The organism is Streptomyces microflavus (assembly GCF_014650075.1).
Classification (GTDB): domain Bacteria; phylum Actinomycetota; class Actinomycetes; order Streptomycetales; family Streptomycetaceae; genus Streptomyces; species Streptomyces microflavus.
The window spans coordinates 138,710-251,800 of sequence record NZ_BMUG01000001.1 but is presented as its reverse complement, the minus strand read 5'-3'; the positions used below and the strand labels follow the sequence as shown (position 1 = coordinate 251,800).

The 113,091-nt window shown below is 71.0% G+C and carries 101 protein-coding genes, 4 tRNA genes, 3 pseudogenes and 1 riboswitch (1 of these 109 running past the window's edge); of the genes and pseudogenes, 51 read left to right on the top strand and 57 right to left on the bottom strand.

The window, feature by feature from the left end:
* Positions 1-1,255: the 3' portion of a bifunctional aspartate transaminase/aspartate 4-decarboxylase gene (locus IE264_RS01095; protein WP_032758560.1), read on the top strand. The gene continues 401 nt to the left of window position 1, outside the view; the window shows 1,255 of its 1,656 coding nt (coding positions 402-1,656); its start codon lies off the left edge, out of view; it ends in the stop codon at positions 1,253-1,255.
* 85 nt (positions 1,256-1,340) lie between these two features.
* On the opposite strand, the gene IE264_RS01090 is transcribed toward IE264_RS01095, so the two are convergent.
* The 3 genes from IE264_RS01090 to IE264_RS01080 form a co-directional block, all read right to left on the bottom strand.
* The gene (locus IE264_RS01090; protein WP_032758477.1) at positions 1,341-2,813 is read right to left on the bottom strand and encodes a glycoside hydrolase family 18 protein; all 1,473 of its coding nucleotides are present in this window, start codon (positions 2,811-2,813) and stop codon (positions 1,341-1,343) included.
* Positions 2,814-2,969: 156 nt separating this feature from the next.
* Positions 2,970-4,445, bottom strand: a complete 1,476-nt coding sequence (locus IE264_RS01085; RefSeq protein ID WP_190167558.1) for a sensor histidine kinase — start codon at positions 4,443-4,445, stop codon at positions 2,970-2,972.
* On the bottom strand, positions 4,442-5,173 hold the full coding sequence (locus IE264_RS01080; protein ID WP_015608719.1) for a response regulator transcription factor: 732 nt from the start codon (positions 5,171-5,173) through the stop codon (positions 4,442-4,444). Before IE264_RS01080 ends, IE264_RS01085 begins: the two co-directional genes overlap by 4 nt.
* Before the next feature lie 144 nt (positions 5,174-5,317).
* Here IE264_RS01080 and IE264_RS01075 point away from each other — a divergent pair, with 144 nt between their 5' ends.
* Positions 5,318-5,884, top strand: coding sequence for a hypothetical protein (locus tag IE264_RS01075; protein WP_032758474.1), 567 nt, complete (start codon positions 5,318-5,320; stop codon positions 5,882-5,884).
* 14 nt (positions 5,885-5,898) lie between these two features.
* On the opposite strand, the gene IE264_RS01070 is transcribed toward IE264_RS01075, so the two are convergent.
* Both IE264_RS01070 and IE264_RS01065 read right to left on the bottom strand, forming a co-directional pair.
* Positions 5,899-6,813 (bottom strand): spermidine synthase, encoded by a 915-nt coding sequence (locus tag IE264_RS01070; protein ID WP_032758472.1) that lies wholly within the window; start codon positions 6,811-6,813, stop codon positions 5,899-5,901.
* Positions 6,814-6,906: 93 nt separating this feature from the next.
* Entirely contained in the window at positions 6,907-7,365 is a 459-nt protein-coding gene (locus IE264_RS01065; protein ID WP_180289014.1) for a hypothetical protein, read from the bottom strand.
* Positions 7,366-7,609: 244 nt separating this feature from the next.
* Between IE264_RS01065 and IE264_RS01060 the strand changes: the two genes are divergently transcribed.
* Positions 7,610-9,004: an NsdA family TPR-like regulatory protein gene (locus tag IE264_RS01060; protein ID WP_032758471.1), complete on the top strand. Its 1,395-nt coding sequence runs from the start codon at positions 7,610-7,612 to the stop codon at positions 9,002-9,004.
* Positions 9,005-9,157: 153 nt separating this feature from the next.
* Here the strand turns inward: IE264_RS01060 and IE264_RS01055 are convergent, their stop codons facing one another.
* On the bottom strand, positions 9,158-9,793 hold the full coding sequence (locus IE264_RS01055) for a histidine phosphatase family protein (protein ID WP_051821898.1): 636 nt from the start codon (positions 9,791-9,793) through the stop codon (positions 9,158-9,160).
* 242 nt (positions 9,794-10,035) lie between these two features.
* Here IE264_RS01055 and IE264_RS01050 point away from each other — a divergent pair, with 242 nt between their 5' ends.
* From IE264_RS01050 to IE264_RS01020, 7 genes are all read left to right on the top strand, one after another.
* Complete coding sequence (locus IE264_RS01050; protein ID WP_032758470.1) at positions 10,036-10,989, top strand: phosphatase PAP2 family protein; 954 nt, start codon at positions 10,036-10,038, stop codon at positions 10,987-10,989.
* A complete protein-coding gene (locus tag IE264_RS01045; RefSeq protein ID WP_032758469.1) occupies positions 10,877-12,115 on the top strand; it encodes a hypothetical protein in 1,239 nt (412 codons plus the stop codon). The genes IE264_RS01050 and IE264_RS01045 overlap by 113 nt, the downstream gene beginning before the upstream one ends.
* The gene (locus IE264_RS01040) at positions 12,106-13,782 is read left to right on the top strand and encodes a hypothetical protein (protein WP_032758468.1); all 1,677 of its coding nucleotides are present in this window, start codon (positions 12,106-12,108) and stop codon (positions 13,780-13,782) included. The genes IE264_RS01045 and IE264_RS01040 overlap by 10 nt, the downstream gene beginning before the upstream one ends.
* Before the next feature lie 31 nt (positions 13,783-13,813).
* Positions 13,814-15,148, top strand: coding sequence for an AAA domain-containing protein (locus IE264_RS01035; RefSeq protein ID WP_015608728.1), 1,335 nt, complete (start codon positions 13,814-13,816; stop codon positions 15,146-15,148).
* Positions 15,149-15,255: 107 nt separating this feature from the next.
* On the top strand, positions 15,256-15,597 hold the full coding sequence (locus IE264_RS01030) for a DUF8844 domain-containing protein (protein WP_032758467.1): 342 nt from the start codon (positions 15,256-15,258) through the stop codon (positions 15,595-15,597).
* Between the two features lie 193 nt (positions 15,598-15,790).
* Entirely contained in the window at positions 15,791-16,477 is a 687-nt protein-coding gene (locus tag IE264_RS01025; RefSeq protein WP_063605764.1) for a bifunctional DNA primase/polymerase, read from the top strand.
* Positions 16,468-16,541 (top strand) — tRNA-Lys (locus IE264_RS01020). The genes IE264_RS01025 and IE264_RS01020 overlap by 10 nt, the downstream gene beginning before the upstream one ends.
* Positions 16,542-16,603: 62 nt before the next feature.
* On the opposite strand, the gene IE264_RS01015 is transcribed toward IE264_RS01020, so the two are convergent.
* Positions 16,604-17,845 carry a M6 family metalloprotease domain-containing protein gene (locus IE264_RS01015; RefSeq protein WP_032758466.1) on the bottom strand — a complete coding sequence of 414 codons (1,242 nt, stop codon included), beginning with the start codon at positions 17,843-17,845 and terminating at the stop codon, positions 16,604-16,606.
* Positions 17,846-18,247: 402 nt separating this feature from the next.
* On the opposite strand from IE264_RS01015, the gene IE264_RS01010 reads away from it, so the two are divergent.
* Positions 18,248-20,143, top strand: a complete 1,896-nt coding sequence (locus tag IE264_RS01010) for a putative bifunctional diguanylate cyclase/phosphodiesterase (protein WP_078657527.1) — start codon at positions 18,248-18,250, stop codon at positions 20,141-20,143.
* A 30-nt stretch (positions 20,144-20,173) separates the two neighbouring features.
* Here the strand turns inward: IE264_RS01010 and IE264_RS01005 are convergent, their stop codons facing one another.
* On the bottom strand, positions 20,174-21,301 hold the full coding sequence (locus tag IE264_RS01005) for an LLM class flavin-dependent oxidoreductase (protein ID WP_032758464.1): 1,128 nt from the start codon (positions 21,299-21,301) through the stop codon (positions 20,174-20,176).
* A gap of 143 nt (positions 21,302-21,444) precedes the next feature.
* Positions 21,445-22,209, bottom strand: coding sequence for a maleate cis-trans isomerase family protein (locus IE264_RS01000; RefSeq protein ID WP_032758463.1), 765 nt, complete (start codon positions 22,207-22,209; stop codon positions 21,445-21,447).
* A 211-nt stretch (positions 22,210-22,420) separates the two neighbouring features.
* Between IE264_RS01000 and IE264_RS00995 the strand changes: the two genes are divergently transcribed.
* From IE264_RS00995 to IE264_RS00960, 8 genes are all read left to right on the top strand, one after another.
* Positions 22,421-23,395: a D-2-hydroxyacid dehydrogenase gene (locus IE264_RS00995; RefSeq protein ID WP_032758462.1), complete on the top strand. Its 975-nt coding sequence runs from the start codon at positions 22,421-22,423 to the stop codon at positions 23,393-23,395.
* A gap of 184 nt (positions 23,396-23,579) precedes the next feature.
* Positions 23,580-24,482, top strand: a complete 903-nt coding sequence (gene ehuB, locus IE264_RS00990; protein ID WP_032758460.1) for an ectoine/hydroxyectoine ABC transporter substrate-binding protein EhuB — start codon at positions 23,580-23,582, stop codon at positions 24,480-24,482.
* 21 nt (positions 24,483-24,503) lie between these two features.
* Entirely contained in the window at positions 24,504-25,235 is a 732-nt protein-coding gene (gene ehuC, locus IE264_RS00985; protein ID WP_015608737.1) for an ectoine/hydroxyectoine ABC transporter permease subunit EhuC, read from the top strand.
* A complete protein-coding gene (gene ehuD / locus IE264_RS00980; protein WP_032758459.1) occupies positions 25,232-25,873 on the top strand; it encodes an ectoine/hydroxyectoine ABC transporter permease subunit EhuD in 642 nt (213 codons plus the stop codon). The genes ehuC and ehuD overlap by 4 nt, the downstream gene beginning before the upstream one ends.
* On the top strand, positions 25,863-26,726 hold the full coding sequence (gene ehuA / locus IE264_RS00975) for an ectoine/hydroxyectoine ABC transporter ATP-binding protein EhuA (RefSeq protein WP_032758457.1): 864 nt from the start codon (positions 25,863-25,865) through the stop codon (positions 26,724-26,726). The genes ehuD and ehuA overlap by 11 nt, the downstream gene beginning before the upstream one ends.
* A 167-nt stretch (positions 26,727-26,893) precedes the next feature.
* A complete protein-coding gene (locus IE264_RS00970) occupies positions 26,894-27,652 on the top strand; it encodes an IclR family transcriptional regulator (RefSeq protein ID WP_190167557.1) in 759 nt (252 codons plus the stop codon).
* Between the two features lie 46 nt (positions 27,653-27,698).
* A complete protein-coding gene (locus tag IE264_RS00965; protein ID WP_032758455.1) occupies positions 27,699-28,256 on the top strand; it encodes a hypothetical protein in 558 nt (185 codons plus the stop codon).
* Between the two features lie 66 nt (positions 28,257-28,322).
* Positions 28,323-28,396, top strand: a tRNA-Lys gene (locus IE264_RS00960).
* 62 nt (positions 28,397-28,458) lie between these two features.
* Here the strand turns inward: IE264_RS00960 and IE264_RS00955 are convergent.
* From IE264_RS00955 to IE264_RS00940, 4 genes and pseudogenes are all read right to left on the bottom strand, one after another.
* Complete coding sequence (locus IE264_RS00955; protein WP_032758454.1) at positions 28,459-30,120, bottom strand: AMP-binding protein; 1,662 nt, start codon at positions 30,118-30,120, stop codon at positions 28,459-28,461.
* 45 nt (positions 30,121-30,165) lie between these two features.
* Positions 30,166-30,756, bottom strand: a complete 591-nt coding sequence (locus IE264_RS00950) for a lytic polysaccharide monooxygenase auxiliary activity family 9 protein (protein ID WP_015608743.1) — start codon at positions 30,754-30,756, stop codon at positions 30,166-30,168.
* 221 nt (positions 30,757-30,977) lie between these two features.
* Positions 30,978-33,273 (bottom strand): annotated as a pseudogene (locus IE264_RS00945) (SPFH domain-containing protein).
* A gap of 203 nt (positions 33,274-33,476) precedes the next feature.
* Complete coding sequence (locus tag IE264_RS00940) at positions 33,477-34,769, bottom strand: peptidoglycan-binding protein (protein ID WP_032759914.1); 1,293 nt, start codon at positions 34,767-34,769, stop codon at positions 33,477-33,479.
* A 192-nt stretch (positions 34,770-34,961) separates the two neighbouring features.
* On the opposite strand from IE264_RS00940, the gene IE264_RS00935 reads away from it, so the two are divergent.
* The 3 genes from IE264_RS00935 to glxA all read left to right on the top strand — a co-directional run bounded on the left by IE264_RS00935 (position 34,962) and on the right by glxA (position 39,474).
* Positions 34,962-35,035 (top strand) — tRNA-Lys (locus IE264_RS00935).
* A 513-nt stretch (positions 35,036-35,548) separates the two neighbouring features.
* Positions 35,549-37,477: a glycosyltransferase family 2 protein gene (locus IE264_RS00930; RefSeq protein WP_015608746.1), complete on the top strand. Its 1,929-nt coding sequence runs from the start codon at positions 35,549-35,551 to the stop codon at positions 37,475-37,477.
* A complete protein-coding gene (gene glxA, locus IE264_RS00925) occupies positions 37,474-39,474 on the top strand; it encodes a radical copper oxidase GlxA (RefSeq protein WP_229887334.1) in 2,001 nt (666 codons plus the stop codon). Before IE264_RS00930 ends, glxA begins: the two co-directional genes overlap by 4 nt.
* A 68-nt stretch (positions 39,475-39,542) precedes the next feature.
* On the opposite strand, the gene IE264_RS00920 is transcribed toward glxA, so the two are convergent.
* The 15 genes and pseudogenes from IE264_RS00920 to IE264_RS00850 form a co-directional block, all read right to left on the bottom strand.
* The gene (locus IE264_RS00920) at positions 39,543-40,574 is read right to left on the bottom strand and encodes a glycoside hydrolase family 6 protein (RefSeq protein WP_032759915.1); all 1,032 of its coding nucleotides are present in this window, start codon (positions 40,572-40,574) and stop codon (positions 39,543-39,545) included.
* A gap of 337 nt (positions 40,575-40,911) precedes the next feature.
* Positions 40,912-41,571, bottom strand: coding sequence for a class F sortase (locus IE264_RS00915; protein ID WP_015608749.1), 660 nt, complete (start codon positions 41,569-41,571; stop codon positions 40,912-40,914).
* Position 41,572: 1 nt separating this feature from the next.
* Positions 41,573-42,139: a hypothetical protein gene (locus IE264_RS00910; RefSeq protein ID WP_032759917.1), complete on the bottom strand. Its 567-nt coding sequence runs from the start codon at positions 42,137-42,139 to the stop codon at positions 41,573-41,575.
* Between the two features lie 121 nt (positions 42,140-42,260).
* Complete coding sequence (locus tag IE264_RS00905; RefSeq protein WP_032759919.1) at positions 42,261-43,067, bottom strand: HAD-IIA family hydrolase; 807 nt, start codon at positions 43,065-43,067, stop codon at positions 42,261-42,263.
* A gap of 74 nt (positions 43,068-43,141) precedes the next feature.
* Positions 43,142-44,686 carry an alkaline phosphatase family protein gene (locus IE264_RS00900; RefSeq protein WP_032759922.1) on the bottom strand — a complete coding sequence of 515 codons (1,545 nt, stop codon included), beginning with the start codon at positions 44,684-44,686 and terminating at the stop codon, positions 43,142-43,144.
* A gap of 165 nt (positions 44,687-44,851) precedes the next feature.
* Positions 44,852-45,916 (bottom strand): 2-aminoethylphosphonate ABC transporter substrate-binding protein, encoded by a 1,065-nt coding sequence (locus IE264_RS00895; protein WP_032759925.1) that lies wholly within the window; start codon positions 45,914-45,916, stop codon positions 44,852-44,854.
* 44 nt (positions 45,917-45,960) lie between these two features.
* Positions 45,961-46,758, bottom strand: coding sequence for an ABC transporter permease (locus IE264_RS00890; RefSeq protein WP_032759927.1), 798 nt, complete (start codon positions 46,756-46,758; stop codon positions 45,961-45,963).
* Positions 46,745-47,653: a 2-aminoethylphosphonate ABC transporter permease subunit gene (locus tag IE264_RS00885; protein ID WP_032759929.1), complete on the bottom strand. Its 909-nt coding sequence runs from the start codon at positions 47,651-47,653 to the stop codon at positions 46,745-46,747. Before IE264_RS00885 ends, IE264_RS00890 begins: the two co-directional genes overlap by 14 nt.
* The gene (locus IE264_RS00880) at positions 47,646-48,773 is read right to left on the bottom strand and encodes an ABC transporter ATP-binding protein (protein ID WP_032759931.1); all 1,128 of its coding nucleotides are present in this window, start codon (positions 48,771-48,773) and stop codon (positions 47,646-47,648) included. Before IE264_RS00880 ends, IE264_RS00885 begins: the two co-directional genes overlap by 8 nt.
* On the bottom strand, positions 48,770-49,495 hold the full coding sequence (locus IE264_RS00875) for a phosphonatase-like hydrolase (RefSeq protein WP_032759998.1): 726 nt from the start codon (positions 49,493-49,495) through the stop codon (positions 48,770-48,772). The genes IE264_RS00880 and IE264_RS00875 overlap by 4 nt, the downstream gene beginning before the upstream one ends.
* Before the next feature lie 5 nt (positions 49,496-49,500).
* Positions 49,501-50,625: a TIGR03364 family FAD-dependent oxidoreductase gene (locus IE264_RS00870; protein ID WP_032759999.1), complete on the bottom strand. Its 1,125-nt coding sequence runs from the start codon at positions 50,623-50,625 to the stop codon at positions 49,501-49,503.
* 145 nt (positions 50,626-50,770) lie between these two features.
* The gene (locus tag IE264_RS00865; protein ID WP_032759934.1) at positions 50,771-51,535 is read right to left on the bottom strand and encodes a GntR family transcriptional regulator; all 765 of its coding nucleotides are present in this window, start codon (positions 51,533-51,535) and stop codon (positions 50,771-50,773) included.
* Between the two features lie 47 nt (positions 51,536-51,582).
* Complete coding sequence (locus IE264_RS00860) at positions 51,583-52,710, bottom strand: LAVTG motif-containing sortase-dependent surface protein (RefSeq protein WP_032759937.1); 1,128 nt, start codon at positions 52,708-52,710, stop codon at positions 51,583-51,585.
* A 153-nt stretch (positions 52,711-52,863) separates the two neighbouring features.
* A pseudogene (locus tag IE264_RS00855) lies at positions 52,864-53,025 on the bottom strand (TetR/AcrR family transcriptional regulator); the annotation flags it as partial.
* A gap of 21 nt (positions 53,026-53,046) precedes the next feature.
* Complete coding sequence (locus tag IE264_RS00850; RefSeq protein WP_032759938.1) at positions 53,047-54,156, bottom strand: ROK family transcriptional regulator; 1,110 nt, start codon at positions 54,154-54,156, stop codon at positions 53,047-53,049.
* 73 nt (positions 54,157-54,229) lie between these two features.
* Between IE264_RS00850 and IE264_RS00845 the strand changes: the two genes are divergently transcribed.
* Positions 54,230-55,339, top strand: coding sequence for a Gfo/Idh/MocA family oxidoreductase (locus IE264_RS00845; protein WP_032759940.1), 1,110 nt, complete (start codon positions 54,230-54,232; stop codon positions 55,337-55,339).
* Positions 55,336-55,818, top strand: coding sequence for a heme-degrading domain-containing protein (locus tag IE264_RS00840; RefSeq protein ID WP_032759943.1), 483 nt, complete (start codon positions 55,336-55,338; stop codon positions 55,816-55,818). Before IE264_RS00845 ends, IE264_RS00840 begins: the two co-directional genes overlap by 4 nt.
* A gap of 70 nt (positions 55,819-55,888) precedes the next feature.
* Here the strand turns inward: IE264_RS00840 and IE264_RS00835 are convergent, their stop codons facing one another.
* From IE264_RS00835 to IE264_RS00820, 4 genes are all read right to left on the bottom strand, one after another.
* The gene (locus IE264_RS00835; RefSeq protein ID WP_032759945.1) at positions 55,889-56,749 is read right to left on the bottom strand and encodes a fumarylacetoacetate hydrolase family protein; all 861 of its coding nucleotides are present in this window, start codon (positions 56,747-56,749) and stop codon (positions 55,889-55,891) included.
* A 137-nt stretch (positions 56,750-56,886) separates the two neighbouring features.
* Positions 56,887-57,681 carry a YidC/Oxa1 family membrane protein insertase gene (locus IE264_RS00830; protein ID WP_032759947.1) on the bottom strand — a complete coding sequence of 265 codons (795 nt, stop codon included), beginning with the start codon at positions 57,679-57,681 and terminating at the stop codon, positions 56,887-56,889.
* A gap of 107 nt (positions 57,682-57,788) precedes the next feature.
* Entirely contained in the window at positions 57,789-58,121 is a 333-nt protein-coding gene (locus IE264_RS00825; protein ID WP_032759949.1) for a DUF6412 domain-containing protein, read from the bottom strand.
* Positions 58,122-58,231: 110 nt separating this feature from the next.
* A complete protein-coding gene (locus IE264_RS00820) occupies positions 58,232-58,999 on the bottom strand; it encodes a class E sortase (protein ID WP_051822030.1) in 768 nt (255 codons plus the stop codon).
* 182 nt (positions 59,000-59,181) lie between these two features.
* On the opposite strand from IE264_RS00820, the gene IE264_RS00815 reads away from it, so the two are divergent.
* Together IE264_RS00815 and IE264_RS00810 are read left to right on the top strand one after the other, a co-directional pair.
* Positions 59,182-60,189 (top strand): SEC-C domain-containing protein, encoded by a 1,008-nt coding sequence (locus IE264_RS00815; RefSeq protein ID WP_032759952.1) that lies wholly within the window; start codon positions 59,182-59,184, stop codon positions 60,187-60,189.
* A 146-nt stretch (positions 60,190-60,335) separates the two neighbouring features.
* On the top strand, positions 60,336-63,473 hold the full coding sequence (locus IE264_RS00810; protein ID WP_032759954.1) for a DEAD/DEAH box helicase: 3,138 nt from the start codon (positions 60,336-60,338) through the stop codon (positions 63,471-63,473).
* 243 nt (positions 63,474-63,716) lie between these two features.
* Here IE264_RS00810 and IE264_RS00805 read toward each other — a convergent pair whose 3' ends face one another.
* Both IE264_RS00805 and IE264_RS00800 read right to left on the bottom strand, forming a co-directional pair.
* A complete protein-coding gene (locus IE264_RS00805; RefSeq protein ID WP_032759955.1) occupies positions 63,717-63,923 on the bottom strand; it encodes a DUF397 domain-containing protein in 207 nt (68 codons plus the stop codon).
* A 10-nt stretch (positions 63,924-63,933) separates the two neighbouring features.
* Positions 63,934-64,797: a helix-turn-helix domain-containing protein gene (locus tag IE264_RS00800; protein WP_032759959.1), complete on the bottom strand. Its 864-nt coding sequence runs from the start codon at positions 64,795-64,797 to the stop codon at positions 63,934-63,936.
* 307 nt (positions 64,798-65,104) lie between these two features.
* Between IE264_RS00800 and IE264_RS00795 the strand changes: the two genes are divergently transcribed.
* The 4 genes from IE264_RS00795 to IE264_RS00780 all read left to right on the top strand — a co-directional run bounded on the left by IE264_RS00795 (position 65,105) and on the right by IE264_RS00780 (position 67,633).
* Complete coding sequence (locus IE264_RS00795; RefSeq protein ID WP_032759960.1) at positions 65,105-65,620, top strand: hypothetical protein; 516 nt, start codon at positions 65,105-65,107, stop codon at positions 65,618-65,620.
* A gap of 292 nt (positions 65,621-65,912) precedes the next feature.
* Positions 65,913-66,155, top strand: coding sequence for a DUF397 domain-containing protein (locus IE264_RS00790; RefSeq protein ID WP_032760000.1), 243 nt, complete (start codon positions 65,913-65,915; stop codon positions 66,153-66,155).
* 90 nt (positions 66,156-66,245) lie between these two features.
* Entirely contained in the window at positions 66,246-66,695 is a 450-nt protein-coding gene (locus tag IE264_RS00785; RefSeq protein WP_032759963.1) for a hypothetical protein, read from the top strand.
* 38 nt (positions 66,696-66,733) lie between these two features.
* Positions 66,734-67,633, top strand: coding sequence for a JmjC domain-containing protein (locus tag IE264_RS00780; RefSeq protein WP_078657630.1), 900 nt, complete (start codon positions 66,734-66,736; stop codon positions 67,631-67,633).
* Positions 67,634-67,731: 98 nt separating this feature from the next.
* Here the strand turns inward: IE264_RS00780 and IE264_RS00775 are convergent, their stop codons facing one another.
* Both IE264_RS00775 and IE264_RS00770 read right to left on the bottom strand, forming a co-directional pair.
* Positions 67,732-68,361: a hypothetical protein gene (locus tag IE264_RS00775; protein ID WP_032759965.1), complete on the bottom strand. Its 630-nt coding sequence runs from the start codon at positions 68,359-68,361 to the stop codon at positions 67,732-67,734.
* Positions 68,358-69,491 (bottom strand): M20 family metallopeptidase, encoded by a 1,134-nt coding sequence (locus IE264_RS00770; RefSeq protein ID WP_032759967.1) that lies wholly within the window; start codon positions 69,489-69,491, stop codon positions 68,358-68,360. The genes IE264_RS00775 and IE264_RS00770 overlap by 4 nt, the downstream gene beginning before the upstream one ends.
* A 216-nt stretch (positions 69,492-69,707) precedes the next feature.
* Here IE264_RS00770 and IE264_RS00765 point away from each other — a divergent pair, with 216 nt between their 5' ends.
* Positions 69,708-70,634, top strand: a complete 927-nt coding sequence (locus IE264_RS00765; protein ID WP_032759968.1) for a LysR family transcriptional regulator — start codon at positions 69,708-69,710, stop codon at positions 70,632-70,634.
* Between the two features lie 72 nt (positions 70,635-70,706).
* On the opposite strand, the gene IE264_RS00760 is transcribed toward IE264_RS00765, so the two are convergent.
* On the bottom strand, positions 70,707-71,780 hold the full coding sequence (locus IE264_RS00760) for a hypothetical protein (RefSeq protein ID WP_032760002.1): 1,074 nt from the start codon (positions 71,778-71,780) through the stop codon (positions 70,707-70,709).
* A 252-nt stretch (positions 71,781-72,032) separates the two neighbouring features.
* Here IE264_RS00760 and IE264_RS00755 point away from each other — a divergent pair, with 252 nt between their 5' ends.
* Complete coding sequence (locus tag IE264_RS00755) at positions 72,033-72,977, top strand: endonuclease/exonuclease/phosphatase family protein (protein ID WP_234316182.1); 945 nt, start codon at positions 72,033-72,035, stop codon at positions 72,975-72,977.
* Here IE264_RS00755 and IE264_RS00750 read toward each other — a convergent pair.
* On the bottom strand, positions 72,957-74,087 hold the full coding sequence (locus IE264_RS00750; protein WP_032759970.1) for a hypothetical protein: 1,131 nt from the start codon (positions 74,085-74,087) through the stop codon (positions 72,957-72,959). The two genes, IE264_RS00755 and IE264_RS00750, sit on opposite strands and share 21 nt — an antisense overlap.
* A gap of 181 nt (positions 74,088-74,268) precedes the next feature.
* Positions 74,269-74,880: a hypothetical protein gene (locus IE264_RS00745; RefSeq protein WP_032759972.1), complete on the bottom strand. Its 612-nt coding sequence runs from the start codon at positions 74,878-74,880 to the stop codon at positions 74,269-74,271.
* A gap of 164 nt (positions 74,881-75,044) precedes the next feature.
* Here IE264_RS00745 and IE264_RS00740 point away from each other — a divergent pair, with 164 nt between their 5' ends.
* Positions 75,045-75,824 carry a MerR family transcriptional regulator gene (locus tag IE264_RS00740; protein WP_032759973.1) on the top strand — a complete coding sequence of 260 codons (780 nt, stop codon included), beginning with the start codon at positions 75,045-75,047 and terminating at the stop codon, positions 75,822-75,824.
* 34 nt (positions 75,825-75,858) lie between these two features.
* Here IE264_RS00740 and IE264_RS00735 read toward each other — a convergent pair whose 3' ends face one another.
* A complete protein-coding gene (locus IE264_RS00735; protein ID WP_229887332.1) occupies positions 75,859-76,401 on the bottom strand; it encodes a DUF642 domain-containing protein in 543 nt (180 codons plus the stop codon).
* A gap of 483 nt (positions 76,402-76,884) precedes the next feature.
* On the opposite strand from IE264_RS00735, the gene IE264_RS00730 reads away from it, so the two are divergent.
* On the top strand, positions 76,885-77,118 hold the full coding sequence (locus IE264_RS00730) for a hypothetical protein (RefSeq protein WP_015608783.1): 234 nt from the start codon (positions 76,885-76,887) through the stop codon (positions 77,116-77,118).
* Between the two features lie 102 nt (positions 77,119-77,220).
* Here the strand turns inward: IE264_RS00730 and IE264_RS00725 are convergent, their stop codons facing one another.
* A complete protein-coding gene (locus IE264_RS00725) occupies positions 77,221-79,371 on the bottom strand; it encodes a discoidin domain-containing protein (protein WP_032759975.1) in 2,151 nt (716 codons plus the stop codon).
* A gap of 215 nt (positions 79,372-79,586) precedes the next feature.
* On the bottom strand, positions 79,587-81,800 hold the full coding sequence (locus tag IE264_RS00720) for a discoidin domain-containing protein (protein ID WP_032759976.1): 2,214 nt from the start codon (positions 81,798-81,800) through the stop codon (positions 79,587-79,589).
* 272 nt (positions 81,801-82,072) lie between these two features.
* On the opposite strand from IE264_RS00720, the pseudogene IE264_RS00715 reads away from it, so the two are divergent.
* Positions 82,073-82,354: pseudogene (locus IE264_RS00715) on the top strand (MFS transporter); the annotation flags it as partial.
* Positions 82,355-82,443: 89 nt separating this feature from the next.
* Here the strand turns inward: IE264_RS00715 and IE264_RS00710 are convergent.
* Together IE264_RS00710 and IE264_RS00705 are read right to left on the bottom strand one after the other, a co-directional pair.
* Positions 82,444-83,016: a hypothetical protein gene (locus IE264_RS00710; RefSeq protein WP_032759978.1), complete on the bottom strand. Its 573-nt coding sequence runs from the start codon at positions 83,014-83,016 to the stop codon at positions 82,444-82,446.
* A gap of 52 nt (positions 83,017-83,068) precedes the next feature.
* Positions 83,069-83,263 (bottom strand): hypothetical protein, encoded by a 195-nt coding sequence (locus IE264_RS00705; RefSeq protein WP_190167556.1) that lies wholly within the window; start codon positions 83,261-83,263, stop codon positions 83,069-83,071.
* Positions 83,264-83,413: 150 nt separating this feature from the next.
* On the opposite strand from IE264_RS00705, the gene IE264_RS00700 reads away from it, so the two are divergent.
* The 7 genes from IE264_RS00700 to IE264_RS00670 all read left to right on the top strand — a co-directional run bounded on the left by IE264_RS00700 (position 83,414) and on the right by IE264_RS00670 (position 91,969).
* Positions 83,414-83,716: a hypothetical protein gene (locus tag IE264_RS00700; RefSeq protein WP_032760005.1), complete on the top strand. Its 303-nt coding sequence runs from the start codon at positions 83,414-83,416 to the stop codon at positions 83,714-83,716.
* 591 nt (positions 83,717-84,307) lie between these two features.
* Positions 84,308-84,952 (top strand): uracil phosphoribosyltransferase, encoded by a 645-nt coding sequence (gene upp, locus IE264_RS00695; protein ID WP_032759981.1) that lies wholly within the window; start codon positions 84,308-84,310, stop codon positions 84,950-84,952.
* Positions 84,949-85,974 carry a DMT family transporter gene (locus tag IE264_RS00690; RefSeq protein ID WP_032759983.1) on the top strand — a complete coding sequence of 342 codons (1,026 nt, stop codon included), beginning with the start codon at positions 84,949-84,951 and terminating at the stop codon, positions 85,972-85,974. The genes upp and IE264_RS00690 overlap by 4 nt, the downstream gene beginning before the upstream one ends.
* Positions 85,971-86,633, top strand: coding sequence for an HAD family hydrolase (locus IE264_RS00685; RefSeq protein ID WP_032759984.1), 663 nt, complete (start codon positions 85,971-85,973; stop codon positions 86,631-86,633). Before IE264_RS00690 ends, IE264_RS00685 begins: the two co-directional genes overlap by 4 nt.
* Positions 86,634-86,900: 267 nt before the next feature.
* Entirely contained in the window at positions 86,901-90,734 is a 3,834-nt protein-coding gene (locus tag IE264_RS00680) for an amino acid adenylation domain-containing protein (protein ID WP_032759985.1), read from the top strand.
* 42 nt (positions 90,735-90,776) lie between these two features.
* On the top strand, positions 90,777-91,031 hold the full coding sequence (locus IE264_RS00675) for a tautomerase family protein (protein ID WP_015608796.1): 255 nt from the start codon (positions 90,777-90,779) through the stop codon (positions 91,029-91,031).
* Positions 91,028-91,969 carry a pseudouridine-5'-phosphate glycosidase gene (locus IE264_RS00670; protein WP_032759986.1) on the top strand — a complete coding sequence of 314 codons (942 nt, stop codon included), beginning with the start codon at positions 91,028-91,030 and terminating at the stop codon, positions 91,967-91,969. Before IE264_RS00675 ends, IE264_RS00670 begins: the two co-directional genes overlap by 4 nt.
* Before the next feature lie 131 nt (positions 91,970-92,100).
* Here the strand turns inward: IE264_RS00670 and IE264_RS00665 are convergent, their stop codons facing one another.
* Positions 92,101-93,663, bottom strand: a complete 1,563-nt coding sequence (locus IE264_RS00665) for a DUF445 domain-containing protein (RefSeq protein WP_032759987.1) — start codon at positions 93,661-93,663, stop codon at positions 92,101-92,103.
* Positions 93,664-93,760: 97 nt separating this feature from the next.
* Between IE264_RS00665 and IE264_RS00660 the strand changes: the two genes are divergently transcribed.
* Positions 93,761-95,002: an SGNH/GDSL hydrolase family protein gene (locus tag IE264_RS00660; RefSeq protein WP_032759988.1), complete on the top strand. Its 1,242-nt coding sequence runs from the start codon at positions 93,761-93,763 to the stop codon at positions 95,000-95,002.
* A gap of 50 nt (positions 95,003-95,052) precedes the next feature.
* Here the strand turns inward: IE264_RS00660 and IE264_RS00655 are convergent, their stop codons facing one another.
* The 4 genes from IE264_RS00655 to IE264_RS00640 form a co-directional block, all read right to left on the bottom strand.
* Positions 95,053-95,778 (bottom strand): DUF1707 SHOCT-like domain-containing protein, encoded by a 726-nt coding sequence (locus IE264_RS00655; protein ID WP_032759989.1) that lies wholly within the window; start codon positions 95,776-95,778, stop codon positions 95,053-95,055.
* Positions 95,779-95,890: 112 nt separating this feature from the next.
* Positions 95,891-96,922: an ABC transporter ATP-binding protein gene (locus tag IE264_RS00650; RefSeq protein WP_051822032.1), complete on the bottom strand. Its 1,032-nt coding sequence runs from the start codon at positions 96,920-96,922 to the stop codon at positions 95,891-95,893.
* Positions 96,923-96,942: 20 nt separating this feature from the next.
* On the bottom strand, positions 96,943-97,827 hold the full coding sequence (locus IE264_RS00645; protein ID WP_015608802.1) for an ABC transporter permease: 885 nt from the start codon (positions 97,825-97,827) through the stop codon (positions 96,943-96,945).
* Complete coding sequence (locus tag IE264_RS00640; protein ID WP_032759991.1) at positions 97,820-98,620, bottom strand: ABC transporter permease; 801 nt, start codon at positions 98,618-98,620, stop codon at positions 97,820-97,822. The genes IE264_RS00645 and IE264_RS00640 overlap by 8 nt, the downstream gene beginning before the upstream one ends.
* Positions 98,621-98,850: 230 nt before the next feature.
* On the opposite strand from IE264_RS00640, the gene IE264_RS00635 reads away from it, so the two are divergent.
* A complete protein-coding gene (locus IE264_RS00635) occupies positions 98,851-101,241 on the top strand; it encodes a transglycosylase domain-containing protein (protein WP_032759992.1) in 2,391 nt (796 codons plus the stop codon).
* Position 101,242: 1 nt separating this feature from the next.
* On the opposite strand, the gene IE264_RS00630 is transcribed toward IE264_RS00635, so the two are convergent.
* From IE264_RS00630 to IE264_RS00620, 3 genes are all read right to left on the bottom strand, one after another.
* Entirely contained in the window at positions 101,243-101,563 is a 321-nt protein-coding gene (locus tag IE264_RS00630) for a DMT family transporter (protein WP_015608805.1), read from the bottom strand.
* A 37-nt stretch (positions 101,564-101,600) separates the two neighbouring features.
* Positions 101,601-101,659, bottom strand: a riboswitch (guanidine-III (ykkC-III) riboswitch).
* Between the two features lie 56 nt (positions 101,660-101,715).
* On the bottom strand, positions 101,716-102,018 hold the full coding sequence (locus IE264_RS00625) for a GroES family chaperonin (protein WP_043974418.1): 303 nt from the start codon (positions 102,016-102,018) through the stop codon (positions 101,716-101,718).
* Between the two features lie 136 nt (positions 102,019-102,154).
* Positions 102,155-102,469, bottom strand: a complete 315-nt coding sequence (locus IE264_RS00620) for a DUF3618 domain-containing protein (protein WP_015608807.1) — start codon at positions 102,467-102,469, stop codon at positions 102,155-102,157.
* A 131-nt stretch (positions 102,470-102,600) separates the two neighbouring features.
* Between IE264_RS00620 and bcp the strand changes: the two genes are divergently transcribed.
* From bcp to IE264_RS00600, 4 genes are all read left to right on the top strand, one after another.
* The gene (bcp, locus tag IE264_RS00615; protein ID WP_015608808.1) at positions 102,601-103,068 is read left to right on the top strand and encodes a thioredoxin-dependent thiol peroxidase; all 468 of its coding nucleotides are present in this window, start codon (positions 102,601-102,603) and stop codon (positions 103,066-103,068) included.
* A 238-nt stretch (positions 103,069-103,306) separates the two neighbouring features.
* Positions 103,307-104,803: a glycine betaine/L-proline transporter ProP gene (gene proP, locus IE264_RS00610; RefSeq protein WP_015608809.1), complete on the top strand. Its 1,497-nt coding sequence runs from the start codon at positions 103,307-103,309 to the stop codon at positions 104,801-104,803.
* A gap of 107 nt (positions 104,804-104,910) precedes the next feature.
* A complete protein-coding gene (locus IE264_RS00605; RefSeq protein WP_032759993.1) occupies positions 104,911-105,915 on the top strand; it encodes an HNH endonuclease signature motif containing protein in 1,005 nt (334 codons plus the stop codon).
* Positions 105,916-105,957: 42 nt separating this feature from the next.
* Positions 105,958-106,041 (top strand) — tRNA-Leu (locus IE264_RS00600).
* A gap of 62 nt (positions 106,042-106,103) precedes the next feature.
* Here the strand turns inward: IE264_RS00600 and rdgB are convergent.
* From rdgB to IE264_RS00580, 4 genes are all read right to left on the bottom strand, one after another.
* Positions 106,104-106,706, bottom strand: coding sequence for an RdgB/HAM1 family non-canonical purine NTP pyrophosphatase (rdgB, locus tag IE264_RS00595; protein WP_032759994.1), 603 nt, complete (start codon positions 106,704-106,706; stop codon positions 106,104-106,106).
* A gap of 85 nt (positions 106,707-106,791) precedes the next feature.
* The gene (locus IE264_RS00590; protein WP_015608812.1) at positions 106,792-107,181 is read right to left on the bottom strand and encodes a hypothetical protein; all 390 of its coding nucleotides are present in this window, start codon (positions 107,179-107,181) and stop codon (positions 106,792-106,794) included.
* A 123-nt stretch (positions 107,182-107,304) separates the two neighbouring features.
* Entirely contained in the window at positions 107,305-108,042 is a 738-nt protein-coding gene (gene rph / locus IE264_RS00585) for a ribonuclease PH (protein WP_015608813.1), read from the bottom strand.
* Positions 108,043-108,222: 180 nt separating this feature from the next.
* Complete coding sequence (locus tag IE264_RS00580; RefSeq protein ID WP_256963024.1) at positions 108,223-108,483, bottom strand: PTS sugar transporter subunit IIB; 261 nt, start codon at positions 108,481-108,483, stop codon at positions 108,223-108,225.
* 195 nt (positions 108,484-108,678) lie between these two features.
* Here IE264_RS00580 and IE264_RS00575 point away from each other — a divergent pair, with 195 nt between their 5' ends.
* Positions 108,679-109,938, top strand: a complete 1,260-nt coding sequence (locus IE264_RS00575) for a PTS transporter subunit EIIC (protein ID WP_032761078.1) — start codon at positions 108,679-108,681, stop codon at positions 109,936-109,938.
* A 257-nt stretch (positions 109,939-110,195) separates the two neighbouring features.
* Positions 110,196-111,461, top strand: coding sequence for a PTS transporter subunit EIIC (locus IE264_RS00570; protein ID WP_032761076.1), 1,266 nt, complete (start codon positions 110,196-110,198; stop codon positions 111,459-111,461).
* A gap of 93 nt (positions 111,462-111,554) precedes the next feature.
* Here IE264_RS00570 and IE264_RS00565 read toward each other — a convergent pair whose 3' ends face one another.
* Positions 111,555-112,307, bottom strand: coding sequence for an MBL fold metallo-hydrolase (locus tag IE264_RS00565; RefSeq protein ID WP_015608817.1), 753 nt, complete (start codon positions 112,305-112,307; stop codon positions 111,555-111,557).
* 249 nt (positions 112,308-112,556) lie between these two features.
* On the opposite strand from IE264_RS00565, the gene IE264_RS00560 reads away from it, so the two are divergent.
* Positions 112,557-113,060: a type II toxin-antitoxin system PemK/MazF family toxin gene (locus IE264_RS00560; protein WP_015608818.1), complete on the top strand. Its 504-nt coding sequence runs from the start codon at positions 112,557-112,559 to the stop codon at positions 113,058-113,060.
* Positions 113,061-113,091: the final 31 nt, after the last annotated feature.

Here is a 113,091-nt window from a genome sequence, read left to right as displayed (position 1 = left end):
GTTCGTGCACGAGCTGGCGGACTCCTCGATCGGGGACAACTACCCGGTGCCGGACCGGATCCTGCGCCACACCGAGGAGATCGTGCGCGGCTACCTCGCGGACGAGATGTTCGACCACCGGCCGCCCGAGGGGCAGACGCTGAGCCTGTTCGCGACCGAGGGCGGCACGGCGGCGATGTGCTACATCTTCGACTCGCTGCTGAAGAACGGGATCCTGAAGAGGGGCGACCGGATCGCCCTGATGGTCCCGGTGTTCACCCCGTACCTGGAGATCCCCGAGCTGGACACGTACGGCTTCGACGTGGTCCATGTGGAGGCGAACCTGTTCACCGAGACCGGGGTGCGGCAGTGGCGCTACCCGGAGGAGGAGATCGCCAAGCTGGCGGACCCGTCGGTGAAGATGGTCTGCTGCGTCAATCCGAGCAACCCGCCCTCGCTGGCGCTCTCTTCACGGGTCACCGAGCAGATCGTCTCCATCGTCGGCGAGCAGAACCCGAACCTGGTCATCGTGACCGACGACGTGTACGGAACGTTCGTGGAGGGGTTCCGCTCGCTCGCCGCCGACCTGCCGCGGAACACGCTGCTCGTCTACTCCTACTCCAAGCACTACGGGGCGACCGGCTGGCGGCTCGGGGTGATCGCGCTGCACGACGACAACGTGATCGACGCGATGCTGAAGGACCAGGGAGCGGAGCAGAAGGAACGGCTCAACAGGCGTTACGGAACACTGTCGTTGGAGCCGGAGAAGATGAAGTTCATCGACCGGATGGTGGCGGACTCCCGGCAGGTGGCGCTGAACCACACGGCGGGGCTCTCGCTCCCGCAGCAGGTGATGATGGCGCTGTTCTCGCTCTTCGACATGCTGGACGAGGGCCAGGCGTACAAGCACCGCATCCGGGCCATCGTGCAGCAGCGGCTCCAACTCCTGCTGGAGGGCGTGCACATGAAGGTCTCGGAGGATCCGAAGCGGGCCGCGTACTACATCGAACTGGACCTGCTGGCGGAGGCGGAACGCGTCCACGGCAAGCCGTTCGCGGACTTCCTGGGGGCGAACTACGAACCGGTGGACCCGCTGTTCCGGCTGGCCGAGCAGACGTCGGTGGTCCTGCTGAACGGCGGCGGCTTCGACGGGCCGGAATGGTCGGTACGGGTGTCGCTGGCCAACCTGGACGACCTGGACTACCTGAAGATCGGGCACCATCTGCGGGCGATCTTCGACGAGTACGCGGAGGAGTGGCGGGCCCAGGCCGGGTGAAGGAACGCGCCCCGGCCGGAGGTGGGGTGGCCCGGCCGGGGCGCGCGCGTGGGGGGCGCGGGGTGGTTGAAGGGGGGTCTGGGAGCTATCCGAAGGCGGCGAACGCCTTCGTGAAGGCCAGCGGCTCCTGAGCGATGGAACTGCAGGTGGCGTCGGCGGCCGGCTTCGGCCCGCCCGGGCAGGCCTTGTCCCGGGTACCGGACCACATCGCCAGGCGGCCGATGCCCTTCTCCTGGGCGAACTTCACGACCTGCGTGGCGTCCTCCACCGTGAAGATCTCGGTGACGACGTCGTTCACGCCGATCATGGGGGTGACGGCGACGGCCTTCCACGCGGCGGTGTCGGAGAGTCCGAGGACGCCCTTGATCTGGGCCTGCGTGGCGGTCGCCGCCCGGATCGCGTACGTGCCCATGTCGTCGCTGTAGGCGGGCCCGTAGTCCATGGCCATGATGTTGACCCCGTCGACCCGGACGCCGTTCTTCTTGGCGTCGGCGAGCAGGTCGATGCCGGGCTGGGTCAGCCCCTCGGGCATCACGGGCAGGGTGAAGGCGACGTCCAGGTCCGGGTACTTCTTCTGGAGCTGGGCGATGGCCTGGGCGCGGCGGGTATTGGCGGCCGTGTCGGGCAGGGCGGCGCCCTCGATGTCGAAGTCGACCTTGGTGAGCTGGTAGGCGTCGACGACCTTGCCGTATGCGGCGGCGAGATCGGCGGAGGAGGAGCAGTTCAGGGCCAGTTCGGCACCGGCCGCGCCACCGAAGGAGACCCGGACGTCACCGCCCTTGGCCCTCAACGCGCCTATCTGCTTGGCCACATGGTCGTCAGCGAGTCCGGTGACTCCGCCCCAGAGCGGGGCGCAGCTGCCGCCGGAGGTGATGAAGGCTAGGTGGAACTCCTTCACCCCGGTCCTGGTGGCGGTGTCGAGGAGGTCGTAGGCGGGGTAGAGCGAGGTGTCGATGTAGGGGGCGAACCGGGAGCCGGTTTCCCCGCCGCCACCGGGGCGACCGGTGGCGGTGGGGGCCGGCGTGGGGGTCGGTGTGACCGGGTCCGACTCCGTGGGGGTCGGAGTGGGCGCGGTCGTCGGGGTGTCCGTGGGGCGGCCGCTGGGGGTGGGGACCGGGCCGCTGTCCACGGAGCAGGTGACGTCGTTGATGAGGCAGGAGGCCGGGTCGCCCGCCGTACCGGTGGCGGAGGTGACGAAGCCGACCGTCACGGACTTCCCGGGGGCGAGCTCCTTGTCCCAGCTCGCGGGCTTCACGGTGACGCGGTTGCCGTTCACCGTGTGTTCGCCGTTCCAGAGCGAGCCGATCTTCGTGCCCGCCGGGAGGTCGAACTGGAGGGTCCAGTCGGTGAGGGCCTTGTCCGTCTCGTTGGTGACGACGTACTGGCCCGTGTAGCCGCTGGACCAGTCGCTGGTGCGGGTGTACGCGGCCCCGATCGCGGCTGCCTGCGCCGTACCGGTCAGGGCGAAGACCGTCCCGCCGATGACGGCTGCGGCGACGATCGCGCCGACCGCCTTGGTACGGGTGCTCGCCGTGCGGCGGTGCGTACTGGAACCCATCAACGTGCCCTGCCTGCCTCTGTGTGCTGCTCTGCGTCCTGCGGATTTCCCTGGGGGGTGTGTGACAGACGCTAGCGGCAGCGGAACGGGCAAAGGGGGCTTTACGGACCGGAGTTGATGTTTTTAGGGTGCGCTTAAGGAACGCATGGGAGCGGGTTAATGAAGGGCCCCGGGATGGGCTCCGGGACCGGCCGCCGTCCGGGGCTCCTTGGGGCGTCGGCGGCCGAATCGGCGGGTGACCCGGCGGCCGTGGCCGCGCCTTCCGCGGTCGGGGCTGCTGCCGTGCAGGCCGATCCAGATGCGGACCTCGGTGCCGCCGAGCACGGACCGGCCGATGCGCAGGTCGCCGCCGGTGGATTCGGCGACCCGGCGCACGATGTCCAGGCCGAGCCCGGTGGAGCCGACCGCGCCCGCCTTGGTGCCGCCGCCGCTGGTTCCCCGGGCCAGGGCCGCCTTCGGGTCGGCGATGCCGGGGCCCGCGTCGGAGACGAGGACGATCACCGCGTCCCCGCTGTGGTGGACGTCGACGGAGAAGGCGGTGCCCTCGGGGGTGTGGCGGAAGACGTTGCCGAGCAACGCGTCTAGGGCGGCGGCCAGTTCGGGGCGGGCGACGGGGATGCGTACCGTACGGTCCACTCCCGCGAGCCGCACCTCGCGCCCTTCGTCCTCCGCGAGCGCCGACCAGAAGCCCATGCGCTCCCGGATCACCTCGGAGGCGTCGCACCCGGCCCCGGGGCCGGTCTGGATGCCCTGGGTCTGCGGGCGCTGTTCGCGGGCGGTGCGGATGATCGTGTCGACCTCGTGCTCCAGCTGCTCGACCGCCGCCCGGGTCTGGTCGGCCGCCGGGCCCTCGCCGAGGGATGCGGCGTTCAGCCGGAGCACGGTGAGCGGGGTGCGGAGCCGGTGCGAGAGGTCGGCGGCCAGTTCGCGCTCGTTGGCCAGGAGCTGGACGACCTGGTCGGCCATGGAGTTGAACGCGACGGCGGCGGACCGGAGTTCGGTGGGGCCCTCCTCGGGGACCCGGGTGCCGAGCCGCCCCTCCCCCAGGTCGTGGGCGGCGCCCGCGAGGCGCTGGGCGGGCTGGACCATCCGTATGCCGAGCCGGTCCGCGACCGCCACCGAGCCGACGATCAGGGCGACTCCGACGCCCGCGAGGATCAGCCAGGCGGTGGCGACCCCGTTGGAGACCTCCCCCTCAGGGACGAAGACCTCGACGACGGCGATGTCACCGGTGGAGAGCGCGGTGAGCTGGAGCAGGGCGAAGCCGTCGGTGACCTCGGTGATGGAGGCGCGCCCGGCCTTGCGTACGGTCGCGATGTCCTTGGACGTGGCCCGCCGGGTGCCGACGTCCAGGGCCTCGCCCTCGGTTCCGTCCGAGGCCTTCTCGGGGGCCGGTACGTGGACGGCGAGCCGCCCCCGGTCGCCCGGTTCGGTGGAGAGGACGGCCCGGGTCAGCTCCTCGCGGTCGGTGGTGATGGAGAGCGCCGGGGCGATCATCGCGGCCTGGCGTTCGGCGTCGGAGAAGGCCCGGTCGCTGGCCATCTCCCGGATGACCAGTCCGAGCGGTACGGCGAAGGCGATGACGACCATCGCGGTGACGGCCAGACACACCTTGACCAGGGCCCATCTCATGCCGGCGGCTCCACGGCCGGGGCGCCGGGGGACGGCACGTCGGCGGGCGGCTGGAGCTTCACGCCGACGCCACGCAGGGTGTGCAGGTAGCGGGGCCGGGCGGCGGTCTCACCGAGCTTGCGGCGGAGCCAGGACAGGTGGACGTCGATGGTCTGGTCGTCGCCGTACGACTGCTGCCAGACCTCGGCCAGCAGCTCCTTGCGGGCGACGACCACCCCGGGGCGTCCGGCCAGGAAGGTCAGCAGGTCGAACTCGCGGCGGGTGAGGTCCAGTTCGGCGCCGTCGAGTTCGGCGCGGCGGCGCAGCGGGTCGATGGCGAGCCCGCCGACGCGGATGACCCGGGGCGGCGGCGCCTGGTCGCCGGCCGCGCGGGCGCGGCGCAGCACGGCGGCCATCCGGGCGGAGAGGTGCTCGACGGAGAAGGGTTTGGTCAGGTAGTCGTCGGCCCCGTCGTTGAGCAGCCGGACGATCTCGCTCTCGTCGTCCCGCGCGGTGGCGATGATGACCGGTACGTCGGTGATGGACCGCAGCATCTTCAGCGCCTCGCCGCCGTCCAGGTCGGGCAGCCCGAGATCGAGGATGACCACGTCGAAGCGGAAGTGCGCGACCTCGCGCAGCGCTTCGAGCGCGGTGCCCACACTCCGTACCGTGTGGGAGGCCTCACTGAGGTGCCGGATGAGGGCGGAACGTACGAACTGGTCGTCCTCGACCACGAGCACACTTGCCATGGGCGGCACCGTACGCCATGGCGCCGACCCCGGTCCCGCCGCCGCCGGAAACCTCCGCAAAGGCCGGAACAGGGGGTGGCCGGAGCCGGAACAGGAGCTACCGGAGGGGGACAGTCCAGGTGCGCGTGGTGCAGGATGTGCCCGATGCAACGAGGACTCGTACACGCGCTCGCGTGGTCGCTCGCCACCGGCGCGGCGGTCACGCTGTCGTGGTGGGGCGTGCACACGGTCATGACCGGGACGGCGTACGACCCGCCCCGGGCCGTACCGATCTCCGTGGGCGCGGGAAGCCCGAAGCGCATCGGGCAGTCCACCGAGGAGCCGCTCGTCTCGTCCACGTACCGCTCCTCGCCGTCCCCCTCCCCCTCGGCGCACAGCAGCAGTGCGAGCCCTTCCCCGTCGGCCGCACGCCCCTCCCGTACGCCGTCGAGCGCCCCGGCGAAGCCGCCCGCGTCCTCCGGGCCGGGCGCGAACTCCGGCGAGGTCAAGGGGTACCGGACCGACGGCGGCCGGGTCGTGTTCGAGCTGGGGAAGAGCTCGGCGAAGCTGGTCTCGGCGACGCCGGAGCCGGGCTGGTCGATGCAGGTGTGGACGAACGACGCCTGGATCCGGGTCGACTTCAGCGACGGGGGCGGGGTGAACGGGAAGACGTACTCGGTGTTCTGCACCTGGAACGGGACTCCGCCGACGGTGCAGGTCGTCGAACCGTAGGCCTCCAGGCCTGATCAGGGGTTTTCGAAGACGGACGGCGGGGGCGCCGGTGACGGCTTGGCGGCCGCGTCGGTGACGACCGCCGCGCCGCCGGTGAAGTCCGTGAGCGCCCGCCCGTGTTCGACCCGGCCGGGGTGCGGGTCGCTCGCCACCCGGCGGGTGAACTCGGCGACCGCCAGGGGCAGGGCGGAGGCGAGCAGGACCGCGTTGCCGAAGCGGCGGCCGCGCCAGACCACGGGGTCGGCGGCGAGCGCCAGTTCGGGGAAGACGGCGGCGGCGGTGGCCACCTGGCCGCGCAGGTGGGCGAGCGGCGGCCCGTCCGCGAGGTTCGCGGCGTACTGCCCCGAAGGCTTCAGCACCCGGCGCACCTCCGTGAGGAACTCGGCGGAGGTCAGGTGGGCGGGGGTGCGGGCCCCGCTGAACACATCCGCGATGACCAGGTCCGCCCAGCCGTCCGGGAGCTTGCCGAGCCCTTCGCGGGCGTCCACCGCCCGGACCCGTACCCGGGCCTGCGGATCCAGCGGGAGCCGGTCGCGGACGAGCTGGACGAGGGCCGCGTCGACCTCCACGATCTGCTGGGTGGAGCGGGGGCGGGTCGCGGCGGTGTACCGGGCGAGGGTGAAGGCGCCGCCGCCGAGGTGCAGGACGTGGAGGGGCTGGAGCGGGGGTGCGGCGAGGTCGATGATGTGGCCGAGCCTGCGCTGGTAGGCGAAGGAGAGGTACGCGGGGTCGCCGAGGTCCACGTGGGACTGCGGGGCGCCGTCGAGCAGGAGCGTCCAACCGGCCGGGCGCTCCCGGTCGGGTATGAGCTCGGCGAGACCGCTGTCGACGGGGCCGGAGAAGGGTTCGCGCTCCACCCTGCCGGTCGAGCGGTCCTTCTTGCCCTTGCTCTTGTCCTTGCCCCCGGCAGGCGCTCCTCGACGTGCCACGTGCGCTGGTCCTTGCTGGTGGGGGCCCGGGATACCGGCAGCGGCGGAGGTTCCGCCCGTCCGGCCATTATGGGCGCAGAGCCAGGGGGAGGCTCAGTTGCAGCCGTCGGCCGCCTCCAGCAGGCGGGCCGCCTGGTCGAGGGCGGCGCGGAGTACGGCGGGGTCGGTGACCGGGGCGTCCTCGGCGGGCGGCAGCAGCCAGCCGGAACCGGCGGCGGGCGGGGTGGTGGGGAGGCGCAGCCCGCGGCCGTCGGTCCGCGTACAGGCGCTGCCGGGTACGTCCCAGGCGTCGGCGGTGCCGGGCGGTACGAGGAAGCCGAGGGTGTCGCAGGCGCCGTTGTGCAGGACCGGGCCGACGGCCTCGTGGTCCCGGCCGCGGCGGAGGATGTCGACGGCCTCCAGTCCCTGGCGGGCGGGGACGGTGACGAGGTCGCAGGACTGGTCGGCCGGTGCGGGACGCGTGGGGGTCCGCGCCGGTACCGGGTCGGTGGGGGTCGTCGTCGGGTTCGTCGCGGTCGTCCGTGAGCCGGTCTCCTGGCCGATGTGCAGCAAGGGAACCCCTCCTCTCATCGCCGAACGGAGCCACACTCCGTCTCCACATGGACCAACGGCGGCAGAGCGTCAAGGGCTACGGGAGCACACCGCCGCAAAGGGTGGCAGTTCATGGCGGATTGTGGGCGAGATGCCCTTATATATGCCGAATCGCTGGGGTGTGTTCCCTGTCACAGCAGGTACGTTCTTGCTCCGCCGGGACACCGGAAAGCAGAACCCGGCTTGCACCAGAGAGGGGCCGGCCATGGTGTCGACAGGGGCAGTTCCCAACCTCGTCTTCCGCCAGCTGCGCGGACAGCGCTCGGCAGGCGAGTTCGCGGCCGCCGTCCGCAGGGCGGCGCGGGAGATCGGTGAGCAGGTCGCGTGCGATGCCCGGTACATCGGACGCGTGGAGTCCGGGGAGATCCGCTGCCCCAACTACGCGTACGAACGGGTCTTCCTGCACATGTTCCCCGGGGCCTCCCTGGCCGACCTGGGGTTCTCGGCCCGCGAGACCGTACGGGGGCGGGGGGCGCGGGTCGTCTCCGAGCCGCCGCCGGCTCCGCCGTCCGAGCCCGCCGCCCCGCACGGCGGCACCCACCACACCGACGAGGAGAGCGACGTGCTGCGTCGCGTGTTCATGATGAGCGGCACGGCCACTGTGGCCGCCGCCTCCCTGGGTCTCGGCGGGGCGCCCGCCTCCGCCGCCCGGATCTCCCTGCCCGCACAGCGCCGGGTCGGTGAGAGCGAGGTGGACGCCGTGGAGCAGGCGGTACGGCGGATCCGGGTGCTGGACGACCGGCACGGCGCGGACGGGCTCTACCGGCAGGCCGCGCGGCCGTTGAAGGCCGCGTACGAGCTGCTGGACGCCGGGACCACCACGCGGCGGGCCACCGCGGACCGGCTGCACGCGGGCGCGGGCGAGCTGGCCATCTCGGTGGGGTGGCTGGCCCACGACTCGGGGCGCTTCGACGACGCGCGCTCGCACTACGCGGAGGCGCTGGCGACGGCGCGGCTGGCGGGGGACGCGGGTCTTGAGGCGCACGCCTTCTGCAACACGTCGTTCCTGGCCCGGGACTCGGGGCGGCCCCGGGAGGCGGTACGGGCGGCCGAGGCCGGGCAGCGGGCGGCCCGCACGCTGGGCTCACCCCGGCTGCTGGCGCTGCTCGCGCTGCGGGAGGCGGGGGGCCGGGCGGGGCTCGGGGACCGTACGGGGTGCGACCGGGCGATCGGGCGGGCCCGGGCGGCGTTCGAGCGGGGGCCCGCCGGGGGTGACCCGGAGTGGATGAGCTTCTTCCGGGAGGCGGAGCTGGAGCTGCTGGAGGCGCAGTGCTGGTCGGCGCTGGGCGACTGGTCCCGGGCGGCGCGGCACGGGCGGCGGGCGGTGGGGCTCCAGGACGCGCACTTCACCCGGAACCTGGCGCTGTACCGGGCGCAGCTGACGGGGGACCTGGCGCGGGCGGGGCGGGTGGACGAGGCGGCGGCGACGGGGCACCAGGTGCTGGACCTGCTGGACCGGGTCCAGTCCTCGCGGATCCGGGGGATGGTGGCGGGGGCGGTCCGCGTGCTGGAGGCTCGGCCGGGTGGGGTGCCGGGGGCGGCGTCCTTCCTGACCCGCCACCGGGAGTCGACCCGCGCCTCCAGCCCGTCCGGCGTTTGAGGACGGAACCCTTGCCTGGGTGAGGCGGCACCCTCTCGGATCCCGTGGCGCGGGAGAGCCATGCAGTGCACCCGGAACGTGCTCGACGGTTCCGTCCTCAAACGCCGGACGGGCTGGGGTGGGCGCCCAGGAACGGGCTTACCGGTTCCGTCCTCAAACGCCGGACGGGCTGGGGTGGGCGCCGGACGGGCTGGGGAGTTCCAGGTGGCCCGTGTCGTTCCAGCGTTCCAGCGCCGGCGCACCGTACGCCCAGCCCAGCACCGACAGCGACGTCGGTTCCAGGCGGATGCGGGCGCCGAAGGACAGGTCCTCGCCCAGCCAGCGCCCGGCGAGGGCGCGCAGGATGTGGCCGTGGGCGAAGACCAGGACGTCGCGGTCGGCCGAGCGCGCCCAGCCGACCACCTCGTCCGCACGGGCGGTGACATCCGCGACGGATTCACCCTCGGGCACACCGTCGCGCCAGATCAGCCAGTCCGGCCGGTCCGCCCTGATCTGCGCCGGCGTCAGCCCCTCGTACGCCCCGTAGTCCCACTCCATCAGCGCGTCCCACCGCTCGGCCCGCTCCCCGAACCCGGCGATCTCACAGGTCTCGGCGGCCCGGACGAGCGGGCTGGTGCGGACCTCGACCCCGGGCAGCCCGCCCCAGGGCGCCCGGTGCAGCCGTTCGCCGAGGAGTTTCGCGCCCGCGCGGCCGGTGTCCAGGAGCGGGATGTCCGTCCTGCCGGTGTGGTTGCCCTGGACCGACCACTGGGTCTGACCATGCCGGGCAAGCAGGATGCGCGGTGCCATGAAGGCTCTCCCTGGAACGGTGGTGCTGGGCCTTCCATCATCCCGCACCGCCCCTGAAGGCAACCTCCGGGGCGGTGCGGGCGTCCCTCCCTGCGCAGCCACCCGCCGCGGTGCCGGAGCCAGGACGGGGCAGGCTGCTTGGGGGGCGTCCGCTCGGGGACCCCCGGGGGAGCCGGCGGCCGACCGCCGCCGTACGGTTGAACGCCCGTCGTCGGCCGCATGAACATGGGGAGAGCTACCGGATGCCGCACGCCACCGCGCCGCCCGCGACCGGTCATCGGCCCCGCTGGTGGACGGAACTCCCACTGATCGCGGTGGTGTACGGCCTCTACTCGATGGGCCGCCTCCTGGTGCGCGGGGACGTGTCGACGGCCGTCGACAACGGTCTGGCGATCCTCCGGTTCGAACAGGCGCTGTATCTCAACGCCGAGCACCCGCTGAATCGTCTTTTCACCAGCACCCCCTCCCTGGGCATAACCGCCGACTTCGCGTACGCCTCCCTGCACTACCTGGTCACCCCGGCGATCCTGGTCTGGATGTTCCGGCGCAGGTCGGCCGCGTACCGGGCGGCCCGTGTCTGGCTGATGAATTCCACCCTGCTCGGTCTGGTCGGCTTCACGCTGATACCGACCTGCCCGCCCCGGCTGCTGGACGCGAGCCACGGCTTCGTCGACACGATGGCGCAGTACAGCGCGTACGGCTGGTGGGGCGCCGGCGCGAGCGCCCCGCGCGGGCTGAGCGGGATGACCAACCAGTACGCGGCCATGCCGAGCCTGCACGTCGGCTGGTCCCTGTGGTGCGGTGTCCTGCTCTGGCGCCACGCCAGGCATCCGCTGCTGCGGTGGGCGGGCATCGCCTACCCGCTGATCACCACGATCGTCGTGATGGGCACCGCCAACCACTATTTCCTGGACGCGGTCGCGGGCGGCGCCGTGATGGCGATCGGAGCCCTGCTGACCAGGCCGGTCATGCGGCTGGCCGACCGGGTCAAGGACCGGCTGCGGGCCGCCTTCTCCCCCGTGTCCGCGGTCTCCGAGCCGGTGAAGTCCCCGATTGTCAGTGCCGGATGCAAGACTTCCGCGGGTGAGCGAATCCCCGGCCAGCGGACCTCCTCCGCAGATTCCCCCGACGCGGCAGCCGACGGACGTACCGCGGGCGCCGCGGCCAACGACGACGCTCCGGCAGCGGCTCGCTGAGCTGCGCGGCCCCTCCGTCGCACCGCACCCGCTCGACGCCCGCGCGCTGGCCGCCCTGGCCGCCAACCCCGGCTGCAAGCGCCGCGCCCTGCTGGACGGCGCCGGGGTGGACAAGGGAGTGCTCGCCACCGCGCTCGGCTCCCCCGCCCCCTTCGGCCAGTCCCAGTTCGCCTTCATGCGGGGGAACGCGTTCGAGGCCAAGGTCAAGGCCGACGGCGGAGCGGAGCTGCTGCGCCTGCTGTACGAGCGGCTCGGCGGCGGCTCCCCCGCCCCGGACCAGCACGCCGCCACGCCCGATCTGAGCGCCGCCGGCCCCGAGGGCCGGGCCGCGCGGACCGCGCTCGCCCTGCGCGAGGCGACGGCGGCGGGCGGCTGGGCGCTGCTGGACCACCCGATGCTGGCCCTGGAGGTGGCGGGCTCCCCCGCCTATCTGGAGCCGGACGCGGTGGTGGTCCACCCCGACGGCCGCTGGACCGTGGTCGAGATCAAGTCGTTCCCGATGATCGACGCCTCCGCCGACGCCGCGAAGGTCGGGGCCGCCGCCCGCCAGGCCGCGGTGTACGTGCTGGCGCTGGAGCGGGTCGCGGCGGTGGTCGAGGGGGCCGAGGTCGGCCACCAGGTGCTGCTGGTCTGCCCGAAGGACTTCTCCAACCTGCCGACCGCCTCCGTCGTCGACGTACGCAAGCAGCGCGCGGTCACCCGCCGCCAGCTGACCCGGCTGACCCGCATCGAGGACATCGCACAGACCCTTCCGGAGGGGACGACCTTCGACCCGGCGTGCGGGCCCCAGGAGCTGGAGTCCGCCGTCTCCTCGGTCGACGCCGCCTACGCCCCCGAGTGCCTGGCCGCCTGCGAGCTGGCCTTCCACTGCCGTTCGCGGTCCCGGGCCGAGGGGGCCGTGGAGTCGCTCGGCCGGAGCGTGCGCGGTGAGCTGGGCGGGCTGACCACGGTCGCCGGGGTGCTGGCCGCCGCCGCGGGCAAGGAGGGCGACCCCGCCGACCCGACCGTGGCCGCGCTGCGCCGGGCCGCAGCCCTGCGGGCCGAGGCACTGGAAAGTGCCGCGCTTTTGCGGGTCGGGGCGCTGGAGAGCGCCGCCGCGCGGGAGGGTGCGGCCGCATGTCGCTGATCACCACCCTCGCCCGGCTGGAGGCCGTCGAAGCCGGCCGCGCCCAGCCGCTGGCGACCGTCCGCCACCGCCATCTCACCGACCGGCCGCTGGTGATCGTGCCGCTCACCACCGCCGGTGAGGCCGGGGCCCCGCTCGGGGCGCTGGTCGGCACCGACCGTGAGGCGCCCCGGCTGCTCGCCGTCGCCCAGCCGCGCGACCGGGACCTGCGGTTCGCGTTCCTGGCCGAGCTGGCGGAGGCGGTGCTGCCGCACATCGAGGCGTACGCGGACGTCGTCGAGCCCGCCGAGCGCAACGAGACCGACCCGGCCACCGGCAAGAAGACCAAGGTCGAGGTCGAGCTGTGCACGGACGCGCCGCAGCTGATCGTGCCGAGCCGGGCCGGCATCGAGTTCGTCCGGCTGCTCGGCCGCTCCATGCGGTTCCGCCGCACCGCCGAGGACGACCCGGAGACGCCGTACCCGGCCCCGGTCCGCGTCCCGCTGCTCGGCCGCTGGCTCACGCACTACGGGGAGCGGGCCCGGGTGCCGGGCTCCTCGCTGCTGCTCGCCGCCACGGACCTGCTGAACCGGCACTGGGCGACCGGGCAGAGCAGCCTGGAGGACCAGCACCTGGGCGCGCTGCTCGCCTGGATCGACCCGCCGGGGGACGCGAGCGGCGCGGAGGCCGCCCTGGCCGCCGAGCTGGCCCGCGACAAGGACGGGCAGCTCCTCTGCCCGCCCGCCGGGCCCGCCACCGACCCGGCCTTCGACAACCGGCTCCTCGCCCCCGCGATCGAGCGGTACGACCGGGCCCGTCAGGCGCTGGCGGCGGCCGAGGACGGGCTGACGGCCGACGAGCGGCTCGGCGAGCTGAGCAAGGCCGAGCGGGAGATCCGCTCGCTGCTCGCCCGGGTGATGCTGCCCACCTGGGACCGGGTGTGGCAGGGACTCGACCTGCTGCGGGAGCTGCCCGAGGGGTCCCGGGCCGAGGACCGCTGGACCCGGGACCGCTGGTCGTTCACCGCCCACCGGGACCGGGTGAGCTCGGGTGAGCCGCCGCAGCCCCGCCGGGACGACGCGGTGACGGCGGCGCAGAAGCTGGCCTCCCGGGAGACCGCGCAGGCCCAGCTGGAGGCTCAGGAGGCGCTGGACGATCCGCTGGTGCTGGCGGGGCGGCGGCTGGCGGGCGAGGCGTTCCTGGCGGACGTGACCGAGGTCGAGATGGCGTACACGGAGTCCAAGCGTCCGTCCCCGCGCCCCCTGGTCACCCTCCGCACGGACGAGCGGCCTCATCTGGGCGAGCGGACCAAGGTGTACCGCTCGCTGGACGGCAAGCCGCAGACGGCGGAGTTCGTGCGGTACGCCTCCGGGGACCCGGGCGACGAAGGCTCCGGCGAGGACGGCCCCGGCGACAGCGGCTCCGGCGGCAGCGGCTCCGGCGGCAGTGACGTGGTCCTGGTGCTGCGGATCATGGACCGGATGGGCCGGGGCAAGGAGCCGGCGCCGGGTTCGCTGCCGGAGCCCGGGGAGCGGATCACCTGGACCCTGTTCGAGCACGACCAGCGCGGCGGGCCGAAGCTGCCGGATCCGGAGGAGACGCCGTGGACCCACGGCGGTCCGCCGGGCGCGAACGCCGCCACCCGCGCGGAGCACCCCGACCCCGTGACCCCGGAGGACCTGCTGTGACCTCGACCCCCGTCACCACGGAGGGACCGCTGTGAGGACCGTCTTCGATCCCGGTGCGGAGGCGGCGCGGGCGACCGGGGCGATCCTCGACGACACCCTGCGCGGCAGCGCCCGGGGCATCGTCGTGGACTCCCCGCCCGGTGCCGGGAAGTCGACCCTGGTGGTCCGGGCGGCGCTGGAGCTGGCCGCCGCCGGGCACCCGCTGATGGTGATCGCGCAGACCAACGCGCAGGTCGACGACCTGGTGGTGCGTCTCGCCGAGAAGGAGCCGGAGCTGCCGGTGGGCCGGCTCCACAGCAGCGACTCCGACCCGTACGACAAGGTGCTCGACGGCCTCGACAACGTACGGAAATCGGCGAAGGCGGCGGATCTGGCCGGGCTCGACGTGGTGATCTCGACGGCCGCCAAGTGGGCGCACGTGAAGAACGTGGAGCCGTGGGGGCACGCGATTGTCGACGAGGCGTACCAGATGCGCTCCGACGCGCTGCTGGCCGTGGCCGGGCTGTTCGAGCGGGCGCTGTTCGTCGGGGACCCGGGGCAGCTGGACCCGTTCTCGATCGTCGGCGCGGACCAGTGGGCGGGGCTGAGCTACGACCCCTCGGCGAGCGCGGTCTCCACGCTGCTCGCGCACAACCCGGAGCTGCCGCAGCACCGGCTGCCGGTCTCCTGGCGGCTCCCGGCGTCGGCGGCGCCGCTGGTGTCGGACGCGTTCTACCCGTACACACCGTTCCGCAGCGGTACGGGCCACGGGGACCGGAAGCTCTCCTTCGGGGTGGCCTCCGACGGCTCGGGGCCGGACCGGGTGCTGGACGAGGCGGCGGAGGCCGGTTGGGGCCTGCTGGAGCTGCCGGCCCGGCACACCCCGCGTACGGACCCCGAGGCGGTACGGGCGGTGGCGCTGGTGGTCCGGCGGCTGCTGGACCGGGGCGGTGTCGCCACCAGCGAGCGGGCGGAGCAGCCCGTGCCGGTGACGGCGGACCGGGTGGCGGTCGGCACGGCCCACCGCGACCAGGCGGCGGCGGTGCGGGCGGCCCTCGCTGAGCTGGGTGTCACGGGGGTCGCGGTGGACACGGCGAACCGCCTCCAGGGCCGCGAGTTCGACGTCACGGTGGTCCTGCACCCGCTGTCGGGCCGCCCCGACGCGACCGCCTTCCACCTGGAGACGGGCCGCCTGTGCGTGCTGGCCTCGCGCCACCGGCACGCCTGCATCGTGGTGTGCCGGGAGGGGGTGGCGGACCTGCTGGACGAGCACCCCTCCACGGAGCCGGTGCAGCTCGGCGTCACGGTGAAGTTCCCCGACGGCTGGGAGGCGAACCACGCGGTGCTGGCCCGCCTCGCCGAGCACCGGGTGCGGTGGAAGCCGTAGTGAAGCCGCAGGGGGCAAGGCCGGGCACTCCCTTGGCCTGCGGCCCTCTTGCGCGGGGTTGGACAATGGAGGGTGGCCGTCCGGGCCGTCCGAGGGAGGAACAGCACATGACACAGTCCGAGCGGAACGAACGGCAGCGGCTGCGCCCCGCGCCCCTGCTCTTCGAGCCGTCGGAGGCGGGGGCCGATCCGGAGCACTTCTTCGACCTGGAGTCGATGGACGACCCCCGTGAGCTGCTGGCCCGCGCGACCGAGCTGACGCAGGCCTTCCGTGCGGCGACGGACCGGTCGGTGGAGTTCCAGGCGATGGCGGCGGCGCAGCTCGCCGATCCGCGCCGGTTCGACCGGCTGACGGCGGCGGATGTCGCGGAACGCGCGGAGTGGACCGAGGACTACGCGAAGAAGATGATCGAGTTCGGGCGGTCCCTGCTGGACGCCTCCTCCACCTGACAGCCGGGCCGTACGACGCCTCCGCCACCACCACCTGACAGCCGGCCGCGCGGGGAGGGCGGGGGCTCCCAGGCCGGGGGTCAGGTCCCGTGGCATATTCCGGGCGGGCAAGATACTCCCTCCCCTCCCGCCGTGTCCCGGTTTCCGGCAACTCTCGGAATCAGCTCCGTCACTCCCGGTAGACCTTTTCTCCATGAGCGCTTGGCTGAAAGACGAAACGACCCTGCAGGCCGGCGGAGCCGCGCCCCACGCCGTCGACATCTTCGCCCTGCTGCGGGACCAGACCGGGGCGCAGGCCGCCCAGGTGACCGCCGCCGGAGCCGCCTGGCTGGCAGGGGCCTCCGCCTACCCCCGCTCCACGCTCGCGCAGTGGGAGGAGCGCCCGGCCGCGCCCGGGGTGCTGCCCTGCGGCTCGCAGTTCGACATCGTCAATGTGCCCGCCCTCTTCGGGCGGCGGATGCTTGAGCGGCTCTGGGCCGAGGGTCCCGGCACCGGTCCCGTCGCCGTGCACCGGGGCCGGATGCTGCTCTTCGCCGCCCCCGGAACGGCCCAGCGGCTGCCCTCGCTGCTGGCCTGGGAGGAGTGGGGATCCGGCGGTGGGGAGCAGTCCCGCGCACCGCGCGGGGAGGTGCCCCCGATGCTCTGCCACGGCACCGGCGACGCCGTCACCGTACCGCCTCTGACCTGCCCGTCCGATGGTTCCGGGCCGCGCTGGCTGGTGGCGCCCGACACCCGTAATCCCTGGCTGCCCGGGCCCGATGTGCTGCTCTGGGCGTGTGTGCGGGTGAGCCGGTCGAGGACGACCCAGGGGGCCGGACATTCGATTTTTCCTCGGGCGGATCAGGGTGCTAATGTCTACGACGTCACCAGGCGCCGTTAGCTCAGTTGGTTAGAGCAGCTGACTCTTAATCAGCGGGTCCGGGGTTCGAGTCCCTGACGGCGCACAGACGGAAGAAGCCCCTCGCGGAAGCGGGGGGCTTCTTCGTGTTCCGGGACGTACGCGGTCTCAGACTCCGGCCGTGATCCGGACCGTCCAGGAGCCGGAGGGCGTGCGGTCGGCGACCTCCACGCGGGTGCGCTCGCCCGGCACGGTGTAGGTCTCGCCCTCGGTGAGCGGGGCGTCCGCGAGCGGCGGGTAGACCGAGCGGTCCCAGCAGGATCCGGTCTCCGGGTGGGTGTCCACCACTTCGACCGGGCCGCCGCCGGAGGCCGTCCCGCTGCGGACCCGGTAGATCAGGATGCCCTCGGTGCAGGTCCCCCGGTCGTTGCCGGTGGCGCTGCGGGCCTCGACGGCCAGGACGCTGTCCGCCCCGGTGCGGACGACGGCGAGCCGGGTCCCGATCGACCCGCCGGGCACGGGGGCGGCGGCGACCGGCTCCAGGGTGAGGTCGGCCGAACCCTGGACGCAGACGACCTGGGGCCCCTCCAGCCAGCCGAGCTTCCACTTGTGCCAGCCGAAGAGGTCCGGGGCCAGGCCGAACTGGCTGCCCATGACGTCCCAGTCGCCGACGTAGGTGTCCCAGTCGCCCTTGCCGTCGGTGGGCCGGTGGTAGAGATCGGCCAGATCGAAGACGTGTCCGGTCTCGTGGGCGAGGACGTTGCGGTCGGGCGGGTGCTGTTCGAAGACGGTGACGACGCGCCGGATGTCGGTGGAGTCGGCGCGCAGCGGCCGCTCGAAGTTGACGACCTTGGTCGCGTCGGAGTCGACGCCCGGGGCGTCCGGGTCGGCGACGAGATAGACGATGTCGTACGCCGAGAAGTCGACGTCCTCGTCGGCGGCGGCGATCGCGTCGCGCAGGTAGGCGGTGCGCTTCTTGGCGTCCCAGTCGCGCTCTATGCCGTACCAGGTGGAGGGGCGCGGCATCTGCGTCCAGGTCCGCTGCGGGTGCGGGCGGAGGGTGAATCTGCCGTAGCTGGCGCGCTCGAAGAAGCGGGTGGTCGAGGGGAAGTGGTCGGCGGTCAGCAGTTCGGGGGTGAGCACGGGCTCGGAGTCCGGGAACGACAGGAAGATCATGACTGCGTCGAGGCGCCGGGCGGGCTGGGGGTAGGCCCCGTTCCAGCTGTCCAGGCCCAGCGAGTGGTGCGCCGCTGTCCTCGGGAGCGCGCACGGGGCCGCGTCGCGCGCGGCGGCCGCGGCGGGGCCGGCGACGAGCGAGGTGGCGGCGAGCGCCAGGAGGGAGGTCAGGGCGGCCGCAAGACTGCGCAGCTTCAACCGCTCCGCTCCCCCGGGTCCGGGCTCACGCTGCACATCGACCTCCGGGTGGGAACGCGGTACGTCTCGTCCACCCTGTGCCGTTTCCTGGTGATGCGCCCTGTTGTGCTGCCCCACACGGGTCACATGGGCCACACGGGTTGCAGCGTCGACCCCCACCGACACCACACCCCAGGCCTTCACGGAACGTCACCACTGACCGGACCGGCGGCGCGATGCAACAGAACCGCGCAGAAACCATCAGGACCGGGCAAAGCGGAACGTCGCAGACCGGCCGTTCGGTCGAGCCATGGCCGGATGCGAGCTGGAACGCCCGACGCGCCACCCTCTATGCTTCACCACGCTTTCCCGCGTGGATCGGGCCCCTTCACGGGTTCACCACCCGGTGCCCTGTCCGACCCCACCTGTTCACGACAACCTTCACAGCGGGAGCGAGCGGTGAGCGGAACCTCCGAAGGGCCCCGGGCCCCGGCGGGCACATCCCCGGACGCCGTGGACACCCCGGTCACGGAGCGTCATACGGCAGGACCTGCGGCACGCCCCCCGGATCCGATCCGGAGCGCGGCGGACACCGCCGCCACCGAGCTGCGCGACCACCGGGCCGCGTTCAACGCCGCCACCCTCCCCATGGCCGTCGTGGACGGCCGGGGACACGTCGTACGGGCCAACGACGCCCTCGGCGGGCTCCTGGGCACGACGCCCGGGGCGCTGGCCGACCGGCAGGCCTGCGAGCTGGTGGATCTGGCCTCCGACGACCGCACCTGGCACGCCTACCGCGAGGTGCTCCAGGGCCGCCGCTCCCGGTTCCGCTGCACCCGCCGCCTCAAGCACCCCGACGGGCGCACCCTGTGGGCCGAGGTCACCGTCGTACCGATGACGGGGACATCGGCCGCGGAGCCCGCGCGGGTCCTGCTGACGGTGGCGGACATCAGCGACCGGCGCGAGCTCCAGGACCGGCTGCGCCACCTCCAGATGCACGACCCGGTGACCCGGCTGCCCAACCGGACCCTGTTCTTCGAGCGGCTCTCGGTGGCCCTGGAGACCCCGCCGTACCAGGACGACTCGATGCTCCCCCGGCACGGCCGGATCGGGCTCTGCTACCTCGACCTGGACGGCTTCAAGGCCATCAACGACACCCTGGGCCACCGGATCGGCGACCGGCTGCTGGCCGCCGTCGCCGGGCGGCTCACCGACTGCGCCGAGAACGACGCGAGCCGCAGCCCCGGCGGCAGCCGGCTGGTGGCGCGCCTGGGCGGCGACGAGTTCGCGATCCTGGTGGAGGACTCCGGCGGTACGGAGGCCCTGACCGAGCTGGCCCGCTCGGTCCTGGCGGCCCTCCAGCACCCCTTCGACCTGGCCGGGCAGCGGCTCTCGGTCTCCGCCTCGATCGGGGTGGTGGAACGGCCGGTGGCGGGCACCTCGCCGACCGGGCTGATGCAGGCCGCCGACACCACGCTGTACTGGGCGAAGGCCGACGGCCGGGCCCGCTGGACGCTCTTCGACCCCGAGCGCAACGCCCACCGCATGACCCGCCAGGCGCTCTCCTCCACGCTCCGGCCCGCCGTGGAGCGCGGCGAGTTCACCCTGGAGTACCAGCCGCTGGTCGGCATGGCGGACGGGGTGGTGCGCGGGGTGGAGGCGCTGGTGCGCTGGAACCACCCGCAGTTCGGCGTGCTGTCGCCGAATCGGTTCGTCGGGATCGCCGAGGAGGACGGCTCGATCGTGCAGCTCGGCCAGTGGATCCTGCGCACCGCGTGCCGGCAGGCGCGGCGCTGGCAGCTGGACCATCCGGACGAGCCGGCGCTCTTCATCAGCGTCAATGTCGCCGTACGCCAGGTCTGGGACTCCGACCTTGTGGCGGACGTCGCGCAGATCCTGGGCGAGACGGGGCTGGCGCCCGGGCTGCTCCAGCTTGAGCTGACCGAGTCGGCGGTGATGGGCTCGGGCGGCCGTCCGCTGCGGGCGCTCCAGGCGCTGAGCGACATGGGCGTACGGATCGCCATCGACGACTTCGGCACCGGGTACTCGAACCTGGCCTACCTCAGCCGGCTGCCCGTCTCCGTGCTGAAGCTGGACGGGGCGTTCGTGAAGGGCTTCCGGTACGAGGACGGTACGCACCCCAGCCCCGCCGACGAGACGATCGTGGAGGCGATGGTGCAGCTGGCGCACCGCCTGGGCCTGACCGTCACCGCGGAGTGCGTGGAGACGGCCGGGCAGGCGGAGCGGCTGCGCCGGATCGGCTGCGACACGGGGCAGGGGTGGCTGTACTCCCGGGCCGTGGCGCCGGAGCTGATCGCGGCGCTGATCACGGCCCGGCCGGCCGCCGAGAGCTAGGGCCTCCCGGCAGCCCGTACGGCTTACGACTCAGGCGCCGCCCGGCAGCCCGTACGCGTCCGCGATCAGCTCGTAGCTGCGCAGCCGCGCGTCGCCGCCGTGCGCGTTGGCGGTGATCATCAGCTCGTCGGCGCCGGTGCGCTTGGCCAGGTCGTCCAAGCCGGTGCGGACCTCGTCGGGGGTGCCGTGGATGACGTTGGAGAGCCAGCCGTCGACGAACTCCCGCTCCATCGGGGAGAAGTCGTACGCGGCCGCCTCCTCCGGGCTCGGGATCAGCCCCGGGCGCCCGGTGCGCAGCCGGACCATCGACAGGGCGCCGGTCAGCACCTGGCGGCGGGCCTCGGCCTCGTCGTCGGCGGCCAGCGCGGAGACGCCGATCAGGGCGTACGGGGCGTCCAGCACGGCGGAGGGCCGGAAGGAGCTGCGGTACAGGTCGAGCGCCGGGATCGTGTTCTGCGCCGAGAAGTGGTGGGCGAAGGCGAACGGCAGGCCGAGCGTGCCGGCCAGCCGGGCGCTGAAGCCGGAGGAGCCGAGCAGCCAGACGGGCGGCCGGTGCGCGGACTGCACCCCGCCGGGGGCGGTCGCCTGGACCGGGCCCGGTACGGCGTGGATGCGGGCGTACGGGTGCCCGTCGGGGAAGTCGTCGTCCAGGAACCGGATCAGCTCGCTGAGCTGCTGCGGGAAGTCGTCGGCCCCTTCGTTGAGCCGGTCGCTGCGGCGCAGGGCCGCCGCCGTCGCGCCGTCGGTGCCGGGGGCCCGGCCGAGGCCCAGGTCGACGCGGCCGGGGGCCATCGCCTCCAGGGTGCCGAACTGCTCGGCGATCACCAGGGGTGCGTGGTTGGGCAGCATGACGCCGCCGGAGCCGAGGCGGATGCGCTCGGTGTGGGCGGCGATGTGCGCGAGGATCACGGCCGGGGAGGACGAGGCGACCCCGGGCATGGAGTGGTGCTCGGCGACCCAGTAGCGGCCGAAGCCACGGCTCTCGGCGAGCTTCGCGATCTCCACGCCGGTGCGCAGGGCCTGGGTCGCGGTGCGGCCCTGCCCCACGGTCACCAGGTCGAGGACGGAGAGCGGTACGGGGGCGCTGCCGGCCGCCGTCCCTCGGATTCCGTCGCCGCCCGTCCCGTCGCCCGTGTTCCCGCCTCGGATCTCGTCCACGTGTCGGCCCTCTCCCGGTGCTGCTCGTCGTACGTACGCGTATCGGAGGCGTACAACAGGAGGATGGCTCCGGTTATTCCGGGAGGGGCCGCCAAGGGGCTCAGCAACCTACGACGGGCGGGGCCGTCAGGGGCCGGGCGGCGCTACTCGCGTACCTCGATGCCCTTCGGCTCCACCGCTCCCGGTGCCGGCCGGCGGGCGGCGAAGAGCGTGCCGAGGGTCGGGGCCCAGATCCGGCGGTCGGTCAGCCGCAGACCCTCCCAGACCGTCACCTGGCTCGCCGTGAGGACCGGCTTGCCGAGCGCCTCCTCCAGTTCGGGGATGAACGCGGCGGTGTGCAGGGCGGCGTCCGGGAGCAGCACCACCTCGGCGTCCGGGTGGTCCGCGGCGAGCGCGAGCTCCTTGACCCGGTCCACCCCCCACGTGGCGACCTCGGCGGCCGTGGTGACCCCGGCACTCCCGGAGGACACCACCTCCTCACCGCCCGCCACCAGGAACTCCGTGAAGAACGTCGTGACGTCCTCGGGCCAGGCGGCGGCGATGGCGACCCGTCCGGCGCCCAGCTCCCGTGCCGCGTGGACGAAGCCGAAGGCGGTGCTGGAGGCGGGCAGGCCCGCGCTCCGGGCGAGGGTGGCGATCTGGTTGTGGGCGCCCGCCCAGCCGTAGACGAAGCTGCCGGCGGGGCTCGCCCAGACGAGTGCCTCGGCGCCCGCGAGGCGCAGCTCCTCGACGCCCTCGGCGAGCCGGTCCGGCGCACCGGTCTCCAGCAGCACGCCCGGCTGGTAGGTGTCCTCGCCGGTCTCGGTGTGGAACAGCGGCAGCCTGATGTCCGTGTCGAGCGTGATCTCCAGCCGGGGGAAGTCGTCCTCGGCGGCGTGACCCGGATAGAGAAGTCCTACGGTCGTCATGTTCACCCTTCCGTCGGCGTCGGCACGGAAGCCACTGGTGCCCCTGTCCCTGTCAAGTATTCCCCCGATGGCGCGGTGACGGCGGGTGGGCGGGGCTCGTCGGGGGCCCTGTTGACGCGGGGGGAAGCTGCTGCGAGCGTGGTCCGGGCAGAGGTCATGATCAAGCCTGCACCTGGGGCGACCTGCGACGTTGCGGAGTGATGAGCCACCGATGCCGGAACCCGTCGTTCTCGTCCTCGACGCCGATCCGTCCCCGCGCCTGGGCCGGCTGACCGGCCGGGCCCGGGTCGTGCGGACCGGTGCGGCGGAGCTCGCCGCCCGGCTGCCGGACGCCGATGTGCTGCTGGTGTGGGACTTCACCTCCGACGCGGTGCGCGAGGCCTGGCCCGGGGGCGGGCCGCGGCCACGGTGGGTGCATGCGGCGAGCGCGGGGGTGGACCGGCTGCTCTGCCCGGAGCTGGCCGCCTCCGACACCGTGCTGACCAATGCGCGGGGCATCTTCGAGCGGCCGATCGCGGAGTACGTGGCGGGCCTGGTGCTGGCCTTCGCCAAGGACCTGCCCAACACCCTGGCCCTCCAGCGGGAGCACCGCTGGCACCACCGGGAGGGGCAGCAGGTGGCCGGTTCGCGGGCGGTGGTCGTCGGCGCGGGCCCGATCGGGCGGGAGATCACCCGGCTGCTGCACGGCCTGGGCGTCCAGGTGGCGCTGGTGGGCCGGACCGCCCGGCGCACCATCCACGGCATCGAGGACCTGGGCCCGCTGGCGGCGCGGGCGGACTGGGTGATCTCGGCGGTGCCGCTGACCCCGTCGACGTACGGGATGTTCGACACCCGCTTCTTCGGGGTCCTCCAGCCCTCGGCCCGGTTCATCAACGTGGGGCGCGGGGCGAGTGTGGTGGAGGCGGACCTGGTGGAGGCGCTGAACCGCCGGTGGCTGGCGGGGGCGGCGCTGGATGTGTTCCGGGAGGAACCGCTGGGCGAGGAGAGCCCGTTGTGGGATGTGCCGGGGCTGCTGGTCTCGCCGCATCTGAGCGGGGACACGGCCGGCTGGCGGGACCGGCTGGGTGAGCAGTTCGTGACGATGTACGAACTATGGGCGGATGGCCACCCGTTGCCCAATGTGGTGGACAAGGAGCGGGGTTACGTCCCGTCCACCGACAACTCCGAGGACCCTGACGGCACATAAGGGACAGATACCGCCGAGGGCCGCTCACCGCAGCGGCCCCGTCACCCTCCGCCCGCATCAGGCCACGGGAAGGTCACCCTCCGGCCACCGTTCGATTACATGGACCGGCTTCCTGCATAGACGTACGGGATCGGGCAGGCGCTCACCCTGTCCGGACTGTTCGACCTCCAGGAGACCGCGAACCATGGCTGACTTTCCTCACCTTTCCCGCCGGGGCTTCCTCAATCGATCGGCGGCCGTGGGTGGCCTCCTGGTCGTGCCCGGGCTCCTGACCGCCTGTAGCAAGACCGATTCGGGTGCCGCCACCGGCGAAGGCGCCCTCGACAAGCTCCGTAAGCAGGGCTTCGTACGGGTCGCGTACGCCAACGAGGCGCCGTACGGCTATCTGGAGGGCAAGGAGCTCAAGGGCGAGGCCCCCACCCTGCACCGGGAGATCTTCAAGGCGCTGGGTGTGGAGGAGCTGAAGCCGACGCTCTCCGAGTGGGACGGGCTGATCCCGGGGCTCCAGGCGGGGAAGTACGACGTGGTCAGCGCGGGCATGGCCATCACCCCGGAGCGCTGCGGCAACGCGATCTTCTCCGAGCCGGAGTTCATCTCGCCGACCGCGCTGATGGTGCGGAAGGGCAACCCGAAGAAGGTCACCGAACTCGCCTCCGCCAAGGAGGCCGGGATAACCGTCGGGGTGATGTCGGGTGCGGTGGAGGGGTCGTACGCCAAGGGCGCGGGCATCGCCGAGGACAGGATCAAGACGCTGCAGAAGCCGCAGGACGGGGCCGACGCCGTCAAGGGCGGCCGGATCGACGCGTTCCTGCTCACCGGCATCTCGCTGCGCTGGCTGGCGAAGACCAACCCGGACACCGAGGTCACCGAGGCGTTCGTGCCGCAGATCGACGGCAACGCGCAGTTCTCGCCGGGCGGCGCGGTCTTCCGCAAGGGCAACGAGGATCTGCGGGACTCCTTCAACCGCGAGCTGAAGAAGATCGTCTCGGACCGCTCCCGCTATGTGGGGCTGCTGAAGGAGTACGGGTTCGGGGAGTCGGAGATCCCGCCGGCCGATCTGAAGACCGCCGATCTGTGCAAGGGCTGACGACGGGGCGGACGCACACGCATGAGTGACTTCTTCTCCCTCCTCGCCGAGGAGTTCCCCCAGGTCCGGTCGGGCCTGTGGGTGACCCTGGAGGCCACCGTCCTGGGCGCGCTGCTGGCCGTGGTCCTGGCCTTCGCGCTCGGTCTGATGGCGGGCAGCCGACTGCTCCTGGCCCGCGGGTTCTCCCGGGTGGTCGTGGAGTTCTTCCGGGGCACCTCCCTCTACATCCAGCTGTTCTGGCTCTACTACGCGATGCCGCTGCTGACCGGGTACGAACTGACCCCGGTGGTCTGCGGGGTGGTCGCCTTCGGCCTCAACTTCGGTGCGTACGGCGCCGAAGTGGTGCGCGGTGCCATCAACTCCGTACCGCGCGCGCAGTACGAGGCGGCGATCGCGCTCAACCTCAGCCCGTCCAGGCGGCTGTGGAAGGTGATCCTGCCGCAGGCCTGGGTGCAGATGATCCCGAGCTTCACCAATCTGCTGATCCAGCTGCTGAAGGCCACCCCGCTGCTGTGGCTGATCGCGGCCGCCGATCTGATGACGGTGATCCAGCAGCTGCGCGACCGCACCGGTGAGACCCTCACCGCCTATCTGACCCTGCTGGCCGCCTACTTCGTCCTGGCCTACGCGCTGACGATGCTGATGAACCTGCTGGAGCGGAGCGCCAAGCGGCGGCTCGGCCTGGACACCGGCGCGAAGAGCCTGTTCAAGAGCCGCAGCGCGTCCACGACCGCCGTGGGAGGTACCCGATGAACGGCTTCGACTGGGGCGCCGTCGGGGAGTCCCTGCCCCTCCTGCTGGAGGGGTTCAAGGTCACCCTGCTCGCCACCGTGCTCGGCACCCTGGTGGCGGCCGTGCTGGGGCTGGCCGTGGCGGTGGCCGGACGCGCGCCGAGCAGGTTCGTGACGGTCCCGGTGCGGGTCGTCACGGAGTTCGTCCGCTCCACCCCGCTGCTCGTCCAACTGGTCGGCGCGGCGGCTCTGTTCAACACGGTCGAGCCGCTGTACATCGGCATCACGGTGCTGGGCATCCACTACGCCGCGTACACCTCCGAGGTCTACCGGGCCGGGATCGACGGCGTACCGAAGGGCCAGTGGGAGGCCTGCCGAGCGCTGTCGCTGCCGCCCCTGCGCACCTGGCAGGCCGTGATCCTGCCGCAGGCGGTGCGCAATGTGCTGCCCGCCCTCGGGAACTACGCGATCTCGATGTTCAAGGAGACCCCCTTCCTCGCCGTGATCACGGTCCAGGAGATGGTCTTCGAGGCCCGGAAGTACGGGGCCGAACAGTTCGCGTACACCGAGGTGTTCACTCTCGCCGGCCTGATCTTCCTGGTCGCGAGCTACCCCACGTCGCTGTTGATGAGGAAGCTGGAGAAGCGCCTTGGCCACTGAACCCCTCCCCCTGCAGAAGACGGAGTCCGCGGATCCGGGACCGGCCGGTGCCCCCGAGGACGCCGTCCCGGCGGCCGGGAGCACGGGCGAACCACTGGTCCGCTTCGACAAGGTCGTCAAGCGCTACGGCGACCATGTCGTCCTGGACCAGCTGGACTTCACGGTCGACCGCGGCGAACACGTCACCCTCATCGGGCCCAGCGGCTCGGGCAAGACCACGATCCTGCGGCTGCTGATGACGCTGGAGAAGGTCAGCGACGGGGTGATCTGGGTCAACGGCTCCCCGCTGTCGCACGTCCGCACCCCGGGCGGGGCGCTGAAGCCCGCGGGCGAGAAGCAGCTGCGGGAGTCCCGGAAGAAGATCGGCATGGTCTTCCAGCAGTTCAACCTCTTCCCCAACATGAAGGTGCTGCAGAACATCACCGAGGCCCCGATCAGCGTCCTGGGCAAGGACCGCGAGGTGGCGGAGGTCCGGGCCCGGGAGCTGCTGGAGCTGGTCGGGCTCTCCGACAAGGTCGACGCGCACCCCTCCCAGCTCTCCGGCGGCCAGCAGCAGCGGGTGGCGATCGCCCGGGCGCTGGCGATGGAGCCGGAGATCCTGCTGCTGGACGAGGTGACCTCCGCGCTCGACCCGGAGCTGGTGGCCGGGGTGCTGGAGCTGCTCGGCGACATCGCCCGTAACACCGACATCACCATGGTCTGCGTGACCCACGAGATGAACTTCGCCCGGGACGTCTCCGAGAAGGTGCTGATGTTCGACGCGGGCCGGGTCGTGGAGTCCGGGACCCCGGAGAAAATCTTCTCCGATCCGTCGCACGAACGTACGCGCGAGTTCCTCAACGCGGTGCTGTGACCTCGCAGTTGAGGCATCGACCATGACTGTGGCATATGCCAGAAGGGTGCGCCCCAGTTGACAGGGGTGGGGCGCCCCTACTGACTCGTCAACTGCCACCCCGAAACCGGGGCCCGGCGGCTATCGTGGGGCCGAAGCTTGCGGTCACAACCTTGTAGGGGGACACCGTGGCGTTGAAGCCCGAGCCGACCGCACCGTTCCACTCGGTGCAGTACGCCCTGCGCGTGCTCGAATCGGTCTCCCAGCACGGCGACGGTGTGACCGATGCCCAGATCTCCCGTGAGACCGGCCTGCCGACCGGCCATCTCGCCTCCCTGCTCCTGACGCTGCGCCGCGAGGGGTACGTCGAGCAGGTCAGCGACGGCGCGTACGTCATAGGGGCGTCCCTGCTGCTCCTGGGATCCGGGGCGGCCCGCCGCCAGGCCCTGGAGGGCCGGCTCCAGCACGCACTGGACCAGCTGCGCGACTCGGTCGGCGCCGCCGTCTACCTCAGCCGGTACGTTGACGGGGAGGTCAGCGTCACGCAGGTCGCCGACGGCCCGCTCACCCCGGCGGTCAACGAGTGGGTGGACTTCCGCTCCTCCGCGCACGCCAGCGCGGTCGGCAAGTGCCTGCTGGCCCAGCTCGACCACGAGGGGCGGCGCGACCACCTCTCCCGGCACAGGATCGCGCGGCTCACCTCGCGGACGATCACCAGCGAGAAGATCCTCCTCTCCAAGCTGGAGGCCCAGCCCGCGACGGTCCCGGTGCTCGACCTCCAGGAGTACGCGGTGGGCACCGTCTGCGCGGCGGTGCCGCTGACGGCCGGGTCCACCGCCGGATGCCTCGCCCTCTCCCTGCCGATCGAGGAGGCCCACCGGCTCCGCGAGGCGGCGGACACCCTGAACCGGCGCGCGGCTCCGGTGCTGCTGTCGCTGGCGCTGTAGGGGCGGGGCCCCTGGCGGGGTCCCGGCGGCCGGTAGCGTCACCGCCATGCACGCACCGATACCGCTGCTGGAGCAGCTCAGGGAGTTCGACGGCAGCGTCGACGGCTACTACGCCGCCGGCTTCGAGCTGATCCCGTTCGGCAAGGACGACGGCGGCTACCCCCGGCTCTCGGAGCGCATCCTCCCCTTCGCCCAGGCGAACGGCTCCGGCTCCACGTACGCGATCTGGCTGCGGGACGACCGCGCCGACCTCGCGACGCTCCCGGTCCTCCTCCTGGGCGACGAGGGCGGGGTCCACGTCGTCGCCCGCGATCTGCCCGAACTGCTGCGCGTCGTCGCCTCCGGGTGGGTCCCGATGTGCGGGTGGGACGGCATCGACTACGACGACGAGCGCGAGGAGACGGACGGGGAGGGCGACGGCGGCTGGGACCCCTGCCCGGCGAACCCGGCGTTCCGGAGCTGGCTGCGGGACCGGCTGGGCCTCGAAGCCGCCGAGGATCCCAACGAGATCGTCCGGGCCGCCGGGGACGAGCTGTGGGACCCGTTCGCCGCCTGGATCGGCCCGCTGATCCCGGACGCGCTGAGCTCCCGCCGGAGCGCGTAGGGGCGGCCTCGGCAGGCGGGTGTCATCAGCACTCCTCGGGACCAGGTATTATTTTCGAGTCAGCAGGCGCCGTTAGCTCAGTTGGTTAGAGCAGCTGACTCTTAATCAGCGGGTCCGGGGTTCGAGTCCCTGACGGCGCACGACAGAGCCTGTGGGCGGTCTCCTTCGCGGAGGCCGCCCACAGTGCTGTTTCCGGCCCTTTTCAGCCGCCGGGCGGGCGCGTCCCGTGTTCCGCGTACCGGGCGAGCAGGCCGGTGAGCCCCTCCCCGTCCAGCGGTACGTACTCCCTCTCCCCCGCCGGGTCCCACCAGACCGGGTCCGGGCAGCGGAACCCCTCCCGGCGCAGCGCCACCCGATGGACCTTGTTCGTCGCGGTGACCGGCATGTGCTCCACGATCCGGACGAACCGCGGGGCCATCTTCGTCCCCAGGTCCGGCTGGGCCCGCAGAAATGCGGCGAAGGCGTCCGGATCGAAGGCGTGGCCCTCGCGCAGGGCCAGGGCGGCCATCACCTGGTCCCCGGTCACCGGGTCCGGCACCGCGTGGACGGCGACGGCGGCCGCCGCGTCCCAGCGGGCCAGGATGTTCTCGATCATCGCGGCGGCCAGGTTCTCGCCGTCGACGCGGAGCCGGTCGTCGGTGCGGCCCGCGAAGTAGAGGAAGCCGTCGGTGTCCCGGTAGAAGAGGTCCCCGGTCCAGTACCAGCCGCGCCTGCCCCGCTCCGCGTCCGCCTCCGGGTTGCGCCAGTACCCCTCGAAGGGGGTCCGGCCCCGGTTGACCAGCTCCCCGATCGCCTCGTCCCCGTTCAGCAGCCGCCCGCCCGCGTCGAACCGGGCGCTCGGGCGCTCCTCGCCGGTCTCCGGGTCGACGACGGCGAGGTCGTCGGCGGGGGCGGCCCGGCCGATCGCGCCGGGCGGGGTGCCGGGGGTGCGCTGGAGGGCGGCGCCGCCCTCGGAGGAGCCGTACCCCTCGACCAGCTCCACCCCGAACCGCTCCCGGAACCGGGCCGCGTCCACCGCGCCCGCCTCGGTCCCGAAGCCGAGCCGCAGCGGGTGATCCCGGTCGTCGGGGCGCTCGGGGGTGGCCAGCAGGTACTGCACGGCCCGGCCCACGTAGGTGAAGTAGGTCGCCCCGTAGGCGCGTACGTCGTCGAGGAAGCCGGAGGCGGAGAAGCGGGGGCGCAGGGCGACGGCCGCCCCGGCGGCGAGGGCGGGGGCCCAGTCGGCGAGGACCGCGTTGCCGTGGAACATCGGCATGCAGATGTAGTGGACGTCCGCCGGGCGCACCCCGAAGTGCCCGGCCAGCGACTGCCCGGCGGCGGCGAGCCGGCCCTGGGTGCAGATCGCGGCCTTGGGGGCGCCGGTCGATCCGGAGGTGAAGTAGAGGAGCATGCGGCTGTCGCGGCTCACCGGGGCGACGACGGCGTCGCCGGGCCGGGCGCCCGCATAGGGGGCGAGCAGCTCCGCGTACGCCTCGGTGCCGGTGACCAGCACCCGTACGCCCGGAAGTTCCAGACCGGCGAGCAGCGGCAGGTGGGCGCGCTCGGTGATCAGGACGCGGGCTTCGGTGTGCAGGATGTCGCGGGCCAGCTCGGGCCCGCGCCGGGTGGGGTTGATGCCCGCAACGGCGGCCCCGGCCAGGGCCGCCGCGCTGAGCCACAGCGGAAATTCGGGGGTGTTGTCGAGCAGCACCCCGAGGTGCGGTTCACTGCCTGCCGGCAGCAGATCCGCCAGGAGCGCCGCCCGTCGGGCGGCGCCCTCGACCACCTGGTGATGAGTGAGCACGGTGGGGCCGTGCTTCACGGCGGGACGGTGGTCGCCCCATTGACGTCGTACGAGCTCCGCGACGGTGCCGGTACTCTCCATGGCGCCGCACGATAACTGACGAAGCGTCAGAGGTTAATGCCGGTGTCAGAACCTGACGTCCGAGCACGCGTAGAACGCGTTGGTGGTGTCCGCGACGTTCCAGACGGCGAGGATGACGTGCTTGCCGCTCTTCTGGGTGGGGATCGTGCCCTGGTGGGTCAGCGTGGCCGGCGGCTGCTGGTTCCCGTAGGGCACGGTCATGAAGGGCTGCGATTCGAGCGCGGCCCGGGTGAGCGGCTTGGTGGAGTCCCAGCCGTTCTTGGTGATGTAGTAGCGGAAGTCGCTGGTGGAGTGGCGGGCGGTGAACTGCCAGCGGAAGCTGTAGCCCTGGCCGCCGGTGACCTGGGTGGCGGGCCAGTTGCCGCCGCGCGGGTCGTCGAGCTGGGCGAACTGCCCGTTGCCGCCGGAGCAGATCTTGCCGTCGGCGGGACCCGACGCCGGGAAGCCCTTGGGCCCCTCGACGCTCTGCGGCTCCCACTGGATGTTGCCGCAGCCGGTGACCGTGCCGTTGGCGCAGAGTTTCTGCCGGCTGATGGGGGTGTCCGTGTAGCCGTGACTGCTGGCAGTGCTGGTCGCGAGCACCGAAACGCCCGCTATCGCCAGGCCGATCACGGCCGCGCTTGCCTTTTTCCGCATTGCTGTCGCTCCTCTAGAACGTGGGGGAGGTTCCATGAGCATTGCTCGACATGCTGCGCGCTTGGTGCTGGGTGGGGATCTGCGGTCTAGACCAAGTCTTAGATTATTGACGCCACATGAACATGTCCAGACCAATGAGCATCGGATTCCGGAGCCGGCCCTGAGCAGCGGAAGGGGCCCGGAGTGACGTCTCCGGGCCCCTCTCTCCGCCGGTCGTCCGCTCAGGCGCCGTCGCCTGTGCCGCTGCGGCCGGTGTAGAAGGCCACCGTCAAGTCCTTGACCAGCGCTTTGCGTTCGTAGTCGTCGAGATCGACGATGCCGCGCGTGGTGAGCCGGTTGACCGTGTCGTCGACCGCGTCCACCACCGAAGTGAGCACGCTGTCACGGTGCTTGGCGTCGATGGCGGCGATCCGCCGCCGTTGCATCGCCGCCGCGACCTCGGGGGCGTACTCGATCCCGGTCGGCTGCGCCGAGTACACCTCAACGCCGACCGGCTCGCAGTCCGCCTTCAGCATCCGGGTCAGGGCGTCGCCGACCGCCTCCGCGTTGCGCAGGGTCGGGGCGTCCTCGTGGAAGGCGTCGGCGGGCAGCTGCGAGAGGACCCGGGCCATCGCCGACTCGACCTGCGCGCTCAGGTACGCCTCGTGGTCCTCGATGCCGAGGGCGGCGCGCACGGTGTCCTTGATGCGCCAGACCACCAGGACGACGACGCGCAGGGCGGTGCCGTTCGCGTCCACCGCGGGGAGCGGTTCGCTGCGCCAGTGCCGCAGGCGTACGTCGACGCGGCGGCGCAGCAGCAGGGGCGAGACCCAGACCAGGCCGGTGCGGCGGACGCTCCCCCGGTAGTCGCCGAAGAGCGTGAGCACCCAGGCGTACCCGACGCGGCCGCGGCCCAGGCCGCCGAGTGCGAGGACGACCACGGCGACCAGGAGGGCGAGCAGGGCCCAGGCCCCGGCGCCGATGCCCTCGTACGGGCGGGGGGGCCAGGCCGACGGCGCTCTGTGCGGCGGCGGGCAGGGCGCCGCGCCACCACAGGACGGCCAGGACCCCGAGGAGTCCGGCGGCTCCGGTGAGCAGGGCGGCGTACCCGGAGAGGGCGGGCCCGGGCCGTTCGGCGAGCCGGGGGTCGGCGAGGGGGGCGGGGCGGGTGGGGGGCTCGACCCGGGGGTGGGGTGAGCGGGGGCGGGGGGTGCGGTCGGCGGTGGTGCCGGAGGTGGTGTCGCTGCGGCGCGCTGTGCGGCCGGCGGCCGGGGGGAGTGCGGTGGGTTCGGGGGTCTCCGGATCGTCGCGGAAGAGGAGGTGTACGGGGATGGAGGCGGTGGACTCGTTGGCGATGACGGAGTGGCGGCGGGGGTGGGGCGGGGGGTACGGGGCCGGTACGGAGAAGGTGGCGGAGGTGGCGCGGGCGCCGGGGGCGAGGTCGAGGACGAGGTCCAGCTCGGGTCCCGGGCCGGGGTCGTCGGTCCCGGCCGAGGGGGTGGCCGCGCCTCCGTCCGGGCCGCCCGCGCCGCTGTCCGCCCGCACGTCGGAGGGCGGCTCGGGGCTGGGCCCTGCCTCTTCGCCGTACGAGGGGAGCGGGGTCCACTCCGCCGAGGGTTCCGTCCTCAAACGCCGGACGGGCTGGAAGTGCGCGGGCCCGTCCGAGACTGCAGGACTCCCCGGGCCCACGGGCCTGACATGTGGAGCCCCCGCTTCCAGGTGCAGGCTTCGGCCCGGGTGATCGGAGGGGTCGGGCTTGAGGGGGAGGTCAGGGCCCGGGGCCGGGGACGAGGCCGGGTCCACCGCCGAGGACAAGGCCGGGGCCGGGGCCTGGGCCTGGGCCTGGTCAGCGATGGTGTCCGCTGTGGGGGTCTGGTCGGCGGCGGCGCCCGCTGTGGGGGCCGGGTCGCCGGTGGCGTCAGTCGCAGGGAACGGGTCGCTGATGGCGTCCGACTCCGGGGCCGGGTCACGGATGAGGTCCGTCACCGGGGCCGCAGCGCCGAAAGCGCTCGCCGCCGGAAGCGGGTCGCTGAAGGCATCCGTCTCCGGCAGCGGTTCGCGGCTGGCGGCGACACCCACCGCGGAGGCCGGGTCAGCGGCGGCACCCGTCGCCGGGAACGGGTCACTGATGGCGCCCGACTCCGAGGCCGGGTCACGGATGAGGTCCGTCACCGGGGCCGCAGCGCCGAAAGCGCTCGCCGCCGGAAACGGGTCGCTGAAGGCGGCCGTTTCTGGAAGCGGTTCGGGGCCCGCGCCAGCGCCCGCTGCGGGGGCCGGGTCAACACCGACGCCCGTCGCCGGGAACGGGTCGCCGGTGGCCTCCGCCCCCCGGGCCGGATCACCGAAGGCACCCTTCTCCGGGCTCACCTCCCCCACCGCGGGCTTCTCCGCCTCTTCCCTCGGGCGGAACAGTGGCGGCGGAGTGGCTGGGCCCGGCCCGCGCAGGGCCACGCCGTCCACCAGTGGCATCGGGGTCTCGCCTTGGGGGGCGTGGCCGTCGTGGTCAGTCAGGGGGTGGGGGTTCTGGTCTGGGGTCACCTGTTCCCGGTTCCTTTCCGTCATCCGTCGGGTCCGTAGGGGCTGTCGGGTCCTCAGCCCCTTGAGTTCTCAAGCCCTCAGGTCCCTCGGCACCTCGGGGCCTCAGGCCCCTCGGCACCTCAGGTCCCTCGGGCCTCGGGCAATCGGCTCCTCAGGCCCTCAAGCCCTCGGCACTCGGGGCCCGGGGCCCGGGGCCCGGGCCCTCAGGCGAAGAGCCGGCGCCAGGTCTCCGGCCCCGGGTAGCCGTCGGCCGCGCTGCCGCGCCAGCCCTGGGCCTGCTGGAAGGCCTCGACGTTGCGGCGGTCCGCCTCGGTCCAGCGGGGGTCGGGGCCCGACACGTAGTGCTTGCCGTATCCCTTCTTCACCAACTGTCTGCCGAGCCGCTCGACATGGCTGTTGGACTGACCCGGCTGGAAATAGCCGCGCCCGGGGAAGACCACCGAGGTGTTCGGGCTGCCGCCCGTGACCGCGGCCGGGATGTCGCGGCCCGTGCCCGTGGTCAGCAGGCGCCAGGTGTCGGGGCCGGGGATGCCGTCCGCCTCCTTGCCCTTCCACCCCTGGGCCTGCTGGAACGCCTGCGTGGCCCGCTGGTCCGCCGCGCCCCAGACGGGGCCGGGCCCGACCGCGTAGAACCGTTTGCCGCCGCGCGCGACGAGCATCTCGCCGAGCCGGGTGACATGGGCGTTGTTCGCGCCGGGTCCGAACTGGCCGGCGCCGGGGAAGGCCGTGCCGGAGCCCGAGCCGGGCGAGCCGCCGCTGACGCCCTTGTAGCGGTAGGCGACGTAACGGTCGGAGTTGCTCCAGTACGCCATGGGCGTCGACTGCTTCCGCGTCTGCGGGCGCGCCTGCTCGTAGGCGATGTAGTGGCTGTGCGTGTAGTCGGTCCAGCCGCCGAAGATGGTGACGTGGGAGCCCTTGGAGGGGTCGGCGGGGTTGTGGAAGAGGAGCATGTCGCCGGGCTGGAGGTCGGCGCGGGCGATCCGGGTCGCGTAGCTCGCGAGGCTGCCGGTCCATTCGTTGGTGCCGAGGTTCCAGGCCATCGACACATAGCCGGAGCAGTCCTGGCGGTACCCGTCCGACCAGTACTTCTCCATGCTGTACGGGACCTTCGCTGCGACCCACTTCTTGGCCCGGTTGATGATCTCGGCCCGGGTCGTCTTGCGCAGGACCGCGCCGTCCGACGGCGGCCCGGAGGCGCCGGAGCCCTTCAGCGGGCCCTTCTCCCCCTGCGGGGTGCCCGGTACGGGCTCGGAGTCCTTGTCGGCCCGGGGGGCGCCGGCGCTGTGGCCCGCGGCGGCCGCCGCTCCGGCGGCCCCGCAGGACAGGACCACCCCGGCGGCCGTGGCCAGGACCAGGGCCCGGCGGGCTCCGTGCGCGGCGGGGTGGCCGCCGTACCGCACCGGGACCGCCCGTGCCGCGGTCCGCCGCTGCAGGGCACACCCCGCACAGGTGCAGTCGATGGCGGGTTCGTACTCCTCGAAGACCGGCACAGTCATGCGATTCCCCTCCGCACTCGTCACTCGTCAAGATCTTTGGGCGCAGCTGCGACGGGCGTCAGTGTCTCAACTCTCCCGACATAAGGCATTTTGACGGACCAATGAGAAAAAACGACCATCTGACAGGGCGTGGCGGCGGGTAAATGGTCCGGAGCACTCTCCGGAGTCGGGTAGAGTTCTCCAGGTCAGCAGGCGCCGTTAGCTCAGTTGGTTAGAGCAGCTGACTCTTAATCAGCGGGTCCGGGGTTCGAGTCCCTGACGGCGCACGCACCATCAAGGCCCCCTCACCGAGTGTGAGGGGGCCTTGATCATTCCCTGGTTCATGACCGGCGACACCGATACGCCGTCAACTCACAGCAACAAAGAGAGTGCGGAGCGTCACGGGATGGCACGGGGGAGGCTACGGGGCGCTCATCACCACTTCGTCACGCCCCTGCCACAAGGACCACCCAAATCGTACGCATGGCCGACAAATAGCCTGTTTCGCTCTTGCGGACGCCTCCACTGTCGGACAATCTATCTGGAAGCATTCAGCTCCAAGGGAGCGGCTGATCCGTACAGTTGGATCAGCAGAGCGTGATGTTCCGTTTATGTGCCGCGGGGCGGGGGTCCCGTTCGCGGACGGATGCCCAGGGGGCATCATGCAAGCGGAATACACCTTTTCCTTTTCTGGGCGGGCCACGGCCCGCGCAGCGGGCATGCACGGTGAGGGACGGGGAACCACCGGGCACCGAGTGACCGACCAATCACGCACCAGCGTGCGTGCGGGGGGATGACCCATGACGTCGACGCCGCCAGGCGACCGGCAGGAGAACGACGCGTCCCGGACCACGCAGCTTCGGATACCCCCGCAGCTCCGGGCCGGGGCGCAGCGCCGGTATGTCAAAAAAGAGCTGCCGCGCTACGACTACGAGCACTACAGCCGGCTGGCCGGGCCGCTGACGCAGCCCCCCGCGGGCAAGCCGTACAAGGTGCGCTACCGCTCGCTGATATCCCAGGAACCGCACCGGGTGCGCGCGGCGCTCCTGCTCGGCGGGGCTCCGCTCGTCTCGCTCGGGCTCTTCGCCTGGCTGATGCAGCCCGGCCACTGGACGGACCGCGATCCCAACCTCGACAACGACCTGCTGCTGGTCCTCGACATCGTCATGCTGGTCTCGATCGGTCTGATCGAGCTGTTCCGCACGCTGAACGTCCTGTCGAACGCGCATGCCACCCTCGTCGCCCGGGACCCGATCCCGGTGGTGCCGGAGACCGGCACCAAGGTCGCCTTCCTCACCTCCTTCGTCCCCGGCAAGGAACCGCTGGAGATGGTGACGAAGACCCTGGAGGCGGCCGTCAGAATCCGCCACCGCGGCCTGATGCACGTCTGGCTCCTGGACGAGGGCGACGACCCGGCGGTCAAGGAGGTCTGCGCCCGGCTCGGCGTGCACCACTTCTCCCGCAAGGGAGTGGCCCGCTGGAACCAGGCCAAGGGCCCGCACCGCGCCAAGACCAAGCACGGCAACTACAACGCCTGGCTGGACGCGCACGGCGGCGACTACGACTTCTTCGCCTCGGTCGACACCGACCACATCCCGCTGCCGAACTACCTGGAGCGGATGCTCGGCTACTTCCGCGACCCGGACATCGGCTTCGTCATCGGCCCGCAGGTCTACGGCAACTACGACACGTTCGTCACCAAGGCCGCCGAGTCCCAGCAGTTCCTCTTCCACGCCCTGATCCAGCGCGCGGGCAACCGCTACGGCGCCCCCATGTTCGTCGGCACGAGCAACGCCGTACGCATCTCGGCGCTCAAGCAGATCGGCGGCCTGTACGACTCGATCACCGAGGACATGGCCACCGGCTTCGAGATCCACCGCCACCGCAACCCGCACACCGGCAACAAGTGGCGCTCGGTCTACACCCCGGACGTGCTGGCCGTCGGTGAGGGCCCGACGGCGTGGACGGACTTCTTCACCCAGCAGCTGCGCTGGTCGAGGGGGACGTACGAGACGATCCTCAAGCAGTACTGGCGCGGCTTCGGCACCATGCCCGCGGGCAAGCTCTTCAACTACACGATGATGATCATCTTCTATCCGATGTCGGCCATGAACTGGATCCTCGCGGCCCTCAGCTGCGCCCTGTTCCTCGGCATGGGCGCCTCCGGTGTCCAGATCGACCCGGTCATCTGGATGATGCTGTACGGGAACGCCTCCGCGCTCCAGATCGGCCTCTACGTCTGGAACCGCCGCCACAACGTCTCGCCGCACGAGCCCGAGGGCTCCGGCGGGCTGGCCGGCATGCTGATGTCCGCGCTCTCCGCGCCGATCTACGCCCGCTCGCTGATGGATGCCGCGCTGCGCCGCAAGAGCTCGTTCGTGGTGACCCCCAAGGGGGACTCCTCCAGCCCGGACACCCTCTTCGGCACCTTCCGCATCCACCTCTTCTTCATCTTCGTCTTCGCCGCGTCGATGGTCTCCTCGTTCTTCTTCGGCAACAGCCATCCGGCCATGCTGACCTGGGCCTCGCTCGCCCTGCTGATCACCCTCGCGCCGATCGTCGGCTGGCGGCACACGGTCCGCTCCGAGCAGAAGAAGAAGCGCCGCGGCCGGCGCCGGGCGGGGCCGCCCGGTCCGAAGCCGCAGGCCGGGCCGGCACAGGGTCCGCAAGGACCCGGCCCCAGCCCTGACGAGACCATGAAGATCGCCCTGAGGGGACAGCAGTCATGACAAGCCAATCGGGCCGGGGTGCCCGCCGTTCCGCCGGCCCGGCCTCCCGCCGCTCGGGCGCGCGGGCCCGCCGCTCCGGTCTGCGGACCCGCCGGCTCGCGATCGGCACGGTCGCCGTGCTCGCCCTCGCGGGGGCGAACGGGCCGTGGCTCTACCGCTTCACCACGGAGCGCTACCACGAGTACACGATCAACACGCAGTCCTACAAAGAGGCCAACGGCCACTGGGACTTCCTGGACATCCCCGCCGAGTTCCGGGTCAACGCCGTCCACGCCGCGCTGCTGCACACCGGCAAGGTGCTGCTCGTCGCGGGTTCGGGCAACAACCAGAAGAACTTCGACGCGCAGAGCTTCCGTTCCATCCTGTGGGACCCGAAGACGAACGTCTTCAAGGACATCGACACGCCCAAGGACCTGTTCTGCGCCGGCCACACCCAGCTGCCCGGCGGCAACCTCCTCATAGCCGGCGGCACCAAGCGCTACGAGAAGCTGGAGGGCGATGTCACCAAGGCCGGCGGACTGATGATCGTCCGCAACGAGAACCCGAACAAGCCGATCACCCTCCCCGCGGGCACCCGGTTCACGGGCAAGGAGAGCGGCAAGACCTTCATCTCCCAGGACCCGCTGCTGGTGGAGAAGGCCACGAAGGTCTTCGACAAGAAGACCGGCGAGTACCTCCGCAACGAGGCGGGCGTCGGCCGTATCTACGTGGAGGCCGCGAAGTCCGGGCGGAAGTACGAGACCGGCACCGAGGACAACTACCGCGTCTCGGGCCTCTCCACCGTCGACACCCGCAACGTCTACGGGATCGCCCAGAAGCTGGCCCTGGACAAGAAGGACTTCCAGGGCATCAACGACGCCTTCGAGTTCGACCCGGTCGCGGAGAAGTACATCCCCGTCGACCCGATGGACAAGGCCCGCTGGTACCCCACCCTCACCACGCTGAAGGACGGCAAGGTCCTCGCGGTCTCCGGCCTGGACGAGATCGGCCAGATCGACCCGGGCAAGGCCGAGGTGTACGACCCGAAGACCAAGACCTGGGAGTACAGCGGGGTCGTCCGGAAGTTCGCCACCTACCCGGCGCTCTTCCTGCTCAACGACGGCAAGCTCTTCTACTCCGGCTCCAACTCCGGCTACGGCCTCCAGGACGAGGGCCGCGCCCCCGGCGTCTGGGACGTGCGGACGAACGAGTACGAGGAGATCCCCGGCCTCAGCGACCCGGACCAGATGGAGACCTCGGCGACCGTACGGCTGCCTCCGGCCCAGGACGAGAAGTTCATGGTCATCGGCGGCGGCGGGGTCGGCGAGTCGGAGAAGGCCACCCCGAAGTCCCGGCTGGTCGACCTCCAGGCGAAGAACCCGAAGTTCACCGACGGCGCCTCGCTGGACGAGGGCACCCGCTACCCCAGCGCCTCCCTGCTCCCCGACGACTCCCTGCTCGTCGCCGGCGGATCGAGCGACTACCGGGGCCGCGGCGGTTCGGACGTGCTGGAGGCCCGGCTGTACGACGCGAAGACGGACACGTACAAGCAGGTCGCGGACCCGGCGGTGGGGCGCAACTACCACTCGGGGTCCGTACTGCTGCCGGACGGCCGGGTCATGATCTTCGGCTCCGACCCGCTCTACTCGAACAAGATCAACACCCGGCCGGGCACCTTCGAGCAGCGCGTCGAGATCTACACCCCGCCGTATCTCTACCGGGGCTCCCGGCCGGAGCTGACGGCCGGGCCCAAGAGCATCAAGCGCGGCGGAACCGGCATGTTCACCACGCAGCACGCCTCCTCGATCACCTCGGCGAAGCTGATGCGGCCCTCGGCGGTCACCCATGTCACCGACACCGACCAGCGCAGCATCGCGCTGGAGCTGGAGAAGTCGGCGGACGGGATCACGGTCACCGTGCCGAAGAACCGGGCGCTGGTGCCGTCGGGCTGGTACATGCTGTTCGTCACCGACGCCAAGGGCACCCCGTCCGAGGGGACGTGGGTGGAGATCCCGTAGGGCGTGCGTACGTGATGACCGTACGTACGTGATGACGGAAGGCCGCCTCCCCGGAGGCGGCCTTCTCGCTACTTCGTGGCGCGGGCCAGGCCGAGCGCGTACTCCGGCCACCAGCCGCCCGCCTTCGGGCCGCCCTTGCAGTCGCCGTCGGACTCGCCGGGGCGCTTGATCCACAGGTAGGCGTCGACCCGCTCATCGCCCGTCGTCGTGGTCGGGGGCTCGCCCAGCGCACGGCCCGGCGGGTTGCACCAGGTCTCGGCCGGGTCGCCGCCCTCGTAGGGGCCGTTGCCGTTGCGGCTGGTGTCGATGACGAAGGGCTTGTCCCCGACCTTGACCGACAGCTTCTTGCCGAACTCCGTGCTGACGGCCGTCGTGCGGAAGTTGGAGACGTTGAGCGAGAAGCCGTCGGCCTTCTCGATGCCCGCCCGCCACAGGGGCTCGTGCAGGGTCTCGGGCGACTGCCAGCCCGCGTTGCCCGCGTCCACGTAGACCTTGGTGGCGGGCTGCTTCTTCAGCCGCTCGATGGCGCCCTTGAGCAGGGCGTACCGCTCGTCGTGGTGCTCCTGGGGCGTGCAGCCGTCGACCAGGTGGAGCAGGGCGTCCGGCTCCAGGATCACGGTCGCCGGGCGGTCCCCGATGCCCTTGGCCACCCCGTCCACCCAGGACCGGTAGGCGTTGCCGTCAGCGGCGCCGCCCTTGGAGAACTGGCCGCAGTCGCGGTGCGGGATGTTGTAGAGGACCAGCAACGCGTACCGGTCGGCCTTCGCGGCCGCCTCGGTGACCCGCCGCGCCTCGTTCTCGGGGGCGTCCGGGCCGATCCACTCGCCGACCGGCTGCTCGGCTATCTTCCGGATCAGGCGGGCCTTCTCCTGGTCGCCGTCCTCCTCGTACGCGGCGACCTGCCGGGCCGCGCTGCCGTCCGGGTTCACCCAGTACGGGTCCTTCTCCTTGGGCTGCTGCCCGACCACCGGAGCGCTGTCGCCGTCGCCGGAGCAGCCGGCCAGCAGCAGGGCGGCGCAGACCGCCGCCGTACCGGTCACCCTGAAGCCCGCCGCCGCGCGTCCGCGCGGCCGGGACCGGCCGGTGTAACTGCCGTACATCCACTCCCCCTTGGGTGCACTGCCTGCACTGTTCTCACGGGTCGCACCGCTGTGCTGCCGGTCCGGGCCATCCTGGCACAGGGGCCGGGACCGTCCTGCGGCGGTGCCGAGGAGCACCACCGTCGCACAGAGGCATCCTGTTCCGGACATCTTGTTCGAAACCGGTGTCCCCGGGTACCCGTCCCCCTACAGTGGCGGCAGAGATCGACCCCGTACCGCACCGACCTCCCGTACCGCGCCGGGCAACTCCCGCGGCCCGGTGCACGCGGTCGAGGCCGGCCCGGTCGGCGTGCCCCTCCCAGGGCGGGTCGGCCGGGCCGGATGTTCTCGACAGGCTTCAGGCGCCCTTCGCCCCCGTGAGGTAGGCGGAGACCACCACGTTCGCGGTGTAGGAGCGGGTCTTCCGGTCGTACTTCCCGCCGCAGGTGATCAGCCGGAGCTCCGCCCGGCCGTCCACGCGGGGCCCGTACGCCTTCTCGGCGTCGAAGCGTTCCCGGGTGACGACCTGGACGTCGTCCACGGTGAACTCGGCGACGCTGCCGTCGTCCCGGACCACCCGCACCTTCTCGCCCGGCCGTACCGCGCTGAGCCCGTAGAAGACGGCCGGCTTGGTCTCGGTGTCGACATGGCCGACGATCAGGGCCGCCCCCTCGGCGCCGGGCTCGGTGCCCCTGCCGTACCAGCCGGCGGTCTGCGGCAGGTCGTACGGGGGCGGGTCGATGGCCCCGTCCTTGTCGAGGCCGCGCGGGACGACCGGGGCGTCGATCCCCACCGAGGGGACCTCCACACTGCGCGGGGCGGAGCCGTCGAGCGGTTCGCGCGCCGGGGGCAGCGGGGCCCCGAGCGGGCGGCCGACCGCGGCGACATCGCCGGTCGTGGGCGCCGACATCCCGCCCGACGCGTCACGCCCCCAGAGCCAGAGGCCGAGCAGCAGCACGGCCCAGGCCACACCGGTGAGCAGTCGCCCGGTGCCTGCCGGGCGGTCCGGGGCGGACATGTCAGTCCGCGGCCGGTTCGCGGCGGCGGCGCGAGGTGCGCACGGCGACGGCCACGGAGGCCACAGCGGCGAGCACGAGGCCGATCACCGCGTGCCGGGTGCCGGGGCCCTGGGACTCGGTGGCCCGCTCGGCGAGGGTGGCGGTGCCTCCGCCGCCCGCCTTGACGGGGGCCACGGGCGAGGGCCGGGTGTGGTGGATGACGGTGAGGGTGCCGGTCGCCTTGCCCTTGCCGTCCTTGCACGTCACCCAGACGTCGTAGGAGCGGGGTTCGGCGTCGGAGCGGATGCTGGCCTCGGCGAAGAGGCCCTTGGCGTCGGCGGGGGTGAAGTGGGCTTCCGAGACGAAGGCGTCGGAGTTGCCCTTGGCCTGGCGGCCTTTGCCGCAGACGTCGACCCAGAGTTCCACCTGCCCGCCCGGGGCGATCGTGGACGGGGTGACCGAGACGTTGCCGGTTCTCCGGTCGTCGTCCCCGGCCGGGGCGGCCTGTGACGCCTGGGCGGCGGACACGGGCAGGGCTATGAGCGCGGCCGCCGCTGCGGCACAGAAAGTGATGGGCATCGAACGCATCGTGAACCTCCTAGGGGAAGGTTCACGCCTGCCGTGCCGGCCCGCATCCGCAGTCCTCCATTCGAGCGAAGCGCGAGCGACTGCGGATGCGATCCATGCAGGTCAGGGGTGGTGCCGCTGGTTACGGGCGGTCGGCCTGGTCCGGCAGCTCAATGAGGTCGACCAGGTCGGCGATGGAGTCGACGACATGGGACGGCCGGAACGGGTAGCGGTCGATGTCCGCGAGGCCCGTGAGGCCGGTGAGGACCAGGAAGGTCTGCATCCCGGCCTCCAGGCCCGCCAGCACGTCGGTGTCCATCCGGTCGCCGATCATGGCGCTGGTCTCGGAGTGGGCGCCGATGGCGTTGAGCCCGGTCCGCATCATCAGCGGGTTGGGCTTGCCCGCGAAGTACGGCTCCTTGCCGGTGGCCTTGGTGATCAGGGCGGCGACCGAGCCGGTGGCGGGCAGCGGGCCCTCGGCGGACGGGCCGGTCTCGTCCGGGTTGGTGCAGATGAAGCGGGCGCCCGCGTTGATGAGCCGGATCGCCTTGGTGAGCGCCTCGAAGCTGTACGTACGGGTCTCGCCGAGCACCACGTAGTCCGGGTCGTGGTCGGTCAGGACGTACCCGATGTCGTGCAGCGCGGTGGTGAGCCCGGCCTCGCCGATGACGTACGCCGTGCCGCCGGGGCGCTGGTCGTCCAGGAACTGGGCGGTGGCGAGGGCGGAGGTCCAGATGTTCTTCACGGGCACGTCCAGGCCCATGCGGCTGAGGCGGGCGTGGAGGTCGCGCGCGGTGTAGATGGAGTTGTTGGTGAGGACGAGGAAGGGGAGCCCGGAATCCCGCAGCCGCTTGATGAAGGCGTCGGCTCCGGGGATGGGGGTGCCCTCGTGGATGAGGACGCCGTCCATGTCGGTGAGCCAGGAAGTGATCGGCTTACGGTCTGCCATGTGCGGGGACTCCTGCCGTACGTACTGCACGCTGGGGGTGCCCGGACCACACCGTCCCGGCACCCCCAGCATAATTAGCCTGCGGTGATCTTCACCCCGTCGATCACCCAGTACCAGTTGTTGGCTCCCGTGTAGTGGAACCGGAAGCTCACGCTGGTCGCTCCGGGCGGGACGCTCAGCTTCAGCGACTGCGGCTGGGAGATCACGTCGGAGGTGTAGCTCTTGACGGCGGTCGGGGTGGAGCCGTTCCAGGAGGCGAGGACGCGGGCGCTCTGGCTGCCCTCCTGCCGGTACAGGGTGGTGAAGTCCAGCGTGACGGTGGACTTGCCGCCGACCGCGTACGCCGGGGTGACGAGCGTGGAGTCGTACGGGCCCGAGGAGGCCTTGTCGTCCCACTCGTCGGAGTCGGCGACCGCGAAGATCCCGCGCGAGCGGACGTTCAGCTCACGGGACTGGTCGCGCTGGGAGCGGCTCCAGAACTCGTCGGTGGCGAAGGACCAGCCGCGCCACTCGGCCACTCCTCCCGTGCCCATCGCGGAGTTGATGACCGACCAGCCGCTGGGCGCGGTGTGGGTCCAGCCGAGGACCCCGGCCGGGATCCCGGTCTCGTCGACGCGGCCCGCGAGCGCCGGGTAGAGGGCCTCGAAGGGGTCGGTGGAGCGCTCCTGGATGGGCTTGCCGTCCAGGCCCCAGGCGGGGTCGGGTGTGATGCCGAGCTGCTTGAAGACGGTGGCGGCGACATCGACGAGACGGGTGTCGGCGGGCGTGGCGCCGACGGCGATGCCGGGGCCCTGGGCGAGGACGAAGGTGCGGCGCTCCTCGACGGAGCTGCCGCCGTGGCCGCCGGCGTTCGTGTGGCCGTGGTCGGTGGCGACGATGACGGTCCACCGCTCGGTGGCGTACGACGGTCGGGCCTTGATCGCGGCGACGAGGCGGCCGAGGTAGCCGTCGATGACGTCGATCGCCTGGCGGTACTGGGCGCTGGCCGCGCCGAGGTTGTGGCCGACGATGTCGATCTGGCCGAGGTAGGCGAAGACGACGTCCGGGTTCTGGTTGCGCAGGATCGACTCGGTGTCGGCGGCGATGGTGGCGTCGTGGCCGGTGTAGCCGTCGCGGTCGCCGTCCAGGACGAGCTTGGCGTCGGCGCCCGCGGTGACCGTGCCCTGGGTGTCCAGGGGCTTCCAGTCGACGGCGGCGTACGTGGAGAGCTGGGGGCGGACCTGGGCGAGGCGGGCGAGGAAGCCGGGGTACTGCCCGTAGTTCTTGCCGGCGAAGGAGTTCTCCTTCACGCCGTGCTTGTCGGGCCAGACACCGGTGGAGATGGTCGACCAGCCGGGGCCGGAGGAGGTGGCGGCCATCGGGTTCGCGTAGAGCAGCGAGGTGCCGTACGTGCCGTTCGCCATCATCGCCTTGAGGTGCGGGGCGCCGGCGGCGGCGATGACGTCGTGGCGGAGCCCGTCGATGCCGACGACGAGGACCTTGTCCTTGCTGGTGCCGTTCGGGAGGGTGGGCGGGGCGGCGTGGGCGGTGGTGGCGGTGGCGAGGGTGCCGACGGCTGCGGCGGAGGCGGCAGCGGCGGTGGTGGCGAGCACGGAGCGTCGGGAGACTGATCGGGACACGTGATCCTCCAGAGGGGGATGGTGACTCGGGGGCTGGCGGGGCGTGAACTTCGTGAACTGCCTTCTGGACCAGACCCGTTACCTTCGCGAGATACGCGGGCCGAGTCCAGAGCTTCGCGGTGCGGATGAGACCTTCGCAGCAGACCGTGGCCGAAAGGTGGCCGGTCAGCTTCCGGTGGCCGTCTTCCAGGCGTCGATGTACGAGTCCAGGTTGGTGCCGATGTCCGACCAGTCCGGCTCGAATATCTCGACGCCCTCCAACAGGCCGTTGAGTTCGGTGGCGTTGGCGTCGGTGGCCTTGATGTCCTTGCGGGCGGCGAACCCTCCGCCGACCGCACTGACATCGCGCTGGGCCTGCTCGGAGAGGAGGAAGTCGAGCAGCTTCTTGCCGTTCTCGCTGTGCGGGGCCTTGGCGAGGAGCCCGGCCGCGTACGGGAGAGCGAAGCTGGTGGGCTTCCCGTCGCCCTTCGCGGGGAACCAGATGGCGAGGTTGGGCATGTCCTTGGACTGGGCGTAGTTCATCTGGACATCCCCGTTGGCGACGAGGAGTTCACCCTTGTCGACCTTGGGCGCGAGCTTGCCGGTGGAGGCGGACGGGCCGACGTTGTTGGTCTGGAGCCGCTTGAGGTACTCCATCGCCGGCTCCTTGCCGCCGAAGTCGTGCATCGCCTTGATCAGGACGGCGGTGCCGTCGCCCGCGACGCCGGGGGTGGAGTACTGGACCTTCTCCTTGTACGAGGCGTCCAGCAGCTCCTCCCAGGTGCGGGGCGGGGTGGTGAGCTGCTTCTTGTTGTAGATGAAGCCGAAGTAGTTGTTGACGACGGAGGTCCACTTGGCGTCGGGCGCCTTGTCCGCCGCGTCGACCTGGTCGGCGCCCTTCGGCTCGTACGCCGCAAGAAGCCCCTTGGAGTCGGCCTGCTGGATGAAGGGCGGGAGGGTGACGAGCACGTCGGCCTGGGTGTTGGACTTCTCGCGGACGGTGCGCTGCACCATCTCGCCGGAGCCGCCCTCCACGTACTTCACCTTGATGCCCGTCTCCTTCTCGAACTCCTTGAAGACCTTGTCGTACCAGCCGTCGCCGTTCTCTCCCTTGAGGCCGTCGGCGCTGTAGACGGTGACGACCTTCTCGTCGGAGGCGGCGGAGGTTCCGCCGCAGGCGGTGAGGGTGAAAGCGGCGAGGGAGAGGGCGCCGAGGACGGCGAGGGGCTGCTTGAGGGCATGGGTGCGCATGGGATGTCTTCTCCTGGAGCGGTTACGTGACGGGGTTCGGGTTCTCAGCGGTAGGAGGCACGGGTCCGGATGCGGGAGACGGCCGTCAGCACGAGGAGCGTCGTCCCCATCAGGACCACGGCGAGTGCGGCGCCGGTGAAGAGCGAGCCGCGGTCGGTGGCGGCGAAGATCTGCACCGGGAGCGGGGTCCAGTCCGGCGGGTAGAGCATCATCGTGGCGCTCAACTCCCCCATGGACAGGGCGAAGCAGAGCCCGGCCGCCGCGGTCAGCGAGGGCAGCAGGAGCGGCAGTCTGACCCGCCACAGGACGCGGGCGGGGCTCGCGCCGAGGCTGGCCGCCGCCTGCTCGTACATCGGGTCCAGGCGGCGGGCGGCAGCCGAGACGGACTGGTAGGCGAAGGCGGTGACCAGGACCGTGTGGGCGATGATCACGATCCAGCGGGTGCCGTTGAGGAGGACCGGCGGCCGGCTGAAGGCGACGAGCACCGCGAGGCCGACGACCACGGACGGCACGGCGACCGGCAGCATGAACAGCGCGTCCAGGAACCGCTTCCCGCGTCGGCCGAGAGAGCTCGCGGCGAGAGCAGCCCAGCCGCCGAGGACCAGGGCGAGCACGCTGGCGCAGAGAGCGGTCACCAGGCTGGTGGTGAGCGCCTGGAGGGAGTCGCCGCTGGTAGCGGCGGTGTAACGGGTGGCGGTGGGGCCGGAGGGGAGGGCGCCGGACCAGTTCGTGGAGAACGAGGCGGCGAGGATGACGAGGAGGGGCACCGCGAAGAGGGGGACGAAGAGGAGCGCGAAGGCGGACCAGGTGGCCCACTTGCCCGTACGGCTATGCACCAGCACGACGGCTCACCACCCGGTACAGGCTGTAAAGGCCCACGGAGAGAGCGATGTTGACGACGGCGACGACACAGGCGGCCGGGTAGTCCGACTCCAGGATCGCCTTGCTGTAGACGAGCATCGGGAGCGTAGTGACTCCTTTCGCCCCGGTGAACAGCACGATCCCGAACTCGTTGAGGCAGAGCACTAGGACCAGGCTGCCGCCCGCCGCGAGCGCGGGGAGCGCCTCGGGCAGGATCACCTGCCGCACGATCCGGACCGGGCCCGCACCGAGGGAGGAGGCCACCTCCAGCTGAGCGGTGTCGAGTTGGGAGAAGGCGGCGAGGAGCGGGCGCATCACGAAGGGTGTGAAGTACGTGATCTCCGCGAGCAGGACGCCCCAGGGGGTGGTCAGGAAGTGGAAGGGCCCCTCGGCCGCCCCGGTGACACCCGTCCAGGCCCCGTTGGCCATCCCGACCGACCCGTAGATGAAGAGCAGGGCGAGCGTGATGAGGAAGGACGGGAAGGAGAGGAAGACGTCGATGAACCGGGCGACCGCCTTGCCGCCGGGGAACGGCACGAAGGCGATGACCAGGGCGAGGACGAAGCCGAGGACCAGACAGCCGACGGTGGCGCCGACCGCGAGCCAGACGGTGGTGGTGAGCGCCTCGCGGAAGACGGTGGAGGCGAAGACCTCGGTGTAGGGGGTGAGGGAGGCTCCGCCGTCCTCCAGGGATTCCGGGGTGAAGGACTGCCGGACGACGAGGGCCAGGGGGTAGAGGAAGCCGAGCGCGAGGACGAGGACGGGTGGGAGGGCCCAGGCCCAGGTGGGTGTCCTGGTGAGGCTTACGGCCTTCCGGCGGCCGGGGGTGGTGGTGCTGGTGGGGGCGGTGGTGCTGGGGGCGGTGGTGTCAGCCACTGGCCACCGCCTGGGGCTTCTTCGGGGATTCCGTGGCCTCCGGTGCCGTTCCGGCCGGGAGCAGCACCGCGTCCTCCGACGCGAAGTGCAGGGTGACCGGGTCGCCGAGGGCCGGGGGGTCGCGCAGTTCGCGGAGGTCGGCCACGAGGCGGTGGCCGGCGACCTCGGCGTGGACGCGGTGGGTGGAGCCGCGCCACTGGACCTCGGTGACCGTGCCGGTGAGCGCGTTGGGCCCGGCGCCGATGCCGACCAGGTGCGGCCGGACGCAGAGGGTGGCGGCGGCTCCGGGGGCGGCGGTGTCGGTGGGGACGTCGAGGGCGGCGCCCGCCAGGTCCACCCGCCCCGGACCGGTGACGGTGACCGGGAGCAGGTTGGCGTTGCCGACGAACGAGGCGGTGAACTCCGTACGCGGTCGGCGGTAGAGCTCCTCGGGGGTGCCGCAGTCCTGGAGCCGGGCCCGGTCCATGACGGCGATCCGGTCGGCCAGGGTGAGCGCCTCGACCTGGTCGTGGGTGACGTACAGGATGGAGACGTCGGGCAACTCGCGGTGCAGCCTCGCGAGTTCGGCGAGCATGCCGGAGCGGAGCCGGGCGTCGAGCGCGGAGAGGGGTTCGTCGAGGAGGAGGACGCCGGGGCGGATGGCCAGGGCGCGGGCGATGGCGACGCGCTGCTGCTGGCCGCCGGAGAGTTCGCGGGGGTAGCGGGTGGCGTAGGCGGCCATCCCGACGAGTTCGAGGGCCTCGGTCACCCGCCCGGCGATCTCGGCCTTGGGCGTGCGGTGGGCCTTCAGGCCGAAGGCGACGTTGTCCTTCACCTTGAGGTGCGGGAAGAGGGCGTACTGCTGGACCACCATGCCGATGCCCCGCTGGTTCGGGGGCAGTTGGGTGACGTCACGCCCGCCGATGAGCACGCGCCCGGAGGCCGGCCGGACGAATCCGGCGACGGCGCGCAGGGCGGTGGTCTTCCCGGAGCCGGAGGGCCCGAGGAGGGCCATGACCTCGCCGGGTTCGACGGTGAGGTCGAGGCGGTCCAGGACGGTGTTCTCCCCGTACGCGACGCTGACGCCGTCGAATTGGATGCCGCTGGGGGCGGTGGTGGTGGCGAGGTTTCCGGGGCTCATGCCTCGGCCCGCGCGATGAGGTCCGGCAGCTCGGCGACCGACCCGAGGACGTGGGTCGCGCCGCTTCGGTCCAGCCGGCCGGCGTCGTGCGCGCCGGTCAGGACTCCCGCGACGAGCCCGGCGCCGGAGCGTACGCCGCTGAGCATGTCGTACGAGGTGTCCCCGGCCACCGCGATCCGCCGCACGTCGTCCACCGCGCCCGTACGCAGGAACGCGGCCAGGACCATGTCGGGGTAGGGGCGCCCCCGGCCGCCCGCGTCGGCGGGGCAGAGGGTGAGGGGGACGAGGTCCTGCCAGCCGAGGGCGGCGAGGATGGCGTCCTGGGTGGTCCGGGCGAACCCGGTGGTCAGGACGACGGTCCGCCCTTCGCCGATGAGACGCTCCACGGCCTCCCGGGCACCGGGGATCGGGGCGATACGGCCGCCGTCGACGAGTGCCCCGTACGCCTCCTCGAAGGCGGTGTTGGCGTACTGGGCCTTCTCCTCGTCCCCGAAGAGGTGCCGGAAGACGGAGATCTTCGACTCGCCCATGGTGGCGCGTACGTAGCCGAGTTGGCGCTCGTGTTCACCCGACCCGGGCTTCACGCCGAGGCGTTCGGCAGCGGCGGAGAAGGCCTGCTCGACAAGACCGCCGTCGGCGACGGTGGTCCCGGCCATGTCGAGGACGACGAGGCCGAAGGGGGTGCGCTCGGTCGAACCGGTCGCTTGCTCTGCTGAAGTCATGTTGTTCACCAGCCCAGTTGGTCTGCGGTCGTTTCGGCGATGGCGGGCGAGCACGTCATTCCGCGCCCGCCGGGCCCGGTGATGAGCCAGACCCCGTCGCGCACCTGCTGGCGGTGGACGACGCGTGAGGTGTCGGTGCACTGGGCGTAGACGCCCGCCCAGCGGTGCCTGATGCGGGGCAGCGGGCGGCCGAGGAAGGCCTCGACGACCCGGGTGAGGTGCTCGTACGGCTCCTCGACGGTGTCGAAGGCGAAGGGGTGCTCGTACTCGTGGGTGTCCCCGATGGTCAGCCCGCCGTCGTTCCGCTGGACCATGAGGAGCTGCATGCGGTGCTCGGCGGCGACCGGGTCCTGGGGCTGGTGGGCGTTGAGGGCGTCGAGGGCCTCGCTGCGGTACGCGGGGTAGTAGCGGAAGCTGTCGGCGTCGGCGACCGAGGTGGTGAGGGGCTCACCGAGGGGGTCGGTCTGCATCATCTGGAGGCGGACACGACGGACGGGCAGCTCGGGTCCGGCCAGTTCGCGGACGAGCCCGCCGAGCCAGGCGCCGGTCGCCAGGATCACGGCGTCACCGGTGTGGACGTCACCGTGGTCGTCGCGCACGGAGGCGGCACCGACGACTTCGCGGACCTCTCGGCCGCCGAGGTAGGTGTACCGCCCTGAGGCCAGCAGCTCCGCCTTCAGGGCGAGTTGGGCGGTACGCGGCTCGACCGCCGCATCGCGCTCGCACCACAGGGCGGCGGTGAACGTGCCGCGCAGGGCGGGGTTGAGGGCGCGGGCCTCCTGGGTGGTGAGCAGCTTGTAGCCGCGCGCCGCCGCGTCGGTCCTGGCGAGGGCCGCCTCGGCGACGGCGACCTCGCGGGCGGTCCGCAGCGGGGTGAGCGAGCCGCAGGCCCGGAAGCCGAGCCCCGGCACGCGCCGCCCGATCCCCTCCCACAGCTCCCTCGCCCGCAGGGCGGTCTCCAGCTCCTCGCCACCGGCCCGGCCGCTGACCCAAATCTGTCCGAAATTGCGGAGCGATGCCCCGCGCGCCTCGCTCTCGCGCTCGATCTGTACGACCTCGTGGCCGCGGCTGACTGCGTGCCAGGCGTGCATGGTTCCCACCACGCCGGCTCCTACGACGATGACTCTCACGACGGCCACGCTCCTCGGGGCGGGTGTCCCGGACGCATCCGGTCGACAACGGGACGGTGAACGACCCCCCAAGCTTGGACTAGACCCGTTACGTTTCCGTTACCACTGTCGATGAAGGCTCATGCGTGCCCGCCGGACTACGCCGTCAGCGCTCGCCGCCCAGATGCGTGGTGAAGGAGAACCGGTCCCCCCGGAACAGGGTCCGCACCCGCTCCAGCGGCCGCCCCTCCGTGTCCCGGGAGAGCCGGTGGATCAGGAGCATCGGCAGGGCGGGCGGGGTCCCGATGAGCAGCGCCTCGCGGGGGGTGGCGAGCACGGTCTCGATCCGCTCGTCGGCGTCCCCGAACGCGATGCCGAGCCGGTCGCGGAGGTAGGCGTAGAAGGAGGAGTCCGGCTCGAACTCCGTGTCCAGTCGCGGGAGTCGGGTGACACTGACGTACGTGCTCTCCAGCCCGACCCGCTCGTCGTCGGCGAGCAGCACCCGCTCCAGGTGCCAGACGGGTTCGCCCCGGCCGACCCCGATCTCGGCGGCGAGCGCCTCGGGGCAGGGGAAGCGTTCCAGCCCGATGAGGTGCCGGCCGGGCCGCCGGCCCTGGCGCCGGACGCCTTCGGTGTAGCTGGCGAGCGAGAGCGGCTGCTCCAGCTTGGGGCCGGCGACGACGGTCCCGCGCCCCTGCCGGCGCAGCCGCCCCTCCAGCAGGAGCTCGCGCAGCGCCTGCCGTACGGTCTCGCGCGACACCTCGTGGCGAAGGGCGAGATCCCGCTCGGTGGGCAGGAGCCCACCCTCGCCCAGATCGTCGATGAGCAGAGAGATCTGGGCCTTGACCGCGTAGTACTTGGGGATGCGGCCGTGCTCCGGGATGCCGGAGCGGATCGGTGCGCCAGGTGCCTGGTCGTTCGGGTAGTCCACCGCCCGATGGTGGCAGACGCGGGTGAACGGGCCCGCAGTGGTCGCGGTCAGCCAGCCGTCCGGCGCATCCGGCGGCCCTGCATCACGAGGACCCCGCCGCAGAGGACGAGGACCCCGGCGAGGGCTCCGGCCCAGGGCAGCAGCTCCGGTCCGGTGCGGGCGAGTTCGGGGAGGGGCCGCCCGGTCGCGTAGTGGGGCGGACGCACAGGCCGCTCCTTGCCGCCGCCGTCCTCCTGGGAAGTCGCCGAACCGTCCGGGCGGGGCGGCGAGCTGGGCTCCGGGGCGCGCTCCTTGCCGGGGCCCGTGTGGGTGGGGGCGGGGGTGCGGGTGGGTGTCGGTGCGCCGGAGGACGCGTCCGTACGGGGCCGGGGCTCGGCGGGGACGTCCGTACGGCTGCCGATGTCCTCCTCGGTGCGCTCCGGCCGGGGGATCTCGCCGGTGGCACCGTCGGCGATCACGAACCGGTACTCCCCCGACTCCCCCACCCAGTCGCCGTCCTCACGGCCGCCCCCCTTGGCCTTGTCCTGGTGGCGGCGCTGGACGACTGCCGCGTGGGCGGTGACCCGGCCGGGGCCGGTGTCGGAGGTGAAGGCCATCCGGACCCGGACGCTGACGGTGCTTCCGGCGGGGACGGTGAACCCGAGGAAGCCGTCGTCGGAGTCACCGGAGCCGGAGCCGGAGCCGGGCCCGGGGTCGCCGCCGTCGAAGACCCCGATCTGCTCGTGGCGGTCGGTGGTCTCCCAGGTGACCCGGTGTTCGGTTCCGGGGCGGCCCGGCTCGGAGAACTTCAGCTGGATCTGGTCAGCGGTCAGCTTGCGGTCCTCGTCGTTGAGAACGAGCACCGGGTGCAGGGCGCGGCAGGAGGTGTCGGTGGTGTTGGTGAGGTCGAGGAACCAGGTGCCGTAGCCGCCGCCGGAGACGTACGTCTTCGGGGCCTCCTGGATCCGGGTCTCGATGGGGAACTCCTTGGCGCCCGGATCACCGCAGGCGGGCTGCTCGTCGGCGGCCTCGGCGGCCTCGGCGGCTTCCGCGGCGGTTTCGGCCACTAAGGACGCGGAGTGGGCGGCGGCCTGCGGACCGCTCAGGAGCGCGGCGGGCACCGCGATCCCGGCGGCCAGCCCGAGGGCGGCGAGCGCACGGGCGTCACGCAGCCGCGCGCAGGAGGTGGGGGACATGGGGGACACCCTTCGCTGCTCGCGAACGACCGGGGCGGGGGCCACCGGTTGTGGCCTCCGACGCAAGCACGCGCGCGCGGACTCAGAGAGTCGACATGCCGACACCGTTCATACGATCACCCGACCGGCTTGAGCCTCACCCTCAGGCCAGGCTCAGGGGCCGACAAGGCTCACCCCGGACACCAGGGCGCGGGCGGTGTCGGCGAAGTACTGCTCGTCGGCGTCCGGGGCGAGGCCGAGCAGGACGCCCTGGCCGAGGCCGATGAGGACGGCCCGCAGTGCGGTGGTCAGGCGCTGCGCCTGATGCCTCCGCACCCTGACCGGGGCTCTCCGCCCCTACCCCCGCTCCCCCACCCGCCCGAACACCGGCGCGAGCACCAGTTGGGCGGCCCCCTCCGCGACGGGCCGGTCCCCGCCGCCCGCGACGGTGACGACCACTCCGCCCCCGCCCCCGCCACGGGCGGCCCGCTCCTCGATCACGGCCCGGACGCCTCGTACGTACGCGTCCTCGTCGGCCGCCACCGTCCGCCCGCCCAGCACCACCCGGTCGATGTCGAGGAGCCCGACCAGGTTCGCGGCGCCCGCGCCCAGGACCCGGGCGGCCTCCGCCCGGTCGCCGCGCGCCTCGGCGGCCAGGCAGAGGGCCTCGATGCAGCCGCGCCCGCCGCACTCGCACAGGGGCCCGTCCAGCTGGAGGGTCTGGTGGCCGAACTCCCCCGCCCCCGTCCGCGCGCCCCGGTGCACCTCGCCGCCCAGGACGAGCCCGGCGCCGAGCCCCGTACCGAGGTGGAGGTAGGCGAAGTCGCCGGGCGGCTCACTCAGCGAAAGGGTCAGGGCGGCGGCGTTGGTGTCCTTGTCGACGGTGACGGGCAGGCCGGTCCGTTCGGCGAGCGCGTCGCGCAGCGGGTAGCCGTCCCACTGCGGGAAGCCGGTGACCCGGTGCAGTACGCCGTCCCGGTGGTCGAGCGGGCCGGGTACGGCGACGCCGACTCCCAGCACCGGCTTGTGCGGTTCGGCCGCGCTCAGGTCCCGTACGGCGTCGGCCGCGTCGGCGAGCACCTTCTCCGCCGGGGCGCCGAAGTCGAGCGGGGCGGTGGTGACGGCGACCGACCGCCCGGCGAGGTCGACCAGGACGGCGGTGAGGCCGTCGCGGTCCAGGTGGAGGCCGACGGCGAACTGCGCGTCGGGGACCAGCCGGAGCACCGTACGCGGCTTGCCGCCGGTGGAGGGGCGCAGGCCCGCGCCGACGGCCAGGCCCTCCGCCCGCAGCCGGGCGGTGATCTTGCTGACGGCCTGCGGGGTGAGGCCGGTGCGCTCGGCGAGCTCCAGCCGGCTGATGCCCTCCGCCCCGGCGGCCCGCAGCAGGTCCAGGACCAGGGCCGCGTTGTGGTGGCGCAGCGCCGGCAGGTTCACTCCGGCCGGGGCCTTCGCCCTGCTCGTGTTCACGGTTCACTCCCCTTCACCCGCCCATTGTGCCGGTCGCTTGCACTTTGGCAACAGCGTTGCTTAAGTGGAATGCATGACTGCCAATGCCCCTCTCCGCGTCGCCCTCGTCGGCTACGGCCTGGCCGGCTCCGTCTTCCACGCCCCGTTGATCACCGCGACCGAGGGCCTGGTCCTCGACACGGTCGTCACGTCGAACGAGGAGCGCCGGGCCGAGGCCCGCGCCGCCTACCCGGACGTCCGGTTCGCCGCCTCGCCGGACGAGCTGTGGGAGCGCGCGGACGAGCTGGACCTGGTCGTGATCGCCTCCCCGAACAAGACGCACGTCTCCCTCGCGACGGCCGCCCTCAAGGCCGGTCTCCCCGTGGTCGTGGACAAGCCGATCGCCGGGACCGCCGCCGAGGCGCGTGAGCTCGCGGCCCTCGCCGAGGAGCGCGGACTGCTGCTCTCGGTCTTCCAGAACCGCCGCTGGGACAACGACTTCCGCACCCTCCAGGCCCTGATCGCCGACGGTGAGCTGGGCGAGGTGCAGCGCTTCGAGTCCCGGTTCGAGCGCTGGCGCCCGCAGCCGAAGGGCGGCTGGCGCGAGTCGGGCGACCCGGAGGAGATCGGCGGTCTGCTGTACGACCTGGGCAGCCACGTCGTCGACCAGGCGCTCGTCCTCTTCGGCCCGGCGGTGCAGGTGTACGCCGAGTCCGACGTACGGCGTCCGGGTGCGGCCGCCGACGACGACACGTTCATCGCGATCACGCACGCGAACGGCGTCCGCTCGCACCTGTACGTCAGCGCCACCACGGCCCAGCTCGGCCCCCGCTTCCGGGTGCTCGGCTCGACGGCAGGCTATGTGAAGTACGGCCTGGACCCGCAGGAGGCGGCCCTGCGCGAGGGCAAGCGCCCGGGGGCCGGAGGCGAGCCGTGGGGCGAGGAGCCCGAGGAGCTGTGGGGCCGGATCGGCTCCGGCGAGTCCCCGCTGACCGGCGGCGGCACCCCCGTCCGTACGCTGCCCGGCGACTACCCCGCGTACTACGCCGCCGTCACCGCCGCCGTGCGCTCCACCGGCGAGAACCCGGTCACCGCGCTCCAGGCGGCAGAGGCCCTGGACGTCCTGGAGGCCGCGCGCCGCTCGGCCCGCGAAGGGGTCTCCGTAACCCTCCTCCCCCACCACGACGAGGAGCACGGCGCATGACGACCACCTCCCCCACGATCTCCGAGCTGATCGCCCAGGAGCGTCGGCTCACGCTCCCGCACTTCTCCTACGACGACGCGTTCGCGCTCGGCAGTCTGCTGGTCGCGATGGCCCGGGAGCGGCACGCCCCGGTGGCGATCGACATCCGGCGCGGGGCGCAGCAGCTGTTCCACGCTGCGCTGCCGGGTTCGAGTGCGGACAACGACGCGTGGATCGACCGCAAGCGCAAGGTGGTGGAGCGGTACGGCGAGAGCTCGTACCTGGTCGGCACCCGGTTCCGGTCGAAGGGCACGACGTTCGAGGAGTCCTCGCGCCTGGACCCGGACACGTATGCCGCGCACGGCGGTTCGTTCCCGATCGCGGTGGAGGGGGCGGGCGTGATCGGCACGGTCACCGTCTCGGGGCTGCCGCAGGCGGAGGACCACGCGATGGTGGTCGAGGCGCTGGAGCAGTTCACGGCGACGCTGGGCACTGGCTGAGGGGCGCACGTACGGGGAGGGGGCGCCGTCACGGTACGAGTGACGGCGCCCCCTCACGTACACGGGAGGCTTACGCCCCCTTGAGCTCCTGCCGCTGCCGGCCGAGCCCCTCCACCTCCAGCTCCACCACGTCCCCCGCCTTCAGGTACGGCTTCGGATCGGGCTGCCCCATGGCGACCCCGGCGGGCGTGCCGGTGTTGATCACATCGCCCGGGTAGAGCGTCATGAAGTGGCTGAGGTAGCGCACGACTTCACCCACCGGGAAGATCTGGTCGGCGGTGGTGCCGTTCTGCTTCAGCTCGCCGTTGACCCAGAGGCGCAGGGGCAGGGCCTGCGGGTCGGGCACCTCGTCGGCGGTCACCAGCCAGGGGCCCAGCGGGTTGAACGTCTCGCAGTTCTTGCCCTTGTCCCAGGTGCCGCCGCGCTCGATCTGGAACTCGCGCTCCGAGACGTCGTGCGCCGTCGCGTACCCGGCGACATGGGCGAGCCCCTCCTCGGCGGAGTCCAGGTAGCGGGCGGTGCGCCCGATGACGACCGCGAGCTCGACCTCCCAGTCCGTCTTACGGCTGCCGCGCGGCACGAGGACCGTGTCCTCGGGTCCGACGACGGTGTCGGGGGCCTTGAAGAACAGGATCGGCTCCGCCGGGACGGCCGCCCCGGTCTCGGTCGCGTGGTCGTGGTAGTTCAGCCCGATGCACACGATCTTGCCGATGCGTCCCAGCGGCGGCCCGACGCGCAGCCCCGCGGGGTCGAGCGCGGGCAGCACACCGGGTGCGTCGGCGGCTGCCCGTACCCGGGCGAGGGCGGAGGCGTCGGCGAGCAGATCGCCGTCGATGTCGGGGACGATGCCCGTCAGATCACGCAGAGTCCCGTCCCGGTCGAGAAGCGCGGGGCGCTCCGCGCCCGCCGTACCGACTCGAAGCAGCTTCAACGGTCCAACTCCTCTTGTTCGAGGTGGGGCCCCTCGGCGGGTTGCGGCCGGCGAAGGACTTGGCCGATCCTCCAAGAGTTGCGATCACTCCGCAAGACCTCGTTCACACACTGGACCGGCACGGTCACCCGGCCCGACTACGCCGCTTTGGCCATGGCGCCGTCGGGGGCGGCCGTGTCCCGGTCCGTGCCGCGGTAGGTGTCCCGGTGGAGGTAGGCCCGCTCGGCGGCACTCCACGCGGTCGTGGTGACGACGTACAGGGCGGCGGCGAGCGGTACGACGGCGACGGTGATCAGGGTGGCGAACGAGAGCAGCGGCATCATCTTCACCATCGCGCCCATACCGGGCACGGGCTGCCCGTCGGGGCCGGTGGCGGGTGCCACCGGGTTGGCCGCCATCTGCCGCTTGGTCAGCCGGTAGCTGAAGGTGGCCACGGCGAGGACGAGCGCGAAGAGCCCGAGGTAGACCAGACCGTGCGCCCCGAAGACCCCGCCGTTCGCGAGGGCGTCGTGCCAGCGGCCGCCGAGCGGGGCGCCGAGGAGGTCGTGGCTGAGGAGTGCGTTGGGCTCGCCGCCGATGGAGCCGCTGGAGAACAGGTGGTAGAGCAGGAAGAAGGCGGGCATCTGGAGCAGGCTCGGCAGGCAGCCGGAGAGCGGGGAGACCTTCTCGGCGGCGTGCAGCTCCATGATCGCCTTCTGCATCCGCTCGGGGTTCTTCCCGTGCTTCTTGCGGAGCTCGGCGACCTGCGGCTGAAGCCGGGTACGGGCCTTCTGCCCGCGCGCGGCGGCCCGCGAGAGGGGGTGGACGGCGAGCCGGACGAGGGCGGTGAACAGGATGATCGCGGCGGCGGCGGACGCGCCGTGGAACAGCGGCTGGAGCAGATCGGCGAGGGAGCCGACCAGGCTCGCGAAAGCAGACATGAAGGCGGACATGGATGAGCCCTCCGGGGGTCTCGTCGTGCCGGGAGAAGTACGTGGTGCTCGGTACTCGGCATGACGACCCACGCGGGGGCGCTACGGGACTGCGGTGCGGGAGCGCCCTACGCGATGGCCGTCAGGAGGGCGTGCCCGGGTGCTCGGGGCCTGGTCCTGCCACGGGCGTCGGGGTCGCGTTGGGGCAGGAAGGCGGTGCGCTTCTCCCGGTCCCTGATCGCCGTACGGACCCGGGTGCGGGGCACCGGGGGCGCGCAGCGGGCACTGATGACGGAGCAGGCGAGGAGCGCGGAGCCGGCCGCGGCGGTGGCGGCGAGCGCGACGGCCGCGGAGAGGCTGCCGCCCTCGGTGAGGAGGACCTCGGCGAGGAGGAGCACGAGGAGGCCGACGGGCCGGAGCAGCCGGGCGAAGGCACCGCGCAGACGGCTGGCGTCACGCATGGGCTTCTCCTCTCTCCGTACGGCGTACCGGCCGATCCTGGCACTCCATTCGTTATACACGATGATCGGCCGGGCCCAGCCGGGCCTAGCCGCGTCGGAGGGGCTTCCGGTCACCGGGGCCGCATGGAGGTGAGCTTCCCCCACACGACGAGCCGGTAGCGGGAGCTGAACTCGGGGGTGCAGGTGGTGAGGGTCAGGTAGTACCCGGGCTCGCTGTACCCGGCGGAGGTGGTGATGTTGCTGCGGGGCACGGGCGCGATGACCCCGCTGTCGGAGGGAGCGGTCTGCGCGAGGCTCTTGTCGACGGTGTACGTGTACACGGCGTCCCGGGTCTCGACGGTGATCCGGTCCCCGCGCCGCAGCCGGTCGATGCGGCGGAAGGGCTCGCCGTGGGTGTTGCGGTGCCCGGCGAGCGAGAAGTTCCCGGCCTGCCCGGCCTGGGCGGTACGGGAGTAGTGCCCGACGTACCCCCGGTCGAGCACGCCGCCCTTGCTGGTGCCCTCGGCGACGGGGGCGGTGAGCCCGATGCGGGGGATGCGGAGGACGGCGTAGGCCTGGTCCCAGCGGGGGGAGGTGGTGCGGGCGGGGGCGGGCGGGTTCCGCGTACCGGTGGGACCCGCGGCGGACGGGAGGGGCTCCGGCATCACGGGCTCGCCGCTCGGGCCGGCCGGGTCGGCCGGAGGAGGCAGGTCCCACTCCCGCTGGAGGGCGTGGACGGTACGCCCGGCGTCCTGGCGGGCCTCGCGGTTGGTCCACCACAGCTGATGAACGACAAGGAGGAGAAGTACGAGACCGAGGGTGACGACGAGCTCGGCGGAGACCCAGAGACCGCGCGCGAGGAGGTCCCGCACACCACGGCCACGCCGCGCGGACCGCACGACTGAGGGCAGAGTCACCGACCCCCGCTCGATCCCTCGCTCCCGCTCCGACACGGCGGGCACGATAGGCCCAAACCCCATAACTCTCCATACGTCTCCACCAAACCACTCCTCCACACCCCTCCGCTCCCTCCTCGGACCTCTCCTCCCGGCGGCCGCTTTCCGGCAGTACCGTGTGGTCCATGCGCCCCGACACGCCTGCCGACCACACCACCGAAGCCGAGCGCCTGCTGCGCACCGCGGCGCAGTACCCCGAGGACCAGGAACCGCTGGTCCTCCAGGCCGCGGCCCATCTCGAACTCGCCGGTGACCGTGCCCGCGCGAGCACCCTCTACGACGATTTGCTGGCCGCCCCCGAGTCCACCGTCGAGAACCCGCACCTGGTGAAGGCCCTCAAGGCGGCCAACCTCTGGGAGTACGGGCACGAGGCCGAGGCCCGGGCGATCATCGAGGGCATCCGCGCCGCGGGCCCGCTGGACGCGGCGCCCTGGCAGGTCGCCGCCGAGACCCTGGAGGCGCACGACGAGCTGGAGTCGGCGCACGACTTCTTCTCGACCGCGCTGACGCTGCTGCTGGCCCCCGGCGAGGAGGTGCCGTACGCCACGCAGTCCCTGCTGACGGGAAGGCACCGGGTGCGCCGGCTGATGGGCCTGGACCACGACACGTGGGACGAGCTGGCCGGCGCACTGCACACAGCCCCGGTCCCCCTGGACGAACTCCACGACCCGAAGCGCCTGTGGTCCCTGGGCTCCTCGGACCCGGTGGAGCTGAAGGCCGAGATCACCCGCCTGCGCGCGGAGCTGGGCACGTACCGCACGGCGCTCTCCCGCCCGTTCCCGGTGGCGGTGCTGCACTGGCCCGAGAACGAACTCCGCGAACTGCTCACGGCGTACCCGGACTTGGCGGACGAGTATGTGGACCGCGCGACCCACTTGTCCCGCCTGGAGGAGTCCCTGCGCGACCTGCACGCGACGGGCACCCCGAACCTGGGCATCGTCACGGGCACGGTCCCCTCGTACGAGGCCTTCGCCGCCTCCGAAGCCGCCTCCCCCGCCGACGGCCACCTCCTCCCCCAGTACGCCACCACCCTCGCCGCCCGGGGCCGCGCCACCCCTTGGCCCCCGTCGCGCACGGCTGCTTGCTGGTGCGGGTCGGGGGAGGCTTATGGGGGGTGCCACGGGGGCGGGTGACATCTCCTGCACATCCCTGGCAGGGGCCACAACCGCGATTTCGCGGTAGTGGCCCCTGCTGGTTTCAAGAGCCATTGCCCCGACTCTCAGCCCTCCTTGATACAACTGCATATGCAGCACACAGCCAAATGAGGGGGACTCGGGGCATGCCCAACGACATTTCGGACGACGCACCAGTTGCTGGGCTTTACGAATCGCTCATCACTCATCGGCTGGCTGAACGAATGAAGCAGCTCGACTCCACGGGCTGGCACTCCGTCGACGCCGCGGTCGGCAAGGAGTCGGCACCGCACGTGCTCTCCCGCCATATCGGAGCCACAGTGCGGCGTGTGTTCCAGGGCCTCAGCCCTGCCGAGCAGGTGATTGCGGCCAATCACATCCTGGAATCGCTTAATACGATAGAGGGCGCGACAGAGTGGGTCGATCTCGTCACTGATGGGCCGCGACAGCTGTTGGCCGTCGCGGAACAGGAGGCGCCGGGCGTCTACGCCATACGCCCAGCAACGCCGTTGTCCGAGACGGCACTCATCACGAACTCCCCGGAGGACCCCAGCCTCGGCTTCGAGCTGCGCGCCGAGCTGGCCACCGCCGACCGAGTCGACCTCCTCTGCGCATTCGTGAAGTGGCATGGACTCCGCGTCCTGGAGAAGTCCCTGTCGTCGGCGCGCGAGCGCGGTATTCCCATCCGTGTACTCACGACGACCTACATCGGCGCCACCGAACGCCGCGCCCTGGACCGGCTGGTGCGGGACTTCGGCGCTGAGGTCAAGGTCAACTACGAGCTCCGCTCCACACGTCTGCACGCCAAGGCGTGGCTCTTCCGACGCGCCAGCGGCTTCGACACGGCATATGTCGGCAGCTCGAACCTCTCCAAAGCAGCGCTTCTCGACGGACTCGAATGGAATGTCCGCCTCTCCTCCGTCGCGACGCCCTCGGTGATCCGTAAGTTCGAGGCGACCTTTGATGCGTACTGGAGTGAGCCTGCTTTCGAGTCGTACGACCCTGACAAGGACGCAGAGCGGCTGGACGACGCCTTGTCCCGCGCTGGCGGCAGCGGCCGCCCCGGGTCGACAAGCATCACCCTCTCCGGCCTAGAGGTCCGCCCGTATCCTCACCAGCGGGACATGCTCGAACGCCTCGAAGTTGAACGCACAGTGCATAACCGGCACCAAAATCTTCTCGTCGCAGCAACGGGCACCGGGAAGACCGTCATGGCGGCGCTGGACTACAAGCGCCTGCGCCAGACGCTCGGTCGGGACCCGCGCCTGCTCTTCGTAGCGCACCGCCGGGAAATTCTCGAACAGTCCCTACGCGTCTATCAGAACGTACTCATCGATGCGAACTTCGGTGAGCTGTTGCTCAGCGGCGAGATCCCCAACAGGTGGAACCACGTGTTCGCCAGTGTCCAATCGCTCACAGAGCAGGCTCTGGACCGTATCGCCCCTGATCACTTCGATGTCATCGTGATCGACGAGTTCCATCACGGCACATCCCCCACCTATCGCAAGATCATGGACCATTTTCAGCCCCGAGAGCTCCTGGGCCTCACAGCCACCCCTGAACGCATGGATGGCGTGAACATTCAGGACGAGTACTTCGATGGCCGAATCGCAGCGGAGATGCGCCTCTGGGAGGCGTTGGAGAACGAACTCCTCAGTCCTTTCCACTACTTTGGCATCACCGACAACACGGACATGAGCGCTGTCACGTGGAAGCGCGGAGCCTACGACTCGACAGCGCTGAGCAACCTGTTCACAGGCAACCACGCACGAGCTCGGCTCGTGGTGCAAGCAGTGAGGGACAAGGTCACCGACCCTGACTCGATGCGAGCCCTGGGATTCTGTGTATCGGTCGCGCACGCGCACTTCATGGCTGACTTCTTCCGACAGGCGGGCCTCAACGCTGTCGCGCTGTCTGGTGAGACTCCAGCACTCGACCGCAAGACAGCACTTGATGACCTGCGCTCGGGAGCCCTCCAAGTCATCTTCTCCGTGGACCTGTTCAACGAGGGTCTCGACATCCCCGACGTCGACACCTTGCTCCTGCTGCGCCCCACCTCCAGCGCCACGGTCTTCCTTCAGCAGTTGGGCCGCGGGTTGCGTCGCACCGAGGACAAAGCGGTCCTCACTGTCTTGGACTTCATCGGCCAGCACCGCAAGGAGTTCCGCTTCGAGGCGCAGTTCCGCGCCCTGACGAACCTGACGCGCAACCGGCTCCTCAACAGCGTCGAGCAGGACTTTCCGCAACTGCCCTCCGGCTGCCAGATCATCCTTGAGACGAAGGCCAAGGAACTGATCATTGACAACATCCGCACGCAGATCGCGGTCAACGTCACTCAGCTGGCCCGCGAGGTCGCTTCCTACGCGAAGCCACGTCTTGCAGACTTCCTCAAGGAGAGCGGCCGCGAGCTCAAGGAGCTCTACCGCGGCAATGGAAACTCATGGACGGGCCTGTTGCGTCGAGCGAAGCTCCTGGACGCGGTCGGTCCTGAAGGCGAGTTGCCACTCCTCAAGCGGGTCTCGGCCTTCCTTCACGTCGATGACCCACTGCGCGTCTCGGCATACAGCAAGCTGCTGGCCGATGACGCTCCCGCCTACGACGAACTCAGCGAGCAGGAGCGGGGGTACGCCCGCATGCTCTTCTTCTCGCTCTGGCCGTTGGGCGGGGACTTCCCCAGCTACCAGGCAGGGCTGGATTCGTTGCGTGATCAGCACGCGTTCCGCGACGAACTCAGGCAAGTACTCGCCCACGTCCTGCAGAAGGCCGACCACGTGCCGGTGCCGCTCCTCGGGACTCACGCAGCCGTCCCTCTGACCGTCCACGCTTCGTACAGCCGCGAAGAAATCCTCCCCGCGCTGGGCCAGGCTGCTGTTGACGGATTCAAGCCGGGACATTTTCGCGAGGGCGTGAAGTGGTGCGAGAACATCCAAACGGATGCCCTGCTCGTCACCCTGGAGAAGGATGAAAAGGACTTCTCGCCTGAGACCCGCTACCAGGACTATGCCCTCAACGACTCCTTGTTCCACTGGGAGTCACAGAACCAGACATCGGAGAGCTCACCCACGGGAGTCCGCTATCGGACCCACAAGGAGAGAGGCACTCACGTCCTTCTCTTCGTGCGCCGATACAAGAAGACGGATATCGGTGGACCTCAGCCATGGATGCTCTTGGGCCCGGCGGAATACGTCAAGCACACGGGCAGTAACCCTATGGCGATCGAGTGGAAGCTCTACCAGCAGATTCCGGCCGATGTATTGACCTACTCTGCAATCGCCGCCGGCTGACTTTCTCGGCGCGAAGGCAGCAGCTTGCGACCTGGCCTGCCTGCCTGAATTGGGATATAGGGGCATGGCTGCACCAGAGCCGGACGCAGCGCCAACCTAGGAGGTCTCTTGCCGTCCCGGCTCCGACGGATCGCGTCCGCCGGAGCGGCGCCACACAGATGGAGAGCTGGGACGGCAAGCTGACGGCCACCTTCGACTCCACAGAGGGCCTGGCCCTGGCAGAGACCGCCAGGGCAGTGGGTGTTAGATACGGCTCTCGCTCTTCACTCCGGCCACAAACGCCCCCCACGCAGCAGCCGGGAACACGAAGGCTCCAAGGCTGCGGTCCTTCGAGTCACGAACCGCGACACCTTCGTCCGGCACCGCCTGGAACTCGACACATTGACCCTGGGTGTCGCCGCTGTAGGACGACTTGATCCATGCTTCGGTCGGAAGATCGTGCCGCATCATCGTGAGCCTCTTACTCGTTCTCAAGATCCCGCGCAGCGCGCGAGATCACATCCATGGACTGACGCGAAGATAGAGCGGCTGCACGTAGCTGGTCAAAGGCACTGCGGTAGTTCTCTACGGCCCCAGTCTCTTCGAGGTACAGGCCGCCATCCAGATTGTCGAGGCCGACCACGTCCAGTTCCATCGGGTCCGGATACGAGTAGACGGTGAACGGACCGTCCATGCCTACGTAGGCGCCCTGCGCGTACGGGATCACCTGTACGGCGATGCCAGGGCGGTCAGACACTTCGATGAGGTTGCGTAGTTGTGCAGCAGTCACGGCAGGACCTCCCACCTGACGATGGAGCACCGACTCGTCCAGTATGCAGAGGTACTGCGGAGCATCATCCCGATCGAAGATCGCCTGCCGGGCAAGACGAAGGTCAACGAGCGTCCGCACTTCCTCGTCGCTCATCCGCTTGCTCCCCGTGCCGCGGATGACCGCCTCGGCGTACGCATCGATCTGAAGCAGCCCGGGAACCACCACACTCTGGTAGGCGTAGATCCGGACGGCGTACGACTCCAGCGTCAGTCGCTCCTGGAAGTCCGGCTTGAGCTTGTCTGAGTGCTGCGACCACCAGCCCTTCTGCTTGCTCTGCCGCTGAAGGGCAAGCAGCGCCTCTCTCATAGGTAGATCGACCTGATACATGTCGAGCAGAGTCTTCAGCTCAAGGGGCCGGAGCCCCTGCCGACCGTTCTCGATGCGACTCATCTTCGTCTTGTCGCCGTCGATGGTCTCACCGGCCTGCTGAAGGCTGATGCCGGACTCCTCACGGAGCCGGCGCAGTTCAGACCCGAGCCTCTTCTTTCGCACCTTCGGTTCCGGATGTGCCACCCGATATTCCCCTCCTTCGCCGCGGACCAGTGTGCCGCATGGGCCCGTTCGAGCTTCGTCATATGCCTGTTGAGTTTCCCAATGCTAGGTAAATCTCAACGTTGAGCCTACTCATGTTGCACATCATCGCTACTTGGGTGCAGTCTGTTGAGCAGCAGCAGCCGACTGGCTTCAACTAGTCAGCCGCATAGGGCTGGTGACGGATCTCAGCGGCTGCGCTACGTCCTCGCACGGGCGTTCGCGAACCCGACTCGCCACCCGTGTGTGCACATCGAGAGCGCTACGCGCCTGGGCACAGGAGATCGTGATGACTCACCCCCCGATCAACAGTCCACGGGAGGCGGCCGGCAACGCGGCGGCCGAAGGGCCACCTCTGGACGTGATCCACGCGGAGCTCGACGCACGCCGAGTCCTGACGCTTCAGTTGGGTACAACCACCCGCTCGGCGCTCGACGAGGCCGCCTCTTCACTGCGGGGCAAGATCATCGCCTTCGCAGACGAAGTCTTCGCCGCAGAAGCAGGCTTGACCTCGACCGATCGCAGCTTCCGGCTCGAAGTGACCCACCTCGTTGATAACCAGCCGCTTCCAGACGCCCTGTCCCACGAGGTCTACGCCCACGTACGAGCTCAGGCGCGCGTGCTGCGAAGGCTTATTGCTATGAAACAGCAGCCCGAAGGGTTGTCTGCCCGATCGATTGAGGGACGCCCTCCGCTCTCTATTCGACCTCGGCCTACCCACACGACAGGGTTCGCTGAGCAGGCTGAGACGTACGTGGTGCCCAGCGGGCTCGCTTCTCCCCACCCGGAGCGTGACGGGCAATGAGCGAGCGGGCCCGCCAGATCGCCTACGTCATCTGCCTCGCCACTATCGGCTCATCGATCGTTGCCGCGGTGTGGTTCGAGCGGTGACGCCTTCGGCGTAGGCGCGAACAGGCCCTACCCGTAGGCCCTTTGCCCCGGGCCGCCGCAAGCCGACGTCTGGCTCGGGCCCCCCACCCCACAGACTCCCGCCCGGCTGTCTCCATGGACGGTCGGCAGCCGGGCGGGGCCAGGAGCACGACGGTGCGGAGACCGTCTCTCCGCAACATCAGCACCGGAAGGACTTTCCCATGACCATGACCGGAAACCTCTACACGCTGCCGATTCCGGCCGCCGACGCCTTCGCCACCTACTGCGGCGGCAACGCGGGCGGGTCCAACGAGACCTGCGTGAGTCTCGCCGCCATCCCCGGCGCGGAGGCCTCTTTCGTCATCCGTGACAGCAAGCCCGAGGGTGCGGGCAAGGAGCTGCGATTCACCGCGGCCGAGCTCGACGACTTCGCCGCCGGGTGGGTCAGGGCGAGGGGCCTGACGCTCTAACCTGGCCCCCTTCCTGAGCACGAAGCACCACGCAGTGGGCCGGACCGGACATCCTCCGGGCCGGCCCGCCTCCCCTAGCGAAGGGCGCAGATGACCTGGTCAGGGCACTGGCATGGATACGGCCCGTGGACCGGCAACAGAGACGCGTACGGCCAGGAGGCCCTACGCCGTCCGGGTGCAGAACTGAACTCCGAACAGACCCGCGCGTTCGTCGCCTCGACGCTGCCGCCCCTCATGACCGGGCACTGGCTCATGCGGCAGAACCAGACCGCCGTGGAGCGCACCTGGACCCGCGTCGTGGGTGCCGTCACCTGGCTGAAGAGCACGTACGAGGCGAATCCCCCCGCCGAGAGGGACGACGGTGGCCGCGCCTACATCACCCTCGAACACAAGATCGCGTACGCGATGGACTCCCTTCCCCGAGGCGTCGACGTCTGCTGGGTGCACTACACGAAGTCCCAGAGCTTGATCTCCTTCTCGGTGGTGTGCTGCCTCAACCACCACCATCCGGGCCTTCCGTGCCCCCTGCCGCCCTCCTGACCGATCGGCGAAGCGAACCGAAGCGAGGAAGTACACCCATGTCCCTCAGTCTCTTACTGCCCGGCCCGGGCGTGACGGCGCTCCTGACCTCGTGGCCGGACGAGCCACACGTTTACGAACGCGAGGCCGGCGAGCTCGACCGTGTGATCACACCGGAGAGCATCGACCACTACCTGGAAACCGGGTGCGTACCCGCCGACGAGATCGCCGTCGTGAGCAACGGTGCCGCGCTGCATCCCGACCGCCATCGAACGGCGGGCCGGACCGACCCGGGGAAGCTGCGGAGCCTCTACGAGGACGGCCATACGATCCGGCTCGGCAACCTCCAGCGGGTCGTCCCCTTCCTGGCGGACGTCTCCCGTGGAATTCAGCAGGAGACCGGCTACAGCAACTACCTGCACGCCTTCGTGACCCCACCCGGACGTCAGGGCCTGCTCCACCACTGGGACCAGCAGATGGCCGTCATCGTGCAGATCGCCGGCATCAAGCGGTGGCAGCTCTGGCGCCCGATGTTTCCCTCCCCGATGCGGGAGTACCAGGAATCCTTCCGTGTCTGGGACCCCGGGTTCATCCCCCGGTGGGAAGCCATGGGCCCCGACCTGGAGATCGATCTCCGGCCGGGTCAGTCCCTGCTCCTGCCGCGGGGGTGGGTCCACAATCCCCACGCGCTCGACTCCGGGGTCCGAAGCATCCATCTGACGTTCGCGATCCGGGAACGTACGCCGGTCTGGGTCGCGGAGAAGCTCGTCGGCCGCGTGATCGAGAAGGACAGCTTCCGGCGCGTCATCCTTCCCGGTGACATCGGGGGGCATCGGCTTTCGCAGCAAGTACGGGACGTCAGACAGGCCCTCGTCGAGCACTTGGCCGGTCTCGACGTCGACGACTTCGCACGGTCCCTGCACCGAGCCGCTCTCTCGGAGAAGGAATACACCACTTGAGTCGATGAATCGGCAGTCAGGGCCCGCTTGTCAGAGGGCGGGGACGGAAGGTTGGGCCTCCTCACGCCCACCCGAGGTGGACGCAAACGGCCTCAGAATTACACCCCCGCCTCCCACGGGTCCACCGACGGCTTCAGGCCGAACCTCCGGTTCAGCAGCGCCTGCGCTGACTTGAGGCTCTTGATCCCTTCGTCGAACGTGGACCACCCCCGCAACATCTGTCCGGTCTCCTGTAGCGACTGGATCGTTCTGCCGTCCTTCGGCACCGAAGCCAGGACCTCGCGCACCGCCCCGTCGAGGTGCTCGATGGCGGCCGCCCAGGCCGACTGGGTCTTGGGGTCGGGGATGGGGCCCATCAGCCGGGCCGTGCTGAGCGCATCCGTGAGGCCGCCGAAGTCCAGGACCATGAGTTCGAGGGCCTCGCGGGGGCGGCCGGATTCGGCGTTCCGGGCTTCCTCGATCAGGCTGACCATCGCCGTCTCGCCTCCGTACGTGTACCACTTGTCGACGGCTTCAGCGATCTCGGCGGCGGTACTCGGTGTGGGTGAGGCGGTCGGGGACGGGGATGGGGGTGGGGGCGAGTTGGGAGTCGGCGACGAGGTCGGTTGCGTGGTTGGTGTGGCGTCGGCGCGGGCCGGATCGGCGTCGGTTCCCGTGCAGGCGGTGAGCAGCGCAGCGGTGACGACCGTGAGCAGCAGTGCGACGCGGGCGCGTCCGGGGCGGTTCATCGCAGGGTCCTGGTGACCAGTTCGGCCAGCAGCCGGGACCGGGGGATCATGCTCGCAACCTCCACGTATTCGTCGTCGGCGTGAGCGCCCGCGCCCACCGCTCCCAGCCCGTCCAGCGTCGGACAGCCCACGGCTGCCGTGCAGTTGCCGTCCGAGACGCCGCCGACGGCGATCCCGCGCAGGGGGCTCTGGCCGAGTTCCCGGGCGATCCGGGAGGCGAGGGCGAAGAGTTCGGCGGAGGCCCCGGGTTCCATGGGCGGGCGTCCGCCGATGCCCCGGATCTCCAACCGGGCTCCGGGTGTGCGGGGCGTCAGCCCCCGTAGGAGCGTGTCGATGTGATCCTGCGCGGCCGAGGTGGGTACGCGTACGTCCACCGCGATCCGCGCCCGTGCGGGCACCGTGTTGGGTGTGCTGCCGGCCGACAGCAGGGTGGGCGTGACGGTCGACGTGCCCGCGCCCCCGCCGGTTGCCGCCGAGTCTCCTGACACCCTGATTGCCCCGGAGCCCCCTGCCACCGCCGCCCCGATTCCCGCGATGGCCAGCACCTGATGCGCCGCCTCGACCGCCGCGTTGACGCCCTTCTCGGGGTCCAGCCCCGCATGCGCCGCCCGTCCGTGCACGGTCACCTCGTAGCGGGAGCTTCCTTTACGCGCTGTCTTCAAGGCCCCGTCCCGGTCGCCGGACGCCTCCAGCACGAACGCCGCCGCACTCCCCCGCGCCGCCTCCTCGATCAGCTCGCGCGAGGTCGGGGAGCCGATCTCCTCGTCCCCGTTGACCAGCACGCATACCCCGTCCAGGGTGCGGAGGGAGGCCAGGGCGTGGAACATCTGGACCAGTCCGGCCTTCATGTCGAGTACGCCGGGCCCCCGCGCGATCCCTGCGGTCACCGACCACGGCCGGGCCTCCAGCGAGCCCGTCGGCCACACCGTGTCGTGGTGCCCCACCAGCAGCACCCGTGGCGTGCCGAAGACCCAGCGCAGATGGGTGGCGCCGTCGATCACGATGCTCTCGGGAGCGGCCCCCAGCAGCCTCGTCCCCAGGGCGCCCACCGCCTCGGCGCTCCGCGCCAGCGCGGCGTGGTCGGCCGAGTAGGACTCGCAGCGCACCAGCGCCTCCAGATCGGCGAGCATGGCCGGTATCGCGCTCGCCTCTCTCGTATCAACTCGTCTGCTCAGCACGGCACTTCCCCTCGTCGGGCAGGGGGATTCAGATCCCCCGGGGTGATTGGTGCGGCCCGTGTGCGGCCGCCTCATCGACGCTAGGGCGAGGCGATACATTCCACCAGCGACTGGATTGCATGGGAGCCATGCGGCAGGGGAATGGGTCGCGCTGAGGAGGGGTGTCCCTTGTTCGACATCGACGCGTTGCGACTGCTGGTGACCGTGGCGGGGGCGGGTTCTTTCACCAAGGCCGCGGTGAGCCTCAACTACACGCAGTCGGCGGTCTCCCGGCGCATCGCGTCCCTGGAGCAGGAAGCGGGCGGGCCGCTCTTCGAGAGGCTTCCGCGAGGCGTACGGCTGAACCCGGCCGGCCGCGCCCTGTACCGGCACGCCGTGGACGTCCTCGACCGGCTGTCGCGTGCGGAGCAGGAGTTGGCCGTGCTCCACCGGGGGCATGGCGGGCTGCTGCACGTCGGGGCGTTCTCCACGGCCAACATCTCGTTGGTACCCGCCGCTCTACGGGCGTTCCGGCAGGCCAGACCGGATGTCGAGGTCATCGCGGTCGAGGGCCGCAGCGGTACGTTGACGGCCCGGCTCGGGGACGGGGCGCTCGACCTGGCCGTGGTCAGCGACTATCCCTCCGGGCTGCCCTCCGCCGACGGAGTCACCACGACACCGCTGTGTGAGGACGAACTGCTCGTCGCCCTCCCCCGCGAGCACCGCCTGGCCGGAGCCGATGTGATCGATCTGCTCGAACTCCGCGACGAGGCCTGGCTCCAGGACGCGTACGGGGACCGCCCCACGATGCTCGCCGACGCCTGCGCCCGGGCGGGCTTTGCTCCGAGGAAGATCGTCCGGATCGCGGAGTGGGCGGGGAAGTTCGGTTACGTGGCCGCGGGGCTCGGCGTCGCGCTGGTCCCGTCCCTGGCCGCCTGGGCGGTACCGGACGGACTCGTACTCGTCCGCCTCACCGACCCGGCCCTGCGCCGCACCCTGCACATCGCCCTCCCTGCCACCCCGCTGCCGGCCGCGCTGACCTTGCGCGGTCTGCTCCGAACGGCAGCCGCCGACGGCCGGGGGCTCCAAGCTCCGGCCCCCGGGCAACCCGCATGAGGCGTCAGATCCGGCTATGGATGTTATGGATATGGAGTGGTGGCCACCGAGTTCGTCCACGGTGGCCACCGCCTACTGGAAGCTCAGCCTATGCGGGTGGAGCGGATCGGCCGGGCAGGTGTGCACGCGCATCAGGCCACGGCCGAGGTAGACACCGACCGGGTCGATCACGCGCGGGTCGTTCGTGGCATCCCTGTCCTCGATGGGCAGCCAGCTGCGCGAGGCGCCGTCGCACTCCCACTTGTCCACGGTGAGCAGGAGCGGCATCGCTGTCCCGCACACCTGGCAGTCGACCGGAGCGGGGTCGGTCAGGTGCCAGGAGGCGAATCCTCCGACCTTCCAACCGGGGGCGATCGACAGGTCGCTCATGTAGTCGATCTCTTCGGGCTCCTCCGCGCGCGCCGCGGCCATCGCGGCCTCGTACTCCTCGTACGTCGCGTAACTCGCCGCCGAGGGGGGACCCTCGTCCTCTTCACCGTCGAGGAGCCCCTCCTCCCATGCGGAGATCTCCTCTTGAAGCCCATGGTCCAACAGCCCGAGATACTCGTGCTCCACCACCTGCTCCGGGTGCACGACACATGTGGTGGGGACGCACTCTGCCCGGCCGGCGACCGGGGGTTCGGGCTGCGGCGTGAGTACGGCCCCGACATCGGCCGAGCGCCGCCACTTGAGCACGACGTCGATCGTGCGGTCGGGCCCATGGGCCTCGAACGGGCACCAGAAGACCTGGAGCAGGTCGTGGCCCTCCGGCCCCACGAGATCGGGGATATCCCACGCGGACAACTGCGCGACGGCCAGCATCGGCAGGGCGTCGTCATCGCGGAGGTCCGGGATGTGGTCGGCCGCCTTCATGGCGTCCAGCAGGCGCTGTTCGTCCTCGGTGAAGTCCCGCCCCCGTGCGTCGTCCTGGATCCGGCGGCGCAACCGCACGTCGGAGAGGAGGTGGCCGGTGCCCTTCGGGTGCACGGCGGTGCACACCGGCCACGGTTCGTCGGCCGGCCAGAGCAGCGGTCCCGCCACCGAGCTGTCCCCCACACCGGGCACACCGTGCCGGGGGTGCAGACGTGTCGCTGTGCGCCGGTGGGCCGCGAGGGCCGGGAAATCCTCTTCGATGTCGACGGGACGCGGCGGGGTGGTGCGGGTCATGAAAGGCCTTCCCAGGATGCTCGGTGACCCGCCGAATGGGCGTCGGCGGCGGTCAGCGTACGTCTTCGAGATCGCCGTCCGCACCTCGCCGAGGCCGCTCGTACCGAAGTGATCCGCCCGGAAACTGATCGCCGCCACCGCTCGTCCTGAGAGGCAAGGCCAAGGGGACGGGAAGACATGGTGCGGCAGGCGGGCGGTGGTGTGACGGCGGCGGCGAAGGGGCGGGCCCCCGGCGGTGAGGGGCGGCGGGGGATGGTGGTTGCCGGGATCGCCGTTGGCGTGGCCGGGGTGGTGGGGCTTCACCGGGCGATTCCCAACTCGCCCGGGCGCGTGGGAAGTCTGGTCGAGTCCTTTCTGCCGTGGGCCGGGGTCGTTGTCGTCCTGTTGCTCGTCGTCGCCCTCGTGCGGCGGTCCGGTGTTGGCCTGGTGGCTCTGCTGCTGCCCGTGGCCGTCTGGGTGCAGGGCTTTGGGGGGTTGCTCCTACCCGGGGATGGAGTCCGGTCCGATGCGCGGGAGTTGGTCATCGTGCAGCACAACGTCAGTGACGAGAACCCTGATCCGGCCGGGACCGCCCGGGCGCTCGTCGCGGCCGGGGGCGACCTCGTCGCGCTGGAGGAGGTGGTGGTGCCTGCGCTGGCCGTGTACGAGGACGTTCTCGGGGCCGACTATCCGCATCATGTCGTCCATGGCACCGTCGGGCTCTGGTCCAAGTACCCGATCGCGGAAAAGCGGTTGGTGGATATCCGGCCTCGTGCGTTCGAGGCGGGGTGGAGCCGCGGGCTGCGTGCCGTCGTGCGGACGCCGTACGGGGACGTCGCCGCGTACGTCGCTCACCTGCCCTCCGTACGGGTCGGAGCCGGCGGGCTCACCTCCTCGCCGCGCGACGAGAGCGCCCGGATGCTGGGGGACGCCGTTCGCGGCGAGGAGGTTGGGGCCGTGATCCTCATGGGGGACCTCAACGGCACCGTCGATGACCGCGGACTGGAGCCGTTGACCTCGCAGTTGAACGTTGCCGAGCGCGGGTTCGCCTTCAGCTTTCCCGCCGCCTTTCCGCTGGCCCGGATCGATCAGGTCCTGGCCCGTTCCGCGACCGTCGGCCATATCCGTACGCTGCCCGCCACCGGCAGCGACCACCTCCCCGTCGCCGCCCGCGTCACCCTCGACCCGCTCCAGCCCTCAGGCCGGTTCGCCCCGTAAGGCGTCCGCCTTCGCCACCGCCACGAAGCGTTGGCGCCAGGTCATGTCGGGCGGGAAGTCGTACGTGTCCGTGTCGACCATCCAGTTCGCGTACGCCGTCGCCCGGCGGCAGTCCGCGCACTCCGTCTCGTCGCCCAGCGGCCGGAAGACGTGGTCCTCCTCGGCCTCGCTCGTGCAGGTGATCAGGGCGCGGACCGGCGGGGGCGGCGGCTCCGGAGGCGTTACGGGGGCAGCTGCCACCGGGCACTTGTGGGTCAGGCGGTGACGCAGGAAGCCGACCGCCGAGCGCACCCCGCCCATCGGGGGTTCGGCCAGGAGAGCGTGCCGTAGCTCCGACTCCGTCAGGCCGCGCTCCAGCCACTTGGCCGCCTCCACGGCCAGGGCTCGCGCCTCGCCCACTCCCAGCAGCAGCTCGCGGCGGGTGTGGCGCAGGGAGAGCAACACCCTTTCGGCTCGGGTCAGTTGTGGGGAGGGGGGCGGTTGGGGCGGCCTCGCCTCTGCTCCCGGTTCCTGTGCGGGAGTTGGCCGATGCCCGGCTTCCGGTTCCGGCCCAGGTTTCGGGTCCGGCTCTGGCTCTGGGTCCGGATCCGGCTCCGGTTCCGGTTCCGGTTCCGGCTCTGCTTCGGAGGGTGGGTGGGGGGTGTTCTCATCAACGTGTTCTTCCTCCGGTACATAGCCACCGGCCGACGGAGGAGTCGGTTCACCGACCGTCGGAGACTGCGCACTCGGCAGCGGCGCGGAGAGGCGCTCGGCCCGCGTCGACCCCGCCCCCTCGGGCGACAGCCGGTCGCGTACCGCCCTCGCCTCGTCCCGCGTCAGCGGCGTATTGGTGAAGAGCTGTTCCGTCACCCAACGGCCGCCGTCGCCCTGGCCCCGCCACTCGTGGACGTAGCCGTGCTCGATCAGTTGCTTCTTGGCCTGCTGGTACGCGCGGCCCTTCATCTCCAGCTTCCGGGCCAGTTCGCCGAGCGGGCGGCCGGTGGCGGATTCGGGGAGGCCCTGGACGTACAGGAGCAGGATCTTCGCGTCGCTGTTCATCCGCCGGTCGCGTACGACGGCGTGCGAGGCCTTGGTCCAGCCCGAAGAGGGCGCGATAACATGACGCAGCATTTCTGGTGGCGCTTTCCACTAGAGGTGTAGGCCCTCGGCGGGTGTTGACGCACCTCCGGGGGCCGCCCTGTGCGTGTGCGTGCACACACAGGGTGATGACCTCGTCACCGTACCGCACTGCTCTCATCTGCCACCACGCGAACGCGAGTTCGGGAGGTGAGCGAGTACGCGCCCTCGGCGGTCACGTCTCGCGTCGCCAGATCCGCCGCCACTCCTCCTCGCGGGCCTCGGCCACCGCCCTGTTCACGTCGGTCCGCTCTCTTGCCCGTTCGACGCCGCAGGCTGCACACAGGCGGTGGATGTGCCATGCCGTACGCCAACGCGTCACGCCCGCGTCGCGGCCGCAGGCCCTGCAATACGGGTCGCCTGCCGCATCTTTCAGGATGCGGCTCACCACCGTGGGCAGCGGTTCCGTGGGGTGCCAGGTGGGGTCGGGGCAGTAGGCCAGGCTGCCTTCCTGGCGCCGGAGGCGGACCCACGCCCGGTCAGGGCCAGCCGGTGGGATGCGGCGCCCACCCAGGGCCTTCTCCCTGCGGCGACGAGCCACGAACGCCGACTCGGCCTCCAGCCAGAGCGTTCGGGCCTCGTACAGCTCCTCCACCGCCCGGACCAGCGCCTCCGGGTCGGACTCCAGCAGGGCGGGGATCCGCGCGCTGCGGGACAGATGGTGGTAGGTCGCGCGGAAGCCGTACACCGCGAAGCCCACCACACAGGTGCGCAGAGCGGCGTGACGGGCGCGGGGCGAGCGCGCCGTGTCGTGTACGCGCAGCCGGTGCGTCTCGAAACTGGGCATGGAGGTGAGGCTACGGTTCCCGGTTCCCGGGCCGGCGCGGTGGGGCGGACCGCCCGTTCGCTGGGGCGCCCCCTCGTTCGCGGCGCTTGCGGTTGCCGCAACGTCAACTCCTAGTGTCGTGCCCAGGGCCGGAACGACCGGCCCGGCGATGGGAGGCACCACGCATGGCCTGGTCGATCGCGGACGTGTGCCGCATGTCCGGGGTGAGTTCGCGGACGCTGCGCCACTACGACGCGATCGGTCTGCTGCCACCCGCGTGGATCGCGGGCAACGGGCACCGCCACTACGAGGAGGCGGATCTGCTGCGGCTGCAACAGATTCTGCTGATGCGGGAGTTGGGGCTTGGGCTGCGCGAGATCCAAGCGGTTCTGGACAGCCGGGCAGATCCGGTCGCGGTACTGCGCGAGCACCAGCGGCGGCTCCTCGGGGAGCGGGACCGGCTGGAGACGCTCGTCCGGACTGTCGGGCGGACCATCGCCGAACTGGAGGAAGGCGGGAAGATGAACAAGACGGTGAAGATCAACAGGCCGGAGAACCTGTTCGAGGGGTTCGAGGACGAGTCGGCCGCGGCCGGGGCGGAAACGGAAGCCGAGGTGCGCGAGCGATGGCCCGAGGCGTGGGAGCAGGCGCGCGAGGCCAAACAGGCGATGACCGCCGACGACCAGGACTGGTGGCAGCGTGAGGTGACGGCCCAGATGATCCGCCTCGCGGAGTTCATGGCGGCCGGTGTGCCGGTGGATGCCCCCAAGGTGCAGGCCGAACTGGACATTCACTACGCGGGCATCCGCCGGTTCTGGACCCCGAACGCCGAGGCGTACAAGGGACTTGGGCAGACCTACGTCGACGATCCCCGCTTCCGGCGGAACTACGACCGGATCGCGGAGGGCCTGGCTGTGTACCAGCGGGATGCGATGGCCGTCTACGCCGACACTCTGCTGAGTTGAGCTGAGCCGGGGCGCCCCGGACACACAGGCGCAGTCAGCCGGTGGGCGGGCAGAGGACCAGGAGGCAGCTCTGGACCACTACGTCATCGATGACGGGGCCCGCGTAGCCCGGCGTGGTGCTGGCGAAGGTCAGCGTCGCGGACGTGTGGAGGAGCGTGGTGAAGACCGCGGTCTGCTGTACGTAACCCATGTCGCGGAACCCGCGGCCCGCGCTGTGGAAGCTGAAGGTCCGCACGACCGCGCCGTTGACCCTGAACTCCCCCTTCTTCACAGCCGGTGGCTGCGCGACGTTGCCCGCCAGTTTGAATCGGACGATGTACGAGGTCAGCGGGAGGGTGGGGACCGTCTGCGAGACGCTGCCCGGCGCGTTGCCGCTCAGGTCGACGGACTGGTGGCCGCCCGCGGCGTCCCAGAACCGGTCGGAGACCAGGTCGACACTGTCGCCGCCGACCGTCCAGGGGCCCAGTGTCTGCCCGGCGGTGTGGACGGTGAACGGAGTCGGGGGCGGGACGGCCGGGGTCTCGAAACCACCGGACAGCAGACCGGTGGTGAGCCTCTCCGTGGCCGCGTCGTCCACACGCTGCACCGCCGCCGAAGCCGAAGCCGCCTCCGAAGCCGAAGCCGAAGCCGGGGCAGTCGCGCAGAGCAGGAGAACGGCGGCTGACAGGGTTGCCGCCGAGGACACGGCGGAGGGTATGGGCAGGCGCGGTGTACGCATCAGGGCCTTCCGGTTCGTACGACGCCTCGCGGCGGGGCCCTGTGCGAGAACCCTCTCGGAGTGTGCGGTCCGCGCCGAACCCCGCCAAGAGGACCCTGCGGGCCTCGGCCCCGCACCGCAGGGACAGGAGCCGATGCCCGGCGGGTACCGGGGCGCGTGAACGGTGGCGTACGCCCCTGGAAGCCCGGCGCTTCGACCTGCGGTGTTGCCGCACCTTCATCCCGTTGCGCCGCTCCGGGGCGGAGGGGTCTCGCGCCGGGGCGCGAATGGCGTGAGTGCGCTTCCATCCTGTCGGCACGCGACAGCCGGTGAAACCGTGAAGAACGGGCAGAAGGACCTCTCGTGAGTACTTCAGCGATATCAACGGGAACGCCGATCTACGACCTCCTCGTCCAGGAGCGCGGGGACGTCCGGGCCGAGGCCCGCACCGCCGCCCAGGAGACCCAGGACACGGCGCGGCGGGTGCTGGACTGGAGCAGTCTGCGTTTCGCCGCTGCCCAGCGGGAGGAGCGGGCGTTCTCCGCGTTCGGCCGCTTCGGTGACGAAGGGCAGGTACGGGCTCTTCCCCCTGCTTAGCGCCGCCGACGGGCCGCGTCCGGTGAGTGCCGTTCGTACGGTGGGGGCCGCTCCAGGTCGGAACGGCCCCCACCGACTGGCGCTGATCAGCTGATCAGCTGATCAGCTGTAGATGCCGAACTCGTGCAGCGAGTAGCCCCAGCCCGTGCCGCGGGCGGTGAGCTGGAGCCGCACGTGGCGTGCCGTCTCGGTCAGGGCGATGGTGTCGATGTCACCGTTGCCGGTCGTCGTGGTGTGGACGGTGCGCCAGGCGTTGCCGTCGTCCGAGACCTGGACCTCGTACGACTTGGCGTAGGCCGGGTCCCACACCAGCTGCAGGGTGCGGACGGGCGTCCGCGCACCGAGGTCGACCGCTATCCACTGCGGGTCGCTCCAGTCGCTGGCCCAGCGGGTGTCGGTCCGCCCGTCCGTGGCGCGCTCCGGCGGGCAGGGGCAGTCGCCGTACGAGGCCTGCGAGCTGGAGGCCGTGGTGGGCTTGCCGAGCGCCACGTTGGTGCCGTTCACCGGCGGGGCGACGACCTTGACCGACTCCGTCTCGATGCCCGCGTTGCCCTTCCCGTCCTCGGACTGGATGTAGACCTTCCACACGCCGAGCTTCTCGGGAGCGGTGACCGCGAACGTTCCGTTGCCCGTGGACCTGAACTGCGCCGGGACGAGCGCCTTGTCACCGGTGGCGTAGTTGCCGCTGAGGAAGATCTTGTTCGTGAGTGGGTCGCCCTCGGGGTCGCGGATGTCCGCCCGTACGGTGAACTCCCCGCCCGCCGGGGCCAATCCGGCCGGTGTCACCGTCATGTTGCTGATGACCGGCGGCAGGTTGTCACCGGCGTTGGAGCCCGTGAACACCTTCTTCACCGAGTAGTACGACAGCCGCTTCAGACCGTCGGGGATCAGGTTGAACCACACCCCGCCGAAGTCGTGCTCCAGGCCGTAGTGGAAGAGGGTCGCGCCCAGGGCGACGCCCTGGTGGCCCGTGGTGCAGTCCCAGGCCTTGGTGTAGCCGTCGCGCTTCTGTACGTCGGTGGGCTCGTCGGGTACGCCGTTGGCGTCGTCCGGCACCTCCCACTCACCCGCGGGGCCGGTCTCGGTGATGATGTAGGGCTTGGTGTAGCCGCCCTCCACCCAGTCCTGGCGGACGCCGCAGATGTCGCCGTACGCGTTCATCGAGTACAGGTCGAGGTCGGGGGCGTTGCGCTTGTAGTACGGCCAGGCGCCCGTCCACGCGTCGGTGGAGGTCACCGGGTGGTCGGCGTCGATGGAGTGGATCCTCTTGGCCGCGTCGTTGACGAAGGTCGTGTACGCGTTGCGCTGGGCCTCCAACTCGGCGCCGCTGTAGCAGTTCTGGAGGCCGAGGACGGACTCGTTGCCGACGTTCCACATGAGGGTCGCCGGGTGGTTCTTGTAGGTCTCGACCCACTTGGCGATCTCGGTGAGCATGGTCGTCTTGTACGCGGTGTCGGTGACGTAGTTGGCGCAGCCGCCGCTGCCGGGGCCACCGCCGGGCTGGAGCCAGAAGCCGTTCATGACGCGCAGGCCGTTCGCGGCGGCCGCGTCGAGGAGCGGCTTGGTGCTCGCGTCCGTACCCCAGGTGCGGACGGTGTTGACGCCCATCGACTTCAGGTCCGGCATGTACCGCTGGGCGTCCGCCATGGACGGGCCCCAGGTCAGGCCCTTGACGGTGTACGGCTGGCCGCCGACGGTGAGCTGCCACGCGCCCTGGCCGCCGGTGACCTTGACGGCGCCGCCGGCCGGGGGCGGGGTGTCGCCCTGGGTGCCGTAGACCTGGAACTCCCAGAGGGAGTAGCCGTAGCCGCCGGGGCGGGCGGTGCCGAGCATCCGGACATAGCGGCCGGAGCCGGTGAGGGCGAGGTCGTCGGTGCCGCCGTCGCCGTCGGTGACCTTCCTCAGGGTGGTCCAGTCGGTGCCGTTGTCGCTGGCCTGGATCTCGTACGCCTTGCCGTAGGCGCCCTCCCAGGTCAGCACGGCCCGGCTCAGGTCGGACTTCTTGCCGAGGTCGATCCGGATCCACTGCGGGTCGGACCACTGGCTGGCCCAGCGGGTGCCGGTGAGGTCGCCGTCGACGGCCTGGGCGGCGGAGAGGCCGTCGCCCTCCTGCGAGGAGGCGGTGGCGGTCTTGCCCTGGGAGATCAGGGGGTCGGCGGCCCGTGCCTCGGTGGGCGCGGTGATGACGGTGAGGGAGGAGGCGAGCAGGGCGGCGAGGGTCAGGGTGAGCGCGGGTCTGCGCAGGGAGGGCATGGCGGCTCCTGAGGAGGGGGCGGATTGCGGGGGTGCGGGGGGCGCCGGGGGGTGCGAGGGGTGCGGACGGCCGCCGTCGGGGAGGACGGCGGCCGTCCGTGGGAGAGAGCCAGGAGGGTGGGCGGGGAGCTGCCCCGGGCCGGGGTCAGGCCCGGCCCGGGGAGTCGTCCCCCGCCCTGCGGGCCACCGCAGGGCGTTCCACCGCGGGGGACGGATCAGGGGAAGGAGACCAGAGTGGACGGCACGGTCGAGGTGCCGGCCGGGACCGTGGAGGCTCCGGTGCTGTTGATGACGTGGTTGTAGTGGCCCATTCCGCCGAGCGACACCACGAGCAGGCTGTGGAACTTCACGCCCGGTTTCACCGGGGCCTTGAAGCCGTGTTCCTGGATGATCGTCGGGTCGACGTTGTAGTTGCAGTAGCTGCCCATGCCCCAGCCCTCGTGGACGTCGACCGAGTCGTCGACCCGGTAGGCCGCGTAGCCCCGGGTGTCGCCGTTCTGGATGGCGGCCTGGTTGGGGGCGTCGTACGCCTTCTCGTTCTGGTAGAAGATCGTGCGGCCGCGCTCGCCGTACCACTCCACGTCGTACTTGTTGAAGTGCTCCACGAAGAGGCCGGTGGCGAGGACGTCGTCGCCGTAGACCCGGACCCCGTAGTCGGCGCGGTTGGTCTCCCAGCCGACGCCTTCACCGTGGTCGGCACGCCACACCCAGGTGTGGTCGATGATCACGTCGTCGCTGTGGACGGCGATGGAGGTGGTGGCCTTGCCGGCGCCCGCGCCGCCGATCCGGATGTAGACGTCCTGGACGGTGGTGGGGTTGGCGGCGTGGTCCGCGGAGGAGTTCTGCGGGCCGACCTCCAGCAGGGTCGGGGAGTTGACCGTACCGGCGTCGATCAGGAAACCGGCGAGCTTGACGCCGGAGACGTCGGCGACCTTCATCGCCGTCACGCCGTTGTCCGGGATGATCGTGGCGAGGCCGAGGCCGAGCACGACCGTGTCCGCACGGTTGATGTTGATGGTCTGGTCGACGTGGTAAATGCCGGGCGTGAAGAGCAGGTTGAGGCCCTGGGCCAGGGCCTGGTTGATGGTGGCGGCGGTCGCGCCGGCCTTGACGACGTAGAACTGGTTCAGGTCGATCGAGGTGCCCTGCGGGGTGCCGTTCCAGGAGACGCCCCGGGCGTTGGTGCGCTTGGCGGGGACGAAGACCTTGTACGTGTTGCCGTCCAGGTAGAGGAACGGCTTCTCGCGGGAGATCGGGGTGGTCTGGAGCGTGGTGTAGCGGGGCTCGGGGAACGAGGTGGCGGGTGCGCCCTCGACGCCCGAGAAGGTCTGGTTCCAGACGGAGTTGGACCAGCCGCCGATCGTGCTCTCGCGGGTGTACCACTGCTGCTGCGAGTAGTTGCCGATCTCGCCGTCGACCTTGGAGTCGGCGATGTAGCCGCCGCTGGCCCAGCCGTAGCCGTTCGGGGCCAGGTTGAGGCCGCCCTTGACGTGCATGCGGCGGAAGGAGGCGGCCTGGGAGACGGCCCAGCGGTTGGTGCCGCTGACCGGGTTCAGCGCCAGGTTCTCGGCCGAACGCCAGAAGTTCTGCGTCGCGTTGCCGTTGAACCAGCCGGCGTCGACGGTCACATCACCGTTGATGGTGGTGTCGTCGGGCTTGAGGCCGAGGCCGGAGATCGAGGTGTAGAAGCCGATCTCGGCGTTGAGGTTGTTGTAAGTGCCGGGCTTGAAGAGGAACTGGTGCCGCCCGTTGCCGAAGTGCGACGCCTCCTGCTGGTCGAACACCTCGTCCAGCTTGGCCTGGATGTTGGGGGTTGAGGGGTCGAAGATGTGCACGTTCGGGCCGAGGTCGCCGCCGCCGGGCAGCTGCGGGCCGCCGGTACCGCCGGACTCGCCGTAGACCTTGAACTCCCAGAGCGAGAAGCCGTATCCGGTGCCGCGGGCGGTGCCGTAGACGCGGACGTAGCGGGCTTCACCGCTGACGTTCAGGGTGTCCGTGCCGCCGTCGCCGTTGGCGGTCTGGTACGCGGTCGACCAGTCGGAGCCGTTGGTGGAGAGCTCGACGCGGTAGCCCTTGCCGTAGGCCGTCTCCCAGTCCAGGACGACCTGGCTGAGCTGCGTGGTCGCGCCGAGGTCGACGCGGATCCACTGCGGGTCCGAAGCAGCGCTGGACCAACGGGTGTTGGCGTTGCCGTCGACGGCTGCGGTGGCCGGGGTGCCGTAGTTCTCCTCGCTGGACGCGGTGACCGGCTTACCCTGGGAGAGCAGTACGGGTGCGGCCTCGGCCTTCGTGGCGGGGACGAAGGCGAGAAGGGTGGCGGCCAGTGCGGTGACCATCGCCGCGACTACGCCGCGGGTCACGGGTCTTGGGGTACGGCGGCCGGGGCCGTGGTGCATCGGGGCCGTTGGGGATATGCCGACTGCGGGCATGCGGGGGCTCCTCGAGATGAAACCGGGGTGGGAGAGCGCTCTCCCGGAACCTTGCCCGCCGCATCGGTCGCGGTCAAGAATCCCGACACGACTTTTCTTTCGGCTTGGATTAAGTCGATGCCCGTGCACGGGCACTGACGTCAGGTCAGACAGAGCCCCGGCCCATGGGGGTCGGCGAATTGACCCATGTTCTCGGCGTCCAGATGCACCCTGCTCCGGGTCGCTTCCGCGCCTACGGTCCTTGCATGACCACGTCCCAGGCGCCTCGCCGCATGAACTTCCCGGCTGCCCCCGGCCGTTCAGCCGTCAAGGGGTGGCTCGCCGTCCTGGCGGTGACCCTGGGCATCTTCTCCCTGATGACCTCCGAGCTGCTCCCCGTGGGCCTGCTCACCCCCATCGGTACCGCCCTCGACGTCTCCGGGGGCACCGCGGGACTGATGGTGACGGTGCCCGGTCTGGTCGCCGCCGTCTCGGCACCCCTGGTCACCGTGGCCACCGGGCGCGTCGACCGCCGTATCGTCCTGGTGGTCCTGATCGGACTGATGGGCCCTGCGCCTGGTGCCGGCCAGGCATGCCGGCCGGGCATGCCGGCCGGGCCACCGCCGTCATCTTCGGCGGTGGAGACTCGGGCGGGCGGTCGCCCTCAGCTGTAGTCGTCCGGGTGGTCCTGCATCCAGGTGTTGATGCCGTCGCGGGTGCCGACGATCTCGGAGAAGTGCTTCTCCAGGTTGGACGTCGACCGGTCCTCGCCCAACGTGTCGAACAGGACCTTCATGTCGGCGAGCGGCTTCTTGAAGTGGCCGGGGCCCTTGCCGTCCGCCCGCATCGACTCGTCCAGCTCCGTGAGCTCCTGGGTGACCCGGCCGAGGAAGTAGGCGCAGTCCCCCGCCCCCGGCGTGCAGGTCTCGCCGAGGGTCGCCTGGAGGGTCGCGAAGGCGTCGCGTACGGCTGCGGGCTCCGGTTCGGCGGGGGCGGTGGGCTCCTCCGTCCCCTCCGCGGCCGCCCGTTCGGCCTGGTCGGCGTTCGCCTCCGGGTCGGCCGACGGGGACGCCGTGGCGGACTGCGCGGAAGGGTCGGCGCCGAGGCCGCCATCGGTCCGGCCCTGGGAGCAGGAGACCAGCGCGGCGGCCGCCAGTACGGCAACTGCCGTGGTGCGGAGACCCGTTGCGGCAGCCGATCTGCGGATGCGGCTTCGGACAGTCGTACGTGCAGCCATGAGGCCCCCCTCGTGTGATGGGTCCAGACCATACCCTCGCGCGGTCCGGCCCTCAGGCCCCGGCCCCGGCCTCCTTCGCGGCCGCCTCGGACTCCGCCGCCGTCGCCTCCGCCAGGAACGCCACCATCTCCCCGTACACCGCCGCCGGATCGTCCAGGTGCACATCGTGTCCGGCGTCCGGGATCACGGCGATCCTGGTCGCCCCGTGACGCCCGGCCATGCGGTCCGCCTCCGGCTGCTTCAGCATCCCCTTGCCGGCCCGTACCACCAGCGCCGGGCAGCGCACCTCGTCCCACGCGTCCCAGTAGCCCCTCCCCTTCGAGCCCCTGCCGGTCCGGCGGCTAGCCTCGGCAGGAACAGTGACACGGACACGGACACGAAGGCGATGGTGGCGGCGATGGCGAAGGTTCCGGCAGCGGCAGTGGCGGCGAGTGGGCTCGTCGGGGGTTACGGCGTCGCCCGGTGGACCAAGAAGCGTCCGCTCGGCGGGGTCGCGCTCGCCGCCGCCGGGTCCCTCGCCGCGTACGAGTGGAACCGCCAGGCCGGCCCGCGTGCGGCCACCGCGCTGACCGTCGCGTACGTCGCCGCCTTCGCCGGGTCGCACCCGCTCGCCAAGAAGGTCGGCGCCTGGCCCGCCATCTTCGCCGTCGCGGGTGGCGTGGCCGCCGCGTCCTGGGCCGTCACGCGCCGCGTCCAGTAGCCCTCCTGTCGTTCGCGGTGGCCTGTGCGGCAGCGGTCGCCCAGGCCGTGAAGTGGCTGCCGGCACACGGTGGCGGAGCGCGAACGGCCTCATGCCGGCGGGCAGGGTCCGCGGTCGAGAACGACCGGCTTCCGCCCGTCCGGCCCGCCGAACGGGCGGCGTTCATTCTCCACGCGGTCCGGAGAACATGGGAATCGCCGAAATACCGAACTCTGCGAGTCGAACTCCGCGATATACGGCACACGAACGTTCACTTACTGGCCATCTGCGGAGAATGCGGCCGGCAGGCAACGCCACCATGGCCAGGTTGCCCTACGGGAAGAATCCCAAACCCTCCTGCCTACAGGCATGTTGATGCAAGAACCTTTTAAAACTCCATTCCCGGATTCGCCGGGCATCTCAGCATGCGAATGATTGACAGGCACATATCAGCCACCTAGTGTTCCGGACCGTTCGGCGTCGGAAGATTCGACTCCGGACCGTCCGATGTGACCTGGGGGGAGATGGCATCGCGCCCCAGGTGTGGTATTGCGGCGTACCAGCTCGCCGTTCCATCTGCAATTGGGGGTCGTCGTGATGTCTGCCCGAAATGTGTTACTGCTGCCGCAGACCAACCAGTTACGCGCGCTGCACACCGTCGTGCGCGACAAGAACGCGTCAGCGAGGGACTTCGAGGTCTACTCCCGGAGAATTATCCGGCTGCTGCTCGAGACGGGGCTCGACCTGCTCCCCTTCGAGAAGTGCGAGGTCACCACACCGGTGGGCGAGACCTACCACGGCCTCGGGTTCACTCCTCGCGTCAGCGGGGTCTCGGTGGTCCGTGCCGGAGAAAGCATGGAAGCCGAGCTGCGCGACATGGTTCCCGGCATCAGCATCGGAAAGATCCTGATCCAGCGGGACAAACGGACGAAGCAGCCCGAGCTGTTCTACAAACACCTCCCCAGTGACATCGGCGCGGGCCATGTCCTGCTGATGGAGCCCATGCTGGCCACCGGGGGGTCGGCACTCGCCGCCCTGGACGTACTGCGCGAGGCCGGAGTCCCGGACGGGAACGTCGTTCTGATCAACTTCCTGGCCTCTCCCGCAGGACTGGAGCGCGTCGGCCTGGCCGCTCCGGACGTGAAGATCGTGACCTCCTCGATCGAGGACGGAATGAACGAGAACGCGTTCATGGTCCCCGGGATCGGCGACTTCGGAGACAGGTTCTTCGGCACGGTCGCAGCGGGCACCTCATGAAGCAGCGCCTAGGATTCGACTCCGCACTCACCGTCCTGGCCCCGGTCGTATGGGGCAGCACCTATCTGGTGACCACCGAGTTCCTTCCGCCGGACCGCCCGCTGCTCGCCGCCGCGGTACGCGCCCTGCCGGGCGGGCTGATCCTCACCCTGGCGGGGAGGAAGCTCCCGCAGGGCCACTGGTGGTGGCGGATCCTGGCACTGGGAGCCCTGAACATCGGCGTCTTCTTCTACCTGCTCTTCGTCGCCGCGTACCACCTGCCCGGAGGTGTCGCCGCTCTGGTCGGCTCCATCCAGCCGGTCTTCGTGCTTCTGCTGTCCGCGCTGCTGTTGCGCACGGCGATCCGCGGCTGGCAGGTCGGCGCATGTGCGCTCGGAACGGCCGGCGTGGGCATGCTGGTCCTCGGACCGGAGGCGGGACTTGACGCGATCGGGGTGGCCGCCGGTCTCGGCGGCGCGCTGTGCATGGCGTCGGGCATCGTCCTGACCAAGCGCTGGGGCCGCCCGCCGGGAGTCGGGCTGCTCACCTTCACCGGATGGCAACTCGCCGTGGGCGGTCTGCTGATCGCCCCGGTGGCCCTGGTGGGTGAGGGACTTCCCGCACGTCTGACCTGGCCGAACCTCGCGGGATTCGCCTACCTCAGCCTCATCGGTGCTCTGCTCGCCTACGCCGTGTGGTTCCGCGGTATCGAACGGCTCCCCGCCCTGACCGTGTCGCTTCTCGGCTTCGCCAGCCCGCTCGCCGCCACCATCCTCGGATACCTCTTCCTGCAACAGGGTCTGACGCTCGCGCAGGGCGCGGGCGCGATCGCTGTGGTGGCCGCGGTCCTGCTCGCTCAGCGGTCGACAGCTCGGGAGTCCCGGCCGGCCCGCGAGCCCGGACCGCCACCGCCGGTCACCGAGCACGGCTCGGACAGCCCCGCGGCCGCGGGGCCCGCCCACCCGGCGCCACCCTCCTCCCGGGCCGGAACCCGTCCGGCCGCCCGTTCCCCCCGGCAGACCACAGACAGGGAGCAGTCGTGACGCGCCCGATCCTGCTCGACCTCGACGGAACCCTGGTCGACACCCCGAACGCCATCGTCGAGACCTTCGCCGAGACCCTCACCTCACTGGGTGTCCCCGGCATCTCCCGCGAGGAGATCCGGGGCACCATCGGGCTGCCGCTGGAAAAGGCGTTCGCCCAGCTCATCGGGGCCTCCGCCCCCGCTGCCACGGTCGAGGCGGCCGTACCGCGCTACCAGCGGCTGTACCGCGAGCAGATCGTGCCGCGGGCGCAGTCCCTGCTGTACCCCGGAGTGGCCGACGGCCTGGCCGAGCTGTGCGACGCGGGCCTGGTCCTCGCGATCGCCACCAGCAAGCACACGGCGAGTGCCGAGGTGCTGCTGACTGCGGCGGGGATCCGTGGCCACTTCGCCATGGTCGTCGGCGCGGACGCCGTGACGGAGCCGAAGCCCGCTGCGGAGACGGGCCTGCTCATCGCCGCCGAGCTCGGCCATCCCGCCGACCGCGCCATCATGGTCGGTGACACCACGCACGACATCTACATGGCACACAACGCCGGTATGCGGAGCGTGGCCGTCACCTACGGCATCCACCCGCCCGCCCAGCTGGCGGCGGCGAAGCCCACCTGGACCGTGCAGACCTTCCCCGCCGCCGTCGAGCAGATCCTCAACGCCGCATAGACCGCGCGCGGATGACCGGCGCCGCTGAACCGCGCGCGTCCGGTGCCCACTTCCATCTCCGGGCCGGGGGCATCAGTGCCTCCGGCCCGACGATCCGGCCTGCCCTGTCCCGGCGCAACGGACCGCGCCCTGCCGCCGCACGGCCGGCGGCAGGGCATGTCCCAGCCCATGAGTTCGCCTCGCACGATCAGCACCAGCCGGCACCGGCACACCCGGCCGACGCGGCCGGAACCATCGCAGATCACACTTCCCGGGGGATCTTCAGAAATGAGCACAAGAACGTCGGCACCCGAAATACTCCAGCGGCACGCGTCGCTGCCGGGCCTGCTGCGCCGCCAGGCGCGTGAGCGGCGCGACGACGTCGCTGTGGTCTCGGCCGAAGGGCGCCTCAGCTTCGGAGAGCTCAACGCCGCCGCCGAACGGGTGGGCTCCCACCTGGTCGGCATCGGGGTCTCGCCCGACACCTGTGTCGGGCTCCTCGTGGAGCCCTCCGCCGACCTGGTGACGAGCGTGTGGGGCATCCTCGCGGCCGGCGCCGCCTATCTCCCGCTCTCGCCCGACTATCCGGATTCGCGGCTGCGTTACATGGCCGCCGACGCGGGTGTCCAGGTGGTCCTCACCCAGTCCCACCTGCGCGACCGCCTCCGGGGCCTGGTTCCCGAGGGGACCGTGGTGGTCACCGTCGAGGAGGCCACGGCCCCGGGCGGCGGCCATCCGCTGCCCGAGGCACAGGAGCACCACCTGGCGTACGTCATCCACACCTCGGGCAGCACGGGCAGCCCCAAGGGCGTGATGATCGAACACCGCAGCATCGTCGCGCAGTTACGGTGGCTGGAGCGCTGCGGATACCTCGGCCCGGAGGTGTCCGTCCTGCAGAAGACGCCGATCAGCTTCGACGCGGCGCAGTGGGAGGTCCTCGCCTGCGCGGCCGGCGCTCGAATTGTCATGAGCCCGCCAGGATCGTTCCGTGATCCCCTGAGCATCATCGCCATGATCCGCGAGCACGGCGTCAGCGCCCTCCAGGGGGTGCCCACACTGCTGCGGGCCCTCGTCGACAGCGGTGAACTCGACACCTGCTCCACACTCACACGGATCTTCTCGGGCGGTGAGGCGCTGACCCGCGCCCTCGCCCAGGACCTGTTCCGCACCCTGCCGGGCATCTCACTGGTCAACCTCTACGGCCCGACCGAGGCCACCATCAACGCGACCTCCCTCCGAATAGACCCGGACGCCCTCGGCGACGCGAGCCCCCACCTGCTCCCCATCGGCAGACCGGCGGACGACGTGACCTGCCACATCCTGGACCAGGACCTCCGCCCTGTGCCCGTCGGACGGAGCGGGGAGCTGTTCATCGGCGGGGTCCAGGTGGCCCGCGGCTACATCGGGCGGCCCGAGGTGACGCGGGAGCGCTTCATCGTCCCGCCGTCCGATCCCACCCGGCGCCTGTACCGGACCGGCGACCTGGCACGGTGGAACGCCGACGGCACGATCCAGTACGAGGGCCGCACCGACAACCAGGTCAAACTGCGCGGCTACCGGGTCGAGCTGGAAGAGGTCGCCTCGCGCGTCGAGGAGCACACCTGGGTGCGCAAGGCCGCCGCAGTGGTCACCGACAACCCCAGAACCGGCTCACAGGTCCTCGTCGCCGCGGTCGAACTCAACGAGCGTACGGCGGCGGTGATGGACCAGGGCCGCACCGACGCCGGGCACCACCAGTCGAAGTCCTCCAAACTCCAGGTCAAGGCGCAGCTCGCCAACCCCGGGCTGCGGGAGCCGGCCGAGCTCACCGGTCGACTGGTCGTCCGCCTCCCGGGCCCGGGGGCGTCGGCGGAGCAGCGGCAGGCAGCTTTCGCACGCAAGTCCTACCGGTTCTACGAGGGCGGACGGGCGACCGCGGAAGGTCTGCGCGCACTGCTCGCCCCGCGCCCGGTCCAGGCCGCGCCCCCACGCGAGGTCACCGCGCTCACGACCGGGGAACTCGGATGGTTACTGGCGTGGTTGGGGCCGCACCGCAGCCCCGACAGGCTGCTGCCGAAGTACGCCTACGCCTCACCGGGAGCCCTCTACGCCACCCAGCTCTACCTGGAGATCGACGGCGTCGCCGGGCTCTCCGGCATCTACTACCACCACCCGGCCGACCACACCCTGGTCCGCGTCGGCGACCACCCCCACGCGGGCCACGCCCCAGGTCTGAAGCTCCACTTCCTCGGGAAGCGGCGGGCGATCGAGCCGGTCTACAAGAACAACATCGTCGAGGTGCTGGAGTTCGAGGCCGGGCACATGCTCGGCGTACTGGAAGAGGTACTGCCCCGCCTCGGCCTGGAGGTACGCCCGGACGGCTTCACCCCCGCCGCGAAGTCACGGCTCGACGTGGCGGAGGAGGACCACTACCTCGGCACCTTCGCAGTGGCCCCCCGCCAGGGCGGGACCCGCCCGGAGGAGGTGGAGCTGTTCGTCCAGGCGCACGGTGACCGGGTCGACGGGCTGCCCGGCGGGCTGTACCGGTACCGGGAAGGCTCGTTGGAACCGCTCGGGGAACAGGTGGTGGACCGGCGCCACGTCATCGCGATCAACCAGGGCGTGTTCGACCGGTCCTCCTTCGGCGTGAGCGCCGTGTCCCGGGCGATTGATGCCTGGCGGCACTACATCGTCCTCGGGACCCTGCTGCACCGCCTCCAGCGCGTTCCGGGCATCGGGCTCATGTCATCGGGGTACTCCTCGCGGTCCGGCCACCCGCTGCCGGCCTCGCTGCGCCTGGACGATCTGCTGACCCGCGCAGGCGTACCCGCCGCCCCGGCCTCGTACTTCTTCGTGGGCGGTCCCATCTCGGCGGAGCAGGCCGAGCACGAGGGCATGAACGAGGACGCCGTGCACACCAAGGGGCCGGCGGAGATGATCCGCGACGACGCCGCCCAGTTCCTCCCCGACTACATGGTCCCCGCGCGCGTGGTCGTCGTGGACCGGCTGCCGGTCACCGCCAACGGCAAGACCGACCTCAGGGCCACCGCCCTGCTGCCCGAGGTGGCCACCAGCGGTAACACCGCCGCCCGCGTCGAGCCGGAGACCCCGACCGAGCGGTGGCTGGCCGCGGAGTGGGGCCGGCTGCTGGGCTACGAAGAGGTCTCCACCCAGGACGAGTTCTTCTCCTCGGGCGGCAACTCCCTGCACTCCGTGGCGCTGGTGAACCGGGTGAACCGGAGGTTCGGGACGCGGCTCCCGCTGCAGACGGTCTTCGACACACCGATGCTGGCCGACCTGGCGGCGTGCATCGACGGCGGTGCCCCTGGGGCAGCCTCCCGAATGGTGCGGCTCAACGCCGAAGGCCCGGACACCCAGGTCTTCGCCTGGCCCGGCCTCGGCGGCTACCCCATGAACCTGCGCGCGCTGGCGCTGGGCTTCGGCGGTGAGCTCTCGGTGACCGGGGTCCAGGCGTACGGCGTCAACGCCGGCGAGTCACCCCACGCCACGATCCGGCGGATGGCGGAGGCGGACATCGCCGAGATCCGCCGGACCCAGCCCACGGGGCCGTACACGCTCTGGGGCTACTCCTTCGGCGCCCGGGTCGCTTTCGAAGCCGCCTGGCAACTGGAGCAGGCGGGCGAGAAGGTGGAGAACCTGCTGCTGATCTGCCCGGGGAACCCACACGTCCGGACGGAGGACGGCCGACGGTGGGGCCGCGAGGCGTCGTTCGCCAACCCGGTCTACGTCACCATCCTCCACTCCGTGTTCGCGGGGACCGTCCACGGGCCCGCAGTGGACGCCTGCCTCCGCGAGACCGCCGACGAGGACTCCTTCGTGGCCTTCGTGCACCGGCGGATGCCCGCGCTCGATGAGGGGACCATCCGCCGCATCACCAAGGTGGTCGCAGCGACCTACGAGTTCGAGTACACCTTCCGCGAACTGCGCGAGCGCCGTATCGAAGCCCCGGTGACGATATTCAAGGCGCGGGGTGACGACTACTCCTTCCTGGAGAACAGCTCCGGCTACTCGGCAGAACCACCACGGGTGATCTGCCTGGCGGGCGACCACTACGACGTGCTGAAGGAGAACGGTGTCGGGGAACTGACCGCCCGCATACGCGGCCTGGACGCCTTCCTGTAGCCCGGAACCAGAGCCAGACCCAGAACGAGAGGAACCAGCCACGTGCCACACGTCCACATCCAGCACTTCACCCGCACGTTCACCGAGGCCGAGAAGGCCGACCTGGTCGAAGCCCTGACCGAAGCCGTCACCCGGGTCTTCGGCACCGGGCCGGACGCCGTGTCCATAGCCGTGGAACCTGTCGATCCGTCCGAGTGGACCGAGAAGGTCTACCGGCCGCAGATAGAGGCGCGCCCGCACCTGCTGTGGAAGCGGCCCGGATACACCCCGTCCACCACCACCGAAGGAAATCGATGAGCCCCGCAGCATCCCCGATCCCGGTCGTCCACACCGAAGAGGTCCGCGAGGCCCTGCACGAGGGCCGCCCGGTCGTCGCGCTGGAATCCAACGTCATCACGCACGGTCTGGCCTACCCGGACAACGCGGAGACCGCCCACAAGGTGGAGGCCGCCGTGCGCAAGGGCGGCGCCGTTCCGGCCACGATCTGCCTGGACGGCGGTGCGATAAGGGTCGGCATGACCGACAGCGACATCGAACGCTTCGCCTCCGAGCCGGGCATCCCGAAGGTCTCCAGCCGTGACCTGCCGGTCGTCCTGGCCCGGGGAGGGTTGGGCGCCACCACCGTCGCCTCCTCCCTGGTCGCGGCCGAGCTCGCCGGGATCCCGTTCTTCGCCTCGGCCGGCCTCGGCGGGGTCCACCGTGGTGCGCAGACCACGATGGACGTCTCCTCGGACCTGATCCAGCTGACACGGTCCAAGGTGGCGGTCGTCTGCGCGGGCGCCAAGATGATCCTCGACCTGAAGCTGACCATGGAGTACCTGGAGACCCAGTGCGTCCCGGTGATCTCCACCGGCTCCGACGACTTCCCGGCCTTCTACTGCGCCTCCAGCGGGGTGCGCTCCCCGCACCGCGTGGACGACGACGACCTGCTGGCCCGGATCGTCGCCACCCACTGGGCGGCCGGCCACCCCGGCTCGGTGGTCATCACCACACCCCCGCGCCCCGAGGACGCGGTGAACTCCGCCGAGGCGGAGCAGGCGATCACCGAGGCGCTCGCCCAGGCGGAACAGGACGGGGTCAGCGGGCAGGGACTCACCAAGTACCTGATGCGTGCCGTCGACCGGGCGACCGGAGGCCGGACGGCCCAGGCCAACATGGCCGTCCTCATCTCCACCGCCGAGACCGGGGGCAGACTGGCCGCCGCCTACGCCCGTCACCTGGGCACCGGTTCATGACGGAGGGGCGGCGCGTTGAACACCCGCCGCCCCGGCCCCGTACTACCGGGCAACTCCCCTGTGTAAGCCGGGTGCGTATCCGTACGACAGGACGGGTACGCACCCGGAACCCACAGATTCCGCAGAGTGCCTCAGCCCCCCAGCGCCCGTGACACCGTATGGATCGCCAGGCCCGCCAGCGCGCCCACCACCGTGCCGTTGATGCGGATGAACTGCAGGTCACGGCCGATGTGCGCCTCGATCTTCTTCGACGTCTGGTCCGCGTCCCAGCTCGCCACCGTCTCGCTGATCAGCGAGGTGATCTCGGCCCGGTACGTCGTGACCACGTACACCGCCGCGTCCTCCAGCCAGCCGTCCAGCTTGCCCTGGAGGCGCTCGTCGCTCGCCAGCTTCGCGCCCAGCGACATCAGCGACGCGCGGGCCCGCAGCCGGAGTTCGCTGCGCTCGTCCTCGGCCGCCGCGAGGATCATCGTACGGACGGAGGACCAGGCCGACGCGATGACGTCCTGCACCTCACCGCGGCCCAGGATCTCCGACTTCAGCCGCTCCACCCGGGCCCGGGTGTCGGAGTCGCTCTGCAGGTCGGCCGCGAAGTCGGTGAGGAAGGTGTCGATGGAGCCGCGCGCCGGGTGGCCCGGCATGTCCCGCATCTCCGTGACGAACCGCAGCAGTTCCTTGTAGACCCGCTCGCCCACCCGCTTGTCCACGAAGCGCGGCGTCCAGCCCGGCGCCCCGCCCTGCACCGCGTCCATCACCGAGTCGCCGTGCTCCACCAGCCAGTCGTGCGCCCGTACGCACACGAGGTCGACGACCTTGCGGTGGCCGCCGTCCTCCACGACCCGCTCCAGCATCTTGCCGAGCCCGGGGCCGACCTCCGCCGCGTTCGCCCGCCGGGTGATGGCCTCGCCGACGACCGCCTGGACGTCGGAGTCCCGCAGCACGGTCAGCGCGCCGCGCAGCGCCGTCGCCAACTCGGCGGTGACCCGGTCGGCGTGGGCCGGCTCCGAAAGCCACGCACCGACCCTGCGGCCGACCCCCAGAGCGTGAATTCGGTCACGAATGACGTCTCCGGAGAGAAAGTTTTCGCCTACGAAGGAACCGAGTGACTGTCCCAGCTGATCCTTCTTGGTGGGGATGATGGCGGTGTGGGGGATGGGCAGGCCGAGCGGGCGCCGGAAGAGCGCCGTGACGGCGAACCAGTCCGCCAGAGCGCCCACCATCCCCGCCTCGGCAGCCGCCGCAACGTAGCCCGGCCAGCCCTTCACACCTGAGTGCTCAGCCCAGGTGGCCAGGACATAGACCAGTGCGACGAGCAGAAGGAGGCCGGTCGCCGTGAGCTTCATGCGCCGAACGCCGCGCTGCTTCTCCTCGTCGGCGGCGGTGTACGCGAACGAGGCCAGCGGGCCAGGACCGGACGACCTGGACTCCTTCTCAGAACCGGCACCCTTCCCGGCACCGGCACCCTTCCCGGCCCCGGGCCCGGTGCCGCCCGCCATCCCCGGTCCGAGCTCCTTACGGGCGTCGGTCCGCGTTCCGGACCCGGTTCCCCCGGAGTCCGGCTCATCCCCTGGCTGCTGCACCGCGTCCTGCTCTCCGGAACCGGTCCGTTCCATCCGCTCCACCCGCTCCACCCGTTCCAGCCGATCCACCCGAGCCAGCCGTCCGCGGGCCCCTCGCCCCCGCGACGTACGCATTGTCCCTACTTCCCCTACTCCCGGGCCGCACGTCGAGTTCCCCGCGGCCTGCCGCATCATGGGACCAGCACGATCATCACAAGGAGAACCACCGCACATGCCCAGGCGCCAGGGGTACGCCCTGCTCATCGCCCTACTGGCGGGCACCGCCCTACTCGCCGTCGCCGCCGTGCTCGGCACGACGCTGTTCACCGGCCCCAGGGCGGCCCCGCTGCCGCCGGCCGAGACGCACGCGGCGGCCCGCAACCCCGTCGCCCCCGCCCACACCGGCGGGAACTGGGTCGCCACCTGGACCACCGCACCCGTCGGCGCGGAGCCGGGCACCGGCAACGGCCTTCCCGGCAGCACCATCCGTAACACCGTGCACACCAGCGTCGGCGGGGACGCCGCCCGGATCACGCTCTCCAACCTCTACGGGACCGTCCCGCTCCTCGTCGACCGGGCCACGGTCAACACCCGGCCGGTGACCTTCGACGGCGCCACCTCCGTCACCGTCGCGGCCGGCGCACGCGTCGTCAGCGACCCGGTCGTCGTGCCGGTCGCGCCCGACTCCGACCTCCAGGTCGCCTTCCGCACCCCGCGCGCGGGCGGCCCCGTCACCTACCACCCGAACACCCACCAGACGTCCTACCTGGCCGACGGCCGCGCCACCTGGTCCACCACCAAGTGGCGCTACCTGACCGCCGTGGACGTCCGCAACGAGGCCGTACCCGGCACCGTCGTCGTCATCGGGGACTCGCTCACCGCGGGCAGCGGCTCCACCGACGACGCCAACACCCGCTGGACGGACGTCCTCGCGGACCGCCTCGGCGGCCGGTACGGGGTCGCCAACGCGGGCATCGCGGGCAACCGGCTCCTCACCCGGGGCTCGGCGGGCGAGGCCGGCACCGCCCGGTTCGAGCGGGACGCGCTCTCGGTCGCCGGAGCCCGCACCGTGATCGTGGCCCTAGGCATCAACGATGTGCAGCAGCCCCCGCAGGAGCCCGACGCCGGACGCATCGTGGCCGGCCTGCGCACCCTCGCCGACCAGGCGCGGGCCCGCGGACTGACGGTCGTCGGCGCGACCCTGACCCCGTTCGAGGGCTTCCCCACCTGGACGCCCGAGCGCAACGCCGTACGCCTCGCGGTCAACGAGCAGATCCGGTCGGGCACCGTCTTCGACGCGTACGTCGACTTCGACGAGGCGGTACGTGACCCCTACGCGCCGAACCGGGTCCGGGCGGCGTACGACTCCGGCGACCACCTGCACTTCAACGACGCCGGGTACCGGGCGCTCGGCGAGCGGGTGGACCTGACGTCCGTGGAGCGGGCCCGCACACCGAAGTCCGACGAGCTGTGAGGAGCCGTGCGGTGACGTAGGCGCCGTGCGGTGGCGCCGGGGCAGGGCTCTCAGCCCAGCTCCTTGCGGCCGCCGCCCCCCGGTCCCGTGTCCGGGCCCTCCAGCCGCTGCCGCGCGCGGACCGCCCGCTCGATCTCCGCGGCCTCCTCCGCCTCCTTCAGGCGGCGGCGCTCCGCCTTCGTCCGCTTGCGCTCCACGCCGACGCCGCCCATCAGGGCGAGGCCCGTGATCCGCACGCGCGGGGCCTCCGGCACGGTCTCGCCGTCCTCGTTCGGGCCTTCGCCGAAACCGCCCATGATGCCGACGCCCCGGACGTCCACGTTCAGCTCCGGCGGGGCCGTCACATGGATGCCGCCCATGATCGCGATGCAGCGGATGACGACCTCGCGGTCCTCGAAGTCCGCCTCGCGCAGGTCGATCTCCCCGCCGCCCCACATCGCGAACGCGGTGAACTTCCGGCCCACCGTCCAGCGGCCCTTCCGGTTGAAGCCGCCCCAGAGGGCGAACCCGCCCTTGGAGGTGGCCGTGGAGCCGATCCGGGCGGGCCAGTTCGCGGCGGAACCCCGCAGCGGGGCGGGCGCGGAGGAACCCACCGGGGCCACTGCCGTGCCGGGCGCCGGAAGGTCCTGGACGAGCGGTTCCAACTCCCCGTGCGTACGGGCCGTGTAGGCCGTTTCGAGGCGCTGCTCGAACTCGTCCATCTCCAGCCGGCCCTCGGCCACGGCCTCCCTCAGCAACTCGGCGATCCGCTCACGCTCAGCATCGGAGGCACGCATTTCCGGACGTTCACTTGTCATACCGCGCAGCCTATTGAACACAGCCGTTCCGGCACAGACATGCAGGCCCGGGACTCGCGCGCGTCGGCTCGGTCGGCAGGAAGAAGACCCCTCACGGCGCCGCCCGGTACATCCTCGCGATCACGGCCTCGATGTCCGGCTCCCGCACCGACAGGTCCATCAGCGGGTACTGCGCCGCGATCCGCGCCACCAGCGGGGCGGCCGACGCCGAGGCGGGGAAGGCCAGCCACTGACGCGGGCCCTCCACCTTGACCGCCCGCAGACCCGGACCCGATCCGTCGGACTTCAGCTCGATCGGCGGGAGCTCGCGCTCCAGGTCCACCACCAGCATCCGCTCGCTCTCCCCCACCTCATGGAGACCGGCGAGCGAACCGTCGTACATCAGACGGCCGTGGTCGATCACCATCACCCGCCGGCACAGCTGCTCGATGTCGGTCAGGTCGTGCGTCGTCAGCAGGACCGTGGTCCCGCGTTCCACGTTCAACTCCTTGAGGAACTGCCGCACTTTGGCCTTCGAGATCACATCGAGCCCGATCGTCGGCTCGTCCAGGTAGAGCACCTCGGGGTCGTGCAGCAGGGCAGCCGCGATGTCGCCCCGCATCCGCTGGCCGAGGGAGAGCTGGCGTACGGGGACTTCCAACAGCTCACCCAGGTCGAGGAGTTCGACGCAACGGTCCAGGTTCTCCCGGTAACGGCCGTCCGGGATGCGGTACATGCGGTGCATCAGCCGGTACGAATCGCGCAGCGGCAGGTCCCACCAGAGGGTGGTGCGCTGGCCGAAGACCACGCCGATGCGGTGCGCCAGGCGCGTACGTTCCCGGGACGGGTCGATGCCCGCCACGCGCAGGCTGCCGCCGCTCGGGGTGAGGATGCCGGTCAGCATCTTGATCGTGGTCGACTTGCCGGCCCCGTTCGGGCCGATGTAGCCGACCATCTCGCCGCGCGCGACCTGGAAGCTGATGCCGTCCACGGCCCGGACCTCATGCCGTTCCCGGCGCAGCAGGCCTGCCCGGCGGCGGACCTGGAAGACCTTCTCCAGGCCGTCGAGGGTGATGAAGCCGTCTTCGAGGGTGCCGAAGCCGTCACCGCCCGCGCCCGTGGCCTCTTGTGCGAACCCGTCCACCGTGTCCAACTCCCTCTTCCTCAACTGCCCGTACTCCGGTAGGTCCGCAGCGCCGCCCGCCACGCGAGCCCGGCCAGTGCCCCGAACGCCACGGCCACCACCGGCGACAGGAACGCCACCCACTGCGGCAGGTCCAGCGGGTACTCCCGGTCCAGCACGTACAGCGTGGGCAGCCAGCTGACGAAGGCCAGCGGGACCACGAACGTCACGCCGCGCACCAGGTCCTTCGCGAAGATCGTCGGCGGGTACTGGAGCAGCGTCGCCCCGCCGTAGGTGAACGCGCTCTGTACCTGCGAGGCGTCCTGGGCGACGAACTGGAAGGCCGCCCCGCACACGAAGACCGCCCCGAAGACCGCCGCACCACTGATCACCATCACCGGCAGCATCGCCACCTTCAGCGGAGTCCACGCGATGTCCAGGGTGGCCAGCGCGTAGACCAGCACGGCCAGCCCCTGCACGACCCGCCCGATCCGGCGCAGCGCGAACCGGTCCGCCGCCACCTGCGCCAGCACTGGGACCGGCCGTACCAGCAGGGTGTCCAGCGTCCCGTCCCGTACCCGCCGCCCCAGCCGCTCCATCGACCCGAGCAGCAGGTCGCACAGTCCGAACGCTGTCGCCGACACCCCGTACAGCAGGGCGATCTCCGGGAGCGTGTAGCCGCCCAGCGCGTCGACGTGCGTGAACATCAGCACGATCGTGAGGAAGTCGAACGCCGTCACCGCGAGGTTCCCGAACGTCGTCATGACGAACGAGGCCCGGTACGCCATCGTCGAGCGCACCCACATCGCCACGATCAGCCCGTACGCGCGCAGCCCCTCCAGCAGCCGGGGCCGCTCCTCGTACGCGAAGCCGACCGGTTCCGGGCCCTGCCCCTCGCCGGACCGCACCGCCACCGTCTCAGCCACCCTGCACCACCACCCTCCTCGTCGCCACGCTCTGGAGCAGCCGCCCCGCCAGCAGCAGCGCCACCGCCCAGGCGCCCTGGAACGCGTACGCCTCCATCAGCTCCCACCCCGTGTACTTGCCGAGGAACACATCGGCGGGGATCTGGAGCAGCGAGGACCACGGCAGCACCCGGGCCACCTCGCCCAGCAGCCCGGGGAACAGCGGGAGCGGCAGCAGCATCCCGGAGAAGAAGAGCCCCAGCAGCCAGGCCATCTGGGTCGCGCCCGCGCCGTCCAGCAGCCAGAACGCCGACAGCGCGACCAGGAAGCGCACGGCGAAGCTCACGACGATGCCCAGCAGCACGGAGAGGAGGAACGCCGGCCAGATCCAGGCCGAGCCGGGGAGCGCGATGTCGAAGGCGAGCGCCCCCGCGAGCATCGGCACAACCCCGCGCCCCAACAGCTGGAACGCCGCCCGGCCCAGGTCCCCCGCCAGCCACCACAGCTGGAGGTCGACCGGGCGGTACAGGTCCACGGCGATGTCGCCGGTACGGATCCGCTCCATCAGCTCGTCCTCGAAGCCGCCGCCCATCATGGCGCAGGCCGCGAGCAGGCCCTGCCCGATCCAGACGTACGCCAGCGCCTGGGACATGTCGTACCCGCCGAGCTGCGGTCTCGCGTCCCACAGGGCGATGTAGGTGTACGCCAGGATGAAGCCGAAGACGGTGTTGGTGAACACCCCCGCGGCCGTCGCCGTCCGGTACGTGGCGTAACGCCGGAACCCGCCCGCCGCCACCACTGCGTACAGCCGCACGCCGCCACCTCTCCCCCGCCGCCACCGGGCCGGGAGACCCGCTCCCCGGCTCCGGACACCAAAGCGCAAGACCTTAGAGCACCGAAGAGGACGGCCGCGACCGCTTTTCCGCAGGAGCGGTCAGGGGGCCGGGTACCGGAGAACGGGGGAGATCGGAGGATGATACGAGGGTTTCCCGGCGAAACGGGCACTATGGGAGCACCGACCGCACCCGAGGAGCCCCCACCGACATGAGCGACGAGCCACAGCACTGGGCCCCTCGGGACCCCTCAGCCGCCTCCGCGAGCCCCGGGGACGACGAGGGCGCGCAGGGAGCGCAGGGGAAGGCACCGGGCAGGAAGGGGCGCACGAAGCGCCCCAAGCGGACCGGTTGGCGCCGCCTCTTCCCCACCTGGCGGATGCTCCTCGGGACCGTCCTGGTCGCCGCCCTCCTGCTCGGCGGCGGGTTCTTCGCCGGCTACCAGCTCGTCGGCATCCCGGCCGCCAACGCCGGAGCCGACGCGCAGTCCAACGTCTACCTCTACAAGGACGGCAGCGTCCTGGCCCGCGACGGCGAGGTGAACCGGGAGAAGATCAAGCTCTCCCAGGTGCCCCGGACCGTCCAGCAGGCCGTGCTGGCCGCCGAGGACCGCGACTTCTACTCCCAGCCCGCCGTCGACGTGAAGGCCATGTTCCGGGCCGGCTGGAACACCGCGACCGGCAAGGGCAAGCAGGGCGGCTCCACCATCACCCAGCAGTACGTCAAGAACTACTACCTCGGCCAGGAGCGGACCGTCGTCCGCAAGGCCAAGGAGTTCTTCATCGCCATCAAGCTCAACCGCGAGCAGAGCAAGGACCAGATCTTCGAGGGCTACCTCAACACCAGCTACTTCGGGCGCAACGCGTACGGCATCCAGGCCGCCGCCCAGGCGTACTACGGCAAGAACGTCGAGGACCTCACCACCGCCGAGGGCGCGTACCTCGCCTCCCTGCTGAACGCGCCCAGCCAGTACGACGTCGTCGCCCACCCCGACAACAAGCCCGCCGCCCTGAACCGCTGGAACTACGTCCTTGACGGCATGGTCAAGGAGGGCTGGCTCGACTCCGGGGAACGGTCGACGACCGAGTTCCCCGTACCCGGCGAGGCCAAGCCCTCCACCGGCCTCTCCGGCCAGCGCGGCTACCTGGTGCAGGCCGTCGAGGAGTACCTCACCGGCAACGGGATCATCGACGCGAAGACCCTCGCCACCGGCGGCCACCGCATCACCACCACCCTCGACAAGAAGAAGCAGGACGCCTTCGTCGCAGCGGTCAAGGACAACGTGATGAAGAAGCGGAGCGGGGACCGCGAGGCCGACAAGAACGTGCGCGTCGGAGGCGCCTCCATCGTCCCGGAGACCGGCGAGGTCGTCGCGATGTACGGCGGCGTCGACTACACGAAGCAGTACGTCAACAACGCCACCCGGCGCGACTACCAGGTCGGCTCCACCTTCAAGCCGTTCGTCTTCACCTCCGCCGTCGCCAACGACTCCACCACCCTGGACGGGCGGCGCATCACCCCCGAGACGTACTACGACGGCACCAACAAGCGGACCGTCCAGGGCCCGCAGGGCTCCACCGGATACGAGCCCGCCAACGAGGACGACGTCGACTACGGGCAGATCACCGTCCGCACCGCCACCGACAAGTCCGTCAACTCCGTCTACGCGCAGATGGCCCAGGACGTCGGCCCCGACAAGGTCCGCGAGACCGCACTCGCCCTCGGCATCCCGAAGACCACCCCCGACCTCACCGCCTCCCCCTCCATCGCGCTCGGCCCCGCCACCGCCAGCGTCCTGGACCTCACCGAGGCGTACGCGACCCTCGCCAACCACGGCAGGCACAGCGCGTACACCCTCGTCGAGAAGATCACCAAGGACGGTACGGAGATCGAGCTGCCCGACCGGAAGACGGAACAGACCGTCACCCGCGAGGCCGCCGACACCACCACCGCCCTCCTCCGCTCCGTCGTCGAGGGCGGCACCGGCTCCGCCGCCCAGGCAGCGGGCCGCCCCGCCGTCGGCAAGACCGGCACCGCCGAGGAGGACAAGGCCGCCTGGTTCGCCGGATACACCCCCGACCTCGCGACCGTCGTCGCCGTGATGGGCCAGGACCCCGAATCCGGTGTCCAGACCCCGCTGTACGGAGCCCTCGGCCTGGACCGCGTCAACGGCGGCGGAGTCCCCGCCGAGACCTGGGCCGCCTACACGGAGGCCGCCCTGCGCTCCTCCCCGGCCCAGGAGTTCGACCTCGAAACGGCCCCCGGCTCGGACGAGCCGCAGGAGCCGGGCGACGAGGAGACCGGAACCACCGAACCGGTCACCCCGGACGACTCCCCCACCGGCACCTCCCCCAGCGCCCCGACCGCCACCACCCCCTCGGCCCCCGCCTCGTCCACCCCGCCGAGCAGCGACACCGGAACCGGCGCCACCGGCGGCACGACAGGAGGCACGGACGGGGGAACGACCGGGGACACCGGCGACGGCGGAACAGGCGACGACACCGGGGGCGGCACCGGCGGAGGCACCGACGACGGGGGTACGGGAGCCCTGGGCGGCGGCTTCATCGAAGGGGTCCGCGGCACCCGCGACCCGGCCGGCTGACTCAGTGCCCGGACGTCGCCTTCAGCCCCACCACCGCGACCAGCAGCAGACAGACGAAGAAGATCCGGGCGGCGGTCACCGGCTCGTTCAGCACGACCATGCCCAGGATCGCCGCACCGGCAGCACCGATACCGACCCACACGCCGTACGCCGTACCGATCGGCAGCGTCTTCGCCGCATGCGACAGCAGCACCATGCTCGCCACGATCCCGAGGCCGGTGAACACGCTCGGCCACAGCCGGGTGAACCCCTCGGTGTACTTCATCCCGATCGACCAGCCCACTTCGAGCAGACCGGCGACGAGCAACAGAACCCAGGCCATGACAGGCACCTCCGACGAAACCACGCGAACAGAAACGGGTGCGTCGTCTTTGCCAACCCGGTACGGCGCGTCTCGTCGGGGTGGTTCCACCGTAGCAAAAAACAGGGAAAGGGCCTGGTGACCATGGTCACCAGGCCCTCTCGCCATGGGTCCTAGAGATACAGCCCGGTCGAGTCCACCGAACCCTCGAACCGGTCCGCCGCCACCGCGTGCAGATCGCGCTCCCGCATCAGCACGTACGCCACGCCCCGCACCTCGACCTCGGCACGGTCCTCGGGGTCGTACAGCACCCGGTCGCCGGGCTCCACCGTCCGCACGTTCTGACCGACCGCGACGACCACCGCCCAGGCGAGCCGCCGGCCCACCGCCGCCGTCGCCGGGATCAGGATGCCGCCGCCGGAACGCCGCTCGCCCTCGGCGGTGTCGTTCCGCACCAGGACACGGTCGTGCAGCATGCGGATGGGCAGCTTGTCATCGTCGTGGCCGCCGCCGCGCGTGATGTCGTGGGTTCTGTCGCTCACGCCCGCAACCTACCGTCACCGCCCCGGCGCGCACGCCTGAGGGGCCCGTGCGCCTCCCGGGGGAGACCGGTCACGTGCGGCGCTTCGAGAGGGTGAGCAGGCCCACCACACCCACCACGAGCAGCGCGGCGGGAATCACCCGCTCCAGCCGCGGCGAGCCGTCCGCCGCGACGAACTGCGCCTTCACCTGTGACACCGAACGATTCACCGCGACGAACGCGCGGCCGGCGGTCCGGTCCACGGTCTGGGCCGCCTTGGCCTTCGCATCGCCGATGATCGTCTTCGGGTGTACCCGCACCCCGATCTCGTCGAGCACCACAGCGAGCTGCTCACGCCTGCTGATGATGTCCGCCTCGATCTGCGCAGGGGTCCTGGCATCCGACACTGCGCCGCCTCCGTGGTCGTCTCTCCGGTAAACCTTCATCGACAGTCTGTCAGCTCGAACCCCCGCGCACCCGGCGGCACCCCTATTACGCTCGGTCCCGTCCGACCCGCGCACCACCCGAGGAGAACCACATGAGCGAGCGACTCAAGCCCGGCGACCCCGCCCCCGCCTTCACCCTTCCCGACGCCGACGGCAACGAGGTCTCGCTCGCGGACCACAAGGGCCGCAAGGTCATCGTCTACTTCTACCCGGCAGCTCTTACCCCCGGCTGCACCAAGCAGGCCTGCGACTTCACGGACAATCTCGATCTCCTCGCGGGCGCCGGGTACGACGTCATCGGCGTCTCCCCCGACAAGCCGGAGAAGCTCGCGAAGTTCCGCGAGCAGGAGAACCTCAAGGTCACGCTGGTCGGCGACCCGTCGAAGGAGACGCTGGAGGCGTACGGCGCCTTCGGCGAGAAGAAGCTCTACGGCAAAGTGGTGACGGGCGTCATCCGCTCCACCGTCGTCGTCGACGAGGACGGCAAGGTCGAGCACGCCTTCTACAACGTCAAGGCGACCGGACACGTGGCGAAGATCATCCGAGACCTGGGCATCTGACCTCCGGCCCACCCGGCCCGCCCCGGCCGCCCCGGATGGGCCATCGGGGCGGCCGGGCCGGGCGGGCCTCCGCTCCGGGTGCCGGGGGGTGCCCAGCCCGTACGGCTACCCCGGGGCAGCCCCGGAACGATGTCGAGAACATGTGAGGGACATCGCATCCGGCCAAGAAGTCGGTTTGCGACCGCCACGACCGCGCAGAAGCCTTTCCTGGAACACCCTCCGAGGAAAGGAACCGGCCATGGCGGCCCCCGACCCCCACAAGGCGGCCGACCCCGAAGCGGTCAAGCGCCACCCCACGCTCTTCCGGGCGGTCCGCAAGCGGAGGAACCCCAAGCTCCGCCGCACGGACATCACCGTCACGGACGACGCGGCGGTGAAGCGCGCCGTGAAAGCCGCATCGCTGGGCAACGCCATGGAGTGGTTCGACTTCGGCATCTACTCCTACCTGGCCGTCACCATCGGACACGTGTTCTTCCCGTCCGGGAACGAGACGACACAGCTCCTCTCCTCCTTCGCGACCTTCGCGGTGGCCTTCCTCGTACGGCCGCTCGGCGGCATGTTCTTCGGCCCGATGGGTGACAAGGTCGGCCGGAAGAAGGTCCTCGCGCTGACGATGATCCTGATGGCGGTCGGCACGTTCGCCATCGGCCTGATCCCCTCGCACGGGACGATCGGCGTCTGGGCCGCGGTCCTGCTGATCTTCTTCCGGATGCTCCAGGGCTTCTCCACGGGCGGTGAGTACGGCGGCGCGTCCACGTTCATCGCCGAGTACGCCCCCGACAAGCGCCGCGGCTTCTTCGGCAGCTTCCTGGAGTTCGGCACCCTGGCGGGGTACGTCGGCGCGGCGGGCCTCGTGACGGCCCTCTACGCCCTCCTGAACGACGCGCAGATGGAGTCCTGGGGGTGGAGGATCCCGTTCCTCGTCGCGGGCCCGCTGGGCCTGGTCGGCCTCTACCTGCGACTGCGCCTGGACGAGACCCCGGCCTTCCAGAAACTGGAGGGCGGCACGGCCCACGCGAGCGAGGCGGCGGACGGCGTCGAGTCGACCGCCAAGGGCGACCTCGCCAAGATCTTCCGGGAGTACTGGCCGACGCTGATCCTCTGCATCTGCCTGGTCGGCGCGTACAACATCACCGACTACATGCTGCTGTCGTACATGCCGACGTACCTCTCCGACGAGCTCGGCTACAGCGAGACGCACGGCCTGCTGATCCTGCTGGCGGTGATGGTGTTCCTGATGCTGATCATCAGCCAGGTGGGCAAGCTCTCCGACCGTTTCGGCCGCAAACCGCTCCTGATGACGGGCATGCTCGGCTTCCTCTTCCTCTCCCTCCCGGCGTTCCTCCTCATCCGGATCGACGGCATCCTCCCGATCACGGTCGGCATGCTGCTGCTGGGCCTCTCCCTGGTCTGCATGCTCGGCACGATGTCGGCGGCCCTGCCCGCCCTGTTCCCGACGCACGTCCGTTACGGGTCCCTGTCAGTGGGCTACAACCTCTCCGCGTCGATCTTCGGCGGTACGACCCCGCTGGTGATCACGGCCCTGATCAGCTGGACCGGCTCCAACCTGATGCCCGCGTACTACGCGATGGCGGCGGCCCTGGTCGGCGTGGTCTCGGTCGCCTGCATGAAGGAGACCGCCCAACAGCCCCTGGCCGGCTCCCCGCCCTCGGTGGAGACGGACGAGGAGGCGGCGGAACTGGTCCACGCACAGGCGCCTGAGCCGAAGTTCTGACGGCTTGCCTCTTGAGAGCCCCCTCCGGATTGCGGACGTGACCATCCGATAAACGGTTCGTTACTCCGTACGAGGCTGCGAACGCGCGGCCGGAGACGGAGGGGGACATGGGGAACAGCCCGTACACGCGCGAGCTGCTGGAGGAAGCCATAGCCGCATCGGCGAACTGGACCGACCTGATGCGCCGACTCGGGCTGCCGGAGAACGGCGGCAGACGACGCACGCTCCAGCGGAAGGCAGCGGAGTACGAGCTGGACACCTCGCACTTCAAGCAGCGCAGCCCGTGGAAGAAGTACCCGGACTCGGCGATCGCAGCAGCGGTGAAATGCTCCACCTCGCTACGCGAGGTCGTCAACAAACTCGGTGTTCCGCCTGCCAGCGGCACCCTCTCCCACATCGGCCGCCGTATCGCCGCCGCCGGAATCGATGTCAGCCACTTCCCGGGGCTGAACCGCCCGCAGCTGGATCTTCCCTTCACCACCGCTGAGTTACGGGCGGCAGCAGCGTCGGCCGAGAGTATCCGGGGCACAGCGCGCAGTCTGGGGATACCCGACGACGGCCGGTCACGCTCGGCGCTGGCGAGCCTGCTGCGGAGGCGTGGCGTCGGCACCTCACACTTTCGCAACGCGCGCCTGGCGGTACCGGAGGACGCCCTGCGGCATGCGGTTCCCCGGAGCACCAGCTACGCGGACGTCATGCGGGCACTCGGCCTCGAAGTCAACGACACCAATCATCGTCGCGTGCGACGCAAGACTGTTCAGCTGAAGCTCGACACCGGCCACTTCATTCGACGCTCCTGGACGACGCAGCAGGTGCCCGAGCCTCGCGCGATCGCGCCGACCACTCTCGTCGTCAAACCTCCCGGCTCATCCCGCACCAACCGCACACGGCTTCACCGCGCCCTGCAGGAGGTCGGTGTCGCGTACCGCTGTATGTCGTGCGGCAACCCGGGCGAATGGCTGGGACAGTCATTCACGCTCCAGATCGATCACATCAACGGTGACTGGCTGGACAACCGAGCGGAGAACCTCCGCTATCTGTGCCCCAACTGTCATGCGCTGACCGAAACGTGGTGCCGCAAGGGACGCCGTACGAAGTCGATCACCACATAACCCAAAGGGCTGACGCCTTCCCCCTTGTAGACTGCCGGTGACGCGCGAGTGCTGGAATTGGTGAGACAGGCTGGCCTTAGAAGCCAGTGTCCTAGTGGCGTGAGGGTTCGAGTCCCTCCTCGCGCACCCCGTCGAAGGCCCGGCCCGCATGAGATGCGGGCCGGGCCTTGAATGTTGGCGGGGACGCCCTACCCCACCAACTCCCGCACCACCGGCACCAGCGCCCGGAACGCCTTGCCGCGGTGGCTGATCGCGTTCTTCTCCGCCGGGGTGAGCTCCGCGCACGTGCGGGTCTCGCCCTCCGGCTGGAGGATCGGGTCGTAGCCGAAGCCTCCTGTGCCGGACGGGGTGTGGCGCAGGGTGCCGTTCAGGTGGCCCTCGACCACGCGTTCCGTGCCGTCGGGGAGGGCCAGGGCGGCGGCGCAGGCGAAGTACGCGCCGCGGTGGGCGTCCGCGATGTCGCCGAGCTGGGCCAGGAGCAGGTCGAGGTTGGCCTTGTCGTCGCCGTGGGTGCCGGACCAGCGGGCCGAGAAGATGCCGGGGGCGCCGCCGAGGACGTCGACGCAGAGGCCCGAGTCGTCGGCGACAGCGGGGAGGCCGGTGGCGCGGGCCAGGGCGTGGGCCTTGAGGAGCGCGTTCTCGGTGAAGGTGACGCCGGTCTCCTTGACGTCGGGGATGTCCGGGTACGCGTCCGCGCCGACGAGGTCGAGGTCGAGTCCCGCGTCGGCGAGGATGGCGTGCAGTTCGGTGATTTTCCCGGCGTTGCGGGTGGCGAGGATCAGGCGCTTCATGCACCGATTATCGCCGGGCGAGGTGGCCGGCCGGTCCGGCCCCTCGCCCGTGCCCGCCCGGCCGCCTGCCGGCCCGTCACCGTTTCTACGGCGTGCAGACCTTGCCGATCTCCGTCGCCGCGTTCGTCACCGGGGTGATGTCCGGGGTGGCGTCGCCGCTCTCGATGGACTCCCGCACGTTGGTGACGCCCGCCTGGAGGTCGTCGACCGCCTTGGAGAGGTCGGCGTTGTCCGTGGTGTCGTCGAGCTTCTTGAGCTCGCGGTCGATGTCGTCCAGGGCTTCCGATGCCTGGGTGATGTCCTCGGAGGCGCTGGACACGGCCTGCTGGAGGTTGCCGACGCTGGTGGCGATGGCGTCGGCGGTGCGGACGCAGTCGAGGGCCTTGTCGAGCCCTGCGCAGCCCACGGCCGTGGTCAGTGTGAGCACGGCGGCGGCGGTGGCGAGTGCGAGGCGTTGGTGGCGGCGCGAAGCCATGGTGCGGTCCCTCCCCGGGGATCGGTACGCGGACGGGCGCACGGTTCGACCCGTACGCCCGTGCTCGTAACGACGCTCTGTCGTGCGTATTTGGTTGCTTCTTTACCCGGGGAGGGTGAGTCGTTACGCGTTCTGCGTGGTTGCGAGTGCGTCACGCTGGAGTGCGGCGAGGTCCACGCAGCCCGCGGTGGCGAGGTCCAGGAGCGAGCCGAGCTCCTTGCGGTCGAACGGGGCGCCCTCGGCGGTGCCCTGGACCTCGACGAAGCGGCCGTCGCCGGTGCAGACGACGTTCATGTCGGTCTCGGCGCGGACGTCCTCCTCGTAGCAGAGGTCGAGGAGCGGGGTGCCGTCGACGATGCCGACGCTGATCGCGGCGACGGTGTCGGTGAGCGGCTTGCGTCCGGCCTTGACGATCTTCTTGCCCTGGGCCCAGGCGACGGCGTCCGCGAGGGCGACGTACGCGCCGGTGATGGCGGCCGTACGGGTGCCGCCGTCGGCCTGGAGGACGTCGCAGTCCAGGACGATGGTGTTCTCGCCGAGGGCCTTGTAGTCGATGACCGCGCGCAGGGAGCGGCCGATCAGGCGGCTGATCTCGTGGGTGCGTCCGCCGATCTTGCCGCGGACGGCTTCGCGGTCGCCGCGGGTGTTGGTGGAGCGGGGCAGCATGGAGTACTCGGCGGTGACCCAGCCCTCGCCGCTGCCCTTGCGCCAGCGCGGGACGCCTTCGGTGACGGAGGCGGTGCAGAAGACTTTGGTGTCGCCGAAGGAGATGAGGACTGAGCCCTCGGCGTGCTTGCTCCAGCCGCGTTCGATGGTGACGGGGCGGAGCTGTTCGGGGGTTCGGCCGTCGATGCGAGACATGGGGCCGACTTTATCCGTTGGCGGGGGTGGCTCCGTTCGGGTGCCGTGGAGGGGGTGGGGCGGGGGCGGGGCGGGCTTACGGCGGTACGGCGCAGGCCCCGTCACCGGTGGGGTGCGGGGCCTGCGGGTGCGGCCGTCCCCCAGGGGGGCGGCCGTGGTGTCCGGCGGGGTGTCAGCCGGTCACATCATGTCTTCGATGTCGGCGGCGATGGGGTCCGCGTCGGTGCCGATGACGACCTGGATCGCGGTGCCCATCTTGACCACGCCGTGGGCGCCGGCGGCCTTGAGGGCGGCTTCGTCGACCTTGCTGGCGTCGTGGACCTCGGTGCGGAGGCGGGTGATGCAGCCTTCGATCTCGTCGATGTTCTCGATGCCGCCGAGCCCGGCGACGATCTTCTCAGCCTTGGTGGCCATGTCCTTCTCCCTGGTTTTCGCGTGCAGACGGGCCGCCCGCTGCGGGTCCGTTTCGTCACGGTAACGCACGGTTGGCCCAACTTCGCGGGCGGGTAACCGGACTATCACCAAAGATGACGATCACCGGTGCCCTGACTTCGGGGCGGGCCCCGGACCGTGACGCAACTGGTCTACACCAGTTTCCAACGACCGCCAAACGAGGCTTGTTCCGGAAGGATGCCGATGAGTTCGAGCGCCGCTGCGGCACCGCAGCCAAAATGGTGGAACGGGCCGGTCCAGGGCTTGCAGAAGGTCGGCCGCAGCCTCCAGCTCCCGGTGGCCGTCCTCCCGGCGGCCGGTCTGCTCGTCAGCCTCGGGAACCTGTTCGCCTCCTACCTGCACGGCGCCTTCTGGGAGAAGACCTCCCTGGTGCTGCTCAACGGCGGCACCGCGATCCTCGACGGCCAGGTCGGCCTGCCGCTCCTCTTCTGCATCGGCGTGGCCATCGGCTTCGCGAAGAAGGCCGACGGCTCAACCGCGCTCGCGGCCGTGGTCGGCTTCCTGGTCTACCGGGGCGTCCTCGGGGCGTTCCCCATGGACGGCACCGTGACGGACGAGCTGCCCGCCGGTGAGCCGCAGAACCCCGGGGTCCTCGGCGGCATCCTGATCGGCCTGCTGACCGCGGTGGTCTGGCAGCGCTACCACCGCACCAAGCTGGTGGACTGGCTCGGCTTCTTCAACGGCCGGCGCCTGGTGCCGATCCTGATGGCGTTCCTCTGCGTGATCCTGGGCGTGCTGTTCGGGCTGCTGTGGCAGCCGGTGGGTGACGGGCTGACCTGGTTCTCCAAGCAGCTCATCGACCTCGGCTCGTGGGGCGCGGCGATCTTCGGCTTCGCGAACCGGCTGCTGATCCCGATCGGCATGCACCAGTTCCTGAACACGTTCTTCTGGTTCCAGGCAGGCGAGTTCACCGGGGCGGACGGCGCGACCGTCCAGGGCGACATCTCCCGGTTCTTCGCCGAGGACCCGTCGGCCGGGCAGTTCACCTCGGGCTTCTTCCCGATCATGATGTTCGGCCTCCCCGCGGCCGCCCTGGCCATCACCCACACCGCGCGGCCCGAGCGCCGCAAGGAGGTGGGCGGGCTGATGGTGTCGGTGGCGCTGACGTCGTTCGTCACGGGCGTGACCGAGCCGATCGAGTTCTCGTTCATGTTCGTCGCACCGCTGCTGTACGGCGCGCACGCGGTGCTCACCGGCGCCTCGATGGGCATCACCTGGCTGCTGGGGGTGCATGCCGGGTTCAGCTTCTCGGCCGGGTTGATCGACTACGTCGTCAACTGGCATCTCGATACGAAACCCTGGCTGATCATCCCGATCGGCGCGTGCTTCGCGGTGATCTACTACGTGGTCTTCCGCTTCGCTATCACCAAGTTCGACCTCAAGACTCCGGGGCGCGAACCGGAGGAGATCGAGAGGGAGATCGAGAAGGACCTCACGAAGTAGCAGGTCGGCCGGGTTTCGCCCCGGTCGCGCAAGGCCCTCGGACCGCCCGGTCCGGGGGCCTTCGGCATGTCACCGAACGTGCCGGATCTACTACCGCGAATCAGGAGGGAATTGCAGGTTCCTTATCTAACCCTCACCGTGCTAAAACTGGTCTACACCACTGAGTGGTCCAGACCACGGCTGTCTGCCGCGTCTGTCGAGTCGCCGCCTCCCCGCATCAATGACCCGGGCGGCACCGTGCCCCATGGAGGATGTTGATGACCACGGCTGAGACCGCACCCGCGGCCGAGAAGAAGAAGGGCGCCGGCGCGATGGCCGTCATGCAGCGCATCGGCCGCAGCCTCATGCTGCCGGTCGCCGTGCTGCCGGCTGCCGCGCTCCTGGTACGCCTCGGCAACGGCGACATGCTGGGCCGCGAATCGTTCCCGACCTTCATCACGAAGCTCGCGAGCTACATGGCCGCGGGCGGTGGCGCCATCCTCGACAACATGCCGCTGCTGTTCGCCGTCGGCATCGCCATCGGCTTCGCGAAGAAGTCGGACGGCTCGACCGCGCTGGCCGCCGTCACCGGTTACCTCGTCTTCCAGAAGGTGCTCGCCACCTTCACGGACGGCAACCTGCCCCAGGTCGCGAGCGTGGCCGACGGCAAGATCGTGATGAGCGACGCCCCCGTCAACGCCGGTGTACTCGGCGGTGTCGTGATGGGCATAGTCGTGGCCCTGCTGTACCAGAAGTTCTACCGGACGAAGCTGCCCGACTGGGCGGGCTTCTTCAGCGGCCGCCGCCTGGTCCCGATCCTCTCCGCCTTCGCGGGTCTGCTCATCGGTATCGTCTTCGGTCTGATCTGGCCGGTCCTCGGCGCCGGTCTGCACAACTTCGGTGAGTGGCTCGTCGGCTCCGGCGCGGTCGGCGCGGGCATCTTCGGTGTCGCCAACCGTGCGCTGATCCCGGTCGGCATGCACCACCTGCTGAACTCCTTCCCGTGGTTCCAGGCGGGCGAGTACAACGGCGCCCACGGTGACATCGCCCGCTTCCTCGCCGGTGACCCGGAGGCCGGACAGTTCATGACCGGCTTCTTCCCGATCATGATGTTCGCCCTCCCGGCGGCCTGCCTCGCGATCGTCCACTGTGCCCGCCCCGAGCGCCGCAAGGTCGTCGGCGGCATGATGTTCTCCCTGGCGCTGACCTCGTTCGTCACCGGTGTGACCGAGCCGATCGAGTTCACGTTCATGTTCATCGCCCCGGTGCTGTACGCGATCCACGCGGTGCTGACCGGTGTGTCGATGGCCCTGACCTGGGCGCTCGGCATGAAGGACGGCTTCGGCTTCTCCGCCGGTCTGGTCGACTTCCTGCTGAACCTCGGCATCGCGTCGAAGCCCTGGCTGCTGGTCCTGGTCGGCCTCTGCTTCGCGGTGGTCTACTACGTGGTCTTCCGCTTCGCGATCACCAAGTTCAACCTCCCGACCCCGGGCCGGGAGTCGGACGAGGAGCTCGCCGAGCTGCAGAAGGCCGAGGCGAAGTAGCCTCAGCCGTACCTGCACCTGCACCCGTACACACGGAACCCCCGCCCTCCCTCCCGGAAGGCGGGGGTTCCGTCGTACTCGGAACGCAGAAACTCAGAACTCGTACACCGCTCCCGGCACGGCCAGTTCCACCGGGCCCGGGTAGACCGTCCGCGCGTCGGCGAGGTTGCGGTCCGCGTCCGTCCACGGCGGGATGTGGGTCAGGACGAGCCGGCGTACGTCGGCCCGGGCGGCGGCCTCGCCCGCCTCGCGGCCGTTGAGGTGCAGGTCGGGGATGTCTTCCTTGCCGTCGACGAACGACGCCTCGCAGAGGAACAGGTCCGCGTCCCGCGCCAGCTCCTCCAGGGCGTCGCAGGTTCCCGTGTCCCCGGAGTAGGCGAGGGTGGAGCCGCCGTGCTCGATCCGGATGCCGAAGGTGTCGACGGGGTGGCAGAGCTTCTCCGTACGGACCGAGAAGGGGCCGATCTCGAAGGAGCCCGCCTTGAGCGTGTGGAAGTCGAAGACCTCGCTCATCGCCTGCTCGGAGGGGGTGTCGGCATGGGCGGTGGTCAGACGCTGCTCGGTGCCCTCGGGTCCGTAGACCGGAAGGGGGACGGGGCGGGCGCCGTCGTGGCGGTAGTAGCGCACGACGAAGTACGCGCACATGTCGATGCAGTGATCGGCGTGGAGGTGGCTGAGGAAGATCGCGTCGAGGTCGTAGAGACCGACGTGGCGCTGCAGCTCGCCGAGGGCGCCGTTGCCCATGTCGAGGAGCAGCCGGAAGCCGTCGGCCTCTACGAGGTAGCTCGAGCATGCCGAACCCGGGGACGGGAACGAGCCGGAGCAGCCGACGACGGTGAGCTTCATGGAGCGTGAACCTCCGAGACGTGGGAACGGGGAGGGTTCGTGCGGAAGGGGTCGTGCAATTCCTGCCGGAACGTTTTGCGGTTTGTCGAGCGTAAGGCGCAAAACTCCGCGTCGCTCCTCTGCCGCCTGCCGTTGTGGGGGAACTCACCTGCTCTGTCACCGGTTCGATGGAAGCGCGCCCACGGTGGGGCCCGGGCGCGGCGTCCTGGCGCGGGAGGGGTGCCCGCCGGCCGCCGGTACGGTCGGGGGATGGACATGTTCTGGTGGGTGGCGCTGGTCGCCGTGGTTCTGCTGGCCCTCGTCGCCGCGGTGGTGGACGGGCGGGGGCGCTCGGACCGGGGGCCCCGGTCCCGGCGGCCCCGGCAGCCGGAGGGGTCGACCCGGCCGCCGTCACGGCCGTCCGGCCCGGCGGGGCGCGGGGACGGGCGTACGCCGCGGGCGGGTGAGGTGTGGTGGGCCGATGTGCCGTACGAGGACGGGCCCGGGTCCAAGGACCGGCCGTGCCTGGTCCTCTCCGTACGGGGGCGGGGCCGGGGGCGCACGGCCGTCGTCGCCAAGATCACCAGCAAGCATCACGAGGAGCGGCCCGGGGTGATCGCGCTGCCCGCGGGGACGGTGGGGGATCAGCGGGGGCGGCAGAGCTTCCTGGAGACGGATGAGCTGCGTGAGGTCCGGATCGGGGGGTTCCGGCGGAGGGTGGGGACTGTGGATGCGGAGCTGTGGGAGCGGGTGCGGGGGTTGGGGGCGGGGTGAGGGGCGGGGCCTTTCGGGGCGCTGCCCCGGG

What these genes read in the sequence shown, in the direction of transcription:
- IE264_RS01090 (WP_032758477.1), bottom strand. Translation starts at nt 2,813, where the DNA reads ATGGGTTCCAGTACGCACCGCCGCACGGCGAGCACCCGTACCAAGGCG.
- IE264_RS01085 (WP_190167558.1), bottom strand. Translation starts at nt 4,445, where the DNA reads ATGAGATGGGCCCTGGTCAAGGTGTGTCTGGCCGTCACCGCGATGGTC.
- IE264_RS01080 (WP_015608719.1), bottom strand. Translation starts at nt 5,173, where the DNA reads ATGGCAAGTGTGCTCGTGGTCGAGGACGACCAGTTCGTACGTTCCGCC.
- IE264_RS01075 (WP_032758474.1), top strand. Translation starts at nt 5,318, where the DNA reads ATGCAACGAGGACTCGTACACGCGCTCGCGTGGTCGCTCGCCACCGGC.
- IE264_RS01060 (WP_032758471.1), top strand. Translation starts at nt 7,610, where the DNA reads ATGGTGTCGACAGGGGCAGTTCCCAACCTCGTCTTCCGCCAGCTGCGC.
- IE264_RS01055 (WP_051821898.1), bottom strand. Translation starts at nt 9,793, where the DNA reads ATGGCACCGCGCATCCTGCTTGCCCGGCATGGTCAGACCCAGTGGTCG.
- IE264_RS01050 (WP_032758470.1), top strand. Translation starts at nt 10,036, where the DNA reads ATGCCGCACGCCACCGCGCCGCCCGCGACCGGTCATCGGCCCCGCTGG.
- IE264_RS01040 (WP_032758468.1), top strand. Translation starts at nt 12,106, where the DNA reads ATGTCGCTGATCACCACCCTCGCCCGGCTGGAGGCCGTCGAAGCCGGC.
- IE264_RS01030 (WP_032758467.1), top strand. Translation starts at nt 15,256, where the DNA reads ATGACACAGTCCGAGCGGAACGAACGGCAGCGGCTGCGCCCCGCGCCC.
- IE264_RS01025 (WP_063605764.1), top strand. Translation starts at nt 15,791, where the DNA reads ATGAGCGCTTGGCTGAAAGACGAAACGACCCTGCAGGCCGGCGGAGCC.
- IE264_RS01000 (WP_032758463.1), bottom strand. Translation starts at nt 22,209, where the DNA reads ATGACGACCGTAGGACTTCTCTATCCGGGTCACGCCGCCGAGGACGAC.
- IE264_RS00995 (WP_032758462.1), top strand. Translation starts at nt 22,421, where the DNA reads ATGCCGGAACCCGTCGTTCTCGTCCTCGACGCCGATCCGTCCCCGCGC.
- ehuB (WP_032758460.1), top strand. Translation starts at nt 23,580, where the DNA reads ATGGCTGACTTTCCTCACCTTTCCCGCCGGGGCTTCCTCAATCGATCG.
- ehuC (WP_015608737.1), top strand. Translation starts at nt 24,504, where the DNA reads ATGAGTGACTTCTTCTCCCTCCTCGCCGAGGAGTTCCCCCAGGTCCGG.
- ehuD (WP_032758459.1), top strand. Translation starts at nt 25,232, where the DNA reads ATGAACGGCTTCGACTGGGGCGCCGTCGGGGAGTCCCTGCCCCTCCTG.
- IE264_RS00965 (WP_032758455.1), top strand. Translation starts at nt 27,699, where the DNA reads ATGCACGCACCGATACCGCTGCTGGAGCAGCTCAGGGAGTTCGACGGC.
- IE264_RS00955 (WP_032758454.1), bottom strand. Translation starts at nt 30,120, where the DNA reads ATGGAGAGTACCGGCACCGTCGCGGAGCTCGTACGACGTCAATGGGGC.
- IE264_RS00950 (WP_015608743.1), bottom strand. Translation starts at nt 30,756, where the DNA reads ATGCGGAAAAAGGCAAGCGCGGCCGTGATCGGCCTGGCGATAGCGGGC.
- IE264_RS00940 (WP_032759914.1), bottom strand. Translation starts at nt 34,769, where the DNA reads ATGACTGTGCCGGTCTTCGAGGAGTACGAACCCGCCATCGACTGCACC.
- IE264_RS00930 (WP_015608746.1), top strand. Translation starts at nt 35,549, where the DNA reads ATGACGTCGACGCCGCCAGGCGACCGGCAGGAGAACGACGCGTCCCGG.
- glxA (WP_229887334.1), top strand. Translation starts at nt 37,474, where the DNA reads ATGACAAGCCAATCGGGCCGGGGTGCCCGCCGTTCCGCCGGCCCGGCC.
- IE264_RS00920 (WP_032759915.1), bottom strand. Translation starts at nt 40,574, where the DNA reads ATGTACGGCAGTTACACCGGCCGGTCCCGGCCGCGCGGACGCGCGGCG.
- IE264_RS00915 (WP_015608749.1), bottom strand. Translation starts at nt 41,571, where the DNA reads ATGTCCGCCCCGGACCGCCCGGCAGGCACCGGGCGACTGCTCACCGGT.
- IE264_RS00910 (WP_032759917.1), bottom strand. Translation starts at nt 42,139, where the DNA reads ATGCGTTCGATGCCCATCACTTTCTGTGCCGCAGCGGCGGCCGCGCTC.
- IE264_RS00905 (WP_032759919.1), bottom strand. Translation starts at nt 43,067, where the DNA reads ATGGCAGACCGTAAGCCGATCACTTCCTGGCTCACCGACATGGACGGC.
- IE264_RS00895 (WP_032759925.1), bottom strand. Translation starts at nt 45,916, where the DNA reads ATGCGCACCCATGCCCTCAAGCAGCCCCTCGCCGTCCTCGGCGCCCTC.
- IE264_RS00880 (WP_032759931.1), bottom strand. Translation starts at nt 48,773, where the DNA reads ATGAGCCCCGGAAACCTCGCCACCACCACCGCCCCCAGCGGCATCCAA.
- IE264_RS00875 (WP_032759998.1), bottom strand. Translation starts at nt 49,495, where the DNA reads ATGACTTCAGCAGAGCAAGCGACCGGTTCGACCGAGCGCACCCCCTTC.
- IE264_RS00860 (WP_032759937.1), bottom strand. Translation starts at nt 52,710, where the DNA reads ATGTCCCCCACCTCCTGCGCGCGGCTGCGTGACGCCCGTGCGCTCGCC.
- IE264_RS00845 (WP_032759940.1), top strand. Translation starts at nt 54,230, where the DNA reads ATGACTGCCAATGCCCCTCTCCGCGTCGCCCTCGTCGGCTACGGCCTG.
- IE264_RS00840 (WP_032759943.1), top strand. Translation starts at nt 55,336, where the DNA reads ATGACGACCACCTCCCCCACGATCTCCGAGCTGATCGCCCAGGAGCGT.
- IE264_RS00830 (WP_032759947.1), bottom strand. Translation starts at nt 57,681, where the DNA reads ATGTCCGCCTTCATGTCTGCTTTCGCGAGCCTGGTCGGCTCCCTCGCC.
- IE264_RS00825 (WP_032759949.1), bottom strand. Translation starts at nt 58,121, where the DNA reads ATGCGTGACGCCAGCCGTCTGCGCGGTGCCTTCGCCCGGCTGCTCCGG.
- IE264_RS00815 (WP_032759952.1), top strand. Translation starts at nt 59,182, where the DNA reads ATGCGCCCCGACACGCCTGCCGACCACACCACCGAAGCCGAGCGCCTG.
- IE264_RS00810 (WP_032759954.1), top strand. Translation starts at nt 60,336, where the DNA reads ATGCCCAACGACATTTCGGACGACGCACCAGTTGCTGGGCTTTACGAA.
- IE264_RS00805 (WP_032759955.1), bottom strand. Translation starts at nt 63,923, where the DNA reads ATGATGCGGCACGATCTTCCGACCGAAGCATGGATCAAGTCGTCCTAC.
- IE264_RS00795 (WP_032759960.1), top strand. Translation starts at nt 65,105, where the DNA reads ATGACTCACCCCCCGATCAACAGTCCACGGGAGGCGGCCGGCAACGCG.
- IE264_RS00790 (WP_032760000.1), top strand. Translation starts at nt 65,913, where the DNA reads ATGACCGGAAACCTCTACACGCTGCCGATTCCGGCCGCCGACGCCTTC.
- IE264_RS00785 (WP_032759963.1), top strand. Translation starts at nt 66,246, where the DNA reads ATGACCTGGTCAGGGCACTGGCATGGATACGGCCCGTGGACCGGCAAC.
- IE264_RS00780 (WP_078657630.1), top strand. Translation starts at nt 66,734, where the DNA reads ATGTCCCTCAGTCTCTTACTGCCCGGCCCGGGCGTGACGGCGCTCCTG.
- IE264_RS00775 (WP_032759965.1), bottom strand. Translation starts at nt 68,361, where the DNA reads ATGAACCGCCCCGGACGCGCCCGCGTCGCACTGCTGCTCACGGTCGTC.
- IE264_RS00770 (WP_032759967.1), bottom strand. Translation starts at nt 69,491, where the DNA reads ATGCTCGCCGATCTGGAGGCGCTGGTGCGCTGCGAGTCCTACTCGGCC.
- IE264_RS00760 (WP_032760002.1), bottom strand. Translation starts at nt 71,780, where the DNA reads ATGACCCGCACCACCCCGCCGCGTCCCGTCGACATCGAAGAGGATTTC.
- IE264_RS00755 (WP_234316182.1), top strand. Translation starts at nt 72,033, where the DNA reads ATGGTGGTTGCCGGGATCGCCGTTGGCGTGGCCGGGGTGGTGGGGCTT.
- IE264_RS00750 (WP_032759970.1), bottom strand. Translation starts at nt 74,087, where the DNA reads ATGCTGCGTCATGTTATCGCGCCCTCTTCGGGCTGGACCAAGGCCTCG.
- IE264_RS00745 (WP_032759972.1), bottom strand. Translation starts at nt 74,880, where the DNA reads ATGCCCAGTTTCGAGACGCACCGGCTGCGCGTACACGACACGGCGCGC.
- IE264_RS00740 (WP_032759973.1), top strand. Translation starts at nt 75,045, where the DNA reads ATGGCCTGGTCGATCGCGGACGTGTGCCGCATGTCCGGGGTGAGTTCG.
- IE264_RS00725 (WP_032759975.1), bottom strand. Translation starts at nt 79,371, where the DNA reads ATGCCCTCCCTGCGCAGACCCGCGCTCACCCTGACCCTCGCCGCCCTG.
- IE264_RS00720 (WP_032759976.1), bottom strand. Translation starts at nt 81,800, where the DNA reads ATGCCCGCAGTCGGCATATCCCCAACGGCCCCGATGCACCACGGCCCC.
- IE264_RS00710 (WP_032759978.1), bottom strand. Translation starts at nt 83,016, where the DNA reads ATGGCTGCACGTACGACTGTCCGAAGCCGCATCCGCAGATCGGCTGCC.
- IE264_RS00705 (WP_190167556.1), bottom strand. Translation starts at nt 83,263, where the DNA reads ATGCTGAAGCAGCCGGAGGCGGACCGCATGGCCGGGCGTCACGGGGCG.
- IE264_RS00700 (WP_032760005.1), top strand. Translation starts at nt 83,414, where the DNA reads ATGGCGAAGGTTCCGGCAGCGGCAGTGGCGGCGAGTGGGCTCGTCGGG.
- IE264_RS00690 (WP_032759983.1), top strand. Translation starts at nt 84,949, where the DNA reads ATGAAGCAGCGCCTAGGATTCGACTCCGCACTCACCGTCCTGGCCCCG.
- IE264_RS00680 (WP_032759985.1), top strand. Translation starts at nt 86,901, where the DNA reads ATGAGCACAAGAACGTCGGCACCCGAAATACTCCAGCGGCACGCGTCG.
- IE264_RS00670 (WP_032759986.1), top strand. Translation starts at nt 91,028, where the DNA reads ATGAGCCCCGCAGCATCCCCGATCCCGGTCGTCCACACCGAAGAGGTC.
- IE264_RS00665 (WP_032759987.1), bottom strand. Translation starts at nt 93,663, where the DNA reads ATGCGTACGTCGCGGGGGCGAGGGGCCCGCGGACGGCTGGCTCGGGTG.
- IE264_RS00660 (WP_032759988.1), top strand. Translation starts at nt 93,761, where the DNA reads ATGCCCAGGCGCCAGGGGTACGCCCTGCTCATCGCCCTACTGGCGGGC.
- IE264_RS00655 (WP_032759989.1), bottom strand. Translation starts at nt 95,778, where the DNA reads ATGCGTGCCTCCGATGCTGAGCGTGAGCGGATCGCCGAGTTGCTGAGG.
- IE264_RS00635 (WP_032759992.1), top strand. Translation starts at nt 98,851, where the DNA reads ATGAGCGACGAGCCACAGCACTGGGCCCCTCGGGACCCCTCAGCCGCC.
- IE264_RS00630 (WP_015608805.1), bottom strand. Translation starts at nt 101,563, where the DNA reads ATGGCCTGGGTTCTGTTGCTCGTCGCCGGTCTGCTCGAAGTGGGCTGG.
- IE264_RS00625 (WP_043974418.1), bottom strand. Translation starts at nt 102,018, where the DNA reads ATGCTGCACGACCGTGTCCTGGTGCGGAACGACACCGCCGAGGGCGAG.
- bcp (WP_015608808.1), top strand. Translation starts at nt 102,601, where the DNA reads ATGAGCGAGCGACTCAAGCCCGGCGACCCCGCCCCCGCCTTCACCCTT.
- proP (WP_015608809.1), top strand. Translation starts at nt 103,307, where the DNA reads ATGGCGGCCCCCGACCCCCACAAGGCGGCCGACCCCGAAGCGGTCAAG.
- IE264_RS00605 (WP_032759993.1), top strand. Translation starts at nt 104,911, where the DNA reads ATGGGGAACAGCCCGTACACGCGCGAGCTGCTGGAGGAAGCCATAGCC.
- rdgB (WP_032759994.1), bottom strand. Translation starts at nt 106,706, where the DNA reads ATGAAGCGCCTGATCCTCGCCACCCGCAACGCCGGGAAAATCACCGAA.
- IE264_RS00590 (WP_015608812.1), bottom strand. Translation starts at nt 107,181, where the DNA reads ATGGCTTCGCGCCGCCACCAACGCCTCGCACTCGCCACCGCCGCCGCC.
- rph (WP_015608813.1), bottom strand. Translation starts at nt 108,042, where the DNA reads ATGTCTCGCATCGACGGCCGAACCCCCGAACAGCTCCGCCCCGTCACC.
- IE264_RS00575 (WP_032761078.1), top strand. Translation starts at nt 108,679, where the DNA reads ATGAGTTCGAGCGCCGCTGCGGCACCGCAGCCAAAATGGTGGAACGGG.
- IE264_RS00570 (WP_032761076.1), top strand. Translation starts at nt 110,196, where the DNA reads ATGACCACGGCTGAGACCGCACCCGCGGCCGAGAAGAAGAAGGGCGCC.
- IE264_RS00565 (WP_015608817.1), bottom strand. Translation starts at nt 112,307, where the DNA reads ATGAAGCTCACCGTCGTCGGCTGCTCCGGCTCGTTCCCGTCCCCGGGT.
- IE264_RS00560 (WP_015608818.1), top strand. Translation starts at nt 112,557, where the DNA reads ATGGACATGTTCTGGTGGGTGGCGCTGGTCGCCGTGGTTCTGCTGGCC.